The following is a 115,343-nucleotide window of genomic DNA, read 5'->3' as shown; positions in this document are numbered from 1 at the left end:
GTATGTGTACAGAAAAAATACTGGGGGCATCAGATTGGTAAAAACCTTCTCTCCCGCTCCATCTCCTGGGCCGATACCAATGGGATTAAAAAAGTGGAATTGTGTGTTTTAGAATCCAATCGTAGAGGGATTATATTGTATATGGATCAAGGGTTTAAGGTGGAAGGGGTATTAAGAAATGATAAGCTTCTTTCCGATGGGAAGTATTATGATACTATCATCATGGGTAGACTATCTTCCTTAAAATAAAACAAGGAATAATGAAATCGAAAATGAAGATGTAAATACGGTCTATCTTGCCGAAGTGGAGAAGGTCTGTCTGGAAGGAGTGCGACGGGGCTCGTCTATTTATTCATTCAGACCATGCCTTATATGAAGCAAAAAAATGTAGAAATGCCATCTTTGTCTACGATGAGAGCAAAATGGTAACGAAGCCAATGGGCAGATAATCCCATTGGTTTCTTTTTGTATTGACATTACAATATGTGTAATGTTATAATTCGTGTAACGATAACAAGCGGATAAAAGGAAAGGAAAACCAATGGAAAAAATCATATTATCAACAAAAAAAGAATTGGAAATATATATAAATCCCATGAGGCAGCAGCTTTTAGGAATCCTGGAAAAATCAAAGGAACCTATGACACCAAAGATGCTGGCAGATAAGATGAATATCTCTGCTTCCAGTGTCCAACACCATATTGGCAAGCTTTTATCTCTTGGTGTTTTGGAGCTTCACCACACCAAGCAGATCAATGGAATTACAGCCAGGTTTTATAAACCCACCTATGTTGTGGTTCAGATCGGACTTGAAAAAGATGATTCCATGACGTCTCAGAGAGAAGTATATTTACAGGAAAAGGTTGCTAGGACCTATGATGGATTTATGGTTCAGAAGAAGAAAGTATTGGAAGGATTAAAGGAGAAGGAGCAGATAAACCAAGGAATGGAATGGCAGTTAGGAGATATCTTAACAGGTGTCATGCACCTTACGGGGGAAGAATCAAAAGAGCTTTTTAAGTTAATCTCCGGATATCTAGAGACCCATAGCACCCCTTCTTCGGAGAAGTCTCCTTGGGAATATGCGCTGATCTTATATAATGCAGGGGAGGATTTGAATGAATAAAGTGCAGCAGCTCGTCATCTTTTTAAACTATTTTTCCCTGGGACTTTTAATGCCGGTGCTGAATCTGATTTTGCTGGAGAGGGGGGCAGATGTTAAGACGTTGCCGCTGTTAATTGGTCTATATGCGTTATCTGCCCTTATCTTTGAACTTCCAAGTGGAATTTGTGCTGATTTATTGGGAAGAAAGACTGCTTTTTTAATATCCGGGATCGCCAAGCTTTTTTCACTCACCTTGCTGATTGCAGCAGATGGTATCGGTCTGTTGATTCCATGTGTCATCTTTAACGGCATCAGCCGTGCCTTTTCCACTGGAAGTTTGGATGCTCTTATTATGGAGCAGGCGGTTGACCTAAAGGGAGAGGACTGCATTCCCAAGGTATCCTCTCGTTTGTCCATGCTAGAGGCGGCTGGTTTTGCAATTGGTAGCATTCTGGGTGGGTTCGTATCCTACGCAGGTGGTACCGAAGGGGTGATCTTAATTCAGGGAGGATTTACAGTAGCTGCGTTTCTTTTATGTGCGGCGGGAATTCGAGAGAAGAGAGAAAAAAAGGAGAAAGACAATAAAGTGCCACTGTTGGCCCACCTAAACATGGGAGCCCAGGCAGTGAAGACAGGTGGGAATTTAAAATACGTTCTTATGGGAACGTTTTTTACTGGATTTTTATTGATTTCCATCGAAACCTACTGGCAGCCAATCTATCTAGAGGTTTCTGCGTTAAAAGATGCCACCTGGACCCTTGGAATTTTATCATTCTTAGGCTTTTTCATGTCTGCTACAGGGAATGCGGTCAGTGAAAAACTGCTTACCAAATTTAACCTTAATCACTGGAACGTATACGGAATCGGCAGATTGGCTCTTAGCCTTTTTCTCGTAATATTATCCTTACAATTTCATGGACGGGGCTTTGTTCTTGCCTATGCCTTGCTGTACCTTTTATCAGGTATCGGCAATGTAGCGGAGAATACCTTGATCAACCGGTATACCCCCAATCATGTTAGAGCAAGCATGCTTTCTCTAAGCTCTTTTTTATTCCAGCTAGGCGTATTGTCAGCCTCTCTGGTAAGCAGTTTACTGGCAGCTAACGTATCCATCAGAGGAATTTGGGCGTTGTCAGGTTACTTCTGCTTCATCTCCATGTTTATACTGTTTATTGTGGTATTTAAAAGAAATAAAAAGATAATTAACACAATAACATCATAATATTATTGATAATCAGGAGAAATTCTGGTATAAATAGAGTATAGCACACCATTTGTGCTGTATGAAACGGATGAAAGGAGATTATTTATGATACATCCAATGTTTTTATGCCATGGAGCCCCAGACCTTGTTTTAGAGGATAATGAATATATTAGATTATTAAAAGAAATTGGAAAAAGCCTGAAACCCAAAGCGGTTGTACTCTTTACGGCTCACTGGGAGACGGAGGTCACGGCAATTTCAGCCGTTGAAGGCACATACGATATGATTTACGATTTTTACGGTTTTCCGGCTGAACTTTACCGCATAAAATATCCAGCAAAGGGATCGCCTGAGCTGGCAGAACGGATAAAAAGCCTTTTAAAAGAACACGAAATATCATCAAATTTGGACCATTCCAGGGGAATTGATCATGGAACTTGGTCCCTTCTGTCCCTTCTATTTCCAGAGGCAGATATTCCGGTGGTACAGGTATCCATTAACCCATTTCGTTCCAAGGAAGAACAGTTTCTGATCGGAGAAGCATTAAAACCTCTGGCAGAAGAAGATATATTAATTCTAGGTAGCGGATCTACGGTTCATAACTTGGGAGCTTTAAATGGAAATGCCACAGAGCCGGAGTCATGGGCTGTGGAATTTGATGACTGGATCATAGACCGAGTGGAACGGTTAGACAGTGAAGAACTCTTTCGTTATCAATCCCTTGCCCCTCATGCAAGGCATGCAGTTCCAAGAGAGGAACATATCATGCCTCTATACACAGCCATGGGAAGTGGCCGGGATAGAACTCCAAAGCTTTTGCACCGAAGTTATGCTTACGGAACATTTACCTATCTTGGTTTTGAGTTTTAATTTGGTTGTAAGAAACGAAGTTGAGAATTATAAAATATAATATGATACCCCTATGTAGGACAATGAAATAAAAAGTCCTACATAGGGGTATTTTCATGGTAGAGTCATCTTATGGCTGGGCCTAAGGGGTATGCCCTTTTTCATCATTTTCATCATTATTAATTTTGTTTTCTTTGGCAAAAAGTCTTAACCCGAAGAAGATTAAGATGAAACCAACTGCCACATTTAACAATTGTATCACGATAGGAGGCAAAAATCCCCTTACCATACTCCCCAGAAATGCCACGCCCGTTAAGAATATTATAGTGGCAATAACACAACCCGCGGCAAAAAAGGTAAGCTGCCTTTTGTTCCAATTGTTTTCTATCATTTGCGTAGAAAACATACCACTCCAAAAGATGATAGTTAGAGGGTTTGATGCGGTTAAGAGCATTCCTTTTATAAATAGGTTACCGCTTGATACCTGAGAAAATAGTTGAATGTCTGGCAAGAGAGTCATGCCAAAGACACCTATAATCGTATTCACGCCAAAGAAAACAAGGACAAGACAACCAGCCAGCTTAACTCCTGCCTTCACCTGTTTCTGGTTAATAATAGCAGCAACTCCCACGCAGGATAATCCGATGTAGAAAGCGTCAATAAGAGCAATGGCAAATACAAGAGATAAACCGCTTATAAAACCATAAGTTGTGGCTGTATGAAAGACGAACAAACACATCGGCCCCACGGCAAATTGTAGCAATAATCCAAATCTAAACCCTTTTAAAATCATTTTGCTGATTTCTTTTCCTTTCATTACCCATCAAAGACCCTTCTGTTTTGGGTTATTTTACCAAAGCAAAAGGGTGAAGTAAACCTTATATAACAATACCATATAAAATAAAGTCTTTCATTTATAATCTTATGTATGAAAAAACAGGGTGGCATCGTAACAAAGGTTATATAATTCATTCCATGGCTCTATGGTTGGATTTTTGCGTTATATACATAGAGATCGTTGAACTTATCGATGGCTAACTTTTTTTGTTCCATTAAAGAGTGGGCATAGATATTTAAAGTAATGGAGACACTGGAATGCCCTAGAAGCTCACTTATGGTTTTAATATCAACTCCAAGTTCTAAGGCACGGGTGGCAAAGGTGTGGCGAATGGCGTGGAATTTCCGGTCCGTTACACCGGCATCGGTCAAAATTCTTTTATATAGTTTTTGAAAACGGCGGGGATCATATGGGAGCTGGTTGCCAGAGAAGATATAGTCCTCCTCTCCATAATCTCCAACGTGTTTTTTTAAGATTACAAACAAAAATTCGGGCAAAGGTATTTTCCTTAATGATTTCCGACTTTTTGGAGACCCTACAGATAGTTCGGTCTTATTTTTTCCTTCGTCAAAGGTTTGAACTCTGGAAACCGTCCGATTAATGGACAAAGTGCCGGCTTCTATATCAACGTCCTTCCATTTCAAGGCGCATAATTCACCTAAGCGGATGCCAGTATAAAAACACAGTACAATTCCAATGGCCTGTTTGCGCTCATGACGAAGAACTGCTTGCTCGATGGAGCGCTGATCTTTCATGGAAAATACTTCCACCTCTTTATCTACCAGCTTTGGAGGTTTGATCAGGTCTATTATGGAGACGTATTCTGGAGAACCCTTTAATATCTCTCGCAGTGCAATCTTAAAAATAGAAAGAATCTTCCTTCGTGAGGAATCTGCCAGTTCTGTTTCCTCACGAATCAGTCTGGTAAAGCGAAAGACCGAATCTTCCGTGATCTTTAAATACCGGTTGTTTCCGTAAAACGGGATCACATATTTGTTTATACAGCGGTAATAGCTTTCATAGGTCGAAGGCTTTACCCTTGGTGCCGTATCCTTTAACCATGCTTCAAATAAATCCACAGCATTTGGGGTAGTTGCATTTGCCTGCTTTTTACGGGGACCTGTAGCTTCTGGAGTCTGCTTTATCTTCTCCTTCACTCCCTTATAGCTGGAAGAGTAGAAATACTGGTACTTTCCATCCTTTTTCAAACGCCGTCCTTCCCATCTGCCATCTTTCCGTTTGTATATATTTTCTCCTCGTCTAGGCATGGGTAAACTCCTTTGCTTATAATCATCTATTATAAGATGAGATAGGCTTGAATGACATAATCCAAATATTACCACATTTTGGGCCATGGATGTTGAGGTTGACATTTGAAAGTAGGTGGTCTACACTTAATGTGAGATATTATTGAAAAAGGAGTGAAGACATGGACAGTAACCCTCGAAGTCAGATGTGCGGCTTCAAGCCCCACTATGAAGATAAAACCCAATACACCGGAGTAATAATCAGGATGATGCCCTATGTCTATTAATACATAAGGGTACTATTTTCCTGCTTATTCTTGCCGTCAATTGGGACGGCTTTTTTTGTGCCAATTTTTATTTTCATTGGGGACTCTTACAAAGAAAGGAATGAAACCAATGAAATTTTTAACAGGAAAATTAAAAGATACCCAGCAAAAGAAAAATCGTCTATTTAAGGAAGAGGAGATCAGAAGTTATGCATTTATGGAAGAAGCAGAACTTTTTCGTGAACTTTCGGCAAATAAGACAGGACTTACTCCTATGGAAGCAGAAGACAGGCTGGAAGAGTTTGGCCCAAATGTAATTACAGCAGGAAAAAAGGATACAGCTCTTCATCGGCTGAGGGAGGCAGTCATCAATCCCTTTAATGTGATTCTTCTTATCATAGCCGCAGTCACTTATTTTACCGATGTAGTTTCCTCCTCAAAACCCGATTATTTAACCGTAGGAATTATATTATTTCTGGTGATTTTATCTAGCCTTGTGGCATTTGTGCAGTCCCAGCGTTCCAATGCCGCAGCAGAACAGCTATCCCAGATAATTTCCAATAAAACCGATGTCTGGAGGGACGGAGTTCTTACGGAAATCCGAATGAATGAAGTGGTTCCTGGAGATATCGTTCAGCTTTCCGCAGGCCATATGCTTCCGGCTGATGTACGTTTTTTAACCACCAAGGATACCTTCTTAGCTCAAGCAGCGCTTACGGGAGAATCCGCCCCTGTGGAGAAGTTTAGCCATGGTGAGAATAATAAAAAGGACGGATTGACGGATCTTAAGAACATCGGATTTATGGGTTCTAATATAGTGAGTGGTAGTGCATCGGCTATGGTGTTAATGACAGGCAACAGTACCTTTTTTGGCTCTATGGCCCAGTCCCTTTCCGGGGACAGAGCCAAAACCAGTTTTGAAAGAGGCGTGGATTCTGTCAGCGGCCTATTGGTTCGGATGATGCTATTTATGGTTCCGATTGTATTCATCATTAACGGAATTGCCAAAGGAGACTGGGCAAGCGCTCTATTATTCTCCTTTAGCATAGCAGTGGGCCTCACCCCTGAGATGCTTCCTATGATTATGACCTCCACCCTTGCAAAGGGCGCAGTCTCTATGTCTAAGCACAAAGTGATTGTCCGCACCCTGGGAGCCATACAGACCTTTGGGGAAATGGATATTTTATGTACGGATAAAACTGGTACCCTGACAGAGGATAAGGTGGTATTAGAAAAATACATGGATATTCGTGGAGTGGACGATACCAGAATCTTAAGGCATGCATTCTTAAACAGCTATTACCAAACGGGCCTTAAAAACCTCATTGATCTTGCCATTATTAACCGGGCGGGACAAAATGGGTTAAATGACATATTAGACTCCTATCATCAGGTGGATGAGATCCCCTTTGATTTTGCAAGAAGAAGGATGAGCGTGGTGTTATCTGATAAACTTGGGAAGCTTCAGCTCATTACAAAGGGTGCGGTGGAAGAGATTCTTGAAATCTGCAGCTTCATGGAAATCAACGGAAGTGTTCTGCCGATGGACGAAGAAACAAGGAACATTGCCATGGCGACCTACAATCAATACAATGAAGAAGGACTGCGCATGATTGCAGTGGCACAGAAAAATGAAGTGCCTGGAGTCGATGCCTTCGGCGTGGCAGATGAGAAGGACATGGTCCTGATTGGATTTGTAGGATTCCTTGATCCGCCAAAAGAAAGTGCAGGAGCTGCTATCTCTGCCCTATTAGAACATGGGGTTCGAACGGTGGTTCTTACGGGAGACAGTGAAGGTGTGGCTGCAAAGGTCTGCAAAAAGGTTGGAGTCGGTGTAGACACACTGATTACCGGACGTGACGTGGAAGCCATGACAGATGATGAACTTTTTGAAGCAGTAGAAATCTGCAATCTTTTTGCTAAGTTATCCCCATCTCAGAAGGAACGGGTGGTAAAGACCTTTCAAAGGGCAGGTCATACCGTAGGCTATATGGGAGACGGCATCAACGATGCCCCAGCGCTTCACCAGGCCGATGTAGGAATCTCCGTTGACAGTGCGGTGGATATCGCAAAAGAAACGGCAGATATTATATTGTTAGAAAAGGATTTAATGGTGCTAGAGGAAGGTGTCATAGAGGGACGCCGCACCTTTGGAAACATTATTAAATACATTAAGATGGCGGCAAGCGGAAACTTTGGAAACATGATTTCCGTTATCATAGCCAGTGTCTTTTTGCCTTTTCTTCCCATGCTTCCAGTACAGATATTAACCCAAAACCTGCTTTGCGATTTTTCCCAGTTAGGCATTCCGTTTGACCGAGTAGATAAGGAATATTTAAAAAAGCCCCACAAGTGGGAAACCAGGTCCATTAAGACCTTTATGGGATTTTTTGGCCCTTTAAGCTCCATCTTTGACCTTTTATGCTTTGCCGTAATGTGGTGGGCAATCGGAGCCAACCGGGTTGAGCTTTCTCCCTTATTCCAGTGCGGCTGGTTCCTGTTTGGTACCATATCTCAGGTTCTAGTTATTCATATGATCCGTACGGAAAAACTGCCATTTGTTCATAGCTCTGCTTCTCTTCCTCTTTTAGTGTCCACTTGCATTGTTGCGGCTGTGGCTATGGGAATTGGATTTACACGCTTTAGTGTAGGCTTTGATATGCAGGCTCTACCTCTTAAATTTATTCCTTGGCTGGTTTTATTGGTGGCTGGATATTTAATCTGCGTGCAGGTTTGGAAAAAGGTATATATGAAACGGTATCAAGAATGGATGTAAATGCATCTCTCTGATTTAATTGGTTAGACTAACTCCGAAAAGAAACGATACGGAGGAAGCCAATGCAATCATTAAACGATGTTACCATTGGAGGGACTTATACCATTCAGTGGATGACGTGCGATCCTCATACCATGGAGGCCATGAATAACCATGAGTTAAAAGAAGGTATGACCGTCCGCGTGGTAGGGCAATTTTATGGAAATGTGATTCTGGGCGTGGGAGATAAGCGGCTAGCCATTGGAAAAGAAGCGGCAAAGGACATTAAGGTGTCCAGCTTTACTTAACCCACAGGGAGTATTGACAAGCCATGCATTTTCACCCATAATATACACATACCCCTAGTGGTATATGGAGGTGTTATATGAAACAATGTATGGATGCTGATAATCTGCACCGACGCTTAAATAAAATCATCGGACAGGTTCAAGCTATTGATCGCATGGTGAATGAAGATGTTCCCTGCGAAGATGTACTGGCGCAAATCAACGCAGCCAAATCGGCCCTTCACAGGGTGGGACAGGTGGTTTTGGAAGGCCACATCAATCATTGCGTCAGAGATGGAATCGAACATGGAGATGCAGATAAGACCATTAAAAGCTTTACAAAGGCAGTAGAACGATTTGCCAATATGACCTAAACTCTAGTTGAAAGCCGAGCTGTTAAATCAGCTGGCTTTCTTTTTTTTATCTTGACAACCTATACCCCTATTGGTATATTACATATATACACATACCCCTATGGGTATAAAAAGGGAGGAAGTTATGGAAAAATTAGAAAAATTATTGGATTGGGGCGGAAGTAAAAAAAAGATAGTTTTCCTTGGAATTTCCGGGTTATTTCTGCTGATTAGCCTTTTTGATCTAATTCCCATGTCCTTTGATTGGGCTTGGGTCGCAATTGTATTATGTGGAACTCCCATTATACTGGAGGCGGTAATTGGGCTTGTTACAGAGTTTGATATTAAGGCAGATGTCCTGGTTTCCATTGCCTTGATAGCATCTATTATCATTGGAGAGCATTTTGCTGCTGGAGAGGTAGCCTTTATTATGCAGCTTGGGGCTTTGCTTGAGGATTTGACTGTGGAAAAAGCCAGGGCAGGAATTGAAAAGCTGGTTCATCTGACTCCTCGCACAGGAAGAAGGGTTATATTAAATAAGGAAGAGATTATTCCCGCGGAGCACATTCGGGTGGGAGATATCTTGCGAGTGCTACCTGGGGAAACCATTCCGGTAGATGGTGTGATTTTATCGGGCCAGACCTCGATCAATCAAGCAGTCATGACGGGAGAATCCCTGCCTGTGGATAAAGGACAGGGAGATGAGGTTTTAAGTGGATCAGTGAATCAATTTGGTTCCTTTGATATGGAAGCAGTTAAGATAGAAGAAGACAGTTCCATACAGAGAATGATTCGCCTGGTTCAGTCTGCAGATGCCAGTAAGGCCAAAATAGTAGGCATTGCAGATCGGTGGGCGACCTGGATCGTGGTGACAGCGGTCTTATCTGCGGCATTGACCTGGTTTGTTACAGGTGAGATTTTAAGGGCCGTTACCATCTTAGTGGTATTTTGTCCCTGTGCCTTAGTTCTTGCCACTCCAACTGCCATTATGGCGGCCATTGGCAATGCCACAAGACATGGGTTTCTGGTGAGAGAAGGGGATGCTCTTGAGAGGTTGGCAGCAGTTAAGAAGGTAACCTTCGATAAAACAGGAACTCTCACTTACGGAACTCCTGGAGTTTATAAGGTTTCTAGCTTTCTAAAAGAATTTTCTCAGGAGATGGTCTTTGAGATGGCGGCAGGAGCGGAATTACGTTCTGAGCACCCATTGGGAAAAGCCATTGTCTTAAGCTACCGGTATACCATTCATAAAGAAGTGCCAGATGGGGAGGGATTTCAGATGGTTCCTGGGCGTGGTGTGATTGCCACCGTAAAGGGAACCGTTGTTATGGTGGGAAGTCCAGAGCTTCTTTTCACAAAGGACATCATTCTTACGCCCAAGCAGATGGAGGAAGCAGAGTTTTCCCGCAAGGAGGGCTGCACAGTGGTGTACGTTTCTGTAGGAGAAAGGGCAGTTGGATTATTGGCATTGTCAGATACCTTGCGTAAGGAAGTAGGTGAAATGATTTTAGAGTTGAAAAAGACCTTGATCACTCCAGTGCTTCTTACGGGAGATCATAAAAATGCAGCCAGGCAGATTGCAGACCAGGTTCACATTAATGAGGTTTATGCAGATTGTCTTCCAGAGGATAAGATGGGGTTTATAGAAGCTTGTCAGCAGAAAAAAGAGTATGTCTGTATGATTGGTGACGGAGTCAATGATGCACCGGCCTTAAAGCAAGCTTATGTGGGAATTGCAATGGGAGGCATTGGAAGCGACATTGCGGTTGAGGCGGCAGATATTACCTTAGTCAATGATGAGATTAAGGAGATCCCCCATTTGTTTAAGCTTTCAAAGAAAATGATGGGAACCATAAAAAATAATCTGGCATTTTCCTTGACCCTTAATTTCATTGCAATCGTACTTGCCATGACTGGAATATTAAATCCTGTATTAGGCGCTCTCGTACATAATGCAGGTTCGTTTTTGGTAATCATTAATTCTGCATTTCTCTTAAAATGGAGGAGTTGAGATAAAAAAGGTGTGTAAGCAGATAAATGACTTACACACCTTTTTTTATGAAGTTTGATCTTTATTTACATGATTCTTAATTGCAGCAAAGCTTTCCGCACTAATTACGTGTTCAACCCGGCAGGCATCTTCAAGAGCTACCTTAGGAGTAACTCCCAGGGAGATGAGCCAGTTAGAGAGCAACGTATGGCGCTCGTACATCCTTTCTGCGATTTCCTGTCCTTCTTTTAACAGATAGATGTAACCGTTTTCGTCTACTTCAATATAGCCGTTTTCCCGGAGATTTTTCATGGCGACACTGACACTCGGCTTGGAGAATTCAAGTTCTCCTGCGATGTCAATGGAACGTACATTGCCATTTTTATTGTGTAACATTAAAATGGCCTCCAAATAGTTTTCAGCAGATTCCTGAATCTTCATAATAACACCCTCTTTCTGCATAATATATTCTTATTTTAACATAGAATGCCATGGTTTATCAAGTCAGGTCTTCGTTTCCATTGCTTTTGTGCTTCTTTATCATTGTCCGGAATTGGCTAATTGTTATCCCCAAAGCATTGCTAGCGGTCCTTAAGCTGTACTCCCTTCGAATCCATTTTTCATAAACCGGATAAAAATTCTCAGGAAGGGGAGACGGGAATCGCCCCAGATGTCGGCCTTGAGCCTTTGCAATGGCGATTCCTTCTGCCTGTCTCTGCTTGATGCTTTCACGCTCTGACTGAGCGACATAGGAAAGTAGCTGCAAGACAATATCAGAAATCAAGGTACCGATTAAATCTTTGTTGGTACGTGTGTCAAGAATGGGCATGTCAATAATGACAATATCAGCTTTTTTGATTTTGACAATTTCCCGCCATTCTACCTGGATATCTTCGTAGTTTCTTCCCAGACGATCTATGCTTTTTACAACCAGGACATCTCCTTCCCTTAACTTTCTTTTTAGCTTCTGGTATTGCGGCCTGTTAAAATCCTTACCTGATAATTTATCACAATATATGTTCTTTTCCAATACTCCCCATTTGTTGAGTTCAACCAATTGTCGTTCTACATTCTGATCCAGGGTTGATACTCTTACATAACCATAGAAATTGTTCATATTGTATTAAAACCTCCTGTCGTTACTAGTATGGCAGAAAGCGAAGATTTTAAAATGAGACAAGCATACCGTATTGCTAAAAAGGTGTACCTTTTTGGNCTTTAGACAAGCATACCGTATTGCCAAAAAGGTACACCTTCTTATCAAGATAAAATAAAAAAATGGACGGGTAGGAAATACTTACCTTCACGCAAATTGGGAAGGCTTATGAATATATTAATCTTATATCACATACGTATCGAGTTTGTTTTACGCAGGTTTCCTTTTATGTTCCAGACAAAAGGGGTTGCAGACAGAGTAGAATGTATCGGAAAGGGGCAAAACCTATGTTTGGTATCTTTTATTCAGGGGAGGAGATTTTATTCTCCTGGGATACGATAGGAAATATAGCAGAGAGACGGAAACATCTTTTAGAGGAAATGCCTGTAATGGTATATCGGCTGTATGAGTATATCATAAAAGCAAAATTAACACACCGGTATGAAAAGAAAGCATTAAAACATCTTTTCTACAGGGCTGGCAGGTTAATCAGAAAGGTTTTTACATTTAGCCACTCTTTAACAGCAGTACAGAATTTATAAGAATACATAAGATCAATGTTTTGATGAAAGAAATGTTTGATTACGCAATAAGAGAAGAAATTCTTATCACCAAAGAAGATATCAATTGCTTCGGACGTTCCATTACTGGCGGAACTGTTTGCAATGATGTCAAAGAATTACTTTTCTGAATATTAAATGCATGCATAGGAAAGGAGTCTATGGTCACAGAAATTGACAGCTGGGGCAGTGGTTCCTATGGATGCGGGGTTCAAGTAAGGGTCAATCTTTGAATGAAGGTGTAATAATGACTGAAAATGATGCAAAAATTCTTTTGGAGCGGCTTCTGAATTTCATGGGGGACTTATCGGAAGTATTCCATGAAATGATAGTTCAACAGGAACAAAGAGAAAAAAAGTTAAGGGAACAGGCGGAGAAGGAAAGAAGGTTCAATACCCTTTTGGTATCCATTATGGATTGCCTTAAAGATTGGGTGGTGGTTACCGATGAATCAACCGGAGAGATTCTCTATATCAACGATCTGGCTAAAAAGCGGTTCTATGATCCGTCGAACGATACTACGGTCTGTGGAAAGGATTGTCCGCTTTTAATGAGACTTCAATCCTGCCAGGGAAACAATCAGGAACAAAGGTATGAATTTAAGTGTTCCCATGACCAAATATTTCAGGTAAAAGCATATTCTTTGCTTTGGGAGGATAGAAAAGCAATGGTTCATCTTATCACAGATATCACCTATCAAAAAGAAAATGAGGCATTTTTGGAAGTCATGGCTTATAAAGACGAGCTCACCGGATTGAACAACCGGAGAAATTGCCTTCATACCATTGACTCTTATATTGAAAAAGGAGAACCTTTTTCCATCTGCATGATCGATTTAGATGATTTAAAGCAGATCAATGACCAGTATGGCCATCTCCATGGAGATGCTTATATTAAACTTGTGTCTGAGAAGCTGGAAAAGTCTGCCAAAGAAGGAGACTATACCTGCCGGTTTGGCGGCGATGAGTTTGTGGTCATATACAAGGATTGCAGCGAAAAGGAAGCGAATTTAAAGCTTAGTGCCATCGACCAGAGTATCTCAAAAGAAACAGGAGAATACCCCATGTCCATCAGCTACGGCGTGGTAAATGTTTTAAATGGTCCTGAGATTCTTTCAGAAACAGTTTTAAAGATGGCAGATGAAAAAATGTACTGCTTCAAAAGGAACCGCAAGGAAAAAAAGTGCAGTAAAAAGGGAGACATTTAGCTCCTTATCTTTCCTTGTGTTTTTTCTGATTTTCCTTTATAATAATATGCAGGTTAAAAGGAATGGGAGCAAGAAAAGAATGAGATTTATTGGAAGCAAGACACTGCTTCTGGACCAGATCAAACAGGTAGTTGACGATCAGGCTCCTGAGGCAAAGAGCTTTTGTGATATATTTTCCGGGACCGCTGCGGTTGCCAGATATTTTAAACAGTGGTATCAGGTGAGTTCCAATGATTTGCTGTATTTTTCTTACGTGTTACAGCGAGCCACCGTTGAGAATGATACCATACCTTTGTTTACTCTTTTAAATGAACGGTTAGGCATCGATGATCCGGTGGAATACTTAAATGGAAGAGAAAAGAAGGATTTGGAAGAACTTCCAAAAGAACGGAGATTCTTTCAAAATACCTATGCTCCGACTGGAGAGCGAATGTATTTAAACGATGAGAACGCTCTGCGTATTGATTTTGCAAGATGCAGTGTTGAGGACTGGAAGGCTGCCGGATGGTTAAATGACCATGAGTATTACTATCTGGTGGCCTGCATCGTAGAGGGAATCCCTTTCGTGTCCAATACCTCTGGTACTTATGGAGCCTTTCATAAGACCTGGGAGAGACGCAGTTACAAACGCTACGAGCTATACCGCCTTTTTGTAACTAGCAACGGAAAAGACAACCGAAGCTATAATAAGAATGGAGTAGAGCTATTAAATGAGATTAAGGGGGACATCCTCTACATCGATCCGCCTTATAATGCGAGACAGTATAATTCCAATTACCATGTGCTTGAGACTGCCGCCAGATATGATTATCCAGAAGTGAAGGGTGTAACCGGACAGAGGGCGATGGAAGGTCAGAAATCGGAATTTTGTATGAAGAATAAGGTACTTCCTGCCTTTAGGGATCTTCTTGCCAATGCCAATTTTTCCCATATTATCCTCAGTTATAGCACCGATGGTCTTATGACAGTTGAAGAGATTGAAGAGGCGATGAAGGCTTACGGAAAACCTGAGACCTTTAAGATTTATGAGATTCCTTACCGAAGATACAAAAGCCGAAAGGTGAAAGAGACAGAAAGACTTAAGGAGCTGTTATTCTATATTGAAAAGCAGGTGCCACCATGTACATAAAAAGTCCTCTTAATTATACGGGAGGGAAATACAAGATTTTGGAATCTGTCTTTCAGGCATTTCCTAAGGACATTAAAACGTTTGTAGATGTATTTGCAGGAGGTTTTAATGTGGGGATCAATGTATCCGCAGAGCGAATTATCTGCAACGACCAGATTACTTATCTCATTGGATTGTTTCAGTTGTTTCAAAAGACAGAAATTAATGATCTTTTAAAGGAAATAAAAGGCATTATCGAGAAGTACCAGTTGACCCAGCAAAATAAAGAGGGCTATTATGCTTTGCGCGTAGAGTATAATAAGTCCAGGGATATTATAAAGCTGTTTGTACTGACCTGTTATGCCTTTAATCATCAGATCCGTTTTAATAACAGCCATGAGTTTAATTCCCCCTTTGGGCGGAATCGTAGTTCCTTTAACTCAAACATAGAAAAGAATTTAACCCAATTTTGTCAGGCTCTGCAGGAAAAGAACATTGAGTTTTCCAATGTGGATTTTATGGAGCTTGACTATTCTTTTCTTGGAAAGAAAGATCTTGTTTACTGTGATCCGCCTTATCTGATTTCCACCGGGAACTATAACGATGGAAATAGAGGGTTTAAGGACTGGAAAGAAAAGGAAGAGCAAGAGTTGTTAGGACTTTTAGATAAGCTGGATTCTAAGGAAATCCGGTTTGCCCTATCCAACGTTTTGTATCATAAGGGAATGTCCAATGAGCTTTTGATTGAATGGAGTAAAAAGTATAAGATCCATTATATAGATAAGACCTATTCTAACTGCAATTATCAGTTTAAAGAACGGAATGCGGTTACGGTGGAGGTATTGGTTACGAATTATGAATTAACTTAAAAACAGGTTCTGTCTGTAGTAGACGGAACCTGCTTTTTTATGGTTTCTAATTCGATTTAATTTCCTTCCAAGCCTCATTATAAAGGGAATCAACTTCATCCCCAAGATATTTGTAAACTTCACTGTTCTTTAACACATCTGAATCTGGGAACAGGGTTTTGTTGTTTTTCAGCTCTGGATCAAGAAGATCAAAGGCACCTTTGTTTGGAGTTGGGTAAGTAATATACTCGAAGTTCTTCTTTGCGATATCAGGACGGCATAAGAAGTTAATCCATTTCTCAGCATTCTCCTTATTCGGAGCGTTAGCAGGAATGACCCAGGAATCAAGCCACAGGTTGGTTCCTTCTTCTGGAATTACATATTCCAGGGAGTAGTCCAGGTTTAAGTTCTTTACTTCGTTCTGAATATAAAGCATTTCACCAGAGTAGATAACGCCGATGGCAGCTTCTCCGCCAATCATCTTATCTCTTACCTGATCAATGACATAAGCCTGAACCAGAGGTTTCTGTTTAATCAAAAGTTCTTTGGCTTCCTTGATTTCGGCTTCGTTGGTTGTGTTCAAGGAGTAGCCAAGTGATTTTAAAGCGACCATAAAGGAATCCCGGACGCTATCTTGCATTAAAATGTTATCTTTAAATTTCTCATTCCAAAGATCAGACCACTTTGTAGGAACATCCTTTGGGTCTACCATCTTGGTATTATAAAGGATACCAACCGTTCCCCAGCTGTAAGGAACCGAGTATTTATTCTCCGGGTCAAAGCTTTTGGACATTTCCATATACTTAGGATCAACTTCTTTTAAGTTTGGTACGTTGTCCAGATTGATCTCTGCTAGAAGGTTGTTTTCTCTCATCTTTTGGATCATATAATCGGAGGGACAAACTACATCGTATTTTACGGCACCGGCTTGAATGACTGGATACATCTCTTCGTTGGTCTCAAATAAATCATAGACCACCTTAATTCCAGTCTCTTCTTCAAACTGTTTGATGACAGATTCGTCAATGTATTCTCCCCAGTTGTATACATAAACTTCGCCGGCACTGCCTGCCTTTGCTTCCTTTTTTCCGCAGCCGCTAAGCAGTGTGATGGAAAGGAGGGAAAGAGCACCAAAAGCCAGAAGCTTTACAAAACTTTTTTTCATGAGCATATTCTCCTATTTTTTTCTCTTGGGTGCAAAATTGGTGATGAGTAGCAACACCAGCACCGCTATAAAGATGATGGTCGACAGTGCGTACATGGAAGGCTTAATGCCTCGGCGTACCTCACTGTAGATCAGAGTGGATAAGGTATTGATACCGGCCCCTCTTGTAAAATGAGTGATGATGAAATCATCAAGTGACATGGTAAATGCCAGAAGAAAACCGGAAAGTACTCCTGGAAGGATATCCGGAAATACCACATTAAAAAATGCGGAAACCGACGTTGCGCCTAAATCCATGGCGGCTTCATAGGTACTTTTATCTGTCTGCTTTAACTTTGGCATGACGCTTAAGATGACATACGGGATGTTAAAGGTAATATGTGCGATCAAAATGGTCTGGAAACCAAGGGAGATCCCAAAGGCGATAAAGGCAAGCATCAAAGAGATTCCAGTAACAATATCTGCATTTAACATAGGAATGTTGGTAATTCCCATAAGGATGGAGCGAGGAACACGGTCCATGCTGTTGATAGCCACGGCAGCCGCTGTACCGATTATGACCGCGATTAGAGAAGATAAAAATGCGATCAAGAGGGTATTATAAAGGGCTGTCATGATGGTGCTGCTAGAGAAGAGATCCGTATACCAGTTCATGGTAAACCCACCCCACTGGGTACGGGATTTGGAACTGTTAAAGGACAAAACCCCCATAGTAGCAATGGGTGCATAAAGAAACACCAGAATGATCACCAGATAAAAATCTTGTATGATCCGTTTGATAAAACCAATTTTTCTGTTCGTCAAAATGCTGTTCCCTCCCCGTTCTTATCATATTTGGCAATGAGCGCCATGCTGATTAGAATGAAAACCATGAGGACTAAGGAAAGGCCGGAGCCTAGATTCCAGTTGCTCCCCTTTGTAAATTCCTGTTCAATTACATTGCCGATTAAGAGTATCTTACTGCCTCCTAACAGGTTTGAGATAACAAAGGTGGTGAGGGCTGGAACAAAGACCATAGTAATTCCGCTTACAACTCCTGGTATGCTTAAGGGAAGAAGGATACGAATCAGCACCTGAAAGGAATTGGCGCCTAAGTCTCTGGCTGCATTGACCACATTGTCGTCAATTTTCATTAGTACATTATAAATAGGAAGAACCATAAAAGGCAGGAAGTTATACACCATACCAAGGATAATGGCTCCAGGAGTGTTGATAAGGTTTAAAGACGGTAGCCTAAGTGTGGATAAGACTCCGTTTATGACTCCGTTTCTTTCAAGAAGAGTCTGCCATGCTAGAGTACGCAAAAGAAAGTTCATCCACATGGGAAGGATAAAAATGAAAACAATAAAACTTCCCTGTCCAATTCCCCGAGAGCGAAGGATCATGGCAAGAGGATACGCCAGAATTAAGCATAGGGCCGTACTGACAAATGACAATAAGAGAGAGAGCCATAAGGCCTTTGCGTGCTCCTCTGTGGTAATGGAAATGATGTTCGCCAGGGTAAAGGATCCAGAGCGATCGGTAACTCCATAAAGTACGATAAGGGCCAGAGGAATGATAATAAAGCCAATCATCCACATGAGGTAGGGGCCCGATAATAATTTTTTATTCATTGATTCCCACTGCCTCCTCGTCTTCCGAAGCAGGCTTATTCATGATCTGGATGTCAAAAGGGTCCACATGAATGCCCACATTTTGACCGACAGGGAACATATCTGTGCTGTGTACCAGCCATTCAAAGCCATCTGGAGTCATTACTTCCATTTCATAATGAACGCCCTTAAAGATCAGATGGGTTACAACGCCAGCAATGCTTCCTTGGTCTGGTGAAACCAGGTCAATGTCCTCTGGTCGGATAACTACGTCAACCGGCTTGTTTATTCCAAAGCCCTTGTCCACACAGGCAAATTTTGCACCAAAGATATCCACCAGCTCATCCCGAAGCATGATGCCGGGAACGATGTTACTTTCACCGATAAAGTCAGCTACGAACGCATTCTCCGGTTCGTTGTAGATATTTTCTGGGGAACCCATCTGCTGAATATAGCCCTGGTTCATGACAACGATGGTATCTGACATGGTAAGAGCTTCTTCTTGGTCGTGAGTTACATAAATGAAGGTGATGCCAAGCTCATTTTTCAAACGGATCAGCTCATACTGCATGTCCTGTCTTAGTTTTAGATCAAGTGCTCCTAAAGGTTCATCAAGAAGCAATACTCTAGGTTCGTTTACGATGGCTCTTGCAATGGCGATTCTTTGCTGCTGACCGCCGCTTAAGGAGCTTACACTACGATTTTCAAATCCATCTAAATTTACAAGCTTTAAGGCGTACTTGATTTTATCTTGAATGTATGGTTTAGGTTTGTTTTTAATTTTAAGGCCAAATGCAATGTTTTCCGCTATGGACATATGATTGAATAACGCATATTTTTGAAACACTGTATTTAACTGTCTTTTGTTTGGGGGAAGATTTGTGATATCCTGACCGTCAAAGATCACTTGTCCTTTTCCTGGACGTTCAAAACCACCGATGATTCTCAGGGTTGTAGTTTTGCCGCAGCCGCTGGGTCCTAATAAGGTAACAAACGTGTTTTCCTTTACGGAAAGATTCAAATCGTCCAGTACCATGGTACCGTCAAAACTTTTTGTAATATTTCGTAAATCAATTAATGGCTGACCCATGACCTTTTATCCTCCTGTTAAAAGCTTGGCGGTGAACTAACCCAAATGAGGGTTGCTCCAGCTTTGCTGCTTAAATAATGTTTTTTATCTGATATAAAGTAAAAGGATTCCCCTTTTTTGGCTTTATATGTCTTATTTCCTATATGAATGGATACACTGCCCTGCATCACGTAACCAAATTCTTCCCCTTCATGAGGATTGTCCGGATAAGTCTGACCTTCGGCTTCCAGCGTAAGAAGAATGGGTTCCATCATGTTTTTCTGGGCATTGGGAATAATCCAGCGGACTTCATTTTTCAGTTCACCGTCGTATTTTTCAAAATAATCCCCTTTGCCAAAGACTATTTGTTCCTCCGGGCTTTCGTAAAAAAACTCCCCGATGGAGGTACCAAGACATTGCAATATATCCATAAGAGTCGCAATGGATGGAGAAGTTAAATCCCTTTCAAGCTGAGATATGAACCCCTTTGACAGCTCTGCGCGGTCAGCCAGCTCTTCTTGAGTCAGTCCCTTTAACACACGCAGTTCTTTTAGTTTTGTACCGATATCCATGTGCTCCTCCTTCTTATTATGTTAAGCTAAAAGTTTACTTATACTAACTGATGATAAATATAACCTAAAAGTTTAGTAATAATAAACAGGCAGCAAGATTCATTATACTTATTTTTCCTGTGATGTCAATACTTTTTAAGGAAGTTTTTCCTTAACAAATGGGGAATCTTATGATATGATATTTTTAGTTTATAAAGGATTAGAACAGGAGGAGATATTATGATGAAAGGCAAATACATGGCGTATGTAGGCTCCTATTCCTACAATGGACAGGCAAAGGGGATTACGGTGTATGATGTAGATGTGGAAAAGGGCCGTTTTGTTCCCAGATGCGAGGTGAAGGTGGACAATTCTTCTTATCTGATTGCATCAAATAACGGAAAGACACTTTATTCCATTGCAGATGAGGGTGTTGTATCATTCCGCATTCATGAGAACGGATCGATCACCAGGCTAAATTCTGCTAACATCAAAGGAATGCGCGGTTGTCATCTCTCAACAGATGCAGAGGATAAGTATATATTCGTTTCCGGATATCACGATGGGAAATGCACTGTGCTCAGGCTCAATGAAGACGGCTCTGTGGGAGAGATCGTTACAGCAGTGTTTCACAAAGGTTTTGGCAGTGTGGCAGAGAGAAACTTCCGTCCTCACATAAGCTGTACTAGAAGAACTCCTGACGGGAAGTTCATTATGGTGGCTGATCTTGGAATCGATCAGGTAAAGATATACCGATTCGATGAAAAGGATGAGGAGATGGTTTTAATGGATGCCATCCGTTGCGATCTGGAATCTGCTCCGAAATGTTTCCGCTTTAGTGAAGACGGAAAGTTCTTTTATCTTCTTTATGAATTAAAGAATGTAATTGATGTATTTACCTATGAAACAGGGGATCGTCTTCCTAAGATTGAGAAAATCCAGACCATAGAGACAACCGGAAAGGTTCCTCTGACTCAGCTTACCGCAGCTTGTTCCATGCGCCTTTCAAATGATGAAACTCATTTGTTCTGCGGCAATGCTGGTGATAATACCGTAGCAGTTTATGACCGTGATAAGAAGACAGGCCTTCTTACCTTTTCCTGCTGCCTGCCAGTGAGCGGAAGCTATCCAAAAGATATTTGTGTTTTCCCAGATGACAAGCACATCGCTTCTATCAACCATGAAACTGGAAGCATTACATTCTTTACGGTGGATTACGAAAAGGGCCTTCTTATTATGAACGGCAAGGAATTGAGAGTTAATGAGCCAAACAGTTGTATGATTGTTAAGGTCAGCAAGTAAAAGGAGAGACATTCATGGCAGGATCAACACTGGGGACAATATGGAAAGTGACTACCTGGGGAGAATCCCATGGAAAGGGTGTGGGCGTAGTAGTAGACGGATGTCCAGCAGGACTTCCTCTTTCTGAAAGTGACATTCAGGCTTATTTGAATAGAAGAAAGCCAGGACAAAGTAAGTTCACCACAAAACGCCAGGAATCAGATGAAGCAGAGATTCTTTCCGGTGTTTTTGAAGGAAAGACGACTGGGGCTCCTATTTCCATGGTGGTATGGAATACCGATCAGCAATCAAAGGATTATGGCAATATCGAGGACGTATACCGACCAGGTCATGCGGACTTTACCTTTGATTCCAAATACGGATTCCGTGATTACCGGGGTGGCGGACGATCCTCAGGAAGAGAGACCACTGCCAGGGTAGCAGCCGGTGCCATTGCAGCGGTATTTCTAAAAAAGCTTGGAATCACGGTGACAGCATATGCAAAGTCAGTAGGCCCATATACGGTTGATCCGGAACGTTTCAATATAGAAGAAAGGGACAACAACCGTCTCTATATGCCAGATCAGGAGACGGCCCTAAAAGCAGAAGCATATTTAGAAGAGATGATGGCAAAGACCGATTCCGTAGGTGGAGTGGTGGAATGCATCATTGATGGTGTACCTGCTGGCATCGGCGATCCGGTATTTGAAAAGTACGACGCAGCCCTTGCTAAGGCGATCATGTCCATGGGTGCAGTGAAAGGATTTGAGATTGGAGACGGCTTTGCCGCTTCCCGTTCCACTGGCTCTGAAAATAACGACCGTTTCTTACCTGGTAAGGATGGCAAAGTGGAAAAGGCGACTAACCATGCAGGTGGAATCCTTGGAGGAATCAGTGATGGTTCTCAGGTGGTTTTCCGTGCTGCTTTTAAGCCTACTCCCTCCATTGCCTTACCCCAGAAGACCGTAACAAGACAGGGAGAAGAAACGGAGATTGAAATTAAGGGCCGCCATGATCCTATTATTGTTCCAAGAGCCGTAGTTGTGGTGGAAGCCATGGCAGCTCTTACAACCGCGGACCTGCTTTTGATTAACATGTCATCAAAGATGGACCGGATTGTTTCTTTCTATGAAAAGGAAAAATAAGGAAGACACTGGCAAGAAGTCACAGGTTGATAAAATCCTTTATTTATGGTATGGTAAATGCCGCATATAATATTTATAGAGGACTAGAAACGGGAGATCAATTATGAAAATCGCAATGGGAAATGACCACACGGCCATAGAAATGAAAGAAGCCATTAAGAAATTTGTGGAAAGCAAAGGATACGAAGTCATTGATTTTGGAACCAATTCCACAGAAAGTTGTGATTATCCTGCTTATGGTGAGATGGTAGGACGTGCAGTTGCCGATGGAAAAGCGGATCTTGGAATTGCTATCTGCGGAACTGGAGTGGGAATCTCTCTTGCCTGCAATAAGGTAAAGGGAATTCGTGCCTGCGTCTGCAGCGAGCCATATACAGCAAAGCTTTCTAGAATGCACAACAACTCCAATGTTCTTTGCTTCGGCGCAAGAGTTATTGGTGATGAGATGGCAAAGATGATCACGGAAGAGTGGTTGGATGCTCAGTACGAGGGTGGAAGACATCAAAGACGTGTCGATATGGTAATGGAGATTGAAAACAAGCAGTAAAACCTTATTAGGATACCAGAAAGGGGCTGCGCACTAATTACTTAGTGCGACAGCCCCTTTTTCTGTCACATATAAAAGACAAGTGATTTCTGTCTATACAACACATTCCCAGAATGCTACAATCAAAGAAGAAAACAACAGATGAGGAGAGGAGAATCCAGGATGATAAAAATTGGATTTATCGGTGTTGGTATCATGGGAAAGTCCATGGTGAGAAACTTAATGAAGGCGGGCTTTGAGGTAGGCATCTATACTAGAACCAGAGAAAAAGTAGAGGACATCATAAACGAAGGTGCCCTCTGGTATTCGGATGCGGCCTCCTGTGCCTCAGGGAAAGACTTTGTTATTACCATTGTAGGGTACCCATCTGATGTGGAAGAGGTTTATTTTGGTGAAAAGGGGATCTTTTTAGGGGCTGATCCTGGAACCTGTCTCATTGATATGACCACCACTAGTCCAGAGCTTGCAAAGCGAATTTATGAAGAGGCAGGTAAAAAGGGCTTAAAAGCCATGGATGCCCCAGTCACTGGAGGGGATTCAGGTGCTAGGGAAGGAACGCTTACCATATTAGCCGGAGGCGATAAGGAAGATTTTGATCGTTGCCTTCCAGTCTTTGAGGCCATGGGAAAGGCCATTCGCTATACGGGAGGGCCAGGAAACGGCCAGCATACAAAGATGTGCAACCAGATCGCCATCGCAGGCTCTATCGCTGGTGTTTGTGAGGCCATAAACTACGCCAGAGCCAATGGGCTTGATGATAGGAATATGGTGGAATCTATAGCTACTGGAGCCGCCGGTAGCGCTCAGTTAAATCTTCAGGCTCCGAAGATTCTTTCCGAAGATTTTGAACCTGGATTTTTTATCAAGCATTTTATTAAGGATATGAAGATCGCAGAAGAAGAGGCCAATCGGGCCGGGATCAGTCTTGGAGTCCTAACCTATGTTCGCTCTATGTATGAGAACATGGAGGAAAATGGGCAAGGAGATGAGGGAACTCAGGCTTTAATCAAATATTACCAGTGGTAAAAACATAAAAAACGCAGGCCAGCAAATTCTGGTCTGCGTTTTCTTATTGAATTTTTTTAATGGACGGATAATATCGGAATAAGACCTTTGCAATGATCTTGTTCTTTTTCACATATTTATGATCCCATCTTCTGGCATCTGCGGAGAAATTACGGTTATCTCCAAGCATGAAATAGGAATCTTCGGGAACCTTAAAGCTTGCATCTGGTTCTGGTTCCATAGCCTCCGGTAAGTATGGCTCATCTAATGGAGTCTCAGATCCATTTAAGTAAACCTTTCCGTTTCGTATGTCAACGGTGTCTCCTGGCAGTCCAATGATTCGCTTGACGTAATAAGTCTTGCCGGTTGGGTCGTCAGGAAAGTGGAAGATGACCACATCGTCGCGCTGTGGATCAGAAAAGTAATAAGAAAGCCTGGATCCGATGACCCGGTCTCCTGTCATAATTGTCTTTTCCATGGATCCGCTTGGCACTCTGCTGTTAGCAATGATAAGGTTATTAAGCACAAACGCAATGGCAGCTGCAATGACGATGATCTTAATCCAACTTATGATCTCTTCCTTCCAGTTAAACGGTTTCTGCTCTTCTGGCATGTTTTCGTTTTTCTTCATATTGTTCTCTTCTTTTCTCTGCTATTTGGTTCCTTATTGAGTTTATATGAGTTTTGGACATAACGCAAGGGGGTTCACAAAATGGTAAGAAAATATTCACAAACATTCCATGAAATAGCCACAATATTGCGGTAATCTTAATGTATCGGATTTTGTACATAAGGAGGAGGGCCTTTGGAAGAAAAGAAGAAGGAGAACATCCGGTTTCTCATCGCATCTGCGGTGATGTTTTTTATTTCTATGCTTTTGCAGTTCATGGCAAGAAATATTCCGGGATTTGGAGAGTGGTATTCCAGATCTATATATCCTTTTTTTGTCGGGATCCTGGGAGGGGTCACCGGTTTGCTTCCCTTTGCTCTTTTAGAGGTACTTACGTTTCTTCTCATTCTGTTTTTCCTGTATTATTCCATACGTTTTATTCGGAGCCCTAAGAGGATTTTGATTGGGAGTATTTTTTCCCTTACCCTTTTTTTCTTTTTATTTACCATTAATTGTGGTGTAAATTATTACCGGAGACCATTTTCGTCTTATTCTGGTTTGACCATTAAGGAGTCTTCCATGGAGGACTTAGTGGAACTTTGTGAAACCCTTACGCTATCCTTAAACCAGATGGCAGAGGCTGGGGTATTAGATAACTTTGATCGGAAGCAGGCAAGGATAGAAAGTGTTGTTTCAATGAAACGGCTGGGGGAGAGATACCCTGAGCTGAATGGATTTTATCCTCAGCCAAAGCCGCTAATTTGGTCTTATCTATTTTCCATCCAGCAGCTTTGCGGGCAGTATTCTCCATTTACAGCGGAGGCGGTCTATAACCGCTCCATGCCAGATTACAACATACCACATACTCTTTGTCATGAGTTATCTCACTTGAGGGGATTTATGAGAGAGGATGAGGCTAATTTTATCGGTTATCTGGCTTGTATCAGTTCGGAAGATATTGGGTTCCAATACAGTGGCTATCTCACGGGGTGGATCTATGCCACCAATGCCCTGTCAAATGCCAATCCACAAGCATATGCTGAGATTTCAGATATGCTTTCTGACCGGATTTGGATGGATTTAAGGTATAACTTAGAATTTTGGGGCAAATATGAAGGAAAGACAGCTCAGGTGTCCAACCAGCTTAATGATACATATTTAAAGCTGAACAGCCAGTCAGACGGGGTCAAAAGCTATGGGAGAATGGTGGACTTGATGCTGGCATACAACAGATCCGGACGTGGATATAATTCACAATCTATTGAAATAATCCGCAGGGAATGATAGAATAAGCATATTTCCAGACGGAAAAGAATGAATTAGGAGATAAATAAATGATATTATATATGCTTGCCGATGCAGCAGCAGATGAATCCCTGGCGGCTTTAACGGAGGGGATTCAGGAGAATCTGGAGCAATTAAAGCCCAATGTCCTTCTTGAGACCATCAAGGGCTGGGGGCCACATCTCATCGCTTTTGGACTGAAGATAATATTTGCCCTTATTATTTTTTTTATTGGATCCAGAATAATTAAGATCATTCGTAGCATTATGGAACGTTCTTTCAAGAAAATGGATATGGAAGTCAGCGTAAGAAGGTTTCTTCTATCTGTGTTTAATGCCTTACTATACTGCGTTCTTGTCTTTACCATTGCAGTACAGATTGGAGTAAATTCAGCTTCTATTGTAGCTCTCTTTGGTTCCGCCAGTATCGCCATTGGACTTGCGGTTCAGGGAAGCCTAGCAAACTTTGCTGGGGGAGTCTTAATTCTCTTGATGAAGCCCTTTCGGGTAGGAGATTATATTATCTCGAAAGATGGAGAAGGAACGGTGCGCACCATTGGTCTTGTGTATACGGTGCTAACTACAGCGGATAATAAGCAAGTAGTCATTCCAAATGGAACCCTGTCTAATTCTGCATTGACCAATGTTACTGCAATGGACAAGCGCAGACTTGACGTGTTGGTACGGATTAGCTATGGCTCTGATTTAATAAAGGCAAAGAATATTATAGAAGAAGTTATAAATGATAACATTGGGATTATAAAGGAAGATCCCATGGAGGTATTTGTTAGTGATCTTACGGATCAATCGGTGATTATCGGTGGCAGAGGCTGGACTCTTAGGGAAAATTATTGGACTGTGAGAGGCGACATTCTAGAACAGATTAAACTTCGCTTGGAGAAAGAGGGAATCGAGTTATCCTTCCATCCTTTAACTACTTACGGGAAAGAGCCGTTATAAATAAGTCATTTTGAGATTTTGAGTCAAGAAGTCTAATTATAAAGACTTTTTGACTCTTTTTTGTTATACGGTCCATGATAAATCATGGGCTGATAGAGAAAGGCACTGAGGCTATTTTTCTCATATCTCTATAATGACTGCCTAAAAGGAAACAGAGATGTATTATATATATAAGCATAATAATATGATATTAAAAGGGAATTTGTCATAAGAAGTATAAAAGATTTAGTAACTATCAACAATGATAGCTTACACAAAATAAAAGATGAGGTCTCATAAATGAAAATTAGTGGAATGTAAGAAAGGAAATGGACACGTAGTATGAAGATGAAAAAGAAGCTTTTATGTGCTGCAGGAATTATCCTTACAGGTCTTGGAGCCGTGGGCGCAGTCGTACCACTGCTCCCTGCATTCCCTTTTTTAATGGGGGCGATGTTTTGTTTTGCAAGGAGCAGCGATAAGATGAATGCCTGGTTTTTAAATACCAGTCTCTATAAGAATCACCTGGAAAGCTATGTGAAGAAGAGGGCAATGACCATAAAGACAAAACTCACACTTTCCACAAGCTTAACCATGGCAATGGCAATCGGATTCTTTGCCATGCAACGAATTCCGGTGGGCCAGATCATTCTGGTTATTGTATGGCTATTTCATATATTGTTCTTTTTCTTTGGAATCAAAACCTTAAAGGTAGAAACCACAGCGGATGTTCCGCCCCAGGTTGATTAAAGGTTATGGGGATTACTGAATGCTATATGATACAGTAACCTCAGCCTCAACATCAAGCTGACCTGGTTCTACAGCTATGGATTTAGCATCTGCCTGAGTTCCCAATCCTGCGGCTTCATTGCCTTCATAGCGAATATTGTTATAAGAACTTAATTCTTCTACTTTTGTAATAGCTCCAAGGGAAACACCGCTTGCTGCTGCGATGGCATCTGCCTTTGCTTTCGAAGAAGTAACAGCCTTCTTTAATGCTTCCTGATAACTTTCTTCGTATTTGCTGGACTTATAAGCAATGTGATCAATGTTATTGATGCCTGCTTCAATACTTGAAGCCACCAAAGTACCTAACTTATCCATAGGAAGATCAGAAACAGTAATTCCTGTGCGCATCTCATATCCGGTAATCTTTTGCCCTGAGGTATAATCATAAATAGGATTTAATCCGTAGTTTGAAGTCTGAATGGATTTTTCATCTACGCCAGCCTTTTTTAAGAAATCAATGACTCTGTTCACATCCTCGGTGTTTTTATCTTGAGCTCCCATAGCATCTTCGGCCTGTGTAGAAACGGAATAGCTTACTTCCGCCATATCAGGAACAACCTTTACTTTCTCAGTACTCTGTACCTGAATGGTATGATTTGACTTATTATCAGTCGATACATTGGCAGCAGGAGCTGCAGTTGGTTGTGTAGCACATGCGGTAAGACCCATAGTTGCAGCGGCTATGACGATGGCTGCCAGTGGTTTATTTATTTTTCTCATAATAGTTACCTCCTTTTCTTACCTTTATTTTACAGGAAAAATGGAAATCGTGTATTTCTTTTCTCTTAACATTCCAGGTCTAAATTCCTAGGTTTTGATTACAGAATTATGACATGGTTCATAATTCATCTCAATGGACATGAAAAGGAAGAAATTAACCAGTTGGCGCCAAAAAACATTGTATTTCTACCCCCTCCGTGTTACTGTGTAAACAGATATAATAGGGTGATATTTAAATGGAAAAATGGGGACAAAAGGAGAAGATATATGCGGGAATGCGGTATGTTGCTACCGGTGGCAAGCCTTCCATCAAGGTATGGGATCGGAGCATTTTCAAAAGAGGCATATGAGTTTGTGGATCAGTTAAAAAGAGCAGGGCAAAAGTACTGGCAGATCCTGCCTCTTGGCCCTACGGGCTACGGGGACTCCCCTTACCAGTCTTTTTCTGCATTTGCAGGGAATCCATATTTCATTGATTTAACAGAGCTTATAAAGGAAGAGTTGCTTACAGAGGAAGAATGTGAAGCAGCAGATTTTGGTGGTGATGTAAGGTATATCGATTATGAAAAGCTGTATTATAATCGTTATCCTTTATTAAAGAACGCTTACGCTCGCTGGAAGACTCAAGGTCATACCTCAAAGGAGGCATTGGAAGTTTTGGGAGAGGAAACTGCCCTTTACTGCTTTTACATGGCTCTTAAAGATCACTTTGAGGGAAAGAACTGGATCTACTGGGATGAGGACATTCGTCTAAAAACCCCTGAGGCAATCTCAAGGTATGAAGAGGAGTTAAAGGAAGAAATCGGCTATTATGCTTTTCTTCAAATGAAATTTACGGAGCAATGGGAAAAATTAAAGTCCTATGCTAGTGACAACGGCATCCGCATTATTGGGGATATGCCTATTTATGTGGCCTTTGATAGTGCAGATACCTGGTCCCATAAAGAGCTGTTTCAGTTTGATGAAGAAAACAACCCCATGGCCGTGGCCGGCTGTCCCCCAGATGGATTCTCCCCAACGGGACAGCTATGGGGAAACCCTTTATATCGTTGGGGATATCATAAGGAAACTGGCTATGCATGGTGGAAAAAGAGGATGGAATACAGTTTTCGCCTCTACGATGTGGTGCGTGTGGATCATTTCAGGGGATTTGACGAATATTATTCCATACCCGCAAGGAGTGAGAATGCCATAAACGGAACCTGGGAAAAGGGTCCTGGTATCGATTTCTTCCAAGAGATGAAAAAGACCTTTGGGGATTTAAATATCATAGCAGAGGATCTGGGCTTTCTTACGCCCTCCGTTCGGGATCTATTAAAGGAAACTGGATATCCTGGTATGAAGGTGTTGGAGTTTGCATTTAATTCCTGGGAAGAGAGTGACTATCTGCCCCATAACCACACCCAAAACAGTGTGGTGTACACAGGCACTCACGATAACGACACCTTAAAAAGCTGGTACCATGGCTTATCGGAAGAGGATCGTAAGTTTGCTGATAATTACTTAAACACCAAAGATTCCTCGGAAGAACAGATATCCTGGAATTATATCCGTGTTGCGCTGCAAAGTGTTGCTCGCCTTGCCATCATACCCGTTCAGGATTATTTGGGCCTTGGTTGCGAAGCTCGGATTAACGAGCCTTCCACCCTGGGGAAAAACTGGCGGTTTCGCTTGCTTCCTGGAGAGTTGACCGAAGAGGTCCTAAACAGATGCAGGGAACTGACCTTTCTTTACGGCAGGGGAAGAGATTAGAAAAAAGAGATTCCAGGAAGTGGAGGTCATTGACCGTTTCCATACTTCCTGGAATCTCTTTTTAATTTGAAATTACTCTAATTTTAATTTAATCATTACTCTTTTCGGTTTGATCCGGAGAGGCGTCGTCAGCATCTTCATCTTGAGCTTGTTCGCTGTCTATTTCTTCCTCTTCCACATTCTCCCCTTTGGGATTATAGGTAATGTGCATCTCGTTTCCGATCTTATCCTTTGCAGAAATCGTTATGTTATCTTTCTTAATCTCAAACATGACAAGTCCAGTACTTCGGTCGATGGAAAGAGGGAGAATGTCAGGATTATCATCATTATAAGCAGTTACCGATGAGTAATCCACTCCAGACTGGCTATCTTCCAGACGGAAAGAAAGAAGACCTTCCTTAAACACCTTGTCCTTAATTACAGGAGGCGTATCATCTAATATATTGACCTGTTCATTAAAGGCTGTTTTCATTTTATTAAATCCAGTAAGCTTTACTTCCAAGGCTCCATTGTTAGTAAGAGCAGCAGTAAAGGTCTTAGAACCTGTCTTTGTCATCTGGACAGGAGTTCCATCTAAGGTCACCTCCATGCTCTTTAATGGAAGCAGAGAGCTTATTTTAAGTTCCATAGTAGTATTGATATAATCGCTGCTTTCACCGATGGTAATATCGCCCTTTGGCTTTTCCGTAACCACAAGAAAGATTAAGCCATTCACAAGGATAAAAGGCAGCACATAAAACAGAAGGATCGAAAGAAAACCACGTTTCCCCGCATCTTGTCTATATTGGGAGCCTGATTGCCTGCGGTTCGCCCTTGGCTGATTGTTATATTGATTCATACTGATTTACTTTCCTCCTGATTGTATTTACGTTACCTAGCATAGCAGAAAATCATGGATCTTACAAGATTAACCATTAAATCGTAATAATTTAATTTATTCTTACGAAATGTCCTGTTTATATGTGTTCGTCCGTTAACCACAGCAGTAATAATCAAGGTAAAAATGGTGTTACTATATTAAAAAAATTACCATATATTGTAAATGAAAAATATGAACGGAGATTTAAGGTGGATTTTGATAAAATCAATTATCTACAGAAATTTTACATGCAGCAAATTCCATATAAACAGAGAGAACTTGATCCCAATCGGATAAGTGTACCTGAAGGTTACCAAATAGAAGTTTTTGCTCAAGGATTAAATGCACCAATTGGAATGGTTTTTACAGAAACAGGAGATATGTTAATTGCTGATTCCGGTTTAGCAACAATGAATCCTCAAGTATTACGTATGAGCAATAGTGGCACTGAGGTTGTGGCTGAGGGATTTAACGTTCCACTAACCGGAATCAATTATAAAAATGGACACATCTATGTGTCACATAAAGGAGTAGTAACTGTTATTAATCCGGATGGCACAAGACAGGATATTATCAGTGGATTGCCAAGCTATGGGGACTTTAGCAATAATCGGGTTGAGATTAGTAATGATGAGAAAATTTACTTTGGACAGGGAACAGCAACAAATTCTGGTGTAGTAGGACTGGATAATAGCTGGCTTTATGAATATCCTTTTTTTTACGATATTCCAGGTTCCTATATAATTCTTAATAACGTTAATTTTGAAACAAACAATGTGTTGATACCTGCTATGTCGCCAGCCATTACCGGAGCTTTTTCACCTTTTGGGGTTCCTAATGCTCAACAACATGAAGTAAAAGCAGGTAGACTTTTAGCTTCCGGTAGTGTATTAAGTGCAAATTTAGATGGCTCTAACATAGAATTGGTTGCATGGGGGCTTCGTAATCCATTTTATATGAAATTTGATAATTTGAATCGTTTAATTATATCAAACCAAGGAATGGATGCCAGAGGAAGCAGACCGATTGCGAATGCATTGGATGAGTTGTTTTTATATGTTCCAGGTGCGTGGTATGGCTGGCCAGATTACTCAGGAGGAGAACCAGTGACAATGCCTAGATTTACTCCAGTTAGAGGTAGAAAGCCAGAATTATTGTTAGAAACAATTCCATCTATCCCACCTCCACCAACTGCCGTTTTTCCCACAGGTTCTACTATAATGGGTTTTGACTTTAATGAAACGGTAGATTTTGGCCCTATAGGAGATATTTATATTGCGTGTTTTGGCAGAGTTCGATATGAAGAGTTTACCGAATATGTACAATCAGGTGTAGGTCATAGGATAATGAGAGTGAATGTTCTTAATGGGGAAATATTAACATTTGCTATAAATAAATCAGGATTTCCCGAAGAGGCCGGGTTAAGTAGACCAACTGATGTGGTTTTTGGACCTGATGGTGCAATGTATATAACAGATATGGCAGTAGCTAACATAGAGCTACCAAATGTTTATCAACCAAATTCAGGAGTTATTTGGAAAATCAGTAAAATAATTTCGTAAGACATTTTTGGTTATCATAGTAACTGAGATTTAAATAATATTTTCCATTATCATATTAAGTGATATAAATTTTCTGGTTTTTATTATACAAGGGTTTTTTTATATTGGGTGTGCAATCTAACCAAAGCAGTTGGACGAAATTTGTTCAACTGCTTTGATTGATTCCCCTCTTATGAGGCGTATGATCTTAGGGAGTTAGCTTTTGAATTAATACGGAAGCATTAGAATTTATTTGTGTTCCTCCGGCCAAAGTTTGTAGCGTAACTGCAGCAGCACTTGTATGATTTCGTATTGTTATGACATCGGCAGCGGCTGCGGTAATAATTACCATACCAGGATTCGGTTGTGTTCCTGCTCCTGATCCATATATTGCTCCAGCAACTGCAGCTCCATTTTGAAAAACAGCAAATTGATTCGGTTCAACTCCTGCTACATTAAACCAAATGGCGTAGTTTCCAGCGCTTCCAAATTGGATGGTGGATGTTCCGGGTGCATGTGCAATGGTGCCAACGATAACTCCATTGGTACTAAATTGTATATCTGCTTCTAAAGCAACCACCTGAGCAGCTAAATTGTATATATAAGCAAATTCTGATAACCCAGCAGTGCCAGCGGGTCCAGTAGGACCGGTGCCTCCAGTCGGGCCGGTGCTTCCAGTGGGTCCAGTAGGACCGGTATCTCCGGTTGGTCCAATAGGACCGGTGCTTCCAGTGGGCCCAGTAGGACCAGTGCTTCCAGTGGGTCCAGTCGGGCCGGTATCTCCGGTGGGTCCAATCGGGCCAGTGCTTCCAGCGGGTCCAGTCGGACCGGTGTCTCCAGTAGGTCCAATCGGACCAGTACTTCCAGCGGGTCCAGTCGGACCGGTGTCTCCAGTAGGTCCAATCGGACCAGTACTTCCAGCGGGTCCAGTCGGACCGGTGCTTCCAGTAGGTCCAATAGGGCCGGTATCTCCAGTAGGTCCAATAGGACCGGTGCTTCCAGCGGGTCCAGTCGGACCGGTGTCTCCAGTAGGTCCAATCGGGCCGGTATCTCCGGTTGGCCCAATAGGACCGGTGCTTCCAGTAGGTCCAATAGGGCCGGTATCTCCGGTTGGCCCAATAGGACCGGTACTTCCAACGGGTCCAGTCGGACCGGTGTCTCCAGTAGGTCCAACAGGACCGGTATCTCCAGTAGGTCCAATCGGACCGGTACTTCCAGCGGGTCCAGTCGGACCGGTGTCTCCAGTAGGTCCAACAGGACCGGTATCTCCAGTAGGTCCAATAGGACCAGTGCTTCCAGCGGGTCCAGTCGGGCCGGTATCTCCAGTAGGTCCAATAGGACCAGTATCTCCAGTAGGACCTATAGGACCGGTGCTTCCAGCGGGTCCAGTCGGGCCGGTGTCTCCAGTAGGTCCAATAGGACCAGTATCTCCAGTAGGACCTATAGGACCGGTGTTTCCAGTGGGTCCAGTCGGGCCGGTGTCTCCAGTAGGTCCAATAGGACCAGTATCTCCAGTAGGACCAGTGCTTCCAGCGGGTCCAGTCGGGCCGGTGTCTCCAGTAGGTCCAATAGGACCAGTATCTCCAGTAGGACCTATAGGACCGGTACTTCCAGCGGGTCCAGTCGGGCCGGTGTCTCCAGTAGATCCCTGAGCGCCAGTGGCGCCAGTAGGCCCAGTGGGACCCTGAACACCGGTAGCGCCGGTAGGCCCAGTGGGACCCTGAGCGCCAGTAGCGCCAGTGGCCCCGGTAGGCCCAGTAGGACCTTGAGCGCCAGTAGCGCCAGTAGCGCCAGTAGCCCCGGTAGGCCCAGTAGGACCCTGAGCGCCAGTAGCGCCAGTGGCCCCGGTAGGCCCAGTAGGACCCTGAGCGCCAGTAGCGCCAGTGGTCCCGGTAGGCCCAGTAGGACCCTGAGCGCCAGTAGCGCCAGTGGCCCCGGTAGGCCCAGTAGAACCCTGAGCGCCAGTAGCACCAGTAGCCCCGGTAGGCCCAGTAGGACCCTGAGCGCCAGTAGCGCCAGTAGCCCCGGTAGGCCCAGTGGGACCCTGAGCACCAGTAGCGCCAGTAGCACCAGTAGGGCCAGTGGGACCCTGAGCACCAGTAGCGCCAGTAGCACCAGTAGCGCCAGTAGGGCCAGTGGGACCCTGAGCGCCAGTAGCGCCAGTGGCCCCGGTAGCACCAGTAGCACCAGTAGCACCAGTAGCACCAGTAGCACCAGTAGCACCAGTAGCACCAGTAGCGCCAGTAGCGCCAGTGGCCCCAGTAGGCCCATTGGGACCCTGAGGCCCGGTAGGTCCAGTACGCCCAGTAGGTCCAGTAGGTCCAGTAGGTCCTACGCAACGACAACATTTGCACCGACAAGGTTCACAATTTATACATCCATTATTGCAGCACCTATCTGAAGAACATTTCTTTCCGCCGCCACAATTGCATATATTTATTTCCTCAAATTCATTAGGCTTCATAAAACTCCCTCCTAAAATTATTTAACAGCGTAATTTGACGCCTAATATATAATATTCAAAAATAATCAAACTGGGATTTACTTCTTTTTAAGTATAATTTCATGGGAGTTATCTGTTTTTGCTATTCCGCCGTAAATTTTATCCTACAACTATTTTTTTACATCCATGACACACCCTAGTTACCATAATTTTACTGTTTTCCATAATTTTGTTATAATTACAATAATGGCAATTTTATAATTAAATTCTTACATAAGGGTAGGACATGGTATAGATAGAACTTAGTAAATTAGATGGTAAATCTAGAAATATGCTGTCATATTTAAATACCAATTCCAAGCTGTCCAGCTCCATATTTGCAGAAGCATTTAATCAACATTATAAATCAGATCTTGATGAGGCAATTGAAGCCCTTTCTCTTTTAGAAAGCAAATCTCCTGTTAAAGCAAAACCCAAAATGATGTGATTATTATAATGATACAAGTAACTCATTCCGGTCGTACATACGAACAAGATTTATTTGAAATAAATAGGGAACCTATCTTTTTTACTTTTTCAATCCTTGTTGCTTTATTTGTGGCAGCCATTTTTTCGTATTTCTTCATCAAATCACTACCTCTTTATGATTTTACGTAATATTTCATCCATACTCTGGCGCATTTCTTTTGTTTCCATTGCCAATACATCATTGCTCATTCTCCCAATTAAATCAAGTTGACTTTTTAACTGAATTAGATCAGTTCGATAACCTTTTCGTTCTGAATCTTCAGTATTTAAGTAGATTAGATAACGTTCAATATGTTCTCCATCCAATTCTGCATTAGATTGTATTAGAGGATGATTTCTACAAGAAAATGTGTAAAGCGATTGACTGCCACTAAGTAGTAGTTTCACTCTCGCTGCATTTTTCACCACTCAAAAAAGAGCTGATACTAAATAGACCATATAATCTACTTTCGCATCAACTTCTTATGAAGAATAACTATCCCAACACTTAAAATTATCCCAAAAGATTCATTTATCTACGTTTTGCTAATAGTACAGTTCTTTAAGTATAGTTAACTTAATGCACTTGAATTTCGCACGCAGAATATGTGCACAAGATACACACTTTATAATCCAAGTGACTCTTGCTAGGGGCATCCCCGTAAAACCATCTATATTTATATAGTAATGGTATCTTTTATTGTTATAGAACCATATTCAATCAAATCTGATGTCCAACAACAAACAGTGGAATTAACAGCAGAAAACTCCTATTTAATATTTAACCCCAAAGAAGGTTATGACCTTTACGTTAATAACCAATATTTTGGTACTGTCACTGAAATCAGAGATTCATTTTCCAAGCTGCCAATATATAAAAATTCAAAGGAGGCGATCACTAAATAATCATCTATTAAAATAAACCGAATAATATCATCCCAAATTAATATTAAATCCTCCTCGCCATTAACAAGACGGGGAGGATTTTGAAAAAGATTAAGTTTATCTATCGTAATTATCATGAATCATTACTAAATTAAGACTATGATTTCTTCTATTTCGCAGATTTAGCTTCTGCTTCCGTTAAGATATCCACATATGCGTTTCTCAGTTCTTCCTCTGCGGAGCAATGCTGCATATAATACCAATCCGTAACTTTTTTAGTGATTTCCTCATCGCTTCCTTCGGCTTTAAAAGGATATACTACAATTAATTTATCTGATTCTTTGTTTCTTAAACCGATTGCCATTGCACTTTCAAATTTTCCCATTTTAGATTTCCTTTCCTATAGCAATCCTGTAAGGAGCTTGCTTTTTTTTGATTAAAATATTATAAATTACATAATTTAAGATATCAAAGATATTTCATACGTATCTTAAAAAAGGTAAATTTATGGTAATTTGACTTTTTATATTTACTGGCTTCCCCTATTTTAACCACAATATCATGTTTGAATCCATTATCCATTTATAATACCGATCTATCGATATCTAAAAGAACAAGGTCATGTTTTCCGATTCTTCATAAAAAATTGATTGAGTATAAACTTACTAGAAAACAAATTAACAAAAATTAAAAAAAGATAGAGTTGCGCATATAATTTAAGTGTCCATTGGTAGACAAAAAATAAATCTAAAAATGGGAGTAGCCGGCAAGATGGGGGAATCTTACCGGCTGAGTATGAAAAAAAATAATTAAAATGTTGTCTCTTTACATTTATTAATATATCGTATAAATGTGATGGGAGTTTGATCAATTTGTGAAGAGATTGTGAAAATAAGCCTTCATGTTAATGACCCAACATTTGGATTTTTATTTCTAATAGCTATTGCTTAAAATAGTTTCTTATAAATTAAGACTGGTAGCTCTTTCTCATACGCAGCAAGTTTTTCAACTAGAGTAACGAAATGCGACGTTTGTGTATGGCGTTTTAGTGCATCCATATCGTCCCATTCTTCAACTAAGGTCAGGTTATTGGGATCGTCTAATTCTTGAAACAACTCATAGGAAATACAACCCTGTTCTTTTACAGTTTCTGCGACCAACAGCTTATAAAGCGAAAGAGCGTCGGTTAAATGGTTTTCTTTTATTACGCTTCTTGCAATTACTTTTATCATGTCATCTCCTTCTTACATTTAATTCATTCAAGCTTAACATGAAAAGATCGGCACATCAATTGAATTAGATGATTCGTGGTTAATCATGCCTCAAAAAGAAGCCTTAAATGTATTGAGTAAATAGGTTAAGTACCTTGTGTGTTTGGAGGAAAATTTCTCTATAAAAGACGTTTCTAATGCGAATGCAGAAAAAAAACGCTAAGCTGGAAGCAATTATTGGTAATGCGTATATGACTAGAATACACAATTATTTACGGGATGAGAAGCGTTGGATTTAAGACGATTTTATATCTGCAATTGGGTAGATAAAGCAACTGGAGGTAGCAATAATAGGTGGAAATAACCCTGTTTTTCACTTTTTGATTTCTTGTAGCATAAATTATAGTATGTCTTATTAAGAAAGGAGTGGGAATATATGTGCTGCTTTAATAATGGTTGTTGCAGACGTAATTGTAGATGTGAATCCTGGTGTAACCGTAACAATAATCGTTGGCCATGTGAACGAGAAATAAGAGAATCTTACGAAAATAGTTTCAATGAGGGTCGTAACAGATGTGGTGGTAGAGAGTCAGAATCTAACGATAATTTTAACGATAACTTCAGCGATAACTTTAGAGAAAACTTTAATGATAACTTTAGAGAAAACTTTAATGATAACTTTAATGATAACTTTAATGATAACTTTAATGATAACTTAAATCATAACTTAAATGATAACTTTAGCAATAACTTAAATGATAACTTTAGTAATAATTTCAGCGATAACTTTAGTAATAACAATATCTTTTTTATTAACTTTAATGTTGATGATAACATAGAAGTTTAATAAGCAATAAAAGGCAGTTATCCGGCATTTGGGTACTGCCTTTACATAAAACGGTATCTATGATTTTGATTAATCTCCGACAACATAATGGTCCATATCGCCTTGGTTTAAATGAAAAAACCAGGTGAGATTAAAGTTCTCTAAAAACTTGATTCTAAATAGATAAATAAGGTTGTTTCTGGAATCTTACAAGATTATCTGTTAAATCATTATAGATTGTGATAATATAAATAGTAAGAAAGAACCAAAGGAGAATCAGTATGGTCGAGAAAGCGGCTGCATTTGCGGCCAGGTCTCATGAGGGAGCCTATCGCAAAGGGACGAAAATTCCCTATATCGTCCATCCGCTAGAAACAGCAGTCATCGTTTCCGTGATGGCGTCAGATGAGGAACTCATTTGTGCTGCTCTCCTGCACGACGTGGTGGAAGATACCGGAGTCACCGAGGAAGAGCTTAGAAGAGAATTTGGTGTAAGAGTGGCTGAGCTTGTTATGGAAGAAACAGAAGATAAGTCAAAGAGTTGGAAAGAAAGAAAAAGTGCCACCATTCACCATCTGGAACATGCTTCCATGGAGTGTAAGATTCTTGTCCTTGCGGACAAGCTGAGCAATCTTAGGTCCACGGCAAGGGATTATTTTCTTATGGGAGATGAGATTTGGGAACGTTTTAACGAAAAGAATAAATCAGAACACGCCTGGTATTATAAGGGGATCGCAAAACGGCTTGTAGGCCTTGAGCAGTATCCTGCTTATCAGGAATACACTGCGTTGTGTAAACTGGTTTTTGGATAAGAATTAAAATACGGCAGGATTTCCAGTAACTGGGAATCCTGCCGTATTGCGTCTAAGATATAAAATTCCAGAGGTTACAGTGATTGCGCACGTTCCTGGACATTTTTATTAAAATTAATGACTTCATGCTCATAAACACTCTCCATTAAGGGTGAGGTGATGACGAAATCAGCGGTTGCTTTTGTATTTGCAATGGGAATATCATAAACCTGTGCAATACGCAAAAGAGCCTTTACATCTGGATCATGGGGCTGAGCTGTCAATGGATCAGAGAAAAAGATTACCATATCAATTCGTCCCTCAACTATCTTTGCACCAATTTGCTGATCACCGCCTAAAGGACCGCTGTTATATCCCTTTACAGGAAGTCCTGTCTGATCAGTAATCATACGGGCTGTTGTACCTGTGCCGCAGAGAGTGTGTTTTTTAAGGGTCTCTATGTGCTCCTTACACCAATCCATAAGTTCATGCTTTTTGTTGTCGTGGGCAATCAGTGCAATATTCTTTGTTTTTTGTAATGTGAGTGTGATAAAATCATCCTGTAACATCCGGTTCCTCCTGTGATTAGAAATAAATTTTATATCGAATGAAAATTATGTCTGATTCGGTGTAACACTCTGTAACGAATAGGTAATGGATAAATCTTTTCTGGAATATTCTTTTTTGAAATTATGAATGATTCGTTTTAATACGTTCTCTCCGTTTTCATAGGTGGCAGTCGGTAAAAGCATTAAGAACTGACTGACACTGTATCGGCTGAAAATATCTCCCCGGCGAAGGGAGTTTCTTATGGATTCTCCAAGCTCGTCCATTGCCCTTGTCTGGACAGCCGGTTTTAACAGCTCTCCCTTTAAGTTGCTAATGGTCAAAAGACATAAAAAGATGGAATCTCCAGTTCGTTCAATCGCCCTTGTTTCTAATTGATAGATGTCTCTGAATACAGACGGCTCGCAGCAAAAAGCACCTTTCTTGGTACTGCCTTCTAATAAGATTTCCCGAATGTTGCTTAAATCCATGGTAATTCCGTGTTTTTTATCGCTGATCAGCTTATAAAGCTCCTTAAATCTTATGGAAGGAGTAATGGCAAATTCATTATAGAACATATCATTGACTCTTTGATAATGTTCCATAGCCATAAGCTGGTTTCCGCTTTGATAGAGGGCACAGATTAGGTAATAATGGCCGTCCTCCCCATAAGGATCTATGGCAATGGCCTGCTGGCACACCTCGATCATGGTGGGATAGTTCTTTTCCTCATCAAGCATACTCAGTATTCGATTGACTAGCTTTTGATAAAGAGTATGATAATAGGTATGAATTGGGACTACCCAAGATTCCCATTCCGATTTCGGAAGGAAATTACCCTTATACAAGTCAAACGCCTCCATGCAGAGGGAAAGACGCTGGTCAAAGGTTAGTTGTGAGGCCTCTGATTGAACACACAAATCTTCAAAAAGATCGGTATCGCAGACCGTAGTAAGGTGCTTGGTCCAGCCATATGCCTTCCGGTTCTGGAAAATCAGCTCTTGCGTTGGGTATCCAAGAGGTTCCAATAGTTTTCGTACGCGAAACATGAGAGTCTTTAATGCGCCTGCAGGATTGTTACTTCCTTCATCCTTCCAAAACAGATCGATTAGTTCCTCCACTGGAATATCTCTCCCCCGAAAGGTGATAAGGTATTCCAAAAGACTCCACGGTTTTTTTGCCTGGTTATTCTGATCCACTATAGCCTTGTCCCCGATGGATATGGAGAATCCTCCCAGCATATTAACATAGATGACAGATTCCTGATTTTTCATTAGCTTCTCCAAATGGTGTTTTATAACTTAAAGTATATAGAAAAACAAGGAAAAAGTCTAGCTAAGCTTATAAAAGATTGTGATTTTTTTGGTCATACGATATAATTAAGGTAAAAATTGCAGGACGAAGGGGGGAATTTCCATGGAGAAAAGAAAACTAGCCACGGTTGTTCTTATAATAGGCCTAGTTCTCCTGGTGGCAGGCGCAAGTATGCTTCTTTTGGATTACCAAAAGAAAGACAAAGCAGATCGTCAATATGAAAGCTTACAAGAGCTGGCAACAGAAGAAAGTAGTGGGGAGACTAAAAGTATCCAGGATAAAGAAACCATAGCAGAGTCCAGTGGTGCATACGTATCCCCAATCCAGTTTGATGCCTTAAAAGCCATAAACCCGGATATTGTAGGTTGGCTTAAGATAGAAGGTACTTCCATTGATTATCCCATTGTACAGACTGATGACAATGAAACTTATTTGAATATGGATTTTGAAGGCAAAAAGAATGCTTCAGGAGCTATATTTCTTGACTATGAAAGTGAACCTGACTTTTCTGGAAGGCATAACATATTATACGGTCATCATATGAAAAATGGATCCATGTTTAAGGATATTATTAAATATAAGGAAGAATCATTTTTTAAGGAGCATCAAGATATCACAATCTACACCCCACAGCGGGAGTTTCATCTTCGGCCATTCACGGTTCTATATACGGATGCCGATGGCGAGCGGAGAAGAACAAAATTTGATACAGAGGAAGACTTTGATGGATATGTGGAGAAGATGACTAAGAAAGGACTTTTTTATCAGAAGCCTAACGAACCAATAGGCACACTTTGGTCTTTTGTAACCTGTAGTTATGAACTGGCAGATGCCAGGACAATTCTATATGCCTACGAGGTATCCCAGGTTGAAAAATAGGGAACAGTATGGTATATTACATATAATTCTGCATAAACTGCAGATTTGTAAAAGGAGATATGTATGGGAAAATATTTTGGAACCGACGGCTTTCGAGGGGAAGCAAACGTCATACTGACAGTAGAGCATGCTTATAAGGTAGGACGCTTTTTAGGCTGGTACTATGGACATAAAAATCCAGATGAAGTTTGCAGAATCGTAATCGGAAAAGATACAAGACGCAGCAGCTACATGTTTGAATATTCATTGGTAGCAGGACTTACAGCTTCTGGTGCGGATGCCTATCTGCTTCATGTTACGACGACCCCAAGTGTATCTTACGTAGTAAGAACCGAAGGTCTCTCCTGCGGAATCATGATTTCCGCCAGCCACAATCCTTATTATGACAATGGAATTAAAGTCATGAACGAAAAAGGTGAAAAGCTTGACGAAAGCGTTACGGATGAAATTGAGAAGTATTTAGACGGTGAGATGGGTGAACTTCCACTGGCAAAGCAGGATAAGATTGGACGTACGGTGGATTTTGCAGCAGGAAGAAACAGATATATTGGATATCTGATCTCCACTGCCACTCGTTCCTTTAAAAATAAGAAGGTAGCACTAGACTGTGCAAACGGCAGTGCTTCAGCCATTGCAAAGAACGTATTTGACGCTCTTGGAGCCGAGACACATGTCATCAGCAACGAGCCAAACGGCTTAAACATCAACACTGGTTGTGGTTCCACCCACATTGGCCAGCTTCAGAAATTTGTGAAGGAAGTAGGCGCTGACGTAGGTTTTGCCTATGATGGAGATGCGGATCGCTGCCTGGCAGTGGATGAAAACGGCAACGTGGTTGACGGCGACGGCATCCTGTATATCTGCGGAAAGTACATGAAGGAGCAGGGAACCTTAAAGAACAACAAGGTAGTGACTACAATCATGTCAAACTTCGGACTTTATAAAGCTTTCGAGCGAGAAGGTATTGAGTTTGAAAAGACCGCAGTAGGAGATAAATACGTTTACGAAAATATGGTTGCCAACGGCAATTGCCTTGGCGGCGAGCAGTCCGGCCATATTATTTTCAGCAAGCATGCAACCACCGGAGATGGCATTCTTACTTCTTTAAAGGTGATGGAAGTAATTCTTGAGAAAAAGGAAAGTCTTGCGAAGCTGGTTTCCGAGTTTGAGGTATTTCCTCAGGTCCTTAAAAATGTTCGTGTCCATGATAAGACAGCAGCACAAGATGATGAAGCAGTAAAGGCTGAAGTGGATAAAGTGGCTGAACTGTTAGGAGAGAGCGGAAGAATATTACTCCGTCAGTCCGGAACAGAACCTGTCGTTCGCGTTATGGTGGAGGCTGCAGACCTTAATACTTGTGAAACATACGTGGAACAGGTAATAGAGGTGATGAGGCAGAAAGGTCATTTGATTCCCTAATTCTAACAGGGAATTAGACCATAGGTTTAATTTCATATGAAATAAAAGGCAAGCCAGTATTTTCATGCAAATCAGGCTTGCCTTTTTTGAAACACATATGCTTTTTGCATGTTTTTTCCTTTTCACTTTCGTTGTAAAAAGGGTTGTTTCGTGATATGATATTTTTTAACTATGAAATATTTTGGGAGATCATAAAAATATGGATAAGAGAGATTTATCAAATTTAGGAGATCAGATCCTGGATTCGGTAGAAAGTGCAATCCGTTCCATGGATTTTAAAGAATTAAATAAAACCATATCTGATTCCGTTAACGATGCTCTGGATGAAGCTAGAACCCAGATGCAAAAACACGGAGATATGGGACGGTTTTCGTCATCAAAATCCTATCGAAGCCAATCCAGTGAAGGGGCAGAACCATACGCAAAAACGAAAAAGAGGCAGGATTTAGAGCCTGGATATCAGGCGTTTCAGACGAGCTACCCTGGCAGCAAGAAAGCGGGAGTGGGACAAGCCCCTAAGCCTCGTGAAGAGGGAATTAAGATCAACAATAATGGCCGTGTAGCAGGCATTCTTTTTACTGTCTTTGGGAGCATTGGTCTTGGACTCATGACCTTAGTACTTCTTGTGATGTGGATCATTGCCATGATTGCAAAGCCTGATATATGGGTGATTGGAGGCGCTTCGTTAATCATTACATCCTTTGGAGCTGTTTTTGGCTTTATGCTTAAAGGTGGAATTGATATGGGAAACCGAATAAAGAGAGGAAAGCTCTACGCCAAGCAGGCTGGAAGAAAGATGTATTGTACCATTGAGGAGTTAGCTGCACTGGTTGGAAAATCAAAGGAATTTGTCCGTAAGGATGTGCAGAAGATGATGGAACTTCGTATCTTTTCAAAAGCCTATCTAGACGAGCAGAAAACTTGTCTTATGCTGAGTGAGGATACTTATAAACAATACTTAGAGTGCCAAAAAGCATTAAAGGAAAGAAATAAGATTGAAATAGAAGAGGAAAAGCAAAAGTTTTCCAAAGAGTTTAAAGATATGATGGCAGCAGGTCGGAATTATTTGAACATGTTAAAGGAAGCCAACGATGCCATTCCAGGAGAAGTCATTTCTCAGAAGATATCAGATCTTGAAGATGTAATCCGTCGGATTTTTGATACCGTATCAAAGCACCCGGAACAGGGAAAAGAGATGGAACGCTTTATGGATTATTACCTGCCTACTACGGTAAAGCTTGTGAATGCTTATCGGGATTTTGACAGCGCAGGTTCCAGAGGAGAAAATGTAAACGCTGCAAAGGCTGAGATTGAGAAAACTCTGGACACCATTCAAAAAGCTTTTGAACGGCTCCTTGATGACTTATACGAAGATGCAGTTCTTGATGTTACCACGGATGCTTCGGTGATACAGACCATGTTAAAAAAGGATGGATTTGCAGAAAGTGATTTCCAAGGAGGTAAGCGAAATGAGTAAAGATATTGAAGAGATGTTAAAAGAAACACCGGAATTGACCCTGACTCCATTTTCAGATGCTGTGGTGGAAAGCACTGGAACAAAGGAAGAACTGATGAATGTTGAAGGCAGGCTTGAGGCAGTTCCTGAGACGAATCTGACTCCAGAGGAAGAACGACAAGTAGCTGATTTTGCGGAGAAGATCGATTTGCAAAATTCAAACCTGGTTCTTCAGTATGGTGCCAGTGCTCAAAAGAAGATTGCTGTTTTTTCAGAGACTGCCCTTGAAAATGTGAAATCCAAGGATCTAGGAGAAGTAGGCCAGATGCTTACGGATGTAGTGGTGGAGCTGAGAGGCTTTGAAAATGGAGAAGAGGAAAAAGGCTTTTTTGGTTTCTTTAAAAAGAATGCCAACCGTTTGGAAAACATGAAGGTAAAGTATGCAAAAGCAGAGGTGAATATAAACCAGATTTGCAAGGTGTTAGAAAATCATCAGATTCAGCTTTTAAAAGATATTGCTTTGCTTGATAAGATGTATGACTTAAACACCACATATTTTAAGGAACTGTCCATGTATGTCCTGGCTGGAAAGAGAAAGCTTAATAAGGTACAGCAGACGGAGCTTCCCGCTCTTTTAGACAAGGCATCAAAAAGCGGTCTTCCAGAAGATGCTCAGGCAGCCAATGACCTTGCATCGATGCTTAATCGATTTGAGAAGAAGATTCATGATCTGGAGTTGACCCGTATGATCTCCATTCAGATGGCTCCTCAGATTAGACTGGTTCAAAACAATGATACACTTATGACGGAGAAGATCCAGTCTACTCTAGTGAACACCATTCCGTTATGGAAGAGCCAGATGGTTCTTTCCATTGGAATCAACCATTCCGAGCAGGCGGCTAGAGCTCAGAGAGAGGTTACTGACATGACCAACGAGCTCCTTCGAAAGAATGCTGAAGTTTTAAAGACAGCAACCATTGAGACGGCGAAAGAATCAGAACGTGGAATTGTTGACGTAGAAACCCTTAAGAAGACCAATGAATCTCTTATTTCAACTCTTGATGAGGTGGTGCGCATTCAGGCAGAAGGAAGACAAAAGCGTATGGAGGCGGAAGCTGAGCTTGCCCGTATGGAAGGCGAACTAAAAAACAAATTGTTACAATTAAGCAAATAAATAAAAGTCAAAGGCTTTCAGCAGAAAATTTATTTTTCGGTTGTAAGCCTTCTTTCGTCGTGCTATAATAACATAACACTTTACCGTGACGCATTATCAGAGCATGGCATGTGATTTTAATGTAAAGGAATGATGAAGATGGGGCTAGACCTATAAAAGCCACGTTGTTTATTGTCAAAAAGTACAGCGTAATTTATCGACTCCAAAGCCTGTCATAGTTTTTAAAGGGATAAAAAGCAGAAGACTGCTTTATGGCAGAATCCGGCTGGAACCGGAACAGACTGACAAGTGAATGATAATGGAGGAGATAAGAGATGTTAAATTATGAAAGATATAAACAAGCACCGGTAATGAATTATCCGGAGAGACAATGGCCTGGTAAAAAGATTCAAAAGGCGCCAATTTGGTGCAGTGTGGATTTAAGAGATGGAAATCAGGCTTTGATAGAGCCAATGGTAGTGGAAGAAAAGATTGAGATGTTTCAGCTTCTTGTAAAGCTGGGCTTTAAGGAAATCGAGGTTGGTTTTCCAGCAGCGTCCCAGATTGAGTTTGACTTTATAAGGCAACTTGTGGAACGGAAGATGATTCCTGATGATGTGGTGGTTCAAGTCCTTGTTCAGTGCAGGGAACATCTGATCAAGAGAAGCATTGAAGCTTTAAGAGGTGTGAAAAAGGCTATTGTTCATATTTATAATTCTACATCCACTTTGCAACGTGATGTGGTTTTTAACAAAGATATGGATGAGATAAAGGCCATAGCAGTTCAGGGTGCACAGTGGGCGAAGCAGTACACGTCGGACTTTGATGGAGAAGTGATGTTTGAGTATACTCCTGAGAGTTTTACTGGAACCGAGCTTGAATATGCTCTTGACATCTGCAATGAAGTCCAGGAGATCTGGGGAGCAACTCCAGATAAAAAGATTATCATAAACCTTCCATCGACGGTAGAGATGACCACTCCTAATGTCTATGCAGATCAGATTGAATGGATGAATCAGCGTCTTAAAAACCGTGAAAGCATTATCTTAAGCATTCATCCTCATAACGACCGGGGAACCGGAGTTGCGGCTGCAGAGCTTGCTATCCTTGCCGGTGCAGACCGGGTGGAGGGCACTCTGTTTGGAAATGGAGAGAGAACCGGTAATCTTGATATATTAACGGTAGCTTACAATTTGTTTTCCCAGGGAATTGATCCTGAACTTCATCTTGAGAATATTCGTGAAATCTCAGATGTTTACGAGCGTTGTACTAAGATGGAGATTGCACCGAGACACCCTTATGCTGGAAAGCTTGTATTCACCGCTTTTTCCGGTTCCCATCAAGATGCCATCAACAAAGGCACGAAGGCGATGCGGGATAGAAAGAATACATTTTGGGAGGTTCCTTACCTGCCCATCGATCCATCAGATATTGGAAGACAGTATGAACCAGTGGTTCGTATCAACAGCCAGTCTGGCAAAGGCGGCGTAGCATTTGTTATGGATACCTTCTATGGCTTCAAGCTTCCAAAAGGCATGCACAAGGAATTTGCAGATGTGATTCAGGCTATTTCAGAGAAGCAGGGTGAAGTGGCTCCAGAGCAGATTCTTAATGAGTTCAATAGCAATTACACCGACAGGAAAGAACCCATTCATTTCCTTAAGGCTCAGATTACTGAGGCAGAAGACGATGTGGAATTCTCCACCTTCGCAAAGGTCCGCTATATGGATCATGGCGTGGAAAAAGTCTTCGAAGGAGTTGGAAACGGTCCTATCGATGCGGTACAAAAAGGTCTTGAAAAAGAGCTTGATATTGAAATCCGAGTACTCGACTATAGCGAGCATGCTCTTGCCTCTGGTTCAGGCGCAAAGGCTGCGTCCTATATTCATTTGTTGGATGTTCGCACCGGAAAGACAACTTACGGCGTAGGAATCAGTTCCAATATTACCAGAGCCTCAATCCGAGGTATTTTCAGTGCATTAAACCGGTTATTGTATTAAAATAGTAAGACGGGGTCAGCCTATGATGGCGGCCCCGTCTTTTTTGTGTAATAGGAAATTCATTGTTCTACCCTTCCAATGGGAAGAAGAATTTACTTTTCCAAAGGACTTTAGTATAATAAGAACAGTTTATAAATGACAGGAGAATGGAATTATGAAAAAATATGATTATGTATTGGTAGGGTGCGGATTGTATTCTGGTGTGTTTGCTTATCTTGCTCGTAAAATGGGAAAGAAGTGCCTTGTAGTGGAGAAGAGAAACCACATGGGTGGAAATATCTATTGTGAGGAGACAGAAGGCATTAACGTGCACACCTACGGCGCCCATATCTTCCACACAAGCAACAAGGAGATCTGGAAGTTTGTTAATGAGCTTGCGGAGTTCAACCGATATACCAACAGCCCAGTGGCTAATTTTAAAGGGGAGATTTATAACATGCCCTTTAACATGAATACCTTTAGCAAGATGTGGAACGTAGCCACTCCGGCAGAAGCAAAGGCAAAGATCGAGGAACAGAAGGCCTCCGTAAAAGGAGAGCCACAGAATTTAGAGGAACAGGCTATTAGCTTAGTAGGAACCGATATTTATGAGAAGCTGGTAAAGGGATATACAGAAAAGCAGTGGGGAAGAGATTGCAAGGAACTGCCTGCCTTTATCATTAAGAGGCTTCCGGTCCGTTTTACGTATGATAACAATTACTTTAACGACTTATACCAGGGAATCCCAATTGGCGGATACAATGTAATCATAGAAAAGTTATTTGAGGGATGTGACATCGAATTTGAGACCGATTATCTGGAAAACAGAGAGTATTATGACAGTCTTGGAGAAAAGACGGTGTATACTGGAATGATTGACGCCTTTTATGATTATCAGTTGGGAAAACTGGAATACAGAAGTCTTAAGTTTGATACAGAGACTTTGGATATGGACAACTACCAGGGGGTAGCTGTGGTGAACTATACAGACAGAGAAACTCCTTATACAAGAATCATTGAGCACAAGCATTTTGAATTCGGAACCCAGCCAAAGACTGTGATCACCAGAGAATATTCGGTGGCATGGGAAGAAGGAATGGAGCCTTATTATCCAGTGAACAATGAAAAGAATCAAGAACTGTATCAGCAGTATGCTTCCATGGCAGAAAAGGAATCAAACGTAATCTTTGGCGGTCGATTAGGGGAATACAAATATTACGATATGGACAAGGTTATTGAATCAGCCATGAAAGTAGCACAAGAGGAACTGAAATAGCCCGGAGGTCTCAGGTTGTTTACTTTTCCTATAAGATATAGTACAATACTACGGAACTAAAGGGACCAAACAGGTACAGGACGGGGGATTTTCATGAATGTTGTATACGCTTCCAATGACGGCTATGCCAGGCATCTCGCGGTATCCCTTTATTCTCTTTTGGAGCATAACAAAGAGGCAGATAAGATTTACTTATATATCTTGTCCATGGGATTATCCGAAGAGAATAAAAACCGTCTAATTGAGATTGGAGCCCAATTTGAACGTGAAGTTATTGTGATTGAGCTTGGAGACTTAAAAGAACGTTTTAGCTATGAAGTTGATACAGGCGGCTTTGATTTAAGTATCATGGCTCGTCTGTTTGTGGGAGAGGTACTGCCGGAAACAGAGGAACGGGTGCTTTATTTAGACTGTGACACCGTAGTAAACGCTTCCTTAAAGCGATTGTGGGAAATGAACCTTGAGTCAAATATGGTGGGCGCTGTAATGGAACCTACCATATACCCTGCTGTGAAAGAATCCATTGGACTTTCGCCGGAGGAACCTTACTTTAACTCCGGTGTACTTTTGATTGATTTAAATCGGTGGCGGAAGGAACAGGCCCAGAAGTTGTTACTGGATTTTTATTCTTCCAGAGGAGGAAAGCTATTTGCCGGAGATCAGGATACTATAAACGGAGCGTTAAAAGGAAGAATCAAACCTTTGCCGCCACGGTATAATTTCTTTACCAACTACCGGTATTTCCGTTACAGTCATCTGGCTAAGCTTTCCCCCGTGTATCAAACCATCACAAAAAAGTCGTTTCAGGAGGCAAAAAAGCATCCTGTGATTCTTCATTATATGGGAGATGAAAGACCATGGAAGAGGGGGAATTTAAATCATTACCGGAAGGTGTATGATCATTACCTTTCCCTGACCCCCTGGGCAGGCACGAAGAAGGAAGAGGGGAGTTACCTCTATATGGTGATATACCACCTCATGGATTACGCCACCTTTTTATGTCCGCCCATCCGGGATATGGTCAGCCGCCATTTTGGCATGAAGGTGATTAATTCCAGGAAAGATTCTTAAGGAGCGGATATGAATATAAGCTGTATTATCCTAAACTATAACGATGCCAAGACCACCATAAGTCTGGTGTCTGCCATAAAGGATTATGAATGTCTGGATTCCATTGTAGTGGTGGACAACCATTCCAGTGATGATTCCGTATCTGACCTCCAGGAGCTGAAGGATGAAAAGGTTCACTTTCTCATTTCTCCTGTAAATGGAGGGTATGGAAGTGGCAATAACCTTGGAATTCGCTATGCTTATGATACCCTTCATGCCAGTCACGTCTTGATCGCCAATCCAGATGTTATGGTCACGGAAGATTGTATCATAGCCATGAAAGAGGCATTTCAAAAAACAGATCGCCTGGCGGTGGCCGCAGCGGTTACCAAAGACCGAACTGGTGCTGTGGCTTTATCAAGCTGGAGGCTTCATGGTGTTTTTTTAGACCTGTTAGATACGGGATTGATCACAAGACGATTGTTTCAGCGTTGGCTCAATGATAGGCCAGAGCTTAAGGGGGAAAAGGGACATGCCTTTGTGGATGCGGTCCTTGGTTCCTTATTTCTAGCGGATGCTAAGGCATTGATGGAATGTGGCCTTTACGATGAGAAGGTCTTTCTTTATTATGAAGAAAAGATTCTTGGCTATCAGCTAAAGGAAAAAGGATATCGAACCTTACTTCTTCTTGGGGAATCCTATGTCCATCTCCATTCCGTATCCATTGATAAAAGCGTGAAATCAATTTTAAGGAAGCAGGCCATTCTTCATGAAAGCAAACTTCATTATTATAAAGCGTATTTAAAAATCAATCCATTGGAAGAATTATTAGCCAGGGGCTTCCTTGGCTTTTTGATGGTTGAGATTTGGTTTTTAACAAAAATCTTGGGACTGTCCTGGTAGCCAGTCCCTTCTTTAAGGGAAAGGAGGCCTAAATCATGGTAACCATTCTTATGGCAACCTACAATGGAGAGGCTTACATTCGGCAGCAGTTGGATTCTTTACTAAACCAGACCCATAAAAAGCTTAGCATCTTAATCTCTGATGATCAATCCACGGATCGAACCCCTGAGATTATAAATGAATATAAAAAAAAGTATTCGGAGCAGATTCAAAGCCTCATTCATTTAAAACCATCTGGCAGCCCTCAAAACAATTTTTTTCGCCTATTAAGTTCCGTAGATGATGATTATGTCATGCTCTGTGACCAAGATGATGTCTGGCTATCTGATAAGGTAGAGGTCACGTTAAACGAGATGAGACGTCTGGAAAGCCAGTGGGGCAAGGACCTGCCTCTTTTGGTTCACGGAGACCTATCCGTGACAGACGAGAAGGGGACCATTCGTCATCCATCAATGGCAAAGTTTCAAAAAATTGCGGTCTATGATAACCGATTTACCCACTACCTAGTTGAGAACAACATAACGGGAAATACGATTATGATCAATCGTAGCTTTCTCCCCTTCTTTTCCTATCTGCCAAAACAATGCATGATGCACGACTGGTGGCTTGGACTTTTGGCTAGTTGCTTCGGGAAAATCTCTTATGTTGACAGACCATTGCTGCTTTACCGGCAGCATGGGGGCAATCAAGTGGGCTCTAAGGGCGGTTTGGAACAGTATGTAAACCGGTTGACCAAAAAAGAGCGGAGTAAGGAACAGTACCGAAAGATGTTTTTACAGGCTAGATCATTCTTAAATCATTACGGCAAGGAAATGGACGAAGAAAAGAGAGAAGCCCTGGAACAATTCGTTCAACTTCCAAATAGGAGCCGTTTGAATAAAGTGAGAATCATCTTAAAATACAAATTTTATAAAAGCACCGTCATAAGAACGTTCGGTCAGATGCTTTCCATCTGAATGCTTTTGTAGCAATGGAATACGGAGGAAATGAATAATTATGATACCGGAAGAAAAAGAAATATTAGTGACGAAAGCATCTATGCCTTCCTACGAGGAGTTTATAGAAGAGATAAAACCCATCTGGGACACTGCCTGGATGACCAATATGGGAGAATTTCATGACCGCTTAAAAGAGCAGCTGAAAGCCTACTTAAAGGCATCCAACCTTCTTTTGTTTGTCAATGGACATATGGCTTTGGAGATGACACTTCAGGCCATGAATCTTTCCGGAGAGGTAATAACCACTCCATTTTCCTTTGCTTCCACCACTCACGCCATTATGAGAAATAATTTAACTCCTGTTTTCTGTGATATCAGAAAAGAGGATTATACCATGGATCCGGACCGTATCGAGGAACTCATTACCCCTAAGACCACAGCTATTCTTCCGGTGCATGTATATGGTAATGTTTGCGACGTAGAAAAAATTGAAAAAATAGCCAAAAAGCATAAGCTAAAAGTTATATACGATGCGGCTCATGCCTTTGGAGTAGAGGTAAATGGGAGAGGAATCGGAACTTTTGGAGATGCTTCCATGTTCAGTTTTCATGCCACAAAAGTATTTAATACCATTGAAGGTGGTGCTGTCACCTTTTCAGATCCTTCCCTGGAAGTTCTTTTAAATTACTTAAAAAACTTCGGGATTACAGGAAAAGAATCCGTGGAATATGTGGGCGGAAATGCGAAGATGAATGAATTTCAGGCTGCCATGGGGATCTGCAACTTAAGACATGTAGAAGAAAACATAGAAAAGCGAAGGCATGTGGTAGAACGTTACAAAGAGCGTCTTACTGGAATTCCCGGAATTCGCTTAAACCAGGAAAAAGAAGGCATACGGTTAAATTATGCTTATTTCCCTGTTATTTTTGACGGATTTACTAAGTCACGCAATGAGGTGTATGAATGTTTGGCAGCTCATCATGTTTTCGCGAGAAAGTATTTCTACCCTTTGATTACAGACTTTGATTGCTACCGGGAACAGTTTCAGGAGATCAGCCTTCCCCATGCAAAATGGGCGGCAGATAACGTACTGACTCTTCCGTTGTATGCAGATCTCTCGCTGGAAGAAGTAGATCGTATTTGTGATGTTATTTTGGAACTAAGATAAAGAAAGGCTCTTTTTCATAAGAACCAATTAGGAGGAACGGATGAAGACAGCACTGGTAACCGCAATTGGATCATTTTCTGCGGATATAGTAATAAAAAATCTAAAAAACAATGGGATTCGGGTCATAGGCTGTGATATCTATCCCGCTGAGTGGATTGCTGATGCAAAAAGTACAGACTCTTTCTATCAGGTTCCTTATGCAACACAAGAAAGTTCTTATGTGAGCCAAATGCTTTCCATTTGTGATGGAGAAAAAGTTGATGCCATCATTGTGTTGACTGATGTGGAAGCAGATGTATGGAACCGTCATAGAGAGGAATTAATAGCACATTCCATAACTCTTTGCCTTTCTGGTGAGGAGACCATGCTCTTATGCAGGGACAAAAGAAAAATGAGCTCTTTCCTCTTAGAAAAAGGATTGGGGAATCCCATTGAAACGGTAAATCTTTTAGACGCTGATATTGAGGCAATTCCTTATCCTGCTGTTGTAAAACCTTATAATGGAAGAAGCAGTCAGGGACTTCACTATGTTTCTTCTATTGAAGAGATGAAGAGTCTTCTCACCTTTTGTGAAGCAGAAGAATTTGTGGTACAACCTTTTTATAAAGGAAGCATTATCACAGTGGATGTGGTTCGCCAGGAAACAACGGGTGAATGCGCGGTAATCTGCAGAAAAGAACTTTTGCGGACAGGCAATGGCGCAGGAACTTCAGTACTTGTATTTTCTAATGATACTCTAGAGGCCATATGCAGGGAGATCGCAGAGGCATTAAACATAAACGGCTGTGTAAATTTTGAATTTATTGAAGGGGAAGATGGAATTTATCGTATGCTGGAATGCAATCCCCGTTTTTCAGGTGGTGTGGAGTTTTCCTGTCTGGCAGGATATGATTGCGTTACCAACCACATAAGATGCTTTACCGGAGAGAAGATCGAACCATTTCAAGGAATCACAAGCATGTATGTAGCCAGGAAATATGAGGAATATATTACAAAGATCGTGGAGAAAGAAGGCGAATGAGTATGAACGGAATGACTGATTCTAATATTATGGTAAGTGTGAACTGCGTCACATTTAATCACAAGGATTATATCCGTCAGGCTCTGGATAGCTTTTTGATGCAAAAAACAGACTTTGAATTCGAAATTCTGGTACACGATGATGCATCTACGGATGGGACTGGTGAAATCTTAAAAGAATACGAAAAAAAGTATCCTGGTAAGGTATTGCCTCTGATTCAGACAGAAAACCAGTATTCTCAAGGGATAGACAACATCAGCGGTGCTTTTAATTTTCCAAGGGCAAGAGGGAAATATATCTTCATGTGTGACGGAGATGATTACTGGGTCTCGCCAGATAAGATGCAAAAACAGGTAGATTATATGGAAGCCCATCCAGAATGTACTCTTTGCATTCATAGCGCCAAGATCCATTTGGTTGGAAAAGCGGTAACTGAGGGAAAGATGCGTCCATATTGTGGAAACAAGGTCATATCTCCGGAAGAGATTGTGGATAAGTCTTCTGGATACGCCATGTCCGCCATGGCATTTCCATCACGCCTCGTTAAGGAACTTCCTGATTATTATGTGGATTGTCCCGTAGGGGATACCCCCATCCAGATGATTGCAGCAAGTGTAGGATACGGTTACTACTTTGATGAGCCAATGAGTGCATACCGGGTGGGTGTTGCTGGTTCCTGGACTGTGGAGGGAAAAAGCGGTGACTATGAAAATAAACAGAAGACCTATTATGAGCGTATGAAAAAGGTTTACGAAGAGTATGATGTTGCAACCGGAGGACGGCTTCGGGAAGCCATTAAAAGTGCGGATAGAAGAACTTATTACCATACCATGGTCAATACCAGGCAGTTTAAGGAGATCTTGAATCCGGAGTACAGGAGATATTATAAGGAGCTGACGAAAAGAACCCGGTTCTTTATCCAGTTAGAGCACAGATTTCCAGGACTCTACGAATTCTTAAGAAGAAAATACCATAGCTAAAAGAAGTGAGATGGGAAACATAAATTCAGATATAAAAACAAGGGCAGAAGCTTAGTCATAAGCTTCTGCCCTTGTTTCTATAAAATCAACTATGTATTAGTGTGCGATATTAGGATCAGTAGGATCCCAGTTCTGAGAATCTGGTATGATCTGCTCGATTGCCGGGCGCTCATAAGGTCCTGGAATCACAGAATTGTAAATGGTAACCGTGGTACCTAGTGCGCAATGATCATACACCCATTTTGCATCTCCGGATAAAAGACGTATGCATCCTGCTGACTCAGCAATGCTTAAATAATTATAGGTACTGGAGTCAAGTGTCATGCCATTGGGGCGACTGTAGAGAATGGAATGGATCAGGAATCCTTTCCAGATGCGGGTTGCATACTGGGTATAAATTCCGTGATTCATATCTCTCCAGCGGTATTTTTCTGGAGTTTGATATGTTCCAAGTGGAGTGTCCGGTCCTGTTGATGTGAGGAACGATTTTACTGGAATGATAAATCCATTATTTCCATCCTTAGCAAAAACAGTCATGGTGTTCATCTGCTTATTGATGCTGATCAAAAATGGTCCTTTCGCCCCCATGACTGGCTCTAAATCCGTTAACATTCTGCCAGTCTCATCAAAATAGTATTTAAAACCGTCTATGTATTGCCAACCAGTAACTGGATTGGAATCAACGAAATAATATCTCTCGTTGCCTGACCATGCCCAGCCGGTAAATGCGGACCCGTCACCATTCGTATAACGAAGACCACCCTCTACTTGGGTAATTCCATCCGGTACGGCGGAGATCAGTGGCTTTTCTGTGGAATATGGGAATGCAGAATTCTTAGTATAAAAGGCCATTCGAAAGCCTGTAATGTAGTGGCCTGTACCCATGGTTCCAGTGGTGGTGCCGTTCTTTGCCCAGCCCATTGTGGATCCATCGTCTAACTTAGCCGTATAATAAACATCAAACTGGTTGTTCACATAACCGGAGAAACGCATCTGTACTGCTTCAATATTTACATCGTTAGGATAGTTGGTGGTCTGTTGTCCATTTAAAACCCATGGTGACCAGCCTGTACTTGAGGTATAAGTCCGGTAAAGTACATTGCCCACGATATTGGTGAGAAATGTAGACATTCCATGGAAGCCTTCCCCATTGTTTGTAATCCACGCGTCGTTTACAAAAGGCTGTGACCAGTTGCTGTCACCTGTCATAACGGTGGACTGAAGTCGAGGGAAATTAGCCTTTAAGGCTTCCTGAGCGGCTTTAGCAGCTTCGTTCTCTACACCATCTTCACCGTTTCCTTCTGCTTCTGCTCCGATACCGATACCGGCATTTGCCAAAGCGGTTTCTGCTTCTTCTGTCACTTTACTGCCTTGATCTTTGGTCTCAGTCTGACGGTCATTCTGACTTATTGGGACACCATTTCTTAATCCGGGTCCACGTTCTTCGTCTGCCCAGGCATAAGTAGTATGTCCCGAAACTAGAACAGCCGTTAGGCAGAATGCTGCCAGACCGTATGTCAGTTTTCGTATCATGAAAAACCTCCTAAATTCTAGAAAATTAAGTATAATCTTAAATAGTTTAACATGATTAGGGTCAAAATACTAGAGACGATTTACAATTAATGCCTTATATAGTACAATAAGGCGGAATTGTTAATTGGTAAAACGAGGAGAAAAACCAGTATGTATGAGGAGAATTTAAAGAATAAAGTCCTTTCCGGTTTGTTCTGGAAAGTGATGGAAAACGGGGGAACACAGGGCATCCAGTTCCTTGTTTCTATACTGCTGGCCAGGCTTTTGACACCGGCAGAATCCGGGGAAGTCATGCTCATTATGATATTTATCACCATTGGAAACGTATTTGTTCAAAGCGGTTTCAACACCTCTCTAATCCAGAAACAGAAGGTAGATGAGGAGGATTATTCCTCTGCATTCTATATTAGTTTTGGAATAGCCTTGGCTTTGTTTTTGATACTGTTTTTTGCGGCACCTGCCATTGCCACATTTTATGGACAACCATTATTTCGTCCGGTCCTGCGCACTCTTTCAGTCACCTTGTTTTTCGGTGCAGTGACCTCGGTGCAGTCTGCTGCCATTGCAAGAACCATGGAATTTAGAAAACTTTGCATCGCCAGTATTTCGGCTGCCCTTGGCTCCGGCGTAATTGGAGTCGGTATGGCTTTTCGGGGTTACGGGGTATGGGCACTTGCTATGCAGCAGTTTTTTTACAGTTTCTTTTTAATGGTATCTCTTTCTGTTCTAGTATCATGGCGTCCCAGACTTTTGTTTTCCGTTCAAAAGGCAAGGGAGCTGTTTTCTTATGGCTGGAAGATTCTTTGTTCTGGTCTCATTGATACCATATTTACCAATGTTTATGGACTTGTAATCGGAAAGATATATAATCCTGCTATGATGGGGCAATACTCAAGGGGAAACCAGTTTCCAGCTTTGATTGCCAATAACTTAGGGGCTGCCATTCAATCTGTAATGTTGCCTGCCTTTTCTGCCTGCCAAGATGACAGGGAGAAGGTGAAGAATATGGTCCGCAGATCCATTGTCACCAGTTCCTATCTTGTATTTCCTATGATGGCTGGGTTAATGGCTGTGGCAGAGCCTATGGTAAAGCTGCTTTTAACAGACCGGTATCTTCCTTGTGTCCCTATGTTGCGGCTGCTTTGCATTGCTTACGCCACCTGGCCTCTTCATGTGGCGAACTTACAGGCGATTAATGCCTTAGGCAGAAGCGAAATATTTTTAAAGCTGGAAATCATTAAAAAGGCAGTCAGTGTGACCGCTTTAATTATTAGTATCCCCTTTGGAATTTACACCATGGTAGCTCTTCGGGCGGTGACGGATTTTATTTGTACCTTTATCAATGCGCACCCCAACAAGAAGCTTTTAAATTACAGCTTTTACGAGCAATGGAAGGATGTAACTCCATCCCTTCTAATCTCAGCTGCAATGGGGATTGCGGTGTATGGGGTACAGTATATAATAGAAGGAACGTTTCTAACTTTGATTGTTCAGATACTGGTAGGGATTCTGGTTTATGCAGGTCTTTCCTGGCTGTTTCGACTGGAGGCGTTTGTGTATCTTTTAAATACGGCAGGAATCGGAAAAAAATAGGAATATGGGGTTACGGTTTACATTTAAAGTCTGATATTGTAAAATAAAGGAGCACTTATAAGGGAAACACCCTACGGGTATCCCTAAATAGTATTGGAGATAGAGGAAACACCCTACGGGTATCCCTGTATCCCTGAAAGCATTGGAGATAGAGGAAATAATGGAACGAAAAAATGTGGCCTGGAATATGATTGGAAGTTTGATTTATGCTGGCTCCAGTATGCTCCTTACAGCCCTAGTCAATCACATAGTAGGTACAAACCAGGGAGGAATCTTTGGTTTTGCCTTTAGCACCTTTGGGCAGCAGATGTTTCTGGTGGCCTATTTTGGTTTGAGGCCAATTCAGAGCACTGATGTATCGGGGAATTATACCTTTGGTGAGTACCGCAGAGCCAGGTATCTGACCTGCGTGGCAGCAATCATTATGGGAATTGGGTATATCGCATGGAAGCGGGCTGTTTCCGCACCCGATTATACCCTTGAAAAGTGTCTTGTTGTATTTCTAATGGTGCTTTATAAAGTATTAGACGGTTTTGCAGATGTATATGAATCAGAATTTCAAAGAAATGGACGGCTCTATCTTACGGGGCAGGCCATGGCTTTTCGTACCATCCTTTCTGTGTTCTGCTTTCTGACTTCCTTAGTCATCACAAAAAGTCTGGTGTTTTCCAGTGTAGTAGCAGTGGTATCACAGGGAGCAGGAATTTTATTTTTTGATAAAGGCATGTCAAGAAATATGCCGACTATCCGTGTTCAGAAGAGAAAGGGAAAAGAATGGGACATACTAAAGGATGGAGGTCTGCTCTTCCTTTCCGTGTTCCTGGACGGGCTTATTTTTGCTATGGCAAAGTATGCCGTTGATGCACAGATGACCTCCACGGATAATGCCATTTTCGTGGCTATTTTTATGCCGACCTCAGTGATTAATCTGGCGGCGAATTTCGTCATTCGACCATTCCTTACGAAGATGTCTTATCTTTGGGAAGATAAAAACTTATCAGGACTTGTAATGGAAATAAGAAAGCTCTCTGGAGTCATTCTTATCCTTACGGTTATCGCTTTAGCAGGTGCCTGGGCCATTGGAGTGCCAGTACTTGGGGCAATCTACAATGTAGATCTAAAGCCATATCTATCAGGCCTTCTTGCCATTGTATTCGGTGGCGGTTTATTTGCAGTCATGAATTTGTTTTATTACGTTTTGGTGATTATGAAGCAACAAAAGAGAATCTTTTTTGGCTATATTCCGGTCTGTATTTTATCCTACTTCCTTTCCTTTTCCTTAGTAAAAGTGGGAGGAATTAATGGGGGCGCGTTCTCCTATCTATTTGCCATGCTGTTACTTACGTTCTGTTTTATGGGACAGGCAGCTTACGTACTGATAAAGGAAAAGAAAGGGTTAATAAAATGACGGATAAGGTTTTGGTAGTGATACCTGCTTATAATGAAGCTTTGAATATCGAGCGCGTCGTAGGAGGCGTTATTGAAAACTATCCTATGTTTGATTACGTGATTATCAATGACGGTTCCACAGACAATACCGCAGAGATCTGTAGGAAGCATAAATGGAGAATCATCGATCTTCCTGTAAACTTGGGACTAGCGGGAGCGTTCCAGACGGGTCTTAAGTATGCCCATCGCCGTGGTTATCGATATGCCATACAATTTGATGGAGATGGACAGCATCGTGCGGAGTACATCTTACCCATGAAGGAAAAAATGGATGAGGGATACGATATTGTGATTGGGTCTCGATTTGTTACAGATAAGAAACCTCACTCCATTCGTATGTTTGGAAGCCGCCTCTTAAGTGGCGCCATTTGGTTCACCACTGGAGTTATGGTCAATGACCCAACTTCCGGAATGCGAATGTTCAGTCACAAGATGATCAAGGAATTTGCAGACGGTTTAAACTACGGACCGGAGCCGGATACCATTTCCTATTTAATCCGTCACGGTGCCAATGTGGCAGAAATCCCTGTGGTTATGGATGAGAGGATTCTTGGTGAGAGCTATTTAAATCCACTAAATGCGGCTACATATATGGGAAAAATGCTTTTTTCTATATTGCTGGTTCAAAGTTTCCGCATCCGGTCCAGAAGATAAAAGGGGGAGTCACTTATGACATTTTTGCTTCGATGCGTACTCGTATGCGTTTCTATTTTGTTGACATTATATCTGCTCAGAAGGATACGCCATTCTAAAATGAAGATAGAGGATTCTATTTTCTGGGTGATGTTTGCCCTTTTGCTTGTGTTATTTAGTCTATTTCCTAAGTTGGCGGATTTCATTTCCGGTATGGTTGGGACCTATTCCACAGCAAATTTCATCTTTACCTTCATGATCTTTATTTTATTGCTTAAGGTATTTTTCCAGTCAGTCAAGATCTCTCAGTTGGAACGGAGAGTGACTGAGCTGATTCAGACCTTTGCCCTGGATAAGGAAGAAGATAAGGAAAAGGAGGAGTTGAATTATGAATCTAACCGGGAATAAAAAGGGCCTGGCACTGACAGCAGGAAGTATCCTGGTTCTGGCCTTTCTTTTTCTTCTTCCTTATCATAAGATGATTATCGGCATACCATCTCCGGAATTTGAGTCGGTACGGCGGTTTTACTGGTGGCTTATCTTGGCAGGTTGTGGATTTCTTCTCTGTCTGGGCTGTGTTTTGTGGATAAGTAAAAAACTTTATGGCTGGACGTATCCAGTGGTTTTAATCATATTAGGAGTGTTTTACTTAGTGGCACTCCCTCCCTTTACGGCACCGGATGAAGCGGTTCATTTTGTTAGCGCTTACCGTCTTTCTAGTACAATCATAGGAAAACCTGCAGTAGCGGATCAGGATTTTTTGGAGAATGCGACGAAAGAAGAGAAGGAACGAATTAATCACGGAGCCAATGTGCTGGTTCGTAGTCAGGACGATGTCAATGGGTTTGAATCAGAACCAGGACAGTTTGCCTATAACAAAGTTTTTACCCAGTTCTTTTCAAAGGACAGCAGTCAGGGACTTACGGTTCGTAGTGAAATTCCGGTCAATACATTCCCTGTGGTATATCTGCCCCAGGCCATTGGGATTGCTCTGGCCAGAGTGTTTCATATGGGGTATGTTCCTATGGTTATGCTTGGACGGCTCTTTAATCTTCTTGCATTCACCGCAATGTCTTATCTGGCATATAGAATCATGCCATTTAAAAAAGAAGTGATTATGGCGGTATCTGCCTTGCCTATGACCCTTCACCTGGCAGCTTCTTATTCTTACGATAGTAGCTTTATCGGCCTTTCTATGATGTTTTTAGCCTGGTGCTTTTACCTGGCGTTTGAAAAAGATAAGATCACCATAAAAGATATTGTTATACTGGCTCTGCTTTTGATTCTTTTAGAGCCTGGTAAGATCGTGTATCTGCCTTTGGCTGGTATCTGCCTTTTTATACCGTCTGCGAAATTTCAGTCAAAGAAGCAATACTGGATTTCCTTTGCCTGTGTTTTAGGTGGTATGCTGTTAGCCGTATTCTTAGTAAACAAACTGGTTCTTTCTATTTGGTCTACTCGAACAGAAAGCTACGTGGGCTGGAGTGAGGCAGCAGGCTATACCTTATCCGATGTATTAAGCCGCCCTTATGATATTGTGATGGTGTATTATAAAACCTTTGTGACTCAGCTTGATTATTATCTGATCACAATGCTTGGCGGTTTTTTAGGAAATCTGGATCCGAATCTAACCGTTCCCCCATTTTGTCTCCTCCTTTTGTGTTACGGGCTTTTTGTCAGTGTGGTTCGTAGAGAAGGAGAGGTCGTTCCGTTTAAGAGTTGGCAGAAGTGGTTTACTCTACTACTGGTATTTCTAAGTGCCTGTCTTGTTTTGGCTTCCATGCTGCTTGGATATACCCCAAGGGAAATGGATTATATTGTTGGTATACAGGGACGTTACTTTATCCCACTATTGCCTTTGGTGCTGTTACCCATATTTGACAAACGGTTGGTTCTGAAGGTGGATTTACGAAAAAGTGCCTGGTTTTTACAATGCTTTGTCAGCATTTATGCCTTAATACGCATATGTTCCACGGCATGTCTGAACTATTGACAGGAAGGTAGGAAATAGGAATGGAAGAAATACGAACAGAGAAAAAAACGGTGGACGTAATCATTCCGGTATACAAGCCGGATGACACCTTAAAACACCTTCTGGAGCGGCTTGCAAAACAGACCTATCCCATTCGCCGCATCATTGCAATGAATACGGAAAAGTCTTATTGGAAGGACCACGCATACGACCATATTGAAAACCTTGAGGTTCACCATGTGACAAAGGAAGAATTTGACCATGGTGGTACTAGGAATCAGGGTGCTGGTTATTCAGAAGCTGACATTATGGTTTTTATGACCGATGACGCAGTTCCGGCAGATAAAAATCTGATTGGAGCTTTAGTAAAGGCACTTGACCAGACAGGTAAGAATGGTAAAAAGGTAGTTATGGCTTACGCAAGACAGCTTCCCAACGGAGATTGTGGATTTGCAGAGCAGTACACTCGGTCTTTTAATTACTCGGAACACAGTATGGTAAAGACGAAGGAAGACTTGTCCCAACTTGGAATCAAGACATTTTTCGCTTCCAATGTCTGCTGTGCTTATGACAGGGAAGCTTATTTGCAGGCTGGTGGGTTTACGAAACGGACCATCTTTAATGAAGACATGATTTATGCGGGAAATGCAATCAGGTATCAGGGCCAGGCAGTTGCTTATGCGGCAGATGCTAGGGTGTACCATTCCCATAACTACGGATGCATGGAACAGTTTCGACGAAACTTTGATTTAGCCGTATCTCAGGCGGATCACCCGGAGGTATTTGAGGGGATTCGTTCGGAAAGCGAAGGAATTCGTCTTGTGAAAAAAACCATCGCTTGGCTGGTGAGTCAGAAAAAGATATGGTTGATTCCAGGGGTTATTATAAAAAGTGGATTTAAATACATGGGGTATCTCTTGGGAAAGAGGTATCGGTCTTTGCCAAAGTGGCTGATTTTAAGATTTACGATGAATCAGTCTTATTGGATGAAGGAACCAGGATTTGACAAGTAAGAAATAAAAAAGGCAGTCTGGTTTAGAATGAAAGTTCTTGAGCCGGGCTGCTTTTTTTTGATTATTGAGTTGAGAAAATTCTTAAAAACAATTATAATTAGCTAATCGTATATAGTTTTAGACTACTAATAGGAGATGATGAAATAATGAAAAATCATGGAATTAATAGTGAAGCACTATTTGCATTAGGTTCTGTATGCTGTTTGTTGGTTATGCGATATTATGAATCAGTAATCTATTTCCGTAATATAAATATTTTACTAGATACGATATATAGTTTTATGGTAATTCCTCTTTTCTACTTTTTAATATCTGCTTGCATTGTGACTATCTTTATTAAATTATCTAACATTAAAATTTCCAAGATGATAAAAAGGTTCTTTAGATTTATAAATATTATTTTTGTATTTGCTTATATTGTTTTTCTTGTTTTACAACTCTTAGGATATATTAGTGTTGGAATGAGGCCTTTTGTTTCACTGTATTGGATTATTTTTATAATTATGGGAGCAATGTTTGCTGTGTGGACGACTACTGCAGATTCAGTATCGGGTAATCAAATAGACCAAAACCTCCAAGTTGATGAGTTACAGTGACTTCCCGTTAAATTTATAAGCAGTTTTTATCAAGGAAATAAGATATACATATTTTTCATTCAAGACGTAAGAGGTGTGCCAGATATGACAGTAAAAGAAATAAAGGAAAAGCTTACAAAAAAGGCCATTGTTTTTGAAACAGGAGGCAAAAGGCCAACGGGAGAATTACTAGAAAGTTGGATTGGAAGTGTTCGCTGGCAGCAGGAAGGTGAGAGCATTCCTAAAGATAAAAGTGAAAATAACATGATACCTATCGCAACAATATTTTTGAAGGACTTGCCGTTTCTACCATTAGAATTGTCTGGTATTGAGCTCGTTACAATATTTATGTCAAAAGATATTTGGGATAACCTTATATCGGATGATTTAAGCCCTTGGTTTTGCATTCGAACCTATCATTCCTTAGAACAATTAGTTCCGTGTAAGTACCAAACGGATATGATAAAGCCCTTTCCACTAATACCTCAAATGGTAGAAAACGATTATCCCTGTTGGGATGGTGGAGGTATTCCAGAAGAAATTGAAGATATCATACTTCAATTAGAGACAACAGAAGGAATCGATTATTTTGATGATATATGTGAAAATATATATGCCCAGCACAAGGTTGGTGGTTATCCTGCCTTTTGTCAATCTGGTTATAGCTTTGGTAATGGATATGAATTTGTTATGCAAATCTCGTCAGATGCAAAAGCCTTGTTTCAAATTGTAGATAGTGGGAAATTCTATTTCTCCTATAATTCTCAAAAATCTGATTGGAAAGTATATTGCGATTTCTATTAATGCCTTATGACATGAACAAACGCGGGTTAATAAACACCCCATCATATTCTCAAACTATTTATAGATAAAACTATTTTAAAGTACGGTATAACCGTGCTTTTTTCTTTATATAGAGGCTTTATTAGATGAAATAAAATATGTAATTATAAAAAGATTAGATAACAGTTAAATAGAGAAGAAATAATATGTTTCCGTCATCACAGAACTGATAACATTATTTCATTGCTAAGTTATATATGTTATATATCATCACAGTCATAACAAAAAAATGCTACCCCTCCGCAAGATTCTCCTGCTTTTGTTTTTCTGTTCCATTTAGTATAATAATATCAGCATAAATTGAGACAAGAGGATAACCATGGATAATAGAAAAAAAAGCCTGCTTCTGTTAGTATTAGCCGGATTGCTTGTAATTGTGTTTCTTACAGGCCTGACATCGTCCTTTTACGGATATGTTCTAAAGAAAACAGGGCTTGAGCATTCAGAAAAGAATTCTGTTTATAAATATCATTACGTCATGATCATTGATAATATGGACTCTCAGTTCTGGAATGATGTGTACGAAAGCGTGCGGGAGGAAGCTGCACTTCACGATGCCTATGTGGAACTAAAAGGAAAAGATCAGTCCTCTGAATATACTACAGTGGATTTTATGGATATGAGTATTGCTGCTAAGGTAGATGGAATTTTACTTGAATTTACCGGGGAAACCCGTCTCGAGGAGCGGATCAATGAAGCAACAGCCAAGGGAATCCCCGTAGTAACCATATTAAACGATGCCCCTACATCTGGAAGGAAAAGTTACGTTGGAATCAATTCCTATCAGCTTGGACAGGAGTATGGAAACCAGATATTAAAAATTCTTCCCAAGGAAACAAAGAAGGTAAGAGTCTTAATGTTCCTTCACGATAATTCCTCAGACAGCAGTCAGTCCCAGATATTCAACCAGATCAATAACCGCATGGTAACTTCCAGTGAAACCTCAAACCGCATTGAAGTGGAGGAGATAAAGGTACCCTCTGGACGAGCCTTTGAATCCGAGGAAATCGTACGAAACCTATTCCAGAATGATCTCGGTCCTCCGGATATCATTATCTGTATGGATGAGGTGGATACAGAAGCAGTGTATCAGGCAGTCATTGATTACAACTGTGTAGGAAGAACCCAGGTAATTGGTTATTATAAATCAAAAGCAACTCTTGATGCAGTCTTAAAGGGAACAATGGCTATGTCACTTTACATAGACACCAGACAGATGGGGAAATACAGTGTACAAGCCCTTACAGAGTCCATACGCGATGGAAGGACCAACTCATTTAACAGTGTGGACTTAGAGTTTGTAACGAAGGAAAATGCCCTGGGTTTCGTAAACAATCAGTGGAGCAGCCATGAAAAATAAATTGATATATTTGTGGGAGAATCTTCCGATCACCCGAAAGTTGTTTTTAGAGATAGCCACAACGGCAGTGGTTCTCTTTGCCAGCAATCTGTTTATCTATACCCAGATCAACCAGATGGTGGAGCGGATGAATTCCGTTTACATGAGCAATGTAAATCTAAATGAGCTTTCAGACAGCTTATCTGAGGTGCAAAATTATATGTACCGATACCTTCAGGTAAAGGATTCCGAATCCCTGAAAAACTATTACCGAGCGGAGCAAGACTATAGAAAGCTGTTAGAGGGACTCAACGTTTCCGTCACAGATAACAAGATTCAGATACTGGAAAAGAATATCAGAAACATGTCAGACAGCTATTTAGCCATCACCGATGAAACCGTACAGGCAAAGCGAGGCCAAAATGTGGAGAAATACAAGGCTTCTTACGAAGCGGCCTTAAAGCAATACCGTTTCATTAACAATGATGTTTCTGTTTTAAACAGCCTTCAGTTTAAGAATAATTCAGCCAGTTACCAGACCTTGCAGGCGGCTCTTCAGTATTTAGAGGTCATAAGCTCCATTATTCTTATCATCGTTATGATAATTAGTATCACAGTAATGATGATGATCACAAGGGATATGGTAACGCCTCTGATCAACCTGGCTCACACGGCAAAGCTGGTTGGTCAGGGAAATTTTAACGTTAAGGTACCCCCTGTCCAGGCAGGAGATGAGCTTGGAATCGTAACCGGAACCTTTAACCAGATGGTGGAAAGCTTGGATGAATATGTCCAGAAAATCAAGGAGAGTGCAGAAAAGGAACAGGAGATGAAGGAACGGGAGCTATTGATGGAAAACCATTTAAAAGAAGCCCAACTGAAATATCTCCAGTCTCAGATTAATCCTCATTTCCTTTTTAATTCCTTAAATGCCGGAGTTCAACTGGCGATGATGGAGGATGCAGAAAAAACCTCAGTATTCATGGAAAAAATGGCGGACTTTTTCCGCTATAATGTAAAAAAAGGTTCTGAAGATGCCACCATTTCCGAAGAAGTCGAGACAGTAGAAAACTATATCTATATCTTAAATGTACGTTTTGCCGGAGACATTCACTACAGCTCTTGTATAGAAGAAGGCGTGTTAGATCGTTCCATTCCAAGCATGTCTTTGCAGCCTTTGGTGGAGAATGCGGTGACTCATGGCATACGAAACATCGAATGGCCAGGGAAAATCCATCTCTCCGTAAAAGACAGAGATGATGAGATTGAGATTCGCATTGAAGACAATGGAAAAGGAATGGACGAAGAAACATTAAAAAGAGTACGGGCCGGAAAACCATCTGGCGAAAGAAAAGAATCCACTGGAATCGGTATTTATAATGTCGTTTCCAGGTTAAGGCTATATTACAACTATGATGACATTTTCCACATCTTTAGTGAGGGAGAAGACAAGGGCACCACCATAGTCCTTAGGATTCCCAAAAGAGGAGGGGGTTCATATGTTTCGGATATTGGTAGCGGATGACGAAGGAATCATGCTAGAAGCCATAAAAAACATCATACAGTCAAGTTTCGGAAGCGATTGTGAGATCGTCTGCGTCAAGACTGGAAGAGCGGTAATTGAGCAGGCAGGCTCCTTTCGGCCAGACATTGCTTTTGTAGATATCCAGATGCCAGGGTTAAGCGGGATACAGGCGATTAAAGAAGTGAGGAAATTCAACCCTTCCATTGTCTTTATTATTATGACAGCCTTTGATAAATTTTCCTATGCCCAGGAAGCGGTAAATCTGGGGGTTATGGAATTTATTATGAAGCCGGTGAACAAAAAGAAGATTTTAGATACCTGCGTTAAGGCCATGCATCAGGTAGAAGAGGCAAGGCAGAAGTTAAGTGATGATCTTAAGATCCGGGAAAAGCTTGAAATCGTAATTCCCATGATTGAGAGCGGTTTCATTTACAATGTACTCCAGGAAGATTCTGATGTTTTAAAGAATGGATATGTAGAAATGCTGGATATCCAAAAGCCTTACGGCTTTATGATGGCTTTGGAATTCGGAGACAGTATAGAAAGCGGAACCATGACAAACGCCATCGGGGTGGGCGTTCGTGTCAGCAAGTATTATGCCATGATCCGGGAAATTGTTAAGGATTACTTTGATTGCGTTATAGGGCCTGTTATGGGGAACCGGCTGGTGTTATTTTTATCCTTTGAAGAAGAAAAGATGCGTTATGAGGAGCGAGTGGAGATCATCACCAGAACCAGGAACATGATTCATAAGCTGGAAAATAGCGCTGATATCAAATGCAGAGGCGGAATTGGTTCCGTTAAACCTTTGTCAGGAATCCGGGATTCCTATAAGGAAGCTTTAAAGTCCTTGAGAGAAAACGACAGCCACGTGGTCCACATTACTGATATTCCGGCAGTGGCAGATTATGATGGAGAGTATCCTCTGGAGCTGGAACATATGTATCTGCAACGAGGGGCAAAGGGGGACAGAGAAGGGGCTCTATCCTGTGCCAATGAGTTTTTTGACTGGATGCTGGTACATAACAACAACCACCGATCCAACATTGAGGTTAAGATCTTAGAGCTTATTATGAGGCTTGAAAAAATGGCTTTTGAAGGCGGTAATCTCAGGTACGGCTTCCGTTACCGGGAAAACTATTTAAGCGAATTAAGAGAAGCGTCGGATACGGAAAATCTAAGGCTCTGGTTTCAGGCAAAGACGAGAGAAATCTGTGACAGCATCAGTACTTCCAGAGAGAGAGAATATGAAAATTTAGTTTCCAGAGTGAAGGCATACATCAATGAGAATTACGCAAAGAACATTTCGCTAGATGATGTATCTAGAATGGTAGATATCAGTCCTTATTATTTTAGTAAATTATTCAAACAGGAGGTGGGAGAGAATTTCATAGAATACGTAACAGGAGTTAGGATGAAGCATGCGAGACATCTTTTGGAGGATCCCAAGTACAGCATCAAGGAGGTGTGTGTAATGTCCGGCTATGGCGACCCGAATTATTTCAGCCGTATTTTCAAGAAATACGAAGGGATGACGCCAAGTGAATACAGGGAGAGGTAAAGGTTATGAAAATGTGGAGAGGGAAATGGTTACTGATGGTGATACTCTGCTGCGTTTTTATGGTTGGCTGCAGAGAGGACGTTGCGCAGGTAGACAAAGAAGCAGGGCAGGAAGAAGGGGATAAGCCCTTGCAAATTGGTCTTAGCATAGACTCCTTCGTAATCGAACGGTGGATAAGAGACCGGGATGTGTTTGTTTCAACAGCAAAAGAACTAGGGGCGGAAGTAAATGTTCAGAATGCAAATGGGGATGTAAATGAACAGATTGAACAGATTAAATATTTTATCAAAAAAAGGATGGATGTTATCGTTGTTGTAGCAGGGGATAGCGAGGCTTTATCTGATGTGCTAAAAAAGGCGAAAGAGGCAGGAATTAAGACCGTTAGCTATGACCGCCTGATAAAAAATGCAGGCGCAGACATCTACATATCCTTTGACAATGAAGAAGTGGGACGGCTGATGGCAAAAAGTCTGAATCAAAAAATACCAGAGGGAGGAAAGGTATTTATGATACAGGGGCCTCAGACGGACAATAACGTGCGCTTAATCCGCAATGGGTTTGATCTTGAGATTAACAAAAACTTAGAAGTGGTCTATGAAAACAATTGTGATGGCTGGATCGCAGAAAATGCCTATAACTATGCAAAGGAAGCCTTGGAGGAACATCCGGATGTGAAGGGGATCATGTGCGGAAATGACGACTTAGCCACTCAGGTATTTCGAGCCCTTTCGGAAGACCGACTGGCAGGCAAAGTATATTTGGTAGGCCAAGATGGGGATTTGATGGCATGTCAGCGGATCATGGAAGGGACTCAGACAATGACCGCCTTTAAGTATGTAGAAGAGGAAGCCAGACTGGGGGCGGAATATGCTGTAAAGCTTGGAAGAGGGGAACCCCTTGAGGGAGTGAAAAAGACCATATATGACGGCACCTACGAGGTTCCTTATCTGGAGCTAAGCCCTGTAGCTGTGAACAAAGAAAATATGGACTCTGTCATCATCAAAGGTGGGTTTCATTCCAAGGAAGATGTGTACTTAAATGTAAAACAGCAATAGCATTTTTTAGAAGCGAAAAAGTCCTGAGGTGTCAGGGCTTTTTTTGTGGATGAATGAGTGCTAATGGTTCACAAACATATCCAGATTGGTTGGTGATAAGATAGGATTACAAATAAAGTATTGGAGGAGGAACTAAAAACCATGAAAAGAAAATTTTTAGCGGTTGCAATGACTCTTGCACTGGCTGCATCAGCATTAGCAGGTTGTGGAAGCAAAACAAGTTCTGTGTCAGAGAGCAAAGAGACTCAGGCTACAACGGTGGCAGCAGCAGAGACCACAAAAGCTCCAGAGAGCAAAGCAGCAGATTCAAAGGCTGATAAAGGCGAAGGTGTTTTAATTGGTGTTGCTATGCCAACCAAGGACTTACAGCGGTGGAATCAGGATGGAACCAACATGAAAAAGGAACTGGAAACTGCCGGTTATAAAGTTGACCTTCAGTTTGCCAGCAATGATGTGCAGACTCAGGTTTCCCAGATTGAAAACATGATCTCCAACGGCTGCCAGCTCTTAGTTGTTGCATCCATTGATGGAAGTTCATTAGGAGAGCCTCTGGCTCAGGCAAAGTCAATGGGAATTCCAGTTATCGCATATGACCGTCTGATCATGAACTCCGATGCTGTATCCTATTATGCAACTTTTGATAACTATAAAGTAGGCCAGAAACAGGGTGAATATCTGGTAGAGGCATTAGGCCTTGAAAAAGCTACCGATCCAAAGAACATTGAGTTATTCACTGGTGACCCAGCAGATAACAACTGTAAGTTCTTCTTCGGAGGAGCCATGGATGTTCTTAAGAAATACGTAGACAATGGCAAGCTGGTTGTTAAATCTGGTCAGACCGCTTTTGAGCAGGTTGCTACCGCTAACTGGGATTCTGAAAAAGCTCAGAACCGTATGGATACCGTTATTGCAGGTAATTACTCTGACGGAACCGTTCTTGATGCCGTTCTTTGCTCCAATGACTCCACCGCTCTTGGTGTAGAAAATGCACTTGCATCCTCTTATACCGGCAAGTATCCAATCATCACCGGACAGGATTGTGATATTGCAAATGTTAAGAATATGGTACAGGGAAAACAGGCAATGAGCGTATTTAAAGATACCCGTACTCTGGCTACCCAGGTTGTTAAAATGGTAGATTCCATCATTAAGGGTGGAGAAGCTGAAATTAACGATACCAAGACTTACGACAACGGTACTGGAATTATCCCAACTTATCTTTGTGATCCAGTGGTTGTAACCGTGGATAACTATAAAGATATGATTATTAAATCAGGATATTACACAGAAGATCAGCTGAAATAATAACATAATTTCCTTAAGGGGCGGCTTCTGCCATGCGGGAGGCGCCCTCTAAAAATAATGGAAAGGGAGGGGTAATCTTGGCTAAAATACTATTGGAAATGAAAAACATCACAAAGACATTTCCGGGCGTTAAGGTGCTAAGCGATGTAAACCTCCAGGTGGAGGAAGGCGAAATTCACGCCCTGGTAGGCGAAAATGGAGCAGGTAAGTCAACTCTTATGAATGTGTTAAGTGGGATCTATCCATATGGATCTTATGAGGGAGACATCATTTATGACGGGCAGATTTGTGAATTTCATTACATCAATGACAGCGAAAATAAAGGAATCGTCATCATCCATCAGGAACTTGCAATGGTTCCTTACATGACGATAGCCGAAAACATGTATCTGGGAAATGAAAAAGGAAAAAAATATGCCATCGACTGGAATGAAACATATGGAGAGGCAGACAGATACTTAAAAACTGTGGGTCTTACAGAATCCTCCCATACATTAATCAAGGATATCAGCGTAGGAAAACAGCAGTTAGTGGAAATTGCAAAAGCACTGGCAAAGCGGGCAAAGCTTTTAATTTTAGATGAACCCACAGCATCATTAAACGAAGACGATTCAAAAGCTCTGTTAGAGCTTTTATTAAAGTTTAAAAAAGAGGGAATGACCTCTATCATCATCTCCCATAAGCTGAATGAAATTGCGTATGTGGCAGATAAGATAACCATATTAAGAGATGGCCAGACTATAGAGACATTGGATCGAAACGTGGATACCATTTCTGAAGACCGTATCATTAAGGGAATGGTAGGCCGTGAATTAGTAGACCGCTTCCCGAAACGGCATGATGTAAAAATCGGTGAGATGGCCATGGAGGTAGAAAACTGGAATGCTTACCACCCATTGTATTCTGACCATAAAGTAGTAAGTGACGTATCCTTTCATGTAAAAAAAGGTGAAGTTCTTGGAATCTGCGGCTTGATGGGTGCAGGAAGAACAGAGCTTGCTATGAGTATCTTTGGCAAAAGCTATGGCGCTAATATTTCAGGTACCGTTCGCATTCATGGGGAAGAGGTGAAATTAAACTCTGTGAAGGAGGCCATTGGACATAAGCTTGCCTATGTGACCGAAGACCGAAAGGGCAATGGGCTTATTCTTGGTAATCCCATTAAAATCAATACCACACTGGCTAATCTAAAGGCAATTAGTCACCGGACCATCATAGACAAAGACAAAGAGTTTGGTGTAGCCCAGGAATACCGGGATAAATTAAAAACAAAATGTTCGTCCGTAGAACAAAACGTAGGAAATTTAAGCGGAGGCAACCAGCAAAAGGTGCTTCTTTCCAAATGGATGTTTGCAGAACCGGATATTCTCATTTTAGATGAACCTACCAGAGGAATTGACGTAGGAGCAAAATATGAGATTTACTGCATCATCAACCGCCTTGCAGCAGAAGGAAAATCAGTCATTATGATCTCCTCCGAGCTTCCCGAGGTCCTTGGAATGTCTGACCGCATTTATATTATGAATGAAGGCAAGATGGTAGGAGAAATCAGTGCAGAAGAGGCGACTCAGGAAAAGATTATGGCCTGTATTTTAAAATCAGATCAGCATTCTGAGGGGATATTAGGAACCCCTAAAGAACGGGCTAAGCAGCAGGAGGGAGAGTAAGCAATGAAGAATAAATTTAAATTCTCTGAGGGATTAAAAAAATACACCATGGTAATTGTTCTTGCATTTGTGGTCATTCTTTTTACAGTCAACACAGGCGGAAAGATGCTTCTACCTCAGAATGTAAATAACTTAATTGCACAGAATGCCTATGTATTTATTCTTGCAACCGGTATGTTGTTTTGTATTTTAACTGGTGGCAATATCGATTTATCCGTAGGCTCTTTGGTTTGCTTTATTGGAGCAATCGGGGGAACCATGATGATTACCTTTGGCATTAACCCCTATGTATCATTGCTTGCAATGGCTATCATTGGAGTTTTAGCTGGTGCATGGCAGGGCTTTTGGATTGCTTATGTAAGGATTCCTCCTTTTATCGTAACCTTGGCCGGAATGCTTATGTTCCGGGGATTGTCCAATGTGGTATTACAAGGAATGACATTGTCTCCAATCCCGAATCCGTTTTTATCCCTGTTTAATTCCTATGTTCCGGATATCTTTGGTATGGAAGGCTTTAACTTAACCTGCTTTTTAATCGGAATCATAGCTTGCCTTGGCTTTTTTGTTATGGAGCTCTTAGGCCGCAGAAGAAGGCAGCAAAAAGGCTACCATGTTGATCCATTGCTTGGAACCATTATAAAACTGTCTCTGATTAGCATTGTAATCCTTGCCTTTATGTATAAGCTGGCAATGTATAAGGGAATTCCAAACGCTCTGATCTGGGTAACGGTCGTTATTGGAATCTACAGCTACATTACATCGAAAACAACCACTGGACGTTATTTCTATGCAGTGGGTGGAAATGAAAAAGCCACAAGACTATCAGGAATTGATACCAACAAAGTATATTTCCTTGCTTATTTGAATATGGGATTTTTAGCAGCCGTGGCTGGCATGATAACCGTAGCCCGTCTTAATTCGGCAAACCCAACAGCCGGTAATAACTATGAGATGGACGCCATTGGCGCCTGCTTCATTGGTGGAGCCTCTGCATACGGTGGAACGGGAACGGTTCCAGGTGTTATCGTAGGTGCTACTCTCATGGGTGTTTTAAACCTTGGTATGAGTATTATGGGCGTAGACCAGAATCTCCAGAAGGTAGTAAAAGGAGCCGTTTTAATGGCAGCAGTTATCTTCGATGTTGTGAGTAAGAGAAAATCATTTATTGCAAAACAGTAAAAAAGTCAGGATAAAATATGGCGCTGCTATATTTTATCCTGTTTCTTTTTGTCCATTTTAATGGTGGTAATTCTTACGTATTTCTTGTTATCTCAAAAAAAAATCCCTATATATAGAAATCTTAGCTAAACTGTGGTAGAATGCTACAAGTAAAAGAATGTTTTAAATGATAAAGGAGCTTAAAATATGGGAAAGATAAAAGTAACAGAATGTGGAATAGATGGACTTTATGTAATCGAGCCGACCGTATTTCCTGATTCAAGAGGCTATTTTGTAGAGACCTATAACCAGAACGACTTTAAAGAAGCCGGACTTAACATGGTTTTCGTACAGGATAATCAGTCCATGTCTGTAAAAGGCGTACTTCGTGGCCTTCACTTCCAAAAAGAGTTTCCACAGGGGAAATTGGTTCGTGCCATTAGAGGAAGCGTATTCGACGTGGCAGTGGATCTTCGTTCCAACTCTGAAACTTATGGAAAATGGTTTGGTGTAGAGTTAACAGCAGAGAACAAAAAGCAGTTTTACATTCCAGAAGGTTTTGCCCATGGATTCTTAGTTCTTAGTGACGAAGCAGAATTTGCTTATAAATGTACAGACTTTTATCACCCAGGCGATGAAGGCGGTCTTCTTTGGAGCGATCCAGAGATCGGTATTGAGTGGCCGATAGAGGAAGGTATGGAGCTTATCATCTCTGATAAGGATCATAAGTGGAGCGGCATCAAGGATACCTTTAAATTTTAGTGAGAGGAGAAAACCATGAATTATCTGGTTTCCTTATTAAAAGAAATTATAACAAAACGTAAGCTGATCCTGGAGCTATCAAAAGCAGATTTTAAAAAACGATTCGTAGGCTCCTATTTTGGAATTGCATGGATGTTTTTACAGCCTATGGCTACAGTGCTTGTATACTTTTTTGTATTCCAGATGGGATTTAAAAGTATACCTCCAGTACCCAATTACCCATATGTGCTTTGGCTCATCCCAGGCATCGTTCCATGGTTCTTCTTCAGTGAGGTATTAAACATGGGAACCGGGTGTCTGCAGGAATATAATTACTTAGTTAAAAAAGTAGTGTTCCGGGTAGAGATCCTTCCAGTCATCAAACTGATTTCCTGTATTATGGTACATGGAATCTTTGCCCTTATCATGATCGTTGTATTTTTATGTTATGGAATGTTTCCAAAGGCAAGCTGGCTGCAGATCGCATATTATTCCTTTGCAAGCGCCATGTTTTCCCTTGCAATTTCTTATTTTACAAGTGCTATCAATGTATTTTTCAAAGATATGACACAGATTATCGGCATCTGTCTTCAGTTTGGAATGTGGATGGTTCCCATTATGTGGGCACCTGAGATGTTTAAGAATTTCCCTTCCTGGCTACCGACCTTGCTGAAATTAAATCCTTTCTATTATATTGTAGCAGGATACCGTGACAGCATGCTGACAGGTAACTGGTTCATAGAAAGGCCCACCCTGGGACTGTATTTCTGGTCTGTGACTATCATTTTAATGCTCATTGGGCTAAAAGTATTTAAAAAGCTGCGTCCGCATTTCTCAGATGTGCTGTGACAAGCTTAGTATGGAGGATTTAATGTCCGTAGAATCGAACAACAATGCAATATCAGTCAATAATGTAACAAAAATATATCGTTTATACGAAAAGCCCATCGACCGTTTAAAAGAAGTCATGAGCCCGACTCATAAGAATTATCACCGGGATTTCTATGCCTTAAGTGGTATTTCTTTTGATGTTCCAAAAGGACAAACCGTAGGAATCATTGGAACCAATGGATCAGGAAAGTCCACCATTTTAAAAATCATCACTGGAGTCTTAACCCCCACCGACGGAACTCTTAAAGTAAGCGGCGTTATCTCTGCCTTACTGGAGTTAGGTGCTGGCTTTAACATGGATTATACCGGAATTGAAAACATCTATATGAACGGGACCATGATGGGATTTTCCAGAAAAGAGATGGATGACAAGTTAAAGGATATCCTGGATTTTGCTGACATCGGAGATTTCGTATACCAGCCAGTGAAAACGTATTCCAGCGGTATGTTCGTTCGTCTTGCCTTTGCTCTGGCCATCAATGTAGAGCCAGAGATCTTAATCGTAGATGAAGCCCTTTCCGTTGGTGATGTATTTTTCCAGGCCAAGTGTTACCGTCGTATGGAAGAGATCCGCCAAAAAGGTACCACGATCTTAATGGTTACCCATGATATGGGTGCTATTATCAAATACTGTGACCAAGTGGTTGTCTTAAATAAAGGTAATTTCATTGCCCAGGGAGAACCTGGAAAGATGGTGGATTTATATAAGAAAATCCTTGCCAATCAGATGGATGATTTATCTCTGGATTTAGAGGAAATCAGAAGTGGAGAGTTAAACGATTTCTCTGGAGAACAGGTTAAATCAAGAAGTGATATAAATGCCTTGAAAGAAGGCTTTATGAAGGATAAGCTTACGGTGAATCCAAACCGTACCGAATACGGAGATAAAAAGGCGGAAATCGTGGATTTTGGTCTTATTGATGAGCGTGGAAATCTTTCCAATCTGCTATTAAAAGGGGAGTATTTCACCATTAAAGAGAAAATTCAATTTCACGGTAACATTGAATCTCCAATTTTTACTTACACCATCAAAGACAAACGTGGAGCTGATCTAACCGGCACCAATACCATGTATGAAGCTTCTGACGTTGAGTCAGTGAAACAAGGTGATGTTTATGAGGTGGAATTCAAACAGAAAATGACCCTTCAGGGAGGGGAATATCTGCTTTCCATGAGCTGTACCGGATTTGAAAATGGAGAACATGTCGTTTACCACCGCTTGTATGATATTGTGAACATAACGGTTATTTCCAACAAAAATACAGTAGGTATTTATGATATGGAACCGAAAGTAAGTCTTAAGCTACACCGGGACAGAGGTTAAGGAGGAAGCATTGATGAATGATTTAAGCCCTGAAATCAGGAATTTGTATGTCAAATACCAGGGGGATATTAAGACCCTTTTGAAAGAGAATCCAGGCCTTGATTATATGTATGCACTTTCTGACATCAGAGAAAACCTGCTGGAATGGTTTGAGTTTGACGAAAGCGCCTCCCTTTTGCAGATTGGCTCCGATTACGGAGCCCTTACCGGTTTATACAGCCGCAAGGTAAAACAGGTAACGGTCCTTGATTCCAATCATAATAATTTATCCTTTAACCGTCTTCGTCACCAGAAACGAGATAATATCAGCTATGTCATAGGAAACCTTGATACGTATACAGGAGAACGCTTTGACTACGTCGTTATGGTGGGAACTTTAAAAGAGCCATATGAAGAACAGATTCGTGAGGCAAAAGCGCTGTTAAAACCAAAAGGAACCTTGATTCTTTCCCTAAGTAACCGACTAGGTTTAAAATATCAGGCTGGAGCAATTGCAAATCAATCCAGACTTTCAAGACAAGAACTATTAGAGCTGTTATGCGGAAACGAAGAATTCGATGGCACTGCAGAGTTTTATTATCCTATGCCAGATTACAAGCTTCCTGTTACCATATATTCTGATTCTTATCTTCCCTCTAAGGGAGATTTGACCCACGCGATCTTAGCCTACGATTATCCCAAATACTTACGGTTTGATTTAGGGAAAATGTTTGATGAGGTATGCGAGGGAAAAGAGTTTCAGACATTTGCTAATTCATTTTTAACCATTTGGAGCCGCCATGAAGAAGATTAATTTTGTAAAATATAATAAAACTCGCAGGGAGGCCTTTCAGATCCGTACCAGTCTGGTGGAGGAAGGCGGGACTCCCTATGTGGAAAAATCAGCTCTTGCACCGGAAGGTACCGCTCATATCCGGTCCCTGGGAGAAAAATATAAGAGTCTTATGGAGCAGAACCAGGGGTTAAAGGTAGCAGCGGTTTCCATCAGTCCCGATGGCAGAACCGCCCGCTTTGAATTCCTAAAGGGAGAGACCTTAGCTGAAATCTTAGGACGTGAGATCATAGACGGCAAAGTGCCTGTATCTAAGATGGAGGATGCCGTTTCCATGATCTTAAGTGTGAAGGAAGACTGCATGGTTCCGTTTCACGTGACCCCTGAATTTAAAGAGGTATTCGGAGACTTATCTCAGGCCGATGAAGCCATCAAAAAAGATTGGACTTTTCAGACATCCAATATAGATTGCCTTTTTGAAAATATTATGTTAACTGAAGATGGCCCATACTGTTTGGATTATGAATGGGTATTTTCCTTTCCCGTTCCTGTGAACTTTATAAAGTTTCGGGTACTTTATTATTTCTATGAACAGTATAAAAGTATCTTAACTTATGATTCCAGCGAAGCCTTTTTAGAGGAGTTTGGAGTGGATTTAGAGCGCCTTTTCCTCTATCAGGAGATGGAACGCTGCTTCCAGGAATACGTCCATGGGGAAAATCAGCAGATCTATCTGGTAAACTACATGCATGAGACCCACGCTCTTCCAGATGATATGTTCCAGGTGTCTCAGATCATTGATGATACCAAAGAACAGATTTCTCAGATGGAGATGGAGCTTCATGAAAAAGACGTGACCATCACAAAGCAACAGGAAATCAAACGCCTGACAGACAATCACGTGACAAACCAGGATATGATCATCACCGCCCTTCGGAAAGACTGCGAAAACATGCAGGAGATCATTGACCGCTTAAGACGTCATGAAGCCTTATTCTACCGGGTAGGAAGAAGACTAAAGCGGATATTTAACGAGAAATTTCCAGAAGGAACGAGAAAACGTAAACTTCTTTATTATGCCAAAAACACCCTTCTTCATCCCATCAATTCCTTCCGTCTCTATACAACAGAAGAAGGCAGGAATGTAATGGAAGGAGATATGAAGATCGGGGAGACATACCGCCAACATGGAAAACTTCGTTTTGTAAAAGAAGGACATCCCATGGTTTCCATCGTTATTCCGGTATACAACCAGATCCATTATACCTACGCATGTCTTGCCTCTATTTTAGAGCACACAAAAGATGTGGTTTATGAAGTAATCATTGCTGACGATGTTTCCACGGATGCCACTACAGAGCTAACCAAGTTTACAGAAAATGTAGTGATCTGCAGAAATGAAACAAACCAAGGTTTTTTAAAGAACTGCAATCAGGCAGCAAAGGCAGCCAAAGGAAAGTATGTCATGTTCTTAAACAATGACACCCAGGTAACGGAAGGGTGGCTTTCCAGCCTTGTAAACTTAATAGAATCTGACCCAACCATTGGTATGGTAGGTTCTAAGCTTGTTTATCCTGACGGACGTCTTCAGGAAGCTGGAGGGATTCTTTGGAGCGACGGCTCTGGCTGGAATTACGGACGTTTAGACGACCCAGAAAAGCCAGAATACAACTATGTAAAAGATGTGGACTATATTTCCGGTGCCGCCATTTTATTGTCCAATGATCTATGGAAACGGATTGGTGGTTTTGACGAAAGGTTTGCTCCTGCCTATTGCGAAGATTCTGACCTTGCCTTTGAGGTTCGTAAAGCTGGCCAACGCGTGGTTTATCAGCCCCTTTCTAAGGTCATTCACTTTGAAGGTATTTCAAACGGAACCGATGTAAATGGAACCGGCTTAAAGCGTTATCAAGTTGAGAACAGCCGTAAGCTTCAGGAAAAATGGGCGGATGAATTTAGCAGACAAAGTGAAAATGACGGGAACCCAGACCCCTTCCGGGCAAGAGAGAGAAGTCAAAATAAGGACATCATTCTTGTGGTGGATCATTATGTTCCCACCTATGACCGGGATGCTGGATCTAAGACTACCTTCCAGTATCTTCAGATGTTTGTGGAAAAAGGTTACGTAATAAAATTTCTTGGGGATAACTTTCTTCATGAAGAGCCTTATTCTACGGTGTTACAGCAGATGGGAATTGAGATTCTCTATGGAACGGAATATCAGGCAAAGATCTGGGACTGGTTAAAAGAACACGGAGATGACATCAAAGTGGCGTATTTAAATCGGCCTCATATTGCAGCCAAATATATAGACTTTATCAAAAACAAAACAAACATAAAGGTAATCTATTATGGCCATGACCTTCATTTCTTACGTGAAGGAAGAGAATACGAGCTAACTGGAAATCCAGAAAAGAGGGAATCCTCTGAGTACTGGAAATCCATGGAGCTGCGCCTTATGAGAAAGGCATCTGTGTCCTATTATCCTTCTTATGTGGAACGGGAGGCCATTCACGAAATAGAGCCCTCCATTCATGTAAAAGCCATCGTCGCTTACGTATTTGAAAAGTTCTTAAGCCGCATTCCAGATAATTTCTCAGAACGAGAAGGATTATTGTTTGTAGGAGGATTTGCCCATCCCCCAAATATAGATGCTGTATTGTGGTTTGCCAATGACATATTCCCTCTGATCCGTCAGGTGCTTCCGGTTAATTTCTACATTGTAGGATCCAAGGTAACGGATGAAATCAAGGCATTGGAACAGCCAGGTAACGGAATTATTGTAAAAGGCTTTGTATCAGATGAAGAGCTTTCCAGGCTGTACGCCTCTTGTCGTGTGGTAGTAGTTCCCCTTCGCTATGGAGCTGGTGTAAAAGGAAAAGTGATAGAGGCACTTTATCACGGATCCCCGATTGTCACTACCTCCATCGGAGCGGAAGGAATTCCAGATGTTCAGGACGTTATGGCTGTTACCGATGATCCACAAGGCTTTGCTCAGGAAGTTGTTTCCCTTTATGGGGATACGGAGCGTTGCAAACGAATCTGTGAAGAAACCCAGGACTACATCCGCAAGTATCACAGCATTGATGCAGCCTGGAGTGTAGTTGGAGAAGATTTCTAAGGTCAATTGAAGTAGGGAAAAGACTGGACCGCAAAGTAGGTGGGTGAGCCTATCTGCGGACAGTCTTTTCCACCTTAATGGGAATTATAGTGGATTGTTCCAAAGGAATTATGATATAATAAGAATGTTTCGACGATGAAACCAATGATAAGTATAACAGGAGGAATCCAGTATGCAGGCAGTTTTACTGGCAGGTGGTCTTGGTACGCGGTTGCGTTCCGTGGTAAATGACAGGCCAAAGCCAATGGCACTGATAGAAGGCAAGCCTTTTATGGAATATGTGGTATTGGAACTTATAAAACATGGTGTAAATGAGATTATATTTGCCGTAGGCTATAAAGGCTCTATGGTTGAGGAATATTTTGAAGATGGATCTCGGTGGGACATTAAGGTTTCTTATGCTTATGAAGAGGAACTTTTAGGCACAGCCGGAGCCATTAAGAATGCAGGACGTCTGGTGACAGATGACCGGTTTTTGGCACTTAACGCAGATACCTTTTATCAGATCGATTATGAAAGGCTGACCGCCTTAAGTGAGGAACGCGATCTTCATATGGCTCTTGTCTTAAGAGAAGTATCTGATGTATCCCGTTATGGACAGGCAGTACTAAAAGATGGTTGGTTAAAGACCTTTGATGAGAAAATAGAAGAAAAATCAAGAGGAACCATTAACGGAGGCGTTTACTACCTTCGCCGTTCCCTTCTTGATGAGATTCCAGAAGGAAAGGTATCTTTAGAGCATGACATGATTCCCAAGTGGATTTTGGAGGAAAAAAGGCTTGGTGGTTTTGTCAATGATGGCTATTTTATTGATATCGGAGTTCCAGAGGACTATTACAGGTTTGATGAGGACGTAAGGAAAGGAACGGTGATCATATGATAATCAGAGGACGCGCCCCCCTTCGGGTGAGTTTTGGTGGAGGTGGAACCGATGTTGCACCCTTCTGCGTAGAACAGGGAGGAGCCATAATTGGAAGTACCATTAATAAGTACGCCTATTGCTCCATTGTTCCAAGAGAGGACGATCAGATCATTGTCCATTCCCTTGATTTTGATATGACTGTAAAATATAACACCAAGGAAAACTACGTCTACGATGGACGTTTGGATCTGGTTACTGCGGCTCTAAAGTCTATGAACATTAAGCAGGGGTGTGAAGTTTACTTACAGTGCGATGCCCCTCCAGGATCGGGTCTTGGCACTTCTTCCACCGTAATGGTTGCCCTTTTAACCGCCATGGCCAAGTGGAAAGGCATAGAGCTTGACAGCTATGCAATGGCTGATCTTGCCTATCAGGTGGAACGAGAAGATCTAAAGATCGACGGAGGGTATCAGGATCAGTATGCGGCTACCTTCGGTGGCTTTAACTTCATCGAGTTTCATGGAAGAAACAACGTGGTAGTCAATCCCTTAAGAATCAAAAAGGAGATTATCCACGAGCTCCAATATAACTTGCTTTTATGTTACACCGGAAACGTTCACGTATCCGCCAATATCATAAAAGACCAGGTATCAAACTATGAAAAGAAAGATCCCTTTGATGCCATGTGCGAAGTAAAGGCTCTTTCCTATGCGATGAAGGATGAGTTGTTAAAGGGAAATTTATATAGCTTTGGAAAGCTGTTAGATTATGGCTGGAAGAGCAAAAAACGTATGAGCAGTAAGATCACCACACCTCATATTGATGAGCTTTATGAAGAGGCTCTCAAGGCAGGTGCCCTTGGCGGAAAGCTTTTAGGTGCTGGTGGAGGTGGCTATCTTTTGGTATACTGTCCTTATAACGTACGTCACAAAGTGGCACCCCGCATGGAAGCGGCAGGCGGACAGCTTACGGATTGGAACTTTGAGTTAAGAGGAGCCCAGGCATGGATTACAGACGAAAAGCGCTGGGATTATTCTGATATTCGAGTAAAGTTACCAGGCGGAGAATATCAATTTAACTTATAAGTACACGGCACCAGGAGAATCAGAACATTATGGATAAAATCGTATATTTAGACCGGGACGGTACCATCAACAAAGAAGTGGATTACTTATATCGCCCTGAAGACCTTGTTATACTTCCAGGAGTACCAGAGGCATTAAGACGCTTAAAGGAACATGGTTTTCGTCTTGTTGTGGTCACCAATCAGGCCGGAGTTGCAAGAGGATATTACAAAGAAGAAGATGTCATCGCTCTCCATGAAGCATTAAATGAACGACTCTCAAAGGAAGGCGCCACAATTGACTACTTTTTCTACTGTCCTCATCACCCGGTACACGGGATTATGGAGTATAAAAAGGATTGCCACTGTAGAAAACCGGAAACTGGGATGTTTGAGATGGCAGAGGCCTTTTACTCTCCAGACAAGGCGAACTCTTACATGATCGGTGATAAACTACTAGATACGGAAGCTGGAAACCGATATGGGGTTAGTTCTATATTGGTTGGAACAGGTTACGGAAAAGACATATATGATTCCATGAGTGAGGCAGAGAAGTCAGTGAAATTTGCTCATTATGCCCCATCTATGGATGAAGCGGTTGATTTTATACTCGCCAAAGAGGGAGGGAAATAACATGGAACCTATGAAATACTTAGAAGAGCTGATCGAGCGCTATCCTGCTCTTTCTAGTGTAAAGGAAGAAATCAAAAAATCTTATGAGCTTTTAGAAGCCTGTTATGAAGATGGTGGGAAGCTGCTCATCGCTGGAAATGGTGGTAGTTGTGCCGATGCCGAACACATTGTCGGAGAGCTGATGAAGGGCTTTGTAAAGCACCGCAGCGTTTCTGTTGAATTTAAGGAAGCTTTAAAAGAGATCGATCCAGAGCTTGGAAGTGCCCTTGCACAAAAGCTTCAGGGGGGTCTTCCTGCCATAGCCCTAACTGGGCACCCAGGTCTATCCACCGCCTTTTTAAATGATGTAGATGGTGAGATGATATTTGCCCAACAGACCTATGGATATGGAAAAAAAGGAGATGTACTCCTTGGTATTTCCACCTCAGGAAACTCTAAAAATGTAATGTATGCCATGACAGCCGCCAAGGCTCTAGGCATGAAAACCATAGGACTGACTGGTAAGGATGGAGGTCAGCTAAAACATGCAGCCGACGTAACCATTGTGGTACCAGAGACGGAGACCTTTAAGATCCAGGAACTCCACCTCCCGGTTTATCACGCACTTTGTCTGATGCTGGAAGAACGGTTCTTTTAAATGTAAGGGGTAGGGGGGGAATTCCCTCATACCCCGGATTTTTGCGTATTTAAGCAAATCACAGGAGGATAAGATGAAAGACAGACAATGGATAGGCAAGGAAGCCGCATGGAAAGATGAAGTCATCGCTGCCGTACTTTTGCTGGCCTTTGCTTTCTTCATTAACAGAGGAATTGAAATAAAAGGGCTCTATATGGATGACCTCTACCTATGGTCCTGCTACGGCGAACAATCATTTCGGGAATTTGTCTTCCCATTAGGAAGCACCCGGTTTCGTTTTATATTTAATCTGGCATCCTGGCTGCAACTGATGATCGTAGGCAATCATATTGGTTGGTTTGTGCCCATTAATATACTGATTAATGTCTGTATAGCCTTTACAGTATATCGGTTTGGCAAACGTTTGTCAGGAAGATGGTCCATGGGATTTTTGACCGGAATTTTGTATCTATTATCCCGCATGTCCTACTACCAGATCAGCCAGGTATACGGCCTTATGGAGAGCCTTGCTCTTTGGGCAGCAATTGGTATTCTTTATTGCCTGTATCGGTATATAACGGAGGAAAAAGAAGGAAAGGGTCTCATTCCTTTTGCCGTTGGCCTGTATTTTGCCATCTGCTTTATTCATGAACGGTATATGGTACTTCTACCTCTTTTCTATGTAGCTTACCTGATGAAAAAGGAACGAAAGAAATCTTCATGGATTCTAATTACTCTCTCCTTTTTGGCAGTCCAGGCAATTCGATTTTTCACCATTGGCAGTATTTCACCGGCAGGAACCGGAGGAACCACTGTGGCAGAAACCTTTAAAATAACTGGTGTTTTAAAGTACGCCGTAAGTCAGGTCCTCTATATCTTTGGTGTCAATGCAGGTCCGGATCATTTAAGTGGTTTGAGCTGGGAAGCATCTCCTGCCTGGGTTCGGGTTCTAGTACTGGCCTCTGCCCTTATGCTTTTGGTCATGACTCTGGTATTTATTGGTGTTGTAGTGAAAGAAAAAAAGGATCGCAAGCTCCGTTTCAAGGTGATAGGCTTATTTTTACTATTTATTGCCCTGTGTATTGGTTCCTCCAGCGTTACCATACGAGTCGAGACCCGGTGGATCTATGTCTCAATGACGGCAGCCTGGCTGTTTGCAGCTTACATGTGTGGAGTAACTGTACCCAGAAAAGAAGCAGGAGCAAACTTATCAAAACCTCTTTTATACTGCGGCCTTTTTCTCCTTTATACCATGCTCATTTTCCCTGTGGAAAGTTTTTATCGTGGTAAATACGACAACCTGTATTACTGGTCCAATCAGCTTCGGTACAATTCTCTGGCAGAAGAGACTTATGGAAACTATAAGGAAAAGCTTTTTAGTAAGAAAGTATACATCATTGGCAATACTTATAAGATGAGTGACTTTACATCCAACACTTTTTTTAAGACCTTTGATAAAAAAAGGACTGCGGAAGGAATGACAGTCACGTTCATAGATTCCATGAGTTCTATTGGACTCATTACGCCAAACATGCTGGTTTTAAGAGAAGATCCAACTAACAATGCTTTTCAGGACATCACTGATTTCCTACGAAATTTAAAGTTTGAGAGAGTCTATGGTAGCTATGAGGACGGCTGGCTTGATGAAAGTGCGAAAGCAAGGATCATGGCTGGAAAAGAAGGAAAGATAACCTTTAAGTTTTATTATCCTGGAGTGATCACTGGTTTGGAACACATCATCGTTACGGTCAATGGAAGTGAGCAAAGAGTCATACCAATCGATGCAAGCACAGTGACTGCGGAATTTGACGTGACTCCTACTCAGATCTCCGAGTTCTCCCTTGAAAGTAACTTTTTCTATGACGCAGCTACGGAACAAAGGGGAGAAAAACGCCTTTCTGTCGTAGCCGATATCACATCAAATTAAGAGGCAAGGTGAAGTATGAAGCGAAAATATCTGTATTATCTCCTTCCCCTCTTAGGAACTATATTTGGCCTATGGTACATCTTTTCAGCCACTTGTGATGGGATTTATTCCGATTATATCCGCCTGGTAAATAGCTACTTGCCTGATGTATGGAATCCTTCTAAGTTTTTTGTTCCCGATATCTTAACTCGAATACCGGTCAACTATCTGGGGAGAATTATAAATATATATCTGTTTGGTTATAACACCATGTTTGACCGGGTGCTAGGCGTTCTTGCCTTGGGATTATCCGGTGGAGTGATAGGCGCCTACTGCCTGAGAAAAAAGATCCCGTTCCTTTGGTATTCAATTCTCTTAGTAGTTCTTTTCAGCTTAAACAAATGGGAGATGCTGACCAATGGGAGCGGCTGGACCCATTTCCTGTCCTTTGTGTGTTTTTATTACCACTATGAGATTTTGGACCGGGTTTGGAGCGGAGAGGAAAAGCCTTATGATAAACTAAGGCTTGTTATTCTCCCTTTTGCGACCACGCTTTTGGTGGCTGGCCCCTACTGTGCTATCTATTCAGTGACGGTGATCTTGGTCTGCGGCTTTTTGTTTCTGTTAAAAAAGGGAAGAGGAAAAGGGAACTACTGTCTGTATGGCATAAGTGCCTTGGTTTCCCTGGGTTTGTACCTCTGGAGCAATTCCTATGCCATAGAAGACCATGCGGCCCCTGTTACAGGATCCTTGTTTGATCAATTAAAGGAAACCCCTGGATTTTTCGTCCGTTTCTTTGTGAAATCATTTTCTTCCATGGTGATAGGAGGAGAGAGCGCAGAGAAGATATTTCAAACAAATCTGCCTTTTATGATCCTTGGTTTCCTTGTGATACTTCTGTATCTGATTGCGATTTGGTACAATTTTAAATTCCGTCTCTATGAGAAGACGATATTCCCCCTTATCCTCATAGTATCCGGCGGACTAAACCATATACTAATCTTAATGTCCAGATGGATATTCCTGCTAGAAAATTACGGAATAAGTTCCAGATACGCTTTGCAGTTTCAGACTGGTATTCTGGGAATTTTACTTACCTTTGCCCTGATTTTACATGGCAGGAGGAGAAAACCGAATACTCTTGTACGGTTCACCGCGGCTGTAGCATGTGTGGTATTTTTAGTTGGAAATAGTTACACCACATACAATGAGATTAAAAAAGCTCCCCACCGCCTGGATAAATATCAAGAAAGGGTGGAGCTGGCCCGTAATTTTGAGAATCTATCAGATGATGAGCTTAAGGCTGGATTTGAATATAGACCCACTCGGGAAGATAGTGGTGCCAAAGTACGCAGTGCACTTACCATACTAAAAGAAAATGGGTACAGCGTCTTTGGGTCCAATGGAAAAGAGAAAAATTAACAAGGCAGTTTCCCCGTAGAAGTAAGAAGATATCTGCCTGAGGAGCATAAATTATGGAAAAAACACTATCGGTCGTGGTCTCGTGTTATAACGAAGAACTGGCACTCAGTCAGTTTTATGAGGAAACGTCCAGGATTCTAAAACAACTTGATTGGGATTATGAACTTATTTTTGTCAATGACGGAAGCCAGGACGACACTATGAATGTCCTATCCCAGATATCAGATCAGGACAAAAAAGTAAAAGTCATCAGCTTCTCCAGAAACTTTGGTCATGAAGCGGCTATGGTCGCAGGGCTGGATTACAGTAAGGGTGATGGAATCGTCTGCATGGATGCAGATTTACAGCATCCCCCAGAATATTTGCCTAAGATCGTATCTAAGTTTACAGAAGGATATGATGTCATTAACATGGTCCGCACCAAAAATGAATCCGCAGGCTGGTTTAAAAATCTTGCGTCATCTGCCTTTTATCATCTCATCAATGTCCTTTCTGATGTGAAATTCGAGCCAAATGCCTCTGATTTTTTTGCCATATCAAAGAAAGCTGGAAAGGTATTAAAGGACAATTACAGAGAAAAGGTGCGTTTCCTCAGGGGTTATGTTCAAAACATCGGCTTTCGTCGAACTACCATTGAATATGAAGCCAGAGTGAGAGTGGCAGGGGAAAGTAAGTACAGCATCAAAAAGCTGATTGCGTTTTCATTGAACACCATCATGTGTTTTTCCAACCTTCCCCTTAAGCTTGGCATTTATGCAGGCTGCGGTGCCGGAATCCTGGGACTGGGTATGATGATCTACACCATATGGAGTTGGGCCAGAGTAGGGACTCCCAATGGCTATGCCACCACCATTGTGCTAATTTGTTTTATGTTCGCAGTGCTTTTCCTGATTGTAGGTGTGATTGGAAATTATATTGCAATCCTATTTGCTGAGTTAAAAGACAGGCCTATTTACATTGTAGGCGAGACGAAGAATGTGGATGAGTAATTAGTTGTTGATACAACGTGGTCAAACAATATAACCTTGGTTATTGCAATAATCCATACCAATTATCTGGATCAAGCCATATATATCAGGCCATATAACGCAAGCCATATAACGTAAACCATATAACATAAACCAAAGACATAGCGTACCAACCATATAAAAAGAAACTCCTGAAGATACATATAAATCTTCAGGAGTTTCTTTTCTATGTAATTAAAACAATTGCTATACAAATATTTCAATATGTATTCGTCATGAATCCACTCTGTTTCAGTTATTTAGACAATCCAACACCCGGTCCAACTGCCTTTGATGGGCTTTGAGCAGTCGCAGTCGTTTCTGCTTGCGAAGCTTGATTGGTTCCGCTTCCATTGGCAGGCTGGTTAGTCGATGCCTGGGATTCTGGAGTCTGAGCGTTCTGGGTATTCTGCGGTGTAACGTTACATACACCATTAGAATCAGCAGTATAAGAAACCCCATTAAGATCAAAGGTAGTAGTAACAGCCATTTTTCCATCTGAAGGATTCAGGTAATACTGCGCTCCATTGATCTGAGACATGCCAGTTGCCATACTGCCGCCCTCTTTGAAATAATACCATGAGCCATCAATCTGTCTCCAGCCAACGGTCATCTTGCCAGAAGAGGTGCTTAAATAGTATTTGGTGCCTCTATCGTCGAGCCAGCCAGTCTGCATCTTTCCTTCATTTGACAGATAATACCAGGTATTGTCCGCATTGGTCCATCCAGAAGCCATACCGCCGTTTTGGTTAAAGTAATACCAACTATCATCCATCTTTGACCAACCAGTGGTAACAGCACCGCTGTTAGCAAGATAATACTTTGTATTTCCTTCTGTAAACCAGCCAGTAGCCATAACTCCATCATTATTTAAATAGTATCGTTTGCCGTTAAGATCTTTCCAGCCAGTAGACATAACACCGTCGTCCTGAAGATGATACCATTTGTTGTCTAAGCTCTTCCAGCCTGTTACCATTTGACCTGAAGAATCGTTTAAGTAATACCGTTTTCCATCAATGGTTGACCAGCCAGAAACCATGGAACCATCGGAGTTTAAGTAGTAGCGGGAGTTATTGTCTGTAAGCCAGCCAGTATTCATCACACCGTTTCCATTAAAGAAATACCATCTGTCAGAAAGCTGCTTCCAACCAGTGGACATGCGGCCAGAGGTCTCATCAAGGTGATACTTCTGACTATCCTTATCGAGCCAACCGGTAGCTGCCTGCCCTTCTCCGTTCATATAGAACATCCCCGTACCATCGTTAATCCAACTGTCCTTTTGGATCGAATAGTTCTGATAGTAATAAGTTTTTCCACCAATCGTTCTCCAAAGGTTTCCAGGAAGTTTAGGAGTTAAATCCTTATAAAGGAAATCAATGTCCACGTTTCCATTGATGCCCTGAATGGACCCGGTACTGGTAACCTGCCACATAATAGGATCCTGAAATTTGTGGACAGCCTCATAACGGGCAACCCAAACATCTCGTTTCATTTTAGATAAATCAATCTTATTGGTCAGCCAGTAATCGTTGGCATAGACAATTGGATAATATCCAGCTTCTTGAATCCGGTCGCAGAATGCATTTATAATCTCACTGACCTGGGCAGGAGGAAGACTTCCAAGAGTGGCACTGTCCTCTGCATCAAATGCAATGGGGAAGGAGATGGGATAATCCTTAACCAAATTCAGGACAAAATCAGCCTCTTCCCTAGCCATATCAGGAGTGGTAGCCAGAGAATAGATATATGCACCTACTTTAATACCAGCACCAGAAGCGCCCTTAACATTGGTGTAGAAATTAGGATCGATTACACCTTTGGATCTGGTACCAAGCATTACAAAATTCACATCATTGGCAGCTACAGCTGACCAGTCTATATTACCTTGCCATCTGGAAACATCAATACCTCTTGCAATAACCCGATCCAGTACAGTGCCATCTTTCATCTGGTAGGAACCATTTACTCGTTCATAGCTAGCTGCCCAGGAATTCATAGCAGGATAAAATCCGGCCGATAATCCCATGAATGCGCAAAGTGTGGCTGTGGCAAACCGCATAATTAATTTTTTGTGTCTCAAAACAAAACCTCCTTATCGCTGGTGCTTTAAGTAATTTAGTGACGTTTATGAAATAAAAGCAAAAAAAGTGGGCATCCGCGCCGAGGTGCAGATACCCACACAGATACTAAATCAGACTAATCAGCCAGGACCAGTTGTTAGTCCAGGGGACAGTTGATATGCGCCGCCGTTGTTAGAAGAATTCGAGGAGCCGCCTCCAGGTGTGTCGTTTGAGGTGCTGCCCGGTGTTCCGCTTAAAGCATTATTTCCCGTTGTACCACCTCCGGAAGAAGACCCTCCCGGTCCGCCAGCTCCAGAACCAGAACCTGAGTTGTTAGTCCCTCCTGGCGTTGTATTTGAATTGCTAGGAGTGGAACCAGAAGAATTTCCTCCTGTAGTTGAAGAAGAAGGAGTTCCGTTATTGTTCTGATACGCCCCATTAGAAGCAAAGGAATAACTTTTTCCATCAATAGTAAGAGTGGTATTTGTAGCCATCTTACCGGTAGAAGGATCAAGATAGTAATAAACATTAGAAAGTTGGATCCATCCAGTCGACATGTGTCCGGAATCATTGAAATAGTACCAGGAACCTTCAATCTGCTTCCAGCCATGTGCCATCTTGCCATTGCTTGAATCCATATAATACTTGTTGGAGCCATCGCTGAGCCACCCAGTCATCATCTTACCTAAAGTAGACTTGGAATCCCCATTGAGATAGTAATAAGAATTATCAATCTGTTTCCAGCCAGTAATCATCTTGCCGTCGGAGCCGAAATAGAACCAGTCATTTTTTACCTGGCCCCATCCAATGACACATTTCCCATCATCTTTAAAATAGTACCAGGCGCCGTCCATTTCCCGCCAGCCAGTAGCCATGGCGCCGTCGCCCTTCATGTAATAATAATCATTGCCTATTTTAAGCCAACCCTTTACAAGGATTCCGGTGTCATCCATGAGATAATAATATTTCCCGCCATTTTGAATCCATTTTGTTGCCATGGATCCATTGGAGTGAAAATAGTACCAGCTTCCGTTAATCTGCTTCCAGCCGCTCGCCATAAAGCCGGTTGAAAGGTCAAGAAAATAAAATTTGCCTTCAGATGTCTTGACCCATCCTTTATGAACAGACCCATCTTGGTCGATGTATTTCCACTGAGAACCCTCTGAAACCCATCCGGTAGCAGCCCATGCCGTGCCGGCAGGTATCAGTGAAGCGGTTCCTACAAGTCCAGCCAATAAAAGAGCCGTAACCTTTTTTCCATATCGCATACCGTTCTCTTCCTCCTGTTCTATCATAACTATTTACACATATTGCCATTATAGCATAGGAGCAGATGGAAAACCTAAACATTTTATTACGATTTGCAGACAAATTTCCAAAAATGTCATTCTAATACAATATCAATACACTTTTTATAGTAGTTCTTAGCGTACCGGTACATGATTAGAGTATATTCGCCAAATTCCTCACCAAGAGATGCCTTATAAATAGCCCAAAGACTCCATAAAAATCCTCCTAGAGCCATATATGCATACACGGTAAACCGTTCTTCCATAGAAGGTTCACGTTCAAAATAAGTCTCAATCAGCTGATCCGTCTGCTCCTCATTATAATAGGAATAAATCGCACACATGGCAATGTCCACCAAAGGATCGCACATTCCAGCATACTCCCAGTCAATCAACCTGATTTCTCCATTAGGCAGAATCAGGAAATTATCCACCACCGTATCCAGATGGGAGAGAACCTTTACATGCCCCAGCCCGTCAAGCCGGTCTAAAAGCTCTTTCATGTAACCACGCACCAGATTATAATCATCAAACAATATATCACCATGAGCCTTACAAAGCTTCTCATAGAACTCGATTCTCTCTTTAAAATCAAAGGTATGGGGAACCATTAAGCCAGATTGGTGAAATTTATGAACAAGTCTCATACAGCGCTTGATTTCATCTTTATTTTCAGGATCTGCATTTTGTGCCCCTTCGTAAAACTCCGCAATCTTATATCCTGTCTCCCCACTAAAATAAACGATTTTCTCTGTTATCCCCAGATTGTGGGTGGCATCATAAACATCCTTTTCTTGCTGTCTGTTGATTAAAAGCTCAGTCCCAGGCCCTGGAATCCGACAGATATAATGGCGGTCCTTTATTTTAAATAGAAATGATTTGTTCGTCATTCCAGCTTTTAGGCAACGAATCTCTGTAATTTCAGATTCAGGAACTTCAAATACCTTAGAAACCAATTCCATGGCCTCATTATCAGAATGACGCTGATATTTTACATCAAACTGGCGAAGCTCCTCTAGATTTTCAAACTCGTAGACTTCCTCCGCTTGCCTCCGGTTGATATATAAATCAATTTCCTGCTTTGTCTCCGGAACATCAGGCAACCTTTTCGCCGCCTCTCCAGATAATATTTCCATATAAACATTCTCCCAGTAAAACTGCTCTGTCCCTGGAAGATGGTAATATTCTTCTAAAACTGGTAGAAATTTACTGGAAAATGATTTAGAGAAAAAGGCAGGCCCGTACATTACCCACTGGTCCTTACCTCCCACAAATACATTAAGAATGCGTCCTTTCTTATTATAATCAAGACACCATTCTGAAGTTTCTCCTTCCATATAAGAGGAGGAATACCATGCACCTCCTTCATAAGTATGGTACATGTTATGTCTCATCCAGTTATCGGAGGAAAGAACATACATGTTTTTATCACGAAAAATTTCCCTGGCTTGATAAATGGTGGTAAGTGTGTTTTTCTTGGAATACTCAGAATTATATAATAGCTTGACTTGATATTTATCGATAAGGTATTCAAACTTCTCTTTCAAGTATCCTACCACAATGGTGATATCAGTGATTCCAACCTCATGAAGCTGGCGGATCTGACGCTCAATCATGCGCTCTCCAAAAACCTCTAACAGTCCTTTTGGTGTTTCGAAGGTAAGAGGAACAAAGCGAGAACCAAATCCGGCAGCGATAATGACGGCACCGTCTACCTTGTTTGCTTTTAATAGAGATTGACCTTCGAGCAAAAGTTGATAGGAATCATTTCCTTTGTTAATTGAAATGAGCTGTTTGTCCAAACACTCCTTTACCAAACTATTGGCAGTTCCAAGGGAAATATGAAGCTCCTTAGCCAGCTCTCTCTGTGTAACAGCCGGGTTCTCATAGATTGAGCGGCAGATAATAACGTTACGATCCATAGCAGTATAACCTCCGTGTGTAAGTATATGATTTAAGATGATGTTCAATATTAGAGTGAAAATGTAATTATGTGAACATTATACCATCGAATTGGTAAAAATCAATATTAGATTCATAATAAAATATTAATAGAAAAAAGCGCCATTAAGCCATGTTTACACCAAAAACGAGGGTTTTGTATACATAAAAATACAATCTTTACAAAATAATCCAATTTCGTAAAGATTATGTAAGGAAATGAACAGAGAAAAGTTATGGTAATTTCCCAGTAAATGTATTATAATGTACCATGTGATGGAGGAATTGATAGCTTCTGCCGGAAATGTTAATTTTTTTTGTTTTTAGCAAAATATGCAAAAAATGTAAAAAAAGTATTGATAATTTCCATTTGACGAAGTATAATTACCTCGTAATGCTATTAGGAATTTCAGAAAAGTATTTCAAAGAGAAAAAGGAGAGTGCATTAATTATGAGAAAGCAAACTAAATTAGTTGCTGTATTATCTACAGCAGCACTTCTTGCATTAGGTGCTTCCATGTCTTCTTTCGCAGCTACTGGCTGGCAGGAAGAAAACGGTACATGGACGTACTACGACAAGAGCGGAGATAAGGAAACAGAGAAGTGGGAGAAATCCGGCGACAACTGGTTCTACTTAAACGAAGATGGCGAGATGGCTACCGACGTTATCGTTGAATTCAATGATAATTTCTACTATGTAGATGAGAACGGTTCTATGGCAGCTAACAAGTGGGTTTCCATTGAGAATGAGAATTATGACAGCGATGGCGAAGATGAGCCAACAAATCATTGGTACTATTTCGGCGCTAATGGTAAGGCCTATAAAAAAGCTACTAACAGTTCATCTGCTAACTTCAAAACTATAAATGGCAAGAAGTATGTCTTTGATGATGATGGTAAGATGTTATATGGCTGGATAAATGATCAGGGTGAAAGAGAAACCACTGATGAAGACAAGTGGAAAGAAGGCACATACTACTGCGGCGATGAAAATGATGGCGCACAGGCAATGGGCTGGGTTTCTATCGACATTGTTGATCAGGCCTGGGAAGATGCAGAAGTAAAAACTTCTAGCAAAAACGTCTTCGATGATGAAAATCAGACACGTTGGTTCTACTTCAAAACCAATGGTAAGAAGATGAAAGAAGAAAATGGCAAGAAGATCAATGGTAAAAAATACAGCTTCGATATGGATGGTCGTATGAATGCTGAATGGGTTAACTGGAGCGTAACTCCAAGTACAGCCAATGAAGCTAGCCCTAGCGAAGGTTATATTAAGGACTTCAGATATTATGGTAGTCCAGAAGACGGCGCTAGAATCTCTAAGGGTTGGTTCCAGGTTGTTCCAGATTCTTATTTAAGCGAAGAGGACTACAACGATGATGAAACTAACTGGTACTATTCTGATAAAGATGGTAAATTAACTGTTTCTGAAATCAAAACCATTAATGGCAAGAAGTATGCATTTAATGAGCGCGGCGTAATGAAGGATGGTCTTCAGGTAATTAGCTTTATTGAAAACAGTTCTACCAAGATTGACAATATCTACGGAGATGGTGGAATTGATAGCGTAGCTAATACTGAGTTCAAAGATGGTGATCAGTTTAAAGATAATATGAACAATGTTTATGGTGCTAAATATGGCATGTACTATTTTGGTAATGGTGATGACGGTGCTATGAAGACTGGAAAGCAGAATGTCTCTATCGATGGTGATACTTATGCATTCTTATTCAATAAATCCGGAAGCGGAAAAGGCCAAGGTAAATTTGGCGTTGATAGCGACAAGTATTATTTAGGTGGTATGCTGTTGAAGGCTGATAAAGATGATAAGTATGCTGTTGTAAAGGCAACTAAGGGAACAGATGGAAAGTATTCTGAAATCAAATTACTTTCAACTGAGCAGTTCTTAGATGATATTGATGTTGATTCTAATGTTGGTACTCGTAAGAATGTAGATGAGTTCTATAATGTTGAAGACAAAGTAAAGGCTAAAGAACGTGATGATAAAGTTGAATACAGACTTGTAAACACTGCTGGTACAGTTCAGAAGAGCAAAACTAAGGCAAAAGATGGCGATGACCGTTGCTATGCTGTAAATCCTAGCAAGCAGATCACTGCTGTGTTTGTTGAAAACAAATAATCTTATGTAATTAAGCGGAGCTGATGTAAAGTAAATGAGCATTCATTTACGGAGCATCAGCTCCGCTTTTTGGATTTTTGTCAATAGTTGAGGTGTGATTCTCTGGAATCTCACTCCATTCTTGCATTTCGAGCTGTTTTGATTGCAGATTCTATAATATGTGACTTTTTGAGCATGCAAATTAAGCTATGCATCGATTACCATTTTTTTAGATGTACAATGAAGTTTCTGGGCCCTGAACCGATTGAAGTTAAGGATTTGTTTAGATCTTCGTTATGACCCTTAGTATTCTTGTTAAGTACCTCTGTGACTCCGTTGGTGATTCCATATTATAAGCATTCAAGCTTTTTTCAAAGTCGGATCATTATGTCATAATTTTCAAATTCTGTGACACACATTACCTGATACAGGCAATCTAAACGCCTAATACATGTTACTTCTTGTGGTAGGACTCCATATGGCAGAAATTGCTAAACCATTCTTTTATCATATGGGTCGGGTAAAAACCGTCGTTGTACTGGTAGATTAGGGTGTGAATCTGCTTATTCTCGTTAATCGGTTTTTTGTAACGTGACAGGATGATATTTCGTCTTCGCTTGTAATATTTTGAGAGAGATGTTATCATAGATCGCTGGAGTAGTTTGTCTACATTTAGGATGGCATAGCAGACTGGTGATGAGATGGTACTTATACACAATAATCTTTGCATGAGATAAGAGAGCTCTGGCTCGTTTAATTAAGGGAAGCTAATGTCACACACAAAGAATTTTACTCTCAACATCTTTGATCTGGGAATGTCACTTGAGTTATCAGTCAGATGTCTCTATGTGTGATCCAGCTGGCTATCCGGGATCAGGTGCTTTTGAGGATCTCCGAGGATGCACTAGTAATCTTCTTATGCTTGCCATACACACCCAGACATTCCGCATAGAGCCTGTAATTAGTACTTGATGCTAATTATTGTATTTTTAACTAACAAGTCTTCATCTCCATTTGGAGTATTTATTCTGTTATGACATGTTAATGTTACAAAAGCAATAAATCTATCATAATTTTCAGTACCTACATCCGGCGATTGATAAAGCGTAATCCAAAAACTTTTTTTGGGGGTTAATAGTGTTTGACTGACGTCCTGATTATAGATGCTTATATGGAGTTAAAATGTATTAATGAAAGGGTTAGCATAACTGTGAAATGAAATAAATTATCAATCTGCTACTCTGTATAATAAGAATGGTGTCTCCATAATCATTTGCTATACTATATGTATAGATAACGCCTCTTTGAGGGGATATGAGCAACAGTTTTACTTTGAAAAGTTAAGTTGATTTGTCAAGCAGCTGATGTTATACTATGTTAAGTATAATAGAAGTAAGTGTAATAGCAAGAATTTTGAAGAAAGGAAAAAATGGATAAGATTAAGATGAACAATATTGAAAAAGATAAATTTATAAGAATAATATTAAGTATATATATTATTCTTATAGGGGTAGGTTTACCTCTCATAGTTAGAGATAAGTATTTTGATATTCTAGTATTTAAGTATTACTATTATTGCTCATGTACAATTGTGATGTTAGCAATCCTTCTAGTATATTCCATTTTAACTAAAATTAAATGGTTTGAATCACTTAGTAAAGAGAAGATAAAAACTGGAATAAATAAACTCACGTGGCCTGATTTTTTTGTTTTGGTTTTTTACTTAATAGCATCTGTTTCGACTATCACATCAGATTACGTATATGAATCGTTCTGGGGAAATGAAGGTAGATTAACAGGATTATTTTTAATAACAGGATATGTAATTACTTATCTTTGTATAAGTAAGCTTTGGAGATTTCGTAGTAAATATGTTGATTATATTTTATTTGCAGGTATAGTAGTTTGTTTGCTAGGAATTTCAGATTATTTTAAATTAGATATATTGGGATTCAAAGCACCAATGCTAGAGAATCAAAAAGATATTTTCACATCTACCATTGGTAATATAAACACTTATACTGCTTATATAGGCATGATAGTAGCTTTAACTACTGTGTTGTTCTCCTTTGAAAGAAATATTAAACGAACCATATTTTATTTTATTTGCATGTTAATAGGTTTTTTTGCAATTATTATGGGAGTTAGCGATAATGCTTACCTTTCATTAGGTGCCCTTTTTGGTATTTTACCGCTGTTTTTGTTTAAAAATAATATAGGATTAAGACGTTATATTATTGTAATTGCCACTTTTTTTTCTGTTGTCCAATGCATTAGTTGGATTAATGATTATATGGGAAATCGTGTTATTGGCATTAATAGCTCGTTTAATTTAATAGCTAATTTTAGATGGTTACTTTTATTAATAACTATATTTTGGTTGATTGTAGGTATATGGTTTTTTCATGATCACATAAAGAAAAAAAATATAATTGAGTATGGAAAGACTTTATGCTATTGTTGGTTGGGATTGTTATTATTGCTTTTTGTAAGTATATTATTTATTATTTATGATTGCAATTTTTTGAATAATGTCAACAAATATGGTAACTTATCTTCGTTTCTTTTATTGGATGATGAATGGGGAACTCATAGAGGTTATATTTGGCGAAATGCTATGGAGTGTTATTTTAGATTTCCTATTTGGCATAAGCTCGTAGGTTATGGACCAGAGACCCTTGGTATTTTATTATTGCAGAAGACTGTAAATAACCCTTATAATGAAATTTTTGATAATGCACATAACGAATATTTACAGCTTCTTATAACTGTAGGAGTGATAGGACTAATTTCTTACATCAGTTTTATCATTAGTGTTATTAAAAGGGGATTAAAATTATACAGTGATAATTATTATGTTGTAGCGGCTATTTTTGGAATAATATGTTACAGTATCCAGGCTTTAGTCAACTTAAATTTACCGATTATTACACCAGTATTTTGGATTTTGTTAGGAATAGCATCTGCAAAGCATAGTGATATGTAAACTAGATCAATTTTGGAGCTGGAGAAAATTTCTGGCTCTATTTTTATTTAGGTCATAGATAGATTAAAAGTATATATTTACAAATTATTAAATAATATGACATATATTTCATAATAGATTAAGTTGCGGTAGTTCATTCAAAATGATATACTGTATGGGATCATTGTGCTAAATTAATAACTAAAGTAGATAATTGCTATAGTTAAAACTAGGGAATTGAGTGAAGATAATGAATGAGCAAAAATCAAGAGAAAAATACAAACGTCTAATAAAATTATTGTTTTCATCTGTTCTTATGGCAGGATTGGGTGCTATTTATGCAGTTTTTTGGGTAGGATATTATAATCGCTATATACTACAAACTCCCTTTTTTCGAAGAGGAAATTGGGTAATCGTTTTAATGTATATAGTTCTACTCGCTTTTTTTATGTATACATATGGTGGCTTTAAGATTGGATATTTAAAAAACACAAACCTAATATATTCTCAAGGAATATCAGTCTTTTTTTCCAATTTTTTTGTATATTTTCAAATTGCAGTACTTGATAAAAGGTTTGTGAGTCCTATATATATTATTTTAATGACATTCATAGATATTGTGCTTATATTTACTTGGACTATTTTATTTCATTTTGTATACAGACACATTTTCCCCCCAAGAAAAATGCTGTTGATAACTGGTGACTATCACGACTATCATCTAAAGAACAATATTAAATCTAGAGAAGACAAATATGAAATATGTGAATTGGTATCTTATAAAGAAGATTTTGAAGCCATTGAGAATCTTATATCTAGATATGATGGAGTCATTGTGGGGGACATGCCCTCTCATGAAAGAAACCAGATTATTAAGTATTGTTTCCAGAATGGTAAGCGGTCTTACAGTGTTCCCAAAATTTCAGATATCTTGTTAAGGAGCTCAGATGAACTCAATCTGTTTGATTCTCCATTATTACTTTCAAGGAATTTGGGGCTATCAATTGAACAACAATGTATAAAACGTTGTGAAGATATAATTATATCTATAATTATGTTGATTCTTTTTTCTCCAGTTTTCTTACTTGCCTGTATTGGTATAAAGCTAACAGATAGAGGCCCAATATTTTATAAACAGGAACGACTAACGAGAGACGGAAAGCTTTTCATGATTTATAAATTTCGAACCATGGTAGTAGATGCGGAAGTAAAATCGGGGCCCATACTTGCAAGCGAAAAAGATCCTCGAATTCATACGATGGGTAAACTATTGAGATCAACTAGAATGGACGAGTTACCTCAAATCATAAACATTCTAAAAGGGGACATGTCGGTGGTAGGTCCAAGGCCTGAGCGGCCGGAGATAGTGGGAGAAATAGTAAAAGAAATTCCTGAATTTGATTATAGATTAAAGGTTAAAGCTGGTCTGACAGGGTATGCTCAAATCTATGGAAAATACAGTACAACGGCTTATGATAAACTAAAGTTAGATTTAACATACATCAGATATTATTCGATTTTTTTAGACTTAAAACTGATTATTATGACGCCTAAGATTATGTTTATGAAAGAAAGTACTGAAGGTATAGTAAAATAATAGATATAAAAGAAAGGTTAGAACAATGAATAGAGTGGCAGAATTATGGGCTTATAGGGAGATGATTACAAGTCTGGTTCGTAAAGATCTCAGAGGTCGATATAAAGGGTCAGTGCTTGGATTTATGTGGACTTTTATTAATCCTCTATTACAACTAGTTGTTTATACGATTGTGTTTTCTACAATTTTAAAAAGTGGTATTGAAAATTTTTATATGTTTTTATTTGTAGCATTAGTACCATGGATTTTTTTTAGCTCTGCATTGACAACAGGTGCTACATGCATAATTAGTTCAAAAGATATGGTAAATAAAATTTATTTTCCCAGAGAGGTACTTCCAATATCTTATGTGACTAGCTCTTTTGTTAATATGTTGTTCTCCTTTATAGTGATATTTTTTATAATTTTGTTTTCTGGGATAGGAATTAATGGGAAAGCACTTTTGTACTTGCCTATAGTAATGGCAGTGGAGTATTTGTTAGCGTTAGGAATTACAATGCTTACATCCGCTTTAACTGTTTATTTTCGAGATTTAGAGCATATTCTGGGAATCATTACAATGGCATGGATGTATCTTACGCCAATTATGTATAATGTTGATATTATCCCAGAAAGGTTGTTACCTATATTTTACCTAAACCCTATGACACCTATCATCATTGCATATCGGCAAATTTTATACTACCGAGAAGTGCCACGGATGAGTACTCTGCTTCATGGATTTCTTTTGGGGCTTTTATTTTTAAGTATTGGTTGGTTTTCTTTTTCTAGATTACAGAGAAAGTTTGCAGAGGAGTTATAAGATGGAATCATCAAATGTAATAGAAGTAAAGAACATTACAAAAAAATTTAAAATTTATTTTGATAAGGGAAGCAGCTTAAAAGAGAAAATGCTGTTTAAAAAAAGAAACCACTATGAGGAGCGGCTAGTACTAAGAGGGATCTCATTTGATATTAAAAAAGGCGAGGCAGTAGGGTTAATTGGTAAGAACGGCTGTGGAAAAAGCACTACGTTGAAAATGCTTACGCGCATTATGTACCCTGATAGTGGAAGCATTGATGTAAAAGGAAGAGTTTCCAGTTTGATTGAATTAGGAGCTGGATTTCATCCTGACATGAGTGGCAGAGAGAATATCTATACAAATGCGGCTATCTTTGGACTTACTAGGAAAGAAATTGACCATAGGATCAATGATATTATTGATTTCTCTGAAATGGAGGACTTTCTTGATAATCCGGTTAGGACGTATTCTTCTGGAATGTACATGAGACTAGCATTTGCAGTTGCGATAAACGTGGATGCGGATGTGCTTTTGATAGACGAGATTTTGGGTGTAGGAGATGTAAGTTTTCAGACAAAGTGTTTTGAAAAACTAAAAGAAATTAAAAAAAATGGTACGACAATTGTGATTGTTTCTCATTCTCTGGAACAAATTAGCCGGATTTGTGAACGCTCTATTTGGATAGAAGAAGGAAAAATCAAAGAAGAGGGAGTTCCTGAAATTGTTCATCGGCATTATCTTACGCAGATGGAAGAAATAAGGTTGCAGAAAAAGGAAACGGATCGGGAGAAGAATGGAACGGTGGAAAATGAATTGCCGGATATACCAAAAGGGTGTTTTGATCAAGCTGTCAGAACAGGAAATCAGAGTGTTTGTATTTCCGAGGTGAAAATCACAGGAGAAAGTTTGAAAAAGGGAAATTTGCTACCTATTAGAAACAGTTTTGAAATATCCGTCTCTTATGACACGGATATTTCAGTGGTAGGAAAAATTTCAATCAGCATTTTGCGTGATGATAATATATTATATTGTTATTCGGATACATTCATCGACACTCAAAAATATATTACTTTTGATAGAGCTGGAACAGTGAGATTAAAAGTAGAAGGGCATTATCTGGCTGTAGGAAATTATATTGTTCACATAGTAATACTAAATTCTGAAAATCATGTTCTGGATTCACTACAGCATGCACTTGATTTTCGAGTTATTGCGGATGAGAATGGATATGAAACGATTCCTATGGAACATCATTGGTTTTTAGAACATACAAAAATTGAGGAAGAATAATGGCTGAAAAAATACTTCTGGTAACAACAACCAGTGGATTTGTACCCCAATTTGAGATGAATAATGTGAAATATTTGCTATCACTTGGATACGAGATTCACTATGCCAGTAATTATAATACCCCAATTTATGGTAATGATAATTCTCGGCTGGATGAAACTGATATAATACGACATCAGATTGATTTTGTTAGGTCACCATTTCGTCTTTCCAATATAAAGTTATTAAGAGACTTGGTAAAGTTAATGAAAGAGGAGCAGTTTGTACTAATACATTGCCATACACCAATGGGGGGGGTTCTGGGGCGATTAGCTGCCTGTATATCTAAATGTGGTGTAGTCATGTATACAGTTCATGGATTCCACTTTTACCAAGGGGCTCCTCTCATGAACCGGCTAATGTATAAAACTATGGAATGGTTACTAGCGCATGTGACAGATGTATTAGTTACTATTAATGAAGAAGATTATCAAGCCGCTTTAAAGTTTAAATTGAAAAAAGGTGGTTCGGTTTTTTATACGCCTGGTATTGGAATTGATTGCAAGCGGTTTTCTACAATTGAAAATATACGGCAGAAAATTAGAAGCCAGTACCAACTGCAGTCCGATGATTTTGTCTTGATTACCTGTGGGGAATTGATTAAAAGGAAAAACCATGTAGCGATTTTAAAAGCACTAACATATATTAAAGATTACCATATAAAATTAATTTTATGCGGGAGTGGTGTTTTGGAACAAGATATAAGACATAAGATAAGAGAGTATGGTCTGGAAGAATGTATTTTTATGATAGGGTATTGTTATAATATCCAGGAACACTTAAAAGCAGCAGATTGTTTTGTATTTCCATCTTATCAGGAAGGATTGCCAGTTGCCCTCATGGAAGCAATGACATCGGGGTTACCAGTAATTGCCTCTAAAATTCGTGGAAATGTTGACCTCATTGTACCTGAAAAAGGTGGTTTTTTGGTTGAACCTAAGGATATAAAGGGATTTGCCGATTCCATTTTAAAGTTAAAGGAAAACAACGAGTTGAGACAACAGATGGGGTGTTTCAATTCGGAAAAAATTCAGCAGTTTGATGTTGAAATTGTAAAGAAGAAAATGAAGGATATTTACCAATTTGCTATTGCAAAAACCGTGAAATAGATGGAGGAGATATGGAATTTGATTTTAGCAGGGAGCCAGGAAGAGTTAAACTGGATAGAGAGCTGATACAACCAGAGAATCCGTTAGTGAGCATTGTCACACCTTATTATAACGCGGGGGAATATTTTATTCAAACTTACAATTGCGTGGAAAACCAGACTTTTCCGTGGTTTGAATGGGTGATTGTGGATGATGGGAGCACGGTACAGGAAGATATTGAACTGTTAGATAAACTGTCCTCTGCGGATACAAGAATTAAGGTGTTTCGCCAAGAAAATAAAGGCGTTTCCAGTGCTAGAAATAAAGGAATTCGGCAGGCTTCTTCAGAAATTATTGTTCCTCTTGATTCGGATGATTTGATTACTCCTACCTATTTGGAATTACTGTATTGGGCACTTTATTATAATGTTGACTGTGCATGGGCATATACAGATTCGTTGGGTTTTCAGAATCAGGAATATGTATGGGAGAAAACTTTTAGTATTAAAACATTAAAAAAAGATAATTTTTTAACACTAACAGCAGCAATTAGGAAAAAAGACATATTGGAAGCTGGACTTTATGATGAGAGTGAAAAATATGCATATGAGGATTGGAGGTTGTGGTTACAATTGTTGGCTTTAGGAAAGAAGCCTGTGAAAGTGTGTGAAAAAGGTTTTTGGTATAGACGTATTGAAGGAGGGGTTTCTTCTATTGTCAGAGAAGACGCGAAAAAGAAAAAAAAAGCGTTAAAGAAGATAAAAGAAATAGCAGGAACTGTAAGCGATGATATTGAGGCGCGGGTATTCCCTATAGCTTCACCAATTAATGAATATGTGAAGCCGAAAGTTTCTAGCTGGAAAGATTCTGTATTTCAAAAGAAGGATAAAATACATATCATGATGCTCCTGCCTTGGATGGTAATGGGAGGCGCTGATATGTTTAATCTGGAAGTAGTAAAGGGGTTGAGCAAAGAACATTATGAACTTAGTGCAATTTTGACAGAACATTCCCCGAATGACTGGAGACAGAGGTTTGAAGAGTATATAACGGATATCTTTGAATTGCCGACTTTTTTAGAGGTGAAGAATTATGCTGAATTTGTCAGTTATTTTATAATTAGTCGTCAGATAGATGTAATATTTTTAAGTAATTCTTATTATGGATATTATATCGTTCCATGGATAAGAAAAGAATTTCCGGATGTCGTTGTTGTGGATTACGTTCACATGGAAGAGTGGTACTGGAGGAATGGTGGTTTTGCAAGAACGTCAGGAAATATGCAGAATATCATTGATAGAACGTTCGTATGCAACAATGGAACACAACAGGTATTGGAACGTAATTTTGGAAGAAGTTTGGAAAGCGTTGAAACTTTATATATAGGAGTAGATAAGGATAAGTTTGACGCATCAGCTTATTCCTATGGTGCTGTAAAGATGAGGCACGGAATAGATAAATACAGACCTTTGATTTTGTTCCCATGCAGAATACATCCACAAAAACGTCCATTTCTAATGTTTGAAATTGCACAAAAGTTAAAAAAAATAGTACCAGATATCGCTTTTTTAGTTGTAGGAGACGGTCCGCTTTTATCAGAGCTTAAGGCAAAAGTTAAACAAGCAGACCTGGTACATACTATATATTTTGCAGGACGTCAAGATGAAATGCAACCTTATTACAGAGACAGTTTTGCAACATTAATCTGTTCTATAAAAGAAGGTCTTGCATTAACTGCTTATGAATCATGTTCTATGGGAGTACCAGTTATTACATCTGATGTGGGCGGACAGGCAGAGTTGATTGACAAAACGTCAGGGATAGTGCTCCCTCTTTTGCAATCTGAAGGGCAGGATTATAACTATTCAGTTTATGATGAAAAAGAAATTCAACAGTATGTTAAGGCGATTGACCATCTTTTGAAAGATAAGAAAACCTATGAACAAATGTGCATTAACTGTAGAAAGAGAGTAGAGGCGGATTTTTCCACTGAAGTCATGATTCAAAAACTGGATGGACGCATTCAAGAGCTAATCCAAGATGTAGTAATGGTAAAAGAAAGAAAGAGGAGAGCGGAGGCACTTAGAAAAATTGATGCCATTATTGATGATTATCTGACAGTATATCAAGAAGTAGCAAATGTAGATTCCATGTTTAAGGAAGGATATTCACTTGGCACAAAAAGTGAGTTAATGAGAATTGCTAATTCTCAGTGGGGGAAAAGAATTATTAAGGTGGTTTTAAAATTAAAATTAAATAAGATTTTTCGATAAAAGATTAAACTCTCTCTTTTGTTGCCTAAGAAACCCATAGCTTGATGTGAAGAAACAACCTTACAGGAGATAATATGTCAGAACTAATAAGTGTTATTGTTCCCATTTATCGGGTGGAGACGTATTTAAAACGTTGCGTAGATTCAATTAGAAAACAGACTTATAAAAATATCGAAATAATTTTGGTGGATGATGGCTCTCCAGATCAATGTGGACAAATATGCGATGAGTACAGTCTAATAGATGAGCGTGTTCGAGTAATTCATAAGAGCAATGGCGGTTTATCGGATGCCAGAAATGCTGGAATTGATGTCGCAAGGGGAGAGATTATTAGCTTTGTTGACAGCGATGACTGGCTGGATATAGATATGCTTGAAGTGTTGCTGAAAGCATTGCATGAATATGAAGCGGATATTGCCGAATGCAGTTTCCGAAGTATTTATATGGACTGTATCGTAGAAGAAACTGGGTGCACGGCTGATTGTATAGTGGAAGATAATCTTTTTGCAATGAGTTCCATGATGAAATGGGGATATTTTAAATCGATTGTATGGAATAAACTTTACCGGAGAGAAGTGCTGGGAAATATTAGGTTCCCAAAAGGAAAAATTCACGAGGATGAGTATACGACTTATAAATATTTTTTTAATGCATCAAAGCTGGTTTATGTAGATATTTCCAAATATAATTATAATCGGTCCAGAACGGATAGCATAACTGGAGTCGAATTCCGAGAGGCAAATTTTGATGCTTGTGATGCCATTAGAGAACGAATCGATTTTTTTCGAGAACATCATTTGACTGAATTGGAGGAGCAGGCGAGAGATGCGTATTGTTGGGTTTTATTAGATTGTATTAAGCGTTATATCAAATCGGGTGTGACGAGTGAGCGAATACATAAAGTCTTGAGGCAGCTCAGAATAGATCTAGTTTATTTTGATAAACATCCAGTGAGTATATTGTATTATAAAGAGTTAGTAGAAATAGAAAGTAACTATTATAACTATGCCAGACGGATAAAGGAGGAAAGTTTTGTAGATGGTTAGCGTAATCATACCTTCCTATAATAGAGAATATACTCTTGGATATTGTGTCAATTCTATTTTAAGTCAAACATACAGAAATATAGAAGTTCTTCTCCTTTTACAGGAATCGGGGGGCAGGATACAGGAAATCTGTGAAAATTACGAAAAGTTGGATAAACGGGTTCGGATTATAAAAAACAAAGGTATGTTTGAGCAGGACCAGATGGTGGTTTATGGCGATTATCTTATTATATTTCGACCCAATAGCTATGCAGCACCGGATATGATAGAAACCTTAGTAGAAAAGTCAGAAGAATTTGATGCGAACATGGTATACTGTGGAAAAAGCAGAATCGTTTTGACAGCAGGAAAATTTATAAAACAGGAACAGCCATTGTCTGTGCTCGCCGAAAAAGTAAAGTTTTATACTAGGGAACAGTTTTTAAAACTGGTTCCGGATATTTTTGAAAATTTGGGGCTGTTCATGGAAGATGGAAACTGCATCTTTAGGCTGAAGGAAGAAAATAAAGATAATGTGAATCTTGTAGTGACTTTGGGGAATGACGCAATAGAGGAATTTAAGATATCTTTTTATAATAAAGCAGAAATAACAGTTTCTTTGAATCAGATTTTATGTTATCAGATTGAGAATGAGAGAAACGCCACTGATTTTGAAATAAGCTATAGAAAATATTGGGAGCAGATAGGTTTTTTAGAGGCATTTCGGCGAATGATGCAGGAAGAAAATTTGTGGGAGGAGGCGCAGAAACCTCGTCTATATGACTATATAGCTGAAAAAACCGTATATTATATACAAACTCTCTATGACCAGGGACTAGATTATAGTGATAAAAAAGCAAGGCAGGCACTGACAGAGATCTGCCAAAATTCTTTTATAAAGAAGAGTTTAATTGCAAAGAAAGGACATGAAACTGTTGAGTTCAAAAAAATAAAAAGAGATATTTTAAAGTGCAATATCAATAAAATTCTCAAGCATCTAAAAATTGTGAAACAACAGAATAGCTTGACTAATGGAACTTTGGGATCGGGGAGGTTGAACCAGATTATGGTTTGGATACTTATTCTGCTATCAAAACCAGGGGAAAGCACAAAAATGGATGCACTAATCAACTGCCTGCAGAAGGAAGGTATTAGTGTAACTGTCAGAGATATCGTTGGTAAAAGGTAACTATAGTTAATAATTTAAAGATAAAGAATGGTAATTTCCGTAAGAGGTGTTTATGAAAAAAATCATGTTAGTTTTTGGTACGAGACCAGAAGCCATTAAAATGTGTCCGTTAGTGAATGAATTGAAGAAACGTGGGCGTATGAAAATTGTTGTATGTGTGACTGGGCAGCATCGGCAGATGCTGGACTCGGTATTGGATACATTTGATGTGAAAGCGGATTATGATTTATCAATTATGAAAGATAAACAGAGTTTGTTTGATGTGACTACAAACATTTTGAATAATATTAAGCTGGTATTAGAAAAGGAATCACCGGACGTGGTATTGGTTCATGGCGATACTTCTACGACTTTTGTGACAGCGCTGGCATGTTTCTATCTACAAATACCTGTAGGTCATGTGGAAGCGGGGCTTCGAACTTATAATCTTTATTCGCCGTATCCAGAAGAGTTTAATCGTCAGGCTGTGGGAATTATTGCAAGGTATCATTTTGCACCCACACAAATGGCTAAGGAACATCTGCTTAAGGAAAAGAAGTCGGATGAAACCATTTATGTTACAGGTAATACAGCCATTGATGCACTGAAAACTACAGTAAAGGAAAATTATTATCATAAAGAACTGGAATGGGCTAAAGAAGGTCGACTTATTATGTTGACTGCCCACAGGAGAGAAAACTTAGGAGAACCTTTGCTCCATATGTTTCGAGCAATTAAAAGAATTGTAGCAGAGAATCAGGATATTAAAGTCATTTATCCCATTCACATGAATCCTGTTGTTAGAGAAGCGGCGGGAAAGATTTTGGGAGACTGTGACCGGGTCCATTTGATAGAACCGTTAGATGTTATGGATTTTCACAATTTCTTAGCACGTTCATTTCTGATTTTGACGGATAGCGGAGGGATTCAAGAAGAAGCTCCATCTCTTGGGAAACCGGTATTAGTGATGCGGGACACAACAGAGCGACCCGAAGGGATAGCAGCAGGAACATTAAAGTTGGTTGGTACAAATGAGGAAACTATTTATCATGAGTTTAATCGATTGCTTAATGATAAAGATGAATATTTCAGGATGAGCCAGGCATCGAATCCTTATGGGGATGGAAATGCATGTAAACGAATTGCTGATGTTTTGGAGCGAGAACTATTATAAAAGGAAAACAATAGGGTAGGGATATGAATAGAGACGTTTTAATAGAAAGATTAAAAGAAGAAAATTCTTTATATGAGTGTGAGTTAGCAAAATTAAAAGATAGGATCAATGAAAAAGAATTTGAGGTCCAGAATATAAAAAAGTCTTTGGCTTTTCGGTTGGCAGAAAAAATTGGGATTGTGAATCGGAAACTTGGAAATGGCATTATTTTACGAGGTATGAGGAAAGTAAAGCGGGTATGTTGCTATGGTAATGCGGCGGAAACGAGCGTTCAGGTTGGGGAATTATATGATGACCTGTTGACATTAAGTGAATTTGAATTTTATCATTTTAAAGAGAGTCGTGAAGAGGTATATCATATTGATTTAAAAGAGGTAATATACCCCTACATGAAAGGTTTGGTTAGCATCGTGTTGCCGGTGTATAATGGAGGCGATTTACTGGCAAAGTCAATTGAGAGTGTATTAAAACAGACATATACAAATTTTGAGTTCATTATTGTGGATGATGGCTCTATAGATGATACTCCTCGAATTATAGACGAATACGCCTTAAAAGATTCCAGAATTAGAGTGATTCACAAGGAAAATGAGAGGCTACCCAAGACTTTGTCAAGAGGATTTAAGGAAGCTAGAGGAGAGTTTTTTACTTGGACCAGTGCTGATAATATTATGGAGAAAGCATGTATTGAAAAGATGGTAACAGAGTTAAATGACTTTCCGGATACTGGTATGGTATTTGCCAATATACGTCTTATTGATGAATATGATAATCCCATTGTGACAAATGGATGGTATGCGGACAGATTTCGTCATGAAAACGTCATGCTCCCGCATTGCATGCTTGAATTAAATACTTATACAAATAATTACATTGGAGCGGCTTTTATGTACAGAGCGGTTGTAGCACATGCTTTAGAAGGCTATTCTGCTATGAAATACTGCACAGAGGATTATGATTACTGGATGAGGATAAACAGCTTGTTTCTGTTGCGACATACCTGTTTCCAAGAACCTATTTATAATTACCGTTTCCATTCTCAATCACTCACGTCTAGGGATAAAGAACTTAAAATTTCAGAGAACAGATATCGTCTCATGCTTTTGGATTCATTTAGAAGAGAATATTACATGAAGCCTATGGTATGGGTATTGGAAGGTGAAAACGGGAAACTTCGTGATGAAATGCAGGGGGCTTTGTTAAAGGCTGGTCACAAGGTGATTGATAAACAGGAGGCTATGTTATATTGTGAGAGCATGTATGAAAGAACAATCTATATGCAATTTGGCGATCTTAGAACAGCGGATAATAATCCAGGATATGGTTATCGAGTGTATGTCGGAGAGACATCTGATAAAGTGGATACTGATGAATGGGATTGTTTAATTAGCCAAAATGTGATAACTGTAGAAAATTTTTTAGAAGGGCACAAAGGGTGGTTTTATTTTAGGTCTGCCCAGACCATGTTCCATTTTATGGATGCAAAAATTAAAAATTCATTTCTGTATTCTATAGAGCAAATAATCGAATCTAAACACGAGTACTCGAAAAAGCTTAGCGTTATTACCGCATGTGGAAGTAATATAGGAGATTTAAGAAATATTCTTTTATCTTTGGAGAGACAAAAAGCTGACAAGGGATTATATGAAGTTATTGTAGCAGTTAAAGCAGATGAACTGGTATGGGCAAATGGAGTTCTTGATATTTTGCAAAAAAAGGGTATAGTAGTTCGTGTTCGCATAGTAGTTTCTCCGATCAATAACATTGTGGATTGTTATAATACTGCAATATGGGCGGCTAATGGAGAGATAATCAGTATTTTTGATAGTAGATGCTATTGCGATGATGATTATGTAGAGAAAGTAATACATTGTTTCGGGCTGTATGATGATGTGTCCGGTTTTGCAATGAGGACGAGGAAAAAAGGACATATTGGGAATATAGTAATGAAAGCTGAAGAGTTGAAACTGGTGGGCGGCTTTGCTCGTTCAATGAAACAGAATGAAACAGCTACATGGACGGGATGGGAAGAATCTATTTTATTAAAACTAAAGAATAATAATAGAGAAATTATTGAGTGCGATCAAATTTCAATTCATGCAGCGGATGACCGTATACTAGGAATGGAAGACAAGATTGAAAGTTTTCTTAATGAATATTTTAAGCAATTACAGCAGCTAAAGCCATATGATACATGGCCGGGAAATCTACGTCAGACGATTGTAAGATTGTCTGGCTCTCTTGTAGTTGATGGAGATCATAGAGAAACATTAAAGGAGATTGATGGATTAAAATCAGTTCTTAGCAAAGTGGAATCTGATCTTTCCGTCAGACGAAACCGGGATTTTATCAGGCAGATGTACAGCTACCATTTTCATGAAAGGGAAGACAGGGTATCCGTATTGACTGAGAGAGGTCTGCTTTCAGAATCCGTTTTGCTGGTCAGTGTTATTGTACCTATCTATAATGTTGAAGATTATCTAGAGCGATGTGTGGATAGCATTTTAAAACAAACGTTGACCAATATAGAAGTAATACTAGTGGACGATGGTTCACCGGATGAATGTCCGAGGCTGTGCGATGCCTATGAGGTGAAAGATAAACGGATAAAAGTGATTCATAAAGAAAATGGGGGGTTATCTGACGCCAGAAATGCCGGTCTGGATGTGGCTAGCGGAAAGTATGTAGCATTTATCGATAGTGATGACTGGATAGAAGAGACTATGCTGGAAGAATTATGTTATGCTGCTGAAGTATTTAATGCAGATATTGCTGAATGTGATTTCTGTAATGTTTATAAAGATAGATCGGTTAATGAGATGGAAGGTACAAGTCTTTATTATACAGCCACCAATCTGGAAGCGCTGAAATGTCAGATGGGTTGGAGCTATTTTAAATGTATCGCTTGTAATAAAATCTATCGAAGTTTTTTATTCAGTGATGGAAAGCGCTATCCAAAAGGAAAATATCATGAAGATGAGTTTTTCACCCATAAGATTACTTATGAAGCAAAAAAATTGGTATATGTAGACAAGGCGCTGTATAATTATGATCATAGAAGAACGGATAGTATTACTGGTAGTAAATTTAATGTGAATGGCTTAGATGCGGTAGAGGCTTGGAGAGAAAAGACAAGTTTTTATAAAAGTAAAAGACTGTCCGATTTATACATTCGAGCGTTGGATTTGTATGTATGGACTGCTTTGAACAGATTAGAGTTATGTGAGAAAGAGCATATTAGTGGAGAGCGTGTGGAAGAAGTGAAGCAATGGTTAAAGAAGGATTATGCTGAGATGGTCAAGGAAGTAGTTAATGAGGCCAAGCTGAAATCTGTTGAGAGATATATGGAGAAGTAGAAAAAGATGGAAAATAAAACTAAAGCAGAAGTGGCAGGAGGATTATTCGCGATATGGGTAGGTATTGTTAGCTTTTTTGCTGAACGGTTGTGGTTCGATATGGGAAGCGTATCTAATCATCGAGGGGCTTATGTGTTTTCGAAAATTCTTCTTATGACGGGGGCATATCTGTTTTTTATAACCTTACGCATGTTCAAAAATAGAGTGTTATTTCGAAGAGTATTCATTATGTATTTTTTATTTATGTTTTTAATGTTATTAATTACATGGCCAGGAATCTGGAGATGGGATGAATTTTTTGTATTGGATGCAAGTAAATATTTTACTTATAATAGTTATCAACATTATTTTACTTCGCTTTTTTATATGGCTAGTCTTATGCTCTTTCCCTTTCCGGCGGGAGTAGTCATTATGCAAATATTGATTGTTTCAGTTCTGACTGCAGTTTTTGTCGAACAAATTAATCGCTATTTGTTTCATAATAAAAAAATTGGTTTGTTGTGTGTAATACCTTTTTTGTTTTTTCCAGTTATTGACAGCAATTTGTACCCACTGAGGTGTTCCCTTTATGCATTTTTAGAAGTAGGCCTTATGCTGTTTCTCATAATTAGTATAGAGCGTTTGAAAGATGTGGAATATAAAATTAGCAATAAGATATGTATAGGATATGTTTCCGTAAGCATAATTTTAGCGGTTTGGAGAAGTGAAAGTTTTTATTATGCAATGGTAGCTCCCATTGTATTTTGGATTGTATTCAAGAAGCGAGTAAATGTGATAAAAAGAGTTATTGTCTTTTTCGTTATTTTTGTTAGCAGTATAATTTTGTCAAAATATCAGAATACACTTCTTCATGATAATATAGGTGTACAAAATACCGTTATTTCTACGCTTCCCTACATTGAATATGTTGTTTGCGATAAAGAATTGAAAATTGAGGAAGCAAAGGCGTTAGAAACGATAGATAAGGTGATTGATTTGGAAATTCTAGAGGAAAAGGGAAGGGGAATTATCTGGGACAGTTCCGTAAACTTGATCAGAGTAGAACATACAAAAGAAGCATATGATAAGTATTTGAAAGCTTACGCTAAATTAGTTTTTAAACATTTATACTCATTTGCAAAAGTTCAAGTTCCGGTGGTTTTACAGGCAAATGGTCTGAAACTGGGAACGCAATATGTGGAGAACACGGAAAACTTGTTTAGTGGTGAGGGCGTGTATGTTTCAGAAAATCTTCAGACGACATTTTACAATCAAGACCTTAACAGATCAATTTTTCCTAATCTAAGGAAAAATGTGATTATTGTAATGGAGACTTTATTGATAAAAGACTCCTTTTTCATGAAGATAGCCCATAGAGTAACTTATAATGCAATAATTCCAATGTTTTTTTTGATGGGAATTATGGGAAGCTGTCTAAAAAAAAGAAAATTTTTATTAGGCATACTCTGCGGACTGCAGTTGTTAAAAGCAGTGATTTTAGCGGGTACGATACCAGGGAGTGCATTTATGTACTGGTATTCCATATATTTGATTGGATATCTAGCTATATTTATATGTCTCATAAGGCTTTTTCAAGTCAGAAGGGAGTTAAATGAAAGTGATTAAGAAAGCAAGTTTTATATATATTGCTGTGATTATATTGTTTGTTGTTTTCAAGATTTTAAGTGGGATTGTTCCACATCATTTGGTTCGTGATAACATAAAAAAATCCTATAGTTCATTTGTGGAGTATCCAATAGTAGGGCTATCGGAGGGTGAATGGGAAAAGTCTACTCAGTTGGATGGAGTATCTGAATACTATCTTTTAGCAAATGCAATGAGTACGACGGGGGAAAATCCGGTCAAAGAGGCCTTGGGAAATTACATTGTTCAGGGACATGGTAGCAGTGGTATAGAAATCATAAATTACTTAAAAGATATTGGAACTCATGAGACAAACTTAGAAAATAAAATATATAAGCCCGCATATTGGTGGGGAATTCAATCACTTATGAGGCCGCTCTTGGTATTCTATTCTTATTCTGCGGCAATTTCAGTCCTTCAATTAGTAGTACTTTTCATGATGATAATTCTTTTTTACCTAATTTCTAATAGAATTGGCCTTGTTGAAGGAGTTTTGTTTGTTTTTAGTATGTGGTCTATAAATATATTTGTAGTAACAATGTCATTTTTCTTTGCCAGCACATTTTTAGCAGGAATGGGCATATGTATCTATATTTTTTTTGATAA

95 protein-coding genes (2 of these 95 cut by a window edge) are annotated in these 115,343 nt (G+C 40.3%); 74 read left to right on the top strand and 21 right to left on the bottom strand.

Annotated features, from left to right (window positions below):
- From BET01_RS00775 to BET01_RS00760, 4 genes are all read left to right on the top strand, one after another.
- Positions 1-249, top strand: the end of a protein-coding gene (locus BET01_RS00775; RefSeq protein ID WP_120194856.1) for a GNAT family N-acetyltransferase. 303 nt of this gene lie to the left of the window's left edge; the window shows 249 of its 552 coding nt (coding positions 304-552); its start codon lies off the left edge, out of view; it ends in the stop codon at positions 247-249.
- A 292-nt stretch (positions 250-541) separates the two neighbouring features.
- The gene (locus BET01_RS00770) at positions 542-1,126 is read left to right on the top strand and encodes a winged helix-turn-helix domain-containing protein (RefSeq protein ID WP_120194855.1); all 585 of its coding nucleotides are present in this window, start codon (positions 542-544) and stop codon (positions 1,124-1,126) included.
- The gene (locus BET01_RS00765) at positions 1,119-2,327 is read left to right on the top strand and encodes an MFS transporter (RefSeq protein WP_120194854.1); all 1,209 of its coding nucleotides are present in this window, start codon (positions 1,119-1,121) and stop codon (positions 2,325-2,327) included. The genes BET01_RS00770 and BET01_RS00765 overlap by 8 nt, the downstream gene beginning before the upstream one ends.
- An 87-nt stretch (positions 2,328-2,414) precedes the next feature.
- Positions 2,415-3,179, top strand: coding sequence for a DODA-type extradiol aromatic ring-opening family dioxygenase (locus BET01_RS00760; RefSeq protein ID WP_120194853.1), 765 nt, complete (start codon positions 2,415-2,417; stop codon positions 3,177-3,179).
- A gap of 121 nt (positions 3,180-3,300) precedes the next feature.
- Here the strand turns inward: BET01_RS00760 and BET01_RS00755 are convergent, their stop codons facing one another.
- Positions 3,301-3,975, bottom strand: a complete 675-nt coding sequence (locus BET01_RS00755) for a LysE family translocator (protein WP_243117082.1) — start codon at positions 3,973-3,975, stop codon at positions 3,301-3,303.
- A gap of 164 nt (positions 3,976-4,139) precedes the next feature.
- On the bottom strand, positions 4,140-5,264 hold the full coding sequence (locus tag BET01_RS00750; RefSeq protein ID WP_120194852.1) for a tyrosine-type recombinase/integrase: 1,125 nt from the start codon (positions 5,262-5,264) through the stop codon (positions 4,140-4,142).
- Between the two features lie 375 nt (positions 5,265-5,639).
- Between BET01_RS00750 and mgtA the strand changes: the two genes are divergently transcribed.
- From mgtA to BET01_RS00730, 4 genes are all read left to right on the top strand, one after another.
- Positions 5,640-8,285, top strand: a complete 2,646-nt coding sequence (gene mgtA, locus BET01_RS00745; protein WP_120194851.1) for a magnesium-translocating P-type ATPase — start codon at positions 5,640-5,642, stop codon at positions 8,283-8,285.
- A 62-nt stretch (positions 8,286-8,347) separates the two neighbouring features.
- A complete protein-coding gene (locus BET01_RS00740) occupies positions 8,348-8,572 on the top strand; it encodes a FeoA family protein (RefSeq protein ID WP_120194850.1) in 225 nt (74 codons plus the stop codon).
- 77 nt (positions 8,573-8,649) lie between these two features.
- A complete protein-coding gene (locus BET01_RS00735; RefSeq protein ID WP_120194849.1) occupies positions 8,650-8,925 on the top strand; it encodes a metal-sensing transcriptional repressor in 276 nt (91 codons plus the stop codon).
- 124 nt (positions 8,926-9,049) lie between these two features.
- A complete protein-coding gene (locus BET01_RS00730; protein ID WP_120194848.1) occupies positions 9,050-10,915 on the top strand; it encodes a heavy metal translocating P-type ATPase in 1,866 nt (621 codons plus the stop codon).
- Positions 10,916-10,960: 45 nt separating this feature from the next.
- Here the strand turns inward: BET01_RS00730 and BET01_RS00725 are convergent, their stop codons facing one another.
- Together BET01_RS00725 and BET01_RS00720 are read right to left on the bottom strand one after the other, a co-directional pair.
- A complete protein-coding gene (locus tag BET01_RS00725; RefSeq protein ID WP_120194847.1) occupies positions 10,961-11,335 on the bottom strand; it encodes a metal-dependent transcriptional regulator in 375 nt (124 codons plus the stop codon).
- A gap of 58 nt (positions 11,336-11,393) precedes the next feature.
- Positions 11,394-12,011 (bottom strand): recombinase family protein, encoded by a 618-nt coding sequence (locus tag BET01_RS00720; RefSeq protein WP_120194846.1) that lies wholly within the window; start codon positions 12,009-12,011, stop codon positions 11,394-11,396.
- Positions 12,012-12,857: 846 nt separating this feature from the next.
- Here BET01_RS00720 and BET01_RS00710 point away from each other — a divergent pair.
- From BET01_RS00710 to BET01_RS00700, 3 genes are all read left to right on the top strand, one after another.
- Complete coding sequence (locus BET01_RS00710; RefSeq protein ID WP_158584954.1) at positions 12,858-13,817, top strand: sensor domain-containing diguanylate cyclase; 960 nt, start codon at positions 12,858-12,860, stop codon at positions 13,815-13,817.
- 79 nt (positions 13,818-13,896) lie between these two features.
- Positions 13,897-14,946, top strand: a complete 1,050-nt coding sequence (locus BET01_RS00705) for a DNA adenine methylase (RefSeq protein WP_120195316.1) — start codon at positions 13,897-13,899, stop codon at positions 14,944-14,946.
- The gene (locus BET01_RS00700; RefSeq protein ID WP_120194843.1) at positions 14,937-15,794 is read left to right on the top strand and encodes a DNA adenine methylase; all 858 of its coding nucleotides are present in this window, start codon (positions 14,937-14,939) and stop codon (positions 15,792-15,794) included. Before BET01_RS00705 ends, BET01_RS00700 begins: the two co-directional genes overlap by 10 nt.
- 46 nt (positions 15,795-15,840) lie before the next feature.
- Here the strand turns inward: BET01_RS00700 and BET01_RS00695 are convergent, their stop codons facing one another.
- From BET01_RS00695 to BET01_RS00675, 5 genes are read right to left on the bottom strand one after another with little or no spacing between them, the layout of a single operon-like run.
- The gene (locus tag BET01_RS00695; RefSeq protein ID WP_120194842.1) at positions 15,841-16,938 is read right to left on the bottom strand and encodes an ABC transporter substrate-binding protein; all 1,098 of its coding nucleotides are present in this window, start codon (positions 16,936-16,938) and stop codon (positions 15,841-15,843) included.
- Between the two features lie 12 nt (positions 16,939-16,950).
- Complete coding sequence (locus BET01_RS00690; protein WP_120194841.1) at positions 16,951-17,742, bottom strand: ABC transporter permease; 792 nt, start codon at positions 17,740-17,742, stop codon at positions 16,951-16,953.
- Positions 17,739-18,551 carry an ABC transporter permease gene (locus BET01_RS00685; RefSeq protein ID WP_120194840.1) on the bottom strand — a complete coding sequence of 271 codons (813 nt, stop codon included), beginning with the start codon at positions 18,549-18,551 and terminating at the stop codon, positions 17,739-17,741. Before BET01_RS00685 ends, BET01_RS00690 begins: the two co-directional genes overlap by 4 nt.
- A complete protein-coding gene (locus BET01_RS00680; protein ID WP_120194839.1) occupies positions 18,544-19,620 on the bottom strand; it encodes an ABC transporter ATP-binding protein in 1,077 nt (358 codons plus the stop codon). Before BET01_RS00680 ends, BET01_RS00685 begins: the two co-directional genes overlap by 8 nt.
- A gap of 17 nt (positions 19,621-19,637) precedes the next feature.
- Positions 19,638-20,171 carry a helix-turn-helix domain-containing protein gene (locus BET01_RS00675; RefSeq protein WP_120194838.1) on the bottom strand — a complete coding sequence of 178 codons (534 nt, stop codon included), beginning with the start codon at positions 20,169-20,171 and terminating at the stop codon, positions 19,638-19,640.
- Positions 20,172-20,393: 222 nt separating this feature from the next.
- Here BET01_RS00675 and BET01_RS00670 point away from each other — a divergent pair, with 222 nt between their 5' ends.
- From BET01_RS00670 to BET01_RS00655, 4 genes are all read left to right on the top strand, one after another.
- Positions 20,394-21,452 (top strand): lactonase family protein, encoded by a 1,059-nt coding sequence (locus tag BET01_RS00670; protein WP_120195315.1) that lies wholly within the window; start codon positions 20,394-20,396, stop codon positions 21,450-21,452.
- Between the two features lie 14 nt (positions 21,453-21,466).
- A complete protein-coding gene (gene aroC / locus BET01_RS00665) occupies positions 21,467-22,576 on the top strand; it encodes a chorismate synthase (protein ID WP_120194837.1) in 1,110 nt (369 codons plus the stop codon).
- 103 nt (positions 22,577-22,679) lie between these two features.
- Complete coding sequence (rpiB, locus tag BET01_RS00660) at positions 22,680-23,123, top strand: ribose 5-phosphate isomerase B (RefSeq protein WP_120194836.1); 444 nt, start codon at positions 22,680-22,682, stop codon at positions 23,121-23,123.
- Positions 23,124-23,285: 162 nt separating this feature from the next.
- On the top strand, positions 23,286-24,149 hold the full coding sequence (locus tag BET01_RS00655) for an NAD(P)-dependent oxidoreductase (protein WP_120194835.1): 864 nt from the start codon (positions 23,286-23,288) through the stop codon (positions 24,147-24,149).
- 43 nt (positions 24,150-24,192) lie between these two features.
- Here BET01_RS00655 and lepB read toward each other — a convergent pair whose 3' ends face one another.
- The gene (gene lepB, locus BET01_RS00650; protein WP_120194834.1) at positions 24,193-24,759 is read right to left on the bottom strand and encodes a signal peptidase I; all 567 of its coding nucleotides are present in this window, start codon (positions 24,757-24,759) and stop codon (positions 24,193-24,195) included.
- A 174-nt stretch (positions 24,760-24,933) separates the two neighbouring features.
- Between lepB and BET01_RS00645 the strand changes: the two genes are divergently transcribed.
- From BET01_RS00645 to BET01_RS00635, 3 genes are all read left to right on the top strand, one after another.
- Positions 24,934-26,022: a DUF3810 domain-containing protein gene (locus tag BET01_RS00645; protein WP_243117081.1), complete on the top strand. Its 1,089-nt coding sequence runs from the start codon at positions 24,934-24,936 to the stop codon at positions 26,020-26,022.
- Positions 26,023-26,072: 50 nt separating this feature from the next.
- A complete protein-coding gene (locus tag BET01_RS00640) occupies positions 26,073-26,981 on the top strand; it encodes a mechanosensitive ion channel family protein (protein WP_120194833.1) in 909 nt (302 codons plus the stop codon).
- A 321-nt stretch (positions 26,982-27,302) separates the two neighbouring features.
- The gene (locus BET01_RS00635) at positions 27,303-27,710 is read left to right on the top strand and encodes a YbaN family protein (RefSeq protein WP_120194832.1); all 408 of its coding nucleotides are present in this window, start codon (positions 27,303-27,305) and stop codon (positions 27,708-27,710) included.
- A gap of 12 nt (positions 27,711-27,722) precedes the next feature.
- Here BET01_RS00635 and BET01_RS00630 read toward each other — a convergent pair whose 3' ends face one another.
- A complete protein-coding gene (locus tag BET01_RS00630; protein WP_120194831.1) occupies positions 27,723-28,469 on the bottom strand; it encodes an SIMPL domain-containing protein in 747 nt (248 codons plus the stop codon).
- A 267-nt stretch (positions 28,470-28,736) separates the two neighbouring features.
- Here BET01_RS00630 and malQ point away from each other — a divergent pair, with 267 nt between their 5' ends.
- The gene (gene malQ, locus BET01_RS00625; protein WP_120194830.1) at positions 28,737-30,221 is read left to right on the top strand and encodes a 4-alpha-glucanotransferase; all 1,485 of its coding nucleotides are present in this window, start codon (positions 28,737-28,739) and stop codon (positions 30,219-30,221) included.
- Positions 30,222-30,309: 88 nt separating this feature from the next.
- On the opposite strand, the gene BET01_RS00620 is transcribed toward malQ, so the two are convergent.
- Complete coding sequence (locus BET01_RS00620) at positions 30,310-31,059, bottom strand: hypothetical protein (RefSeq protein ID WP_120194829.1); 750 nt, start codon at positions 31,057-31,059, stop codon at positions 30,310-30,312.
- 230 nt (positions 31,060-31,289) lie between these two features.
- Here BET01_RS00620 and BET01_RS00615 point away from each other — a divergent pair, with 230 nt between their 5' ends.
- Positions 31,290-32,642 carry a PQQ-dependent sugar dehydrogenase gene (locus BET01_RS00615; protein ID WP_243117080.1) on the top strand — a complete coding sequence of 451 codons (1,353 nt, stop codon included), beginning with the start codon at positions 31,290-31,292 and terminating at the stop codon, positions 32,640-32,642.
- Between the two features lie 187 nt (positions 32,643-32,829).
- Here BET01_RS00615 and BET01_RS22460 read toward each other — a convergent pair whose 3' ends face one another.
- The gene (locus BET01_RS22460) at positions 32,830-35,085 is read right to left on the bottom strand and encodes a collagen-like domain-containing protein (RefSeq protein ID WP_147422786.1); all 2,256 of its coding nucleotides are present in this window, start codon (positions 35,083-35,085) and stop codon (positions 32,830-32,832) included.
- A 310-nt stretch (positions 35,086-35,395) separates the two neighbouring features.
- Here BET01_RS22460 and BET01_RS21475 point away from each other — a divergent pair, with 310 nt between their 5' ends.
- The gene (locus BET01_RS21475; RefSeq protein ID WP_158584953.1) at positions 35,396-35,551 is read left to right on the top strand and encodes a hypothetical protein; all 156 of its coding nucleotides are present in this window, start codon (positions 35,396-35,398) and stop codon (positions 35,549-35,551) included.
- A 1,074-nt stretch (positions 35,552-36,625) separates the two neighbouring features.
- On the opposite strand, the gene BET01_RS00595 is transcribed toward BET01_RS21475, so the two are convergent.
- Together BET01_RS00595 and BET01_RS00590 are read right to left on the bottom strand one after the other, a co-directional pair.
- Positions 36,626-36,841: a hypothetical protein gene (locus tag BET01_RS00595; protein WP_120194826.1), complete on the bottom strand. Its 216-nt coding sequence runs from the start codon at positions 36,839-36,841 to the stop codon at positions 36,626-36,628.
- Positions 36,842-37,403: 562 nt separating this feature from the next.
- Positions 37,404-37,688 (bottom strand): putative quinol monooxygenase, encoded by a 285-nt coding sequence (locus tag BET01_RS00590; RefSeq protein WP_120194825.1) that lies wholly within the window; start codon positions 37,686-37,688, stop codon positions 37,404-37,406.
- Between the two features lie 1,086 nt (positions 37,689-38,774).
- Between BET01_RS00590 and BET01_RS00580 the strand changes: the two genes are divergently transcribed.
- The gene (locus BET01_RS00580) at positions 38,775-39,305 is read left to right on the top strand and encodes an HD domain-containing protein (protein WP_120194823.1); all 531 of its coding nucleotides are present in this window, start codon (positions 38,775-38,777) and stop codon (positions 39,303-39,305) included.
- Between the two features lie 74 nt (positions 39,306-39,379).
- Here the strand turns inward: BET01_RS00580 and BET01_RS00575 are convergent, their stop codons facing one another.
- Together BET01_RS00575 and BET01_RS00570 are read right to left on the bottom strand one after the other, a co-directional pair.
- On the bottom strand, positions 39,380-39,853 hold the full coding sequence (locus BET01_RS00575) for a methylglyoxal synthase (RefSeq protein WP_120194822.1): 474 nt from the start codon (positions 39,851-39,853) through the stop codon (positions 39,380-39,382).
- A 45-nt stretch (positions 39,854-39,898) separates the two neighbouring features.
- On the bottom strand, positions 39,899-41,104 hold the full coding sequence (locus BET01_RS00570; RefSeq protein WP_120194821.1) for a BTAD domain-containing putative transcriptional regulator: 1,206 nt from the start codon (positions 41,102-41,104) through the stop codon (positions 39,899-39,901).
- Between the two features lie 142 nt (positions 41,105-41,246).
- On the opposite strand from BET01_RS00570, the gene srtB reads away from it, so the two are divergent.
- From srtB to BET01_RS00510, 12 genes are all read left to right on the top strand, one after another.
- Entirely contained in the window at positions 41,247-42,023 is a 777-nt protein-coding gene (gene srtB / locus BET01_RS00565) for a class B sortase (RefSeq protein ID WP_120194820.1), read from the top strand.
- 63 nt (positions 42,024-42,086) lie between these two features.
- Positions 42,087-43,442, top strand: coding sequence for a phosphoglucosamine mutase (gene glmM / locus BET01_RS00560; protein ID WP_120194819.1), 1,356 nt, complete (start codon positions 42,087-42,089; stop codon positions 43,440-43,442).
- Positions 43,443-43,641: 199 nt separating this feature from the next.
- Positions 43,642-44,919: a 5-bromo-4-chloroindolyl phosphate hydrolysis family protein gene (locus BET01_RS00555; RefSeq protein ID WP_120194818.1), complete on the top strand. Its 1,278-nt coding sequence runs from the start codon at positions 43,642-43,644 to the stop codon at positions 44,917-44,919.
- The gene (locus BET01_RS00550; RefSeq protein ID WP_120194817.1) at positions 44,912-46,072 is read left to right on the top strand and encodes a toxic anion resistance protein; all 1,161 of its coding nucleotides are present in this window, start codon (positions 44,912-44,914) and stop codon (positions 46,070-46,072) included. The genes BET01_RS00555 and BET01_RS00550 overlap by 8 nt, the downstream gene beginning before the upstream one ends.
- A gap of 314 nt (positions 46,073-46,386) precedes the next feature.
- Complete coding sequence (gene leuA, locus BET01_RS00545) at positions 46,387-48,051, top strand: 2-isopropylmalate synthase (RefSeq protein ID WP_120194816.1); 1,665 nt, start codon at positions 46,387-46,389, stop codon at positions 48,049-48,051.
- 154 nt (positions 48,052-48,205) lie between these two features.
- The gene (glf, locus tag BET01_RS00540; protein WP_120194815.1) at positions 48,206-49,306 is read left to right on the top strand and encodes a UDP-galactopyranose mutase; all 1,101 of its coding nucleotides are present in this window, start codon (positions 48,206-48,208) and stop codon (positions 49,304-49,306) included.
- A gap of 93 nt (positions 49,307-49,399) precedes the next feature.
- Complete coding sequence (locus BET01_RS00535) at positions 49,400-50,377, top strand: glycosyltransferase family 8 protein (protein ID WP_120194814.1); 978 nt, start codon at positions 49,400-49,402, stop codon at positions 50,375-50,377.
- A 9-nt stretch (positions 50,378-50,386) separates the two neighbouring features.
- Positions 50,387-51,259, top strand: coding sequence for a glycosyltransferase family 2 protein (locus BET01_RS00530; RefSeq protein ID WP_120194813.1), 873 nt, complete (start codon positions 50,387-50,389; stop codon positions 51,257-51,259).
- 35 nt (positions 51,260-51,294) lie between these two features.
- Positions 51,295-52,215, top strand: a complete 921-nt coding sequence (locus BET01_RS00525) for a glycosyltransferase family 2 protein (protein ID WP_120194812.1) — start codon at positions 51,295-51,297, stop codon at positions 52,213-52,215.
- Between the two features lie 40 nt (positions 52,216-52,255).
- Positions 52,256-53,365, top strand: a complete 1,110-nt coding sequence (locus BET01_RS00520; protein ID WP_120194811.1) for a DegT/DnrJ/EryC1/StrS family aminotransferase — start codon at positions 52,256-52,258, stop codon at positions 53,363-53,365.
- Between the two features lie 40 nt (positions 53,366-53,405).
- Complete coding sequence (locus BET01_RS00515; protein WP_120194810.1) at positions 53,406-54,386, top strand: ATP-grasp domain-containing protein; 981 nt, start codon at positions 53,406-53,408, stop codon at positions 54,384-54,386.
- Complete coding sequence (locus BET01_RS00510; protein WP_330512254.1) at positions 54,383-55,366, top strand: glycosyltransferase family 2 protein; 984 nt, start codon at positions 54,383-54,385, stop codon at positions 55,364-55,366. The genes BET01_RS00515 and BET01_RS00510 overlap by 4 nt, the downstream gene beginning before the upstream one ends.
- A 96-nt stretch (positions 55,367-55,462) precedes the next feature.
- On the opposite strand, the gene BET01_RS00505 is transcribed toward BET01_RS00510, so the two are convergent.
- Positions 55,463-56,896 (bottom strand): L,D-transpeptidase family protein, encoded by a 1,434-nt coding sequence (locus BET01_RS00505; protein WP_120195310.1) that lies wholly within the window; start codon positions 56,894-56,896, stop codon positions 55,463-55,465.
- Between the two features lie 153 nt (positions 56,897-57,049).
- On the opposite strand from BET01_RS00505, the gene BET01_RS00500 reads away from it, so the two are divergent.
- From BET01_RS00500 to BET01_RS00370, 27 genes are all read left to right on the top strand, one after another.
- On the top strand, positions 57,050-58,492 hold the full coding sequence (locus tag BET01_RS00500; RefSeq protein ID WP_120194809.1) for a lipopolysaccharide biosynthesis protein: 1,443 nt from the start codon (positions 57,050-57,052) through the stop codon (positions 58,490-58,492).
- Positions 58,493-58,652: 160 nt separating this feature from the next.
- The gene (locus BET01_RS00495; protein ID WP_120194808.1) at positions 58,653-59,900 is read left to right on the top strand and encodes a lipopolysaccharide biosynthesis protein; all 1,248 of its coding nucleotides are present in this window, start codon (positions 58,653-58,655) and stop codon (positions 59,898-59,900) included.
- Positions 59,897-60,595 carry a glycosyltransferase family 2 protein gene (locus BET01_RS00490; protein WP_120194807.1) on the top strand — a complete coding sequence of 233 codons (699 nt, stop codon included), beginning with the start codon at positions 59,897-59,899 and terminating at the stop codon, positions 60,593-60,595. The genes BET01_RS00495 and BET01_RS00490 overlap by 4 nt, the downstream gene beginning before the upstream one ends.
- A 15-nt stretch (positions 60,596-60,610) precedes the next feature.
- Positions 60,611-60,982 carry a DUF2304 domain-containing protein gene (locus tag BET01_RS00485; RefSeq protein WP_120194806.1) on the top strand — a complete coding sequence of 124 codons (372 nt, stop codon included), beginning with the start codon at positions 60,611-60,613 and terminating at the stop codon, positions 60,980-60,982.
- Positions 60,963-62,567: a DUF2142 domain-containing protein gene (locus BET01_RS00480; RefSeq protein ID WP_120194805.1), complete on the top strand. Its 1,605-nt coding sequence runs from the start codon at positions 60,963-60,965 to the stop codon at positions 62,565-62,567. The genes BET01_RS00485 and BET01_RS00480 overlap by 20 nt, the downstream gene beginning before the upstream one ends.
- Before the next feature lie 20 nt (positions 62,568-62,587).
- Positions 62,588-63,559 (top strand): glycosyltransferase, encoded by a 972-nt coding sequence (locus tag BET01_RS00475; RefSeq protein WP_120194804.1) that lies wholly within the window; start codon positions 62,588-62,590, stop codon positions 63,557-63,559.
- A 146-nt stretch (positions 63,560-63,705) separates the two neighbouring features.
- On the top strand, positions 63,706-64,155 hold the full coding sequence (locus BET01_RS00470) for a hypothetical protein (protein WP_120194803.1): 450 nt from the start codon (positions 63,706-63,708) through the stop codon (positions 64,153-64,155).
- A gap of 84 nt (positions 64,156-64,239) precedes the next feature.
- Complete coding sequence (locus BET01_RS00465; RefSeq protein ID WP_120194802.1) at positions 64,240-64,938, top strand: DUF1963 domain-containing protein; 699 nt, start codon at positions 64,240-64,242, stop codon at positions 64,936-64,938.
- Between the two features lie 358 nt (positions 64,939-65,296).
- A complete protein-coding gene (locus BET01_RS00460) occupies positions 65,297-66,337 on the top strand; it encodes a substrate-binding domain-containing protein (RefSeq protein ID WP_120194801.1) in 1,041 nt (346 codons plus the stop codon).
- A complete protein-coding gene (locus BET01_RS00455) occupies positions 66,327-67,841 on the top strand; it encodes a sensor histidine kinase (RefSeq protein WP_120194800.1) in 1,515 nt (504 codons plus the stop codon). Before BET01_RS00460 ends, BET01_RS00455 begins: the two co-directional genes overlap by 11 nt.
- Positions 67,816-69,402 (top strand): helix-turn-helix domain-containing protein, encoded by a 1,587-nt coding sequence (locus BET01_RS00450; RefSeq protein ID WP_120194799.1) that lies wholly within the window; start codon positions 67,816-67,818, stop codon positions 69,400-69,402. The genes BET01_RS00455 and BET01_RS00450 overlap by 26 nt, the downstream gene beginning before the upstream one ends.
- 5 nt (positions 69,403-69,407) lie before the next feature.
- A complete protein-coding gene (locus tag BET01_RS00445; RefSeq protein ID WP_120194798.1) occupies positions 69,408-70,457 on the top strand; it encodes a sugar ABC transporter substrate-binding protein in 1,050 nt (349 codons plus the stop codon).
- A 141-nt stretch (positions 70,458-70,598) separates the two neighbouring features.
- On the top strand, positions 70,599-71,762 hold the full coding sequence (chvE, locus tag BET01_RS00440) for a multiple monosaccharide ABC transporter substrate-binding protein (RefSeq protein ID WP_120194797.1): 1,164 nt from the start codon (positions 70,599-70,601) through the stop codon (positions 71,760-71,762).
- A 77-nt stretch (positions 71,763-71,839) separates the two neighbouring features.
- Complete coding sequence (gene mmsA / locus BET01_RS00435) at positions 71,840-73,429, top strand: multiple monosaccharide ABC transporter ATP-binding protein (RefSeq protein WP_120195309.1); 1,590 nt, start codon at positions 71,840-71,842, stop codon at positions 73,427-73,429.
- A 3-nt stretch (positions 73,430-73,432) separates the two neighbouring features.
- A complete protein-coding gene (gene mmsB / locus BET01_RS00430) occupies positions 73,433-74,608 on the top strand; it encodes a multiple monosaccharide ABC transporter permease (RefSeq protein WP_120194796.1) in 1,176 nt (391 codons plus the stop codon).
- A 186-nt stretch (positions 74,609-74,794) separates the two neighbouring features.
- Positions 74,795-75,349: a dTDP-4-dehydrorhamnose 3,5-epimerase gene (gene rfbC / locus BET01_RS00425; RefSeq protein WP_120194795.1), complete on the top strand. Its 555-nt coding sequence runs from the start codon at positions 74,795-74,797 to the stop codon at positions 75,347-75,349.
- Between the two features lie 15 nt (positions 75,350-75,364).
- Positions 75,365-76,177: an ABC transporter permease gene (locus BET01_RS00420; RefSeq protein ID WP_120194794.1), complete on the top strand. Its 813-nt coding sequence runs from the start codon at positions 75,365-75,367 to the stop codon at positions 76,175-76,177.
- Positions 76,178-76,199: 22 nt separating this feature from the next.
- A complete protein-coding gene (locus tag BET01_RS00415; RefSeq protein WP_120194793.1) occupies positions 76,200-77,543 on the top strand; it encodes an ABC transporter ATP-binding protein in 1,344 nt (447 codons plus the stop codon).
- 13 nt (positions 77,544-77,556) lie between these two features.
- Entirely contained in the window at positions 77,557-78,336 is a 780-nt protein-coding gene (locus tag BET01_RS00410) for a class I SAM-dependent methyltransferase (protein WP_120194792.1), read from the top strand.
- Positions 78,323-81,436 carry a glycosyltransferase gene (locus BET01_RS00405; protein ID WP_120194791.1) on the top strand — a complete coding sequence of 1,038 codons (3,114 nt, stop codon included), beginning with the start codon at positions 78,323-78,325 and terminating at the stop codon, positions 81,434-81,436. The genes BET01_RS00410 and BET01_RS00405 overlap by 14 nt, the downstream gene beginning before the upstream one ends.
- Positions 81,437-81,608: 172 nt before the next feature.
- Complete coding sequence (locus tag BET01_RS00400) at positions 81,609-82,316, top strand: nucleotidyltransferase family protein (RefSeq protein ID WP_120194790.1); 708 nt, start codon at positions 81,609-81,611, stop codon at positions 82,314-82,316.
- Positions 82,313-83,383: a GHMP family kinase ATP-binding protein gene (locus BET01_RS00395; protein WP_120194789.1), complete on the top strand. Its 1,071-nt coding sequence runs from the start codon at positions 82,313-82,315 to the stop codon at positions 83,381-83,383. Before BET01_RS00400 ends, BET01_RS00395 begins: the two co-directional genes overlap by 4 nt.
- Before the next feature lie 29 nt (positions 83,384-83,412).
- Positions 83,413-83,994 (top strand): D-glycero-alpha-D-manno-heptose-1,7-bisphosphate 7-phosphatase, encoded by a 582-nt coding sequence (locus BET01_RS00390; RefSeq protein WP_120194788.1) that lies wholly within the window; start codon positions 83,413-83,415, stop codon positions 83,992-83,994.
- A gap of 1 nt (position 83,995) precedes the next feature.
- Positions 83,996-84,631: a D-sedoheptulose-7-phosphate isomerase gene (locus tag BET01_RS00385; protein ID WP_120194787.1), complete on the top strand. Its 636-nt coding sequence runs from the start codon at positions 83,996-83,998 to the stop codon at positions 84,629-84,631.
- Between the two features lie 73 nt (positions 84,632-84,704).
- Positions 84,705-86,537, top strand: coding sequence for a hypothetical protein (locus BET01_RS00380; protein ID WP_120194786.1), 1,833 nt, complete (start codon positions 84,705-84,707; stop codon positions 86,535-86,537).
- Positions 86,538-86,552: 15 nt separating this feature from the next.
- A complete protein-coding gene (locus BET01_RS00375) occupies positions 86,553-87,938 on the top strand; it encodes a hypothetical protein (protein WP_120194785.1) in 1,386 nt (461 codons plus the stop codon).
- A gap of 53 nt (positions 87,939-87,991) precedes the next feature.
- Positions 87,992-88,927, top strand: coding sequence for a glycosyltransferase family 2 protein (locus BET01_RS00370; RefSeq protein WP_120194784.1), 936 nt, complete (start codon positions 87,992-87,994; stop codon positions 88,925-88,927).
- A 274-nt stretch (positions 88,928-89,201) separates the two neighbouring features.
- On the opposite strand, the gene BET01_RS00365 is transcribed toward BET01_RS00370, so the two are convergent.
- From BET01_RS00365 to BET01_RS00355, 3 genes are all read right to left on the bottom strand, one after another.
- Entirely contained in the window at positions 89,202-91,025 is a 1,824-nt protein-coding gene (locus BET01_RS00365) for a GH25 family lysozyme (protein ID WP_120194783.1), read from the bottom strand.
- Positions 91,026-91,145: 120 nt separating this feature from the next.
- Positions 91,146-92,273, bottom strand: coding sequence for a cell wall-binding protein (locus BET01_RS00360; protein ID WP_120194782.1), 1,128 nt, complete (start codon positions 92,271-92,273; stop codon positions 91,146-91,148).
- 116 nt (positions 92,274-92,389) lie between these two features.
- Positions 92,390-94,216, bottom strand: coding sequence for a sugar phosphate nucleotidyltransferase (locus BET01_RS00355; RefSeq protein WP_120194781.1), 1,827 nt, complete (start codon positions 94,214-94,216; stop codon positions 92,390-92,392).
- A gap of 470 nt (positions 94,217-94,686) precedes the next feature.
- On the opposite strand from BET01_RS00355, the gene BET01_RS00350 reads away from it, so the two are divergent.
- From BET01_RS00350 to BET01_RS00290, 13 genes are all read left to right on the top strand, one after another.
- A complete protein-coding gene (locus BET01_RS00350; RefSeq protein ID WP_120195308.1) occupies positions 94,687-96,378 on the top strand; it encodes a cell wall-binding protein in 1,692 nt (563 codons plus the stop codon).
- A 1,408-nt stretch (positions 96,379-97,786) separates the two neighbouring features.
- Positions 97,787-99,343, top strand: coding sequence for an O-antigen ligase family protein (locus BET01_RS00345; RefSeq protein ID WP_243117078.1), 1,557 nt, complete (start codon positions 97,787-97,789; stop codon positions 99,341-99,343).
- A 229-nt stretch (positions 99,344-99,572) separates the two neighbouring features.
- Positions 99,573-100,919, top strand: coding sequence for an exopolysaccharide biosynthesis polyprenyl glycosylphosphotransferase (locus BET01_RS00340; RefSeq protein ID WP_120194780.1), 1,347 nt, complete (start codon positions 99,573-99,575; stop codon positions 100,917-100,919).
- 25 nt (positions 100,920-100,944) lie between these two features.
- Entirely contained in the window at positions 100,945-101,721 is a 777-nt protein-coding gene (locus BET01_RS00335) for an ABC transporter permease (protein ID WP_120194779.1), read from the top strand.
- 1 nt (position 101,722) lies between these two features.
- Positions 101,723-102,991 carry an ABC transporter ATP-binding protein gene (locus tag BET01_RS00330; RefSeq protein WP_120194778.1) on the top strand — a complete coding sequence of 423 codons (1,269 nt, stop codon included), beginning with the start codon at positions 101,723-101,725 and terminating at the stop codon, positions 102,989-102,991.
- Positions 102,991-104,139, top strand: a complete 1,149-nt coding sequence (locus BET01_RS00325; protein ID WP_120194777.1) for a glycosyltransferase family 4 protein — start codon at positions 102,991-102,993, stop codon at positions 104,137-104,139. The genes BET01_RS00330 and BET01_RS00325 overlap by 1 nt, the downstream gene beginning before the upstream one ends.
- A gap of 11 nt (positions 104,140-104,150) precedes the next feature.
- A complete protein-coding gene (locus BET01_RS00320; RefSeq protein WP_120194776.1) occupies positions 104,151-106,391 on the top strand; it encodes a glycosyltransferase in 2,241 nt (746 codons plus the stop codon).
- Between the two features lie 74 nt (positions 106,392-106,465).
- Positions 106,466-107,437, top strand: a complete 972-nt coding sequence (locus BET01_RS00315) for a glycosyltransferase family 2 protein (RefSeq protein WP_120194775.1) — start codon at positions 106,466-106,468, stop codon at positions 107,435-107,437.
- The gene (locus BET01_RS00310; RefSeq protein WP_120194774.1) at positions 107,430-108,605 is read left to right on the top strand and encodes a glycosyltransferase family 2 protein; all 1,176 of its coding nucleotides are present in this window, start codon (positions 107,430-107,432) and stop codon (positions 108,603-108,605) included. The genes BET01_RS00315 and BET01_RS00310 overlap by 8 nt, the downstream gene beginning before the upstream one ends.
- 52 nt (positions 108,606-108,657) lie before the next feature.
- Positions 108,658-109,758, top strand: coding sequence for a non-hydrolyzing UDP-N-acetylglucosamine 2-epimerase (gene wecB, locus BET01_RS00305; RefSeq protein ID WP_120194773.1), 1,101 nt, complete (start codon positions 108,658-108,660; stop codon positions 109,756-109,758).
- A gap of 23 nt (positions 109,759-109,781) precedes the next feature.
- On the top strand, positions 109,782-113,114 hold the full coding sequence (locus tag BET01_RS00300; protein ID WP_120194772.1) for a glycosyltransferase: 3,333 nt from the start codon (positions 109,782-109,784) through the stop codon (positions 113,112-113,114).
- A gap of 6 nt (positions 113,115-113,120) precedes the next feature.
- Entirely contained in the window at positions 113,121-114,719 is a 1,599-nt protein-coding gene (locus BET01_RS00295) for a hypothetical protein (RefSeq protein ID WP_120194771.1), read from the top strand.
- Positions 114,706-115,343: the 5' portion of a hypothetical protein gene (locus BET01_RS00290; RefSeq protein WP_120194770.1), read on the top strand. 655 nt of this gene lie beyond the right edge of the window; only the first 638 of its 1,293 coding nucleotides appear in the window; the start codon lies at positions 114,706-114,708; its stop codon lies beyond the right edge, outside the window. Before BET01_RS00295 ends, BET01_RS00290 begins: the two co-directional genes overlap by 14 nt.

It is taken from the genome of Lacrimispora algidixylanolytica, assembly GCF_003609635.1.
Lineage (GTDB): Bacteria > Bacillota > Clostridia > Lachnospirales > Lachnospiraceae > Lacrimispora > Lacrimispora algidixylanolytica.
The sequence above is the reverse complement of the archived record's forward strand: the minus strand, read 5'-3'. Positions and strand labels throughout refer to the sequence as shown.

Bases quoted from the DNA above. Each gene is read 5' to 3' on its own strand.
- BET01_RS00770 (WP_120194855.1), top strand. From the start codon at position 542: ATGGAAAAAATCATATTATCAACAAAAAAAGAATTGGAAATATATATA.
- BET01_RS00765 (WP_120194854.1), top strand. From the start codon at position 1,119: ATGAATAAAGTGCAGCAGCTCGTCATCTTTTTAAACTATTTTTCCCTG.
- BET01_RS00760 (WP_120194853.1), top strand. From the start codon at position 2,415: ATGATACATCCAATGTTTTTATGCCATGGAGCCCCAGACCTTGTTTTA.
- BET01_RS00755 (WP_243117082.1), bottom strand. From the start codon at position 3,975: ATGAAAGGAAAAGAAATCAGCAAAATGATTTTAAAAGGGTTTAGATTT.
- BET01_RS00750 (WP_120194852.1), bottom strand. From the start codon at position 5,264: ATGCCTAGACGAGGAGAAAATATATACAAACGGAAAGATGGCAGATGG.
- mgtA (WP_120194851.1), top strand. From the start codon at position 5,640: ATGAAATTTTTAACAGGAAAATTAAAAGATACCCAGCAAAAGAAAAAT.
- BET01_RS00740 (WP_120194850.1), top strand. From the start codon at position 8,348: ATGCAATCATTAAACGATGTTACCATTGGAGGGACTTATACCATTCAG.
- BET01_RS00735 (WP_120194849.1), top strand. From the start codon at position 8,650: ATGAAACAATGTATGGATGCTGATAATCTGCACCGACGCTTAAATAAA.
- BET01_RS00730 (WP_120194848.1), top strand. From the start codon at position 9,050: ATGGAAAAATTAGAAAAATTATTGGATTGGGGCGGAAGTAAAAAAAAG.
- BET01_RS00725 (WP_120194847.1), bottom strand. From the start codon at position 11,335: ATGAAGATTCAGGAATCTGCTGAAAACTATTTGGAGGCCATTTTAATG.
- BET01_RS00720 (WP_120194846.1), bottom strand. From the start codon at position 12,011: ATGAACAATTTCTATGGTTATGTAAGAGTATCAACCCTGGATCAGAAT.
- BET01_RS00710 (WP_158584954.1), top strand. From the start codon at position 12,858: ATGACTGAAAATGATGCAAAAATTCTTTTGGAGCGGCTTCTGAATTTC.
- BET01_RS00705 (WP_120195316.1), top strand. From the start codon at position 13,897: ATGAGATTTATTGGAAGCAAGACACTGCTTCTGGACCAGATCAAACAG.
- BET01_RS00700 (WP_120194843.1), top strand. From the start codon at position 14,937: ATGTACATAAAAAGTCCTCTTAATTATACGGGAGGGAAATACAAGATT.
- BET01_RS00695 (WP_120194842.1), bottom strand. From the start codon at position 16,938: ATGAAAAAAAGTTTTGTAAAGCTTCTGGCTTTTGGTGCTCTTTCCCTC.
- BET01_RS00685 (WP_120194840.1), bottom strand. From the start codon at position 18,551: ATGAATAAAAAATTATTATCGGGCCCCTACCTCATGTGGATGATTGGC.
- BET01_RS00680 (WP_120194839.1), bottom strand. From the start codon at position 19,620: ATGGGTCAGCCATTAATTGATTTACGAAATATTACAAAAAGTTTTGAC.
- BET01_RS00675 (WP_120194838.1), bottom strand. From the start codon at position 20,171: ATGGATATCGGTACAAAACTAAAAGAACTGCGTGTGTTAAAGGGACTG.
- BET01_RS00670 (WP_120195315.1), top strand. From the start codon at position 20,394: ATGAAAGGCAAATACATGGCGTATGTAGGCTCCTATTCCTACAATGGA.
- aroC (WP_120194837.1), top strand. From the start codon at position 21,467: ATGGCAGGATCAACACTGGGGACAATATGGAAAGTGACTACCTGGGGA.
- rpiB (WP_120194836.1), top strand. From the start codon at position 22,680: ATGAAAATCGCAATGGGAAATGACCACACGGCCATAGAAATGAAAGAA.
- BET01_RS00655 (WP_120194835.1), top strand. From the start codon at position 23,286: ATGATAAAAATTGGATTTATCGGTGTTGGTATCATGGGAAAGTCCATG.
- lepB (WP_120194834.1), bottom strand. From the start codon at position 24,759: ATGAAGAAAAACGAAAACATGCCAGAAGAGCAGAAACCGTTTAACTGG.
- BET01_RS00640 (WP_120194833.1), top strand. From the start codon at position 26,073: ATGATATTATATATGCTTGCCGATGCAGCAGCAGATGAATCCCTGGCG.
- BET01_RS00635 (WP_120194832.1), top strand. From the start codon at position 27,303: ATGAAGATGAAAAAGAAGCTTTTATGTGCTGCAGGAATTATCCTTACA.
- BET01_RS00630 (WP_120194831.1), bottom strand. From the start codon at position 28,469: ATGAGAAAAATAAATAAACCACTGGCAGCCATCGTCATAGCCGCTGCA.
- malQ (WP_120194830.1), top strand. From the start codon at position 28,737: ATGCGGGAATGCGGTATGTTGCTACCGGTGGCAAGCCTTCCATCAAGG.
- BET01_RS00620 (WP_120194829.1), bottom strand. From the start codon at position 31,059: ATGAATCAATATAACAATCAGCCAAGGGCGAACCGCAGGCAATCAGGC.
- BET01_RS22460 (WP_147422786.1), bottom strand. From the start codon at position 35,085: ATGAAGCCTAATGAATTTGAGGAAATAAATATATGCAATTGTGGCGGC.
- BET01_RS21475 (WP_158584953.1), top strand. From the start codon at position 35,396: ATGCTGTCATATTTAAATACCAATTCCAAGCTGTCCAGCTCCATATTT.
- BET01_RS00595 (WP_120194826.1), bottom strand. From the start codon at position 36,841: ATGGGAAAATTTGAAAGTGCAATGGCAATCGGTTTAAGAAACAAAGAA.
- BET01_RS00590 (WP_120194825.1), bottom strand. From the start codon at position 37,688: ATGATAAAAGTAATTGCAAGAAGCGTAATAAAAGAAAACCATTTAACC.
- BET01_RS00580 (WP_120194823.1), top strand. From the start codon at position 38,775: ATGGTCGAGAAAGCGGCTGCATTTGCGGCCAGGTCTCATGAGGGAGCC.
- BET01_RS00575 (WP_120194822.1), bottom strand. From the start codon at position 39,853: ATGTTACAGGATGATTTTATCACACTCACATTACAAAAAACAAAGAAT.
- BET01_RS00570 (WP_120194821.1), bottom strand. From the start codon at position 41,104: ATGAAAAATCAGGAATCTGTCATCTATGTTAATATGCTGGGAGGATTC.
- srtB (WP_120194820.1), top strand. From the start codon at position 41,247: ATGGAGAAAAGAAAACTAGCCACGGTTGTTCTTATAATAGGCCTAGTT.
- glmM (WP_120194819.1), top strand. From the start codon at position 42,087: ATGGGAAAATATTTTGGAACCGACGGCTTTCGAGGGGAAGCAAACGTC.
- BET01_RS00555 (WP_120194818.1), top strand. From the start codon at position 43,642: ATGGATAAGAGAGATTTATCAAATTTAGGAGATCAGATCCTGGATTCG.
- BET01_RS00550 (WP_120194817.1), top strand. From the start codon at position 44,912: ATGAGTAAAGATATTGAAGAGATGTTAAAAGAAACACCGGAATTGACC.
- leuA (WP_120194816.1), top strand. From the start codon at position 46,387: ATGTTAAATTATGAAAGATATAAACAAGCACCGGTAATGAATTATCCG.
- glf (WP_120194815.1), top strand. From the start codon at position 48,206: ATGAAAAAATATGATTATGTATTGGTAGGGTGCGGATTGTATTCTGGT.
- BET01_RS00535 (WP_120194814.1), top strand. From the start codon at position 49,400: ATGAATGTTGTATACGCTTCCAATGACGGCTATGCCAGGCATCTCGCG.
- BET01_RS00530 (WP_120194813.1), top strand. From the start codon at position 50,387: ATGAATATAAGCTGTATTATCCTAAACTATAACGATGCCAAGACCACC.
- BET01_RS00525 (WP_120194812.1), top strand. From the start codon at position 51,295: ATGGTAACCATTCTTATGGCAACCTACAATGGAGAGGCTTACATTCGG.
- BET01_RS00520 (WP_120194811.1), top strand. From the start codon at position 52,256: ATGATACCGGAAGAAAAAGAAATATTAGTGACGAAAGCATCTATGCCT.
- BET01_RS00515 (WP_120194810.1), top strand. From the start codon at position 53,406: ATGAAGACAGCACTGGTAACCGCAATTGGATCATTTTCTGCGGATATA.
- BET01_RS00510 (WP_330512254.1), top strand. From the start codon at position 54,383: ATGAGTATGAACGGAATGACTGATTCTAATATTATGGTAAGTGTGAAC.
- BET01_RS00500 (WP_120194809.1), top strand. From the start codon at position 57,050: ATGTATGAGGAGAATTTAAAGAATAAAGTCCTTTCCGGTTTGTTCTGG.
- BET01_RS00495 (WP_120194808.1), top strand. From the start codon at position 58,653: ATGGAACGAAAAAATGTGGCCTGGAATATGATTGGAAGTTTGATTTAT.
- BET01_RS00490 (WP_120194807.1), top strand. From the start codon at position 59,897: ATGACGGATAAGGTTTTGGTAGTGATACCTGCTTATAATGAAGCTTTG.
- BET01_RS00485 (WP_120194806.1), top strand. From the start codon at position 60,611: ATGACATTTTTGCTTCGATGCGTACTCGTATGCGTTTCTATTTTGTTG.
- BET01_RS00480 (WP_120194805.1), top strand. From the start codon at position 60,963: ATGAATCTAACCGGGAATAAAAAGGGCCTGGCACTGACAGCAGGAAGT.
- BET01_RS00475 (WP_120194804.1), top strand. From the start codon at position 62,588: ATGGAAGAAATACGAACAGAGAAAAAAACGGTGGACGTAATCATTCCG.
- BET01_RS00470 (WP_120194803.1), top strand. From the start codon at position 63,706: ATGAAAAATCATGGAATTAATAGTGAAGCACTATTTGCATTAGGTTCT.
- BET01_RS00465 (WP_120194802.1), top strand. From the start codon at position 64,240: ATGACAGTAAAAGAAATAAAGGAAAAGCTTACAAAAAAGGCCATTGTT.
- BET01_RS00460 (WP_120194801.1), top strand. From the start codon at position 65,297: ATGGATAATAGAAAAAAAAGCCTGCTTCTGTTAGTATTAGCCGGATTG.
- BET01_RS00455 (WP_120194800.1), top strand. From the start codon at position 66,327: ATGAAAAATAAATTGATATATTTGTGGGAGAATCTTCCGATCACCCGA.
- BET01_RS00450 (WP_120194799.1), top strand. From the start codon at position 67,816: ATGTTTCGGATATTGGTAGCGGATGACGAAGGAATCATGCTAGAAGCC.
- BET01_RS00445 (WP_120194798.1), top strand. From the start codon at position 69,408: ATGAAAATGTGGAGAGGGAAATGGTTACTGATGGTGATACTCTGCTGC.
- chvE (WP_120194797.1), top strand. From the start codon at position 70,599: ATGAAAAGAAAATTTTTAGCGGTTGCAATGACTCTTGCACTGGCTGCA.
- mmsB (WP_120194796.1), top strand. From the start codon at position 73,433: ATGAAGAATAAATTTAAATTCTCTGAGGGATTAAAAAAATACACCATG.
- rfbC (WP_120194795.1), top strand. From the start codon at position 74,795: ATGGGAAAGATAAAAGTAACAGAATGTGGAATAGATGGACTTTATGTA.
- BET01_RS00420 (WP_120194794.1), top strand. From the start codon at position 75,365: ATGAATTATCTGGTTTCCTTATTAAAAGAAATTATAACAAAACGTAAG.
- BET01_RS00415 (WP_120194793.1), top strand. From the start codon at position 76,200: ATGTCCGTAGAATCGAACAACAATGCAATATCAGTCAATAATGTAACA.
- BET01_RS00410 (WP_120194792.1), top strand. From the start codon at position 77,557: ATGAATGATTTAAGCCCTGAAATCAGGAATTTGTATGTCAAATACCAG.
- BET01_RS00405 (WP_120194791.1), top strand. From the start codon at position 78,323: ATGAAGAAGATTAATTTTGTAAAATATAATAAAACTCGCAGGGAGGCC.
- BET01_RS00400 (WP_120194790.1), top strand. From the start codon at position 81,609: ATGCAGGCAGTTTTACTGGCAGGTGGTCTTGGTACGCGGTTGCGTTCC.
- BET01_RS00395 (WP_120194789.1), top strand. From the start codon at position 82,313: ATGATAATCAGAGGACGCGCCCCCCTTCGGGTGAGTTTTGGTGGAGGT.
- BET01_RS00390 (WP_120194788.1), top strand. From the start codon at position 83,413: ATGGATAAAATCGTATATTTAGACCGGGACGGTACCATCAACAAAGAA.
- BET01_RS00385 (WP_120194787.1), top strand. From the start codon at position 83,996: ATGGAACCTATGAAATACTTAGAAGAGCTGATCGAGCGCTATCCTGCT.
- BET01_RS00380 (WP_120194786.1), top strand. From the start codon at position 84,705: ATGAAAGACAGACAATGGATAGGCAAGGAAGCCGCATGGAAAGATGAA.
- BET01_RS00375 (WP_120194785.1), top strand. From the start codon at position 86,553: ATGAAGCGAAAATATCTGTATTATCTCCTTCCCCTCTTAGGAACTATA.
- BET01_RS00370 (WP_120194784.1), top strand. From the start codon at position 87,992: ATGGAAAAAACACTATCGGTCGTGGTCTCGTGTTATAACGAAGAACTG.
- BET01_RS00360 (WP_120194782.1), bottom strand. From the start codon at position 92,273: ATGCGATATGGAAAAAAGGTTACGGCTCTTTTATTGGCTGGACTTGTA.
- BET01_RS00355 (WP_120194781.1), bottom strand. From the start codon at position 94,216: ATGGATCGTAACGTTATTATCTGCCGCTCAATCTATGAGAACCCGGCT.
- BET01_RS00350 (WP_120195308.1), top strand. From the start codon at position 94,687: ATGAGAAAGCAAACTAAATTAGTTGCTGTATTATCTACAGCAGCACTT.
- BET01_RS00345 (WP_243117078.1), top strand. From the start codon at position 97,787: ATGGATAAGATTAAGATGAACAATATTGAAAAAGATAAATTTATAAGA.
- BET01_RS00340 (WP_120194780.1), top strand. From the start codon at position 99,573: ATGAATGAGCAAAAATCAAGAGAAAAATACAAACGTCTAATAAAATTA.
- BET01_RS00335 (WP_120194779.1), top strand. From the start codon at position 100,945: ATGAATAGAGTGGCAGAATTATGGGCTTATAGGGAGATGATTACAAGT.
- BET01_RS00330 (WP_120194778.1), top strand. From the start codon at position 101,723: ATGGAATCATCAAATGTAATAGAAGTAAAGAACATTACAAAAAAATTT.
- BET01_RS00325 (WP_120194777.1), top strand. From the start codon at position 102,991: ATGGCTGAAAAAATACTTCTGGTAACAACAACCAGTGGATTTGTACCC.
- BET01_RS00320 (WP_120194776.1), top strand. From the start codon at position 104,151: ATGGAATTTGATTTTAGCAGGGAGCCAGGAAGAGTTAAACTGGATAGA.
- BET01_RS00315 (WP_120194775.1), top strand. From the start codon at position 106,466: ATGTCAGAACTAATAAGTGTTATTGTTCCCATTTATCGGGTGGAGACG.
- BET01_RS00310 (WP_120194774.1), top strand. From the start codon at position 107,430: ATGGTTAGCGTAATCATACCTTCCTATAATAGAGAATATACTCTTGGA.
- wecB (WP_120194773.1), top strand. From the start codon at position 108,658: ATGAAAAAAATCATGTTAGTTTTTGGTACGAGACCAGAAGCCATTAAA.
- BET01_RS00300 (WP_120194772.1), top strand. From the start codon at position 109,782: ATGAATAGAGACGTTTTAATAGAAAGATTAAAAGAAGAAAATTCTTTA.
- BET01_RS00295 (WP_120194771.1), top strand. From the start codon at position 113,121: ATGGAAAATAAAACTAAAGCAGAAGTGGCAGGAGGATTATTCGCGATA.